This window comes from Bacteroides sp., from assembly GCF_028690125.1.
GTDB lineage: Bacteria > Bacteroidota > Bacteroidia > Bacteroidales > Bacteroidaceae > Bacteroides.
The window spans coordinates 288358-403700 of the sequence record NZ_JAQVBV010000001.1 but is presented as its reverse complement, the minus strand read 5'-3'; the positions used below and the strand labels follow the sequence as shown (position 1 = coordinate 403700).

Annotated in this window: 75 protein-coding genes and 3 pseudogenes (2 of these 78 only partly in view); 48 read left to right on the top strand and 30 right to left on the bottom strand. The window is 39.1% G+C overall.

Annotation, left to right across the window (positions count from 1 at the left end; all coding sequences use genetic code 11):
* From PHO71_RS01555 to PHO71_RS01535, 5 genes are all read left to right on the top strand, one after another.
* On the top strand, nt 1–2258 hold the 3' portion of the coding sequence (locus PHO71_RS01555; protein ID WP_300197870.1) for a glycoside hydrolase family 2 TIM barrel-domain containing protein. The gene continues 1780 nt to the left of window position 1, outside the view; 2258 of the gene's 4038 nt are visible here — the last part of the coding sequence; the start codon falls outside the window, past its left edge; the stop codon is at nt 2256–2258.
* Nucleotides 2259–2509: 251 nt separating this feature from the next.
* Nucleotides 2510–3736 carry a zinc-dependent metalloproteinase lipoprotein gene (locus PHO71_RS01550; protein WP_300197868.1) on the top strand — a complete coding sequence of 409 codons (1227 nt, stop codon included), beginning with the start codon at nt 2510–2512 and terminating at the stop codon, nt 3734–3736.
* Nucleotides 3737–3771: 35 nt separating this feature from the next.
* Nucleotides 3772–5265: an OmpP1/FadL family transporter gene (locus PHO71_RS01545; protein WP_300197866.1), complete on the top strand. Its 1494-nt coding sequence runs from the start codon at nt 3772–3774 to the stop codon at nt 5263–5265.
* A gap of 295 nt (nt 5266–5560) precedes the next feature.
* On the top strand, nt 5561–8677 hold the full coding sequence (locus PHO71_RS01540; RefSeq protein ID WP_300197863.1) for a glycosyl hydrolase: 3117 nt from the start codon (nt 5561–5563) through the stop codon (nt 8675–8677).
* Between the two features lie 38 nt (nt 8678–8715).
* Nucleotides 8716–10137, top strand: a complete 1422-nt coding sequence (locus PHO71_RS01535; protein ID WP_300197860.1) for an L-fucose/L-arabinose isomerase family protein — start codon at nt 8716–8718, stop codon at nt 10135–10137.
* Here PHO71_RS01535 and PHO71_RS01530 read toward each other — a convergent pair.
* The gene (locus PHO71_RS01530; RefSeq protein WP_300197857.1) at nt 10127–11026 is read right to left on the bottom strand and encodes an AraC family transcriptional regulator; all 900 of its coding nucleotides are present in this window, start codon (nt 11024–11026) and stop codon (nt 10127–10129) included. The genes PHO71_RS01535 and PHO71_RS01530 overlap by 11 nt on opposite strands.
* A 235-nt stretch (nt 11027–11261) precedes the next feature.
* Between PHO71_RS01530 and PHO71_RS01525 the strand changes: the two genes are divergently transcribed.
* From PHO71_RS01525 to PHO71_RS01505, 5 genes are all read left to right on the top strand, one after another.
* Nucleotides 11262–14417 carry a TonB-dependent receptor gene (locus tag PHO71_RS01525; protein WP_300197854.1) on the top strand — a complete coding sequence of 1052 codons (3156 nt, stop codon included), beginning with the start codon at nt 11262–11264 and terminating at the stop codon, nt 14415–14417.
* Between the two features lie 11 nt (nt 14418–14428).
* Entirely contained in the window at nt 14429–16345 is a 1917-nt protein-coding gene (locus PHO71_RS01520) for a RagB/SusD family nutrient uptake outer membrane protein (protein WP_300197851.1), read from the top strand.
* A 17-nt stretch (nt 16346–16362) separates the two neighbouring features.
* Entirely contained in the window at nt 16363–17571 is a 1209-nt protein-coding gene (locus PHO71_RS01515) for a DUF4959 domain-containing protein (RefSeq protein ID WP_300197848.1), read from the top strand.
* Nucleotides 17572–17583: 12 nt separating this feature from the next.
* Nucleotides 17584–18828, top strand: coding sequence for a DUF4998 domain-containing protein (locus PHO71_RS01510; protein ID WP_300197845.1), 1245 nt, complete (start codon nt 17584–17586; stop codon nt 18826–18828).
* A gap of 126 nt (nt 18829–18954) precedes the next feature.
* Nucleotides 18955–20922 carry a sialate O-acetylesterase gene (locus PHO71_RS01505; RefSeq protein ID WP_300197842.1) on the top strand — a complete coding sequence of 656 codons (1968 nt, stop codon included), beginning with the start codon at nt 18955–18957 and terminating at the stop codon, nt 20920–20922.
* Nucleotides 20923–21334: 412 nt separating this feature from the next.
* Here the strand turns inward: PHO71_RS01505 and PHO71_RS01500 are convergent, their stop codons facing one another.
* The 6 genes from PHO71_RS01500 to PHO71_RS01475 form a co-directional block, all read right to left on the bottom strand.
* Nucleotides 21335–22192 carry an endonuclease/exonuclease/phosphatase family protein gene (locus PHO71_RS01500; RefSeq protein WP_300197840.1) on the bottom strand — a complete coding sequence of 286 codons (858 nt, stop codon included), beginning with the start codon at nt 22190–22192 and terminating at the stop codon, nt 21335–21337.
* A gap of 685 nt (nt 22193–22877) precedes the next feature.
* On the bottom strand, nt 22878–24128 hold the full coding sequence (locus tag PHO71_RS01495) for a thioredoxin family protein (protein ID WP_300197837.1): 1251 nt from the start codon (nt 24126–24128) through the stop codon (nt 22878–22880).
* A 28-nt stretch (nt 24129–24156) separates the two neighbouring features.
* Nucleotides 24157–25278 (bottom strand): DNA-processing protein DprA, encoded by a 1122-nt coding sequence (gene dprA, locus PHO71_RS01490; RefSeq protein WP_300197834.1) that lies wholly within the window; start codon nt 25276–25278, stop codon nt 24157–24159.
* Nucleotides 25268–25678, bottom strand: a complete 411-nt coding sequence (locus tag PHO71_RS01485) for a thioesterase family protein (RefSeq protein ID WP_300197832.1) — start codon at nt 25676–25678, stop codon at nt 25268–25270. The genes dprA and PHO71_RS01485 overlap by 11 nt, the downstream gene beginning before the upstream one ends.
* Before the next feature lie 3 nt (nt 25679–25681).
* A complete protein-coding gene (locus PHO71_RS01480) occupies nt 25682–26941 on the bottom strand; it encodes a peptidase U32 family protein (RefSeq protein ID WP_300197969.1) in 1260 nt (419 codons plus the stop codon).
* A gap of 105 nt (nt 26942–27046) precedes the next feature.
* Nucleotides 27047–27505, bottom strand: a complete 459-nt coding sequence (locus PHO71_RS01475; protein ID WP_300197829.1) for a DUF2059 domain-containing protein — start codon at nt 27503–27505, stop codon at nt 27047–27049.
* Nucleotides 27506–27597: 92 nt separating this feature from the next.
* Between PHO71_RS01475 and dusB the strand changes: the two genes are divergently transcribed.
* Nucleotides 27598–28599 (top strand): tRNA dihydrouridine synthase DusB, encoded by a 1002-nt coding sequence (gene dusB / locus PHO71_RS01470; RefSeq protein WP_300197826.1) that lies wholly within the window; start codon nt 27598–27600, stop codon nt 28597–28599.
* Here dusB and PHO71_RS01465 read toward each other — a convergent pair.
* The 3 genes and pseudogenes from PHO71_RS01465 to PHO71_RS01455 all read right to left on the bottom strand — a co-directional run.
* Nucleotides 28592–29557, bottom strand: coding sequence for a phosphatase PAP2 family protein (locus tag PHO71_RS01465; protein WP_300197823.1), 966 nt, complete (start codon nt 29555–29557; stop codon nt 28592–28594). The genes dusB and PHO71_RS01465 overlap by 8 nt on opposite strands.
* Nucleotides 29548–30555: an NAD(P)-dependent oxidoreductase gene (locus tag PHO71_RS01460; RefSeq protein ID WP_300197820.1), complete on the bottom strand. Its 1008-nt coding sequence runs from the start codon at nt 30553–30555 to the stop codon at nt 29548–29550. The genes PHO71_RS01465 and PHO71_RS01460 overlap by 10 nt, the downstream gene beginning before the upstream one ends.
* A gap of 78 nt (nt 30556–30633) precedes the next feature.
* Nucleotides 30634–30873, bottom strand: a pseudogene (locus PHO71_RS01455) (cation transporter); the annotation flags it as partial.
* 107 nt (nt 30874–30980) lie between these two features.
* On the opposite strand from PHO71_RS01455, the gene rnr reads away from it, so the two are divergent.
* Both rnr and PHO71_RS01445 read left to right on the top strand, forming a co-directional pair.
* A complete protein-coding gene (gene rnr, locus PHO71_RS01450; RefSeq protein ID WP_300197816.1) occupies nt 30981–33137 on the top strand; it encodes a ribonuclease R in 2157 nt (718 codons plus the stop codon).
* Between the two features lie 89 nt (nt 33138–33226).
* The gene (locus PHO71_RS01445) at nt 33227–33706 is read left to right on the top strand and encodes a pyridoxamine 5'-phosphate oxidase family protein (RefSeq protein ID WP_300197813.1); all 480 of its coding nucleotides are present in this window, start codon (nt 33227–33229) and stop codon (nt 33704–33706) included.
* Between the two features lie 277 nt (nt 33707–33983).
* Here the strand turns inward: PHO71_RS01445 and cysK are convergent, their stop codons facing one another.
* The 3 genes from cysK to PHO71_RS01430 form a co-directional block, all read right to left on the bottom strand.
* Nucleotides 33984–34937, bottom strand: coding sequence for a cysteine synthase A (cysK, locus tag PHO71_RS01440; RefSeq protein ID WP_300197810.1), 954 nt, complete (start codon nt 34935–34937; stop codon nt 33984–33986).
* Between the two features lie 140 nt (nt 34938–35077).
* Nucleotides 35078–36724: a glycoside hydrolase family 32 protein gene (locus PHO71_RS01435; RefSeq protein WP_300197807.1), complete on the bottom strand. Its 1647-nt coding sequence runs from the start codon at nt 36722–36724 to the stop codon at nt 35078–35080.
* A 153-nt stretch (nt 36725–36877) separates the two neighbouring features.
* The gene (locus tag PHO71_RS01430) at nt 36878–37684 is read right to left on the bottom strand and encodes an alpha/beta hydrolase (RefSeq protein WP_300197967.1); all 807 of its coding nucleotides are present in this window, start codon (nt 37682–37684) and stop codon (nt 36878–36880) included.
* Nucleotides 37685–38171: 487 nt separating this feature from the next.
* Between PHO71_RS01430 and PHO71_RS01425 the strand changes: the two genes are divergently transcribed.
* Nucleotides 38172–39395: a transglutaminase domain-containing protein gene (locus PHO71_RS01425; protein ID WP_300197803.1), complete on the top strand. Its 1224-nt coding sequence runs from the start codon at nt 38172–38174 to the stop codon at nt 39393–39395.
* A gap of 56 nt (nt 39396–39451) precedes the next feature.
* Here the strand turns inward: PHO71_RS01425 and PHO71_RS01420 are convergent, their stop codons facing one another.
* Nucleotides 39452–39853 (bottom strand): putative quinol monooxygenase, encoded by a 402-nt coding sequence (locus PHO71_RS01420; RefSeq protein ID WP_300197801.1) that lies wholly within the window; start codon nt 39851–39853, stop codon nt 39452–39454.
* Between the two features lie 229 nt (nt 39854–40082).
* Between PHO71_RS01420 and PHO71_RS01415 the strand changes: the two genes are divergently transcribed.
* The 10 genes from PHO71_RS01415 to PHO71_RS01370 all read left to right on the top strand — a co-directional run bounded on the left by PHO71_RS01415 (nt 40083) and on the right by PHO71_RS01370 (nt 55888).
* Nucleotides 40083–42227 carry a TIM-barrel domain-containing protein gene (locus PHO71_RS01415; RefSeq protein ID WP_300197798.1) on the top strand — a complete coding sequence of 715 codons (2145 nt, stop codon included), beginning with the start codon at nt 40083–40085 and terminating at the stop codon, nt 42225–42227.
* Nucleotides 42228–42776: 549 nt separating this feature from the next.
* On the top strand, nt 42777–44195 hold the full coding sequence (locus PHO71_RS01410) for an alpha/beta fold hydrolase (RefSeq protein WP_300197795.1): 1419 nt from the start codon (nt 42777–42779) through the stop codon (nt 44193–44195).
* Nucleotides 44196–44362: 167 nt separating this feature from the next.
* Nucleotides 44363–45505 (top strand): MFS transporter AraJ, encoded by a 1143-nt coding sequence (gene araJ / locus PHO71_RS01405; protein ID WP_300197792.1) that lies wholly within the window; start codon nt 44363–44365, stop codon nt 45503–45505.
* Between the two features lie 493 nt (nt 45506–45998).
* Nucleotides 45999–46937, top strand: coding sequence for a site-specific integrase (locus tag PHO71_RS01400; RefSeq protein ID WP_300197789.1), 939 nt, complete (start codon nt 45999–46001; stop codon nt 46935–46937).
* A 386-nt stretch (nt 46938–47323) separates the two neighbouring features.
* Nucleotides 47324–49915 (top strand): PL29 family lyase N-terminal domain-containing protein, encoded by a 2592-nt coding sequence (locus PHO71_RS01395; protein ID WP_300197786.1) that lies wholly within the window; start codon nt 47324–47326, stop codon nt 49913–49915.
* 474 nt (nt 49916–50389) lie between these two features.
* The gene (gene ychF, locus PHO71_RS01390; protein WP_300197784.1) at nt 50390–51493 is read left to right on the top strand and encodes a redox-regulated ATPase YchF; all 1104 of its coding nucleotides are present in this window, start codon (nt 50390–50392) and stop codon (nt 51491–51493) included.
* A gap of 157 nt (nt 51494–51650) precedes the next feature.
* The gene (locus tag PHO71_RS01385; protein ID WP_300197781.1) at nt 51651–52562 is read left to right on the top strand and encodes a ketopantoate reductase family protein; all 912 of its coding nucleotides are present in this window, start codon (nt 51651–51653) and stop codon (nt 52560–52562) included.
* A 27-nt stretch (nt 52563–52589) separates the two neighbouring features.
* Entirely contained in the window at nt 52590–53420 is an 831-nt protein-coding gene (lgt, locus tag PHO71_RS01380) for a prolipoprotein diacylglyceryl transferase (protein ID WP_300197779.1), read from the top strand.
* Between the two features lie 134 nt (nt 53421–53554).
* Nucleotides 53555–53701, top strand: a complete 147-nt coding sequence (locus PHO71_RS01375) for a hypothetical protein (RefSeq protein WP_300197776.1) — start codon at nt 53555–53557, stop codon at nt 53699–53701.
* 96 nt (nt 53702–53797) lie between these two features.
* Entirely contained in the window at nt 53798–55888 is a 2091-nt protein-coding gene (locus PHO71_RS01370) for a discoidin domain-containing protein (RefSeq protein ID WP_300197773.1), read from the top strand.
* Nucleotides 55889–56187: 299 nt separating this feature from the next.
* Here PHO71_RS01370 and PHO71_RS01365 read toward each other — a convergent pair whose 3' ends face one another.
* Nucleotides 56188–58584: a beta-L-arabinofuranosidase domain-containing protein gene (locus tag PHO71_RS01365; protein ID WP_300197771.1), complete on the bottom strand. Its 2397-nt coding sequence runs from the start codon at nt 58582–58584 to the stop codon at nt 56188–56190.
* 23 nt (nt 58585–58607) lie between these two features.
* On the opposite strand from PHO71_RS01365, the gene PHO71_RS26145 reads away from it, so the two are divergent.
* Nucleotides 58608–58748, top strand: a complete 141-nt coding sequence (locus tag PHO71_RS26145; protein WP_367279872.1) for an AraC family transcriptional regulator — start codon at nt 58608–58610, stop codon at nt 58746–58748.
* 14 nt (nt 58749–58762) lie between these two features.
* Here the strand turns inward: PHO71_RS26145 and mutS are convergent, their stop codons facing one another.
* The 4 genes and pseudogenes from mutS to PHO71_RS01345 form a co-directional block, all read right to left on the bottom strand.
* Nucleotides 58763–61351 carry a DNA mismatch repair protein MutS gene (gene mutS, locus PHO71_RS01360; protein ID WP_300197965.1) on the bottom strand — a complete coding sequence of 863 codons (2589 nt, stop codon included), beginning with the start codon at nt 61349–61351 and terminating at the stop codon, nt 58763–58765.
* Nucleotides 61352–62090: 739 nt separating this feature from the next.
* Entirely contained in the window at nt 62091–63278 is a 1188-nt protein-coding gene (locus PHO71_RS01355; protein WP_300197768.1) for a 6-bladed beta-propeller, read from the bottom strand.
* Between the two features lie 94 nt (nt 63279–63372).
* On the bottom strand, nt 63373–63654 hold the full coding sequence (locus PHO71_RS01350) for an NVEALA domain-containing protein (RefSeq protein ID WP_300197765.1): 282 nt from the start codon (nt 63652–63654) through the stop codon (nt 63373–63375).
* A 909-nt stretch (nt 63655–64563) separates the two neighbouring features.
* Nucleotides 64564–64920: pseudogene (locus PHO71_RS01345) on the bottom strand (DDE transposase); the annotation flags it as partial.
* A gap of 802 nt (nt 64921–65722) precedes the next feature.
* On the opposite strand from PHO71_RS01345, the gene PHO71_RS01340 reads away from it, so the two are divergent.
* From PHO71_RS01340 to PHO71_RS01320, 5 genes are all read left to right on the top strand, one after another.
* The gene (locus tag PHO71_RS01340; RefSeq protein ID WP_300197759.1) at nt 65723–69034 is read left to right on the top strand and encodes a SusC/RagA family TonB-linked outer membrane protein; all 3312 of its coding nucleotides are present in this window, start codon (nt 65723–65725) and stop codon (nt 69032–69034) included.
* A 13-nt stretch (nt 69035–69047) separates the two neighbouring features.
* Complete coding sequence (locus tag PHO71_RS01335) at nt 69048–70433, top strand: RagB/SusD family nutrient uptake outer membrane protein (RefSeq protein ID WP_300197756.1); 1386 nt, start codon at nt 69048–69050, stop codon at nt 70431–70433.
* A gap of 18 nt (nt 70434–70451) precedes the next feature.
* Nucleotides 70452–70655 carry a hypothetical protein gene (locus PHO71_RS01330; protein ID WP_300197753.1) on the top strand — a complete coding sequence of 68 codons (204 nt, stop codon included), beginning with the start codon at nt 70452–70454 and terminating at the stop codon, nt 70653–70655.
* An 11-nt stretch (nt 70656–70666) separates the two neighbouring features.
* Nucleotides 70667–71962 carry a hypothetical protein gene (locus PHO71_RS01325; RefSeq protein WP_300197751.1) on the top strand — a complete coding sequence of 432 codons (1296 nt, stop codon included), beginning with the start codon at nt 70667–70669 and terminating at the stop codon, nt 71960–71962.
* Between the two features lie 395 nt (nt 71963–72357).
* On the top strand, nt 72358–72498 hold the full coding sequence (locus tag PHO71_RS01320) for a hypothetical protein (protein ID WP_300197749.1): 141 nt from the start codon (nt 72358–72360) through the stop codon (nt 72496–72498).
* Between the two features lie 260 nt (nt 72499–72758).
* On the opposite strand, the gene PHO71_RS01315 is transcribed toward PHO71_RS01320, so the two are convergent.
* The 4 genes from PHO71_RS01315 to PHO71_RS01300 all read right to left on the bottom strand — a co-directional run bounded on the left by PHO71_RS01315 (nt 72759) and on the right by PHO71_RS01300 (nt 80584).
* The gene (locus PHO71_RS01315) at nt 72759–75245 is read right to left on the bottom strand and encodes a zinc-dependent metalloprotease (RefSeq protein WP_300197746.1); all 2487 of its coding nucleotides are present in this window, start codon (nt 75243–75245) and stop codon (nt 72759–72761) included.
* Nucleotides 75246–75247: 2 nt separating this feature from the next.
* Nucleotides 75248–77833 (bottom strand): zinc-dependent metalloprotease, encoded by a 2586-nt coding sequence (locus PHO71_RS01310; protein WP_300197744.1) that lies wholly within the window; start codon nt 77831–77833, stop codon nt 75248–75250.
* A 109-nt stretch (nt 77834–77942) separates the two neighbouring features.
* Nucleotides 77943–79649 carry an exo-alpha-sialidase gene (locus PHO71_RS01305; RefSeq protein ID WP_300197741.1) on the bottom strand — a complete coding sequence of 569 codons (1707 nt, stop codon included), beginning with the start codon at nt 79647–79649 and terminating at the stop codon, nt 77943–77945.
* Nucleotides 79650–79708: 59 nt separating this feature from the next.
* Entirely contained in the window at nt 79709–80584 is an 876-nt protein-coding gene (locus PHO71_RS01300; RefSeq protein WP_300197738.1) for a DMT family transporter, read from the bottom strand.
* Nucleotides 80585–80913: 329 nt separating this feature from the next.
* On the opposite strand from PHO71_RS01300, the pseudogene PHO71_RS01295 reads away from it, so the two are divergent.
* Nucleotides 80914–81581 (top strand): annotated as a pseudogene (locus PHO71_RS01295) (beta-galactosidase); the annotation flags it as partial.
* A gap of 147 nt (nt 81582–81728) precedes the next feature.
* On the opposite strand, the gene PHO71_RS01290 reads toward PHO71_RS01295, so the two are convergent.
* Nucleotides 81729–82949 carry a hypothetical protein gene (locus tag PHO71_RS01290; RefSeq protein WP_300197735.1) on the bottom strand — a complete coding sequence of 407 codons (1221 nt, stop codon included), beginning with the start codon at nt 82947–82949 and terminating at the stop codon, nt 81729–81731.
* A gap of 468 nt (nt 82950–83417) precedes the next feature.
* On the opposite strand from PHO71_RS01290, the gene leuS reads away from it, so the two are divergent.
* The 4 genes from leuS to PHO71_RS01270 all read left to right on the top strand — a co-directional run bounded on the left by leuS (nt 83418) and on the right by PHO71_RS01270 (nt 88956).
* Complete coding sequence (gene leuS / locus PHO71_RS01285; protein WP_300197732.1) at nt 83418–86252, top strand: leucine--tRNA ligase; 2835 nt, start codon at nt 83418–83420, stop codon at nt 86250–86252.
* A gap of 134 nt (nt 86253–86386) precedes the next feature.
* Nucleotides 86387–87304, top strand: a complete 918-nt coding sequence (locus PHO71_RS01280; protein ID WP_300197729.1) for a YitT family protein — start codon at nt 86387–86389, stop codon at nt 87302–87304.
* Between the two features lie 31 nt (nt 87305–87335).
* Nucleotides 87336–87917 carry a non-canonical purine NTP diphosphatase gene (locus PHO71_RS01275; RefSeq protein WP_300197726.1) on the top strand — a complete coding sequence of 194 codons (582 nt, stop codon included), beginning with the start codon at nt 87336–87338 and terminating at the stop codon, nt 87915–87917.
* Between the two features lie 187 nt (nt 87918–88104).
* A complete protein-coding gene (locus tag PHO71_RS01270) occupies nt 88105–88956 on the top strand; it encodes an OmpA family protein (protein WP_300197723.1) in 852 nt (283 codons plus the stop codon).
* 121 nt (nt 88957–89077) lie between these two features.
* On the opposite strand, the gene PHO71_RS01265 is transcribed toward PHO71_RS01270, so the two are convergent.
* Complete coding sequence (locus PHO71_RS01265; protein ID WP_300197721.1) at nt 89078–89791, bottom strand: helix-turn-helix domain-containing protein; 714 nt, start codon at nt 89789–89791, stop codon at nt 89078–89080.
* Between the two features lie 437 nt (nt 89792–90228).
* Here PHO71_RS01265 and PHO71_RS01260 point away from each other — a divergent pair, with 437 nt between their 5' ends.
* From PHO71_RS01260 to PHO71_RS01230, 7 genes are all read left to right on the top strand, one after another.
* Entirely contained in the window at nt 90229–90552 is a 324-nt protein-coding gene (locus PHO71_RS01260) for a hypothetical protein (RefSeq protein WP_300197718.1), read from the top strand.
* Between the two features lie 41 nt (nt 90553–90593).
* Nucleotides 90594–91514, top strand: coding sequence for a DUF4373 domain-containing protein (locus PHO71_RS01255; protein WP_300197716.1), 921 nt, complete (start codon nt 90594–90596; stop codon nt 91512–91514).
* Between the two features lie 172 nt (nt 91515–91686).
* Nucleotides 91687–92190: an HU family DNA-binding protein gene (locus tag PHO71_RS01250; protein ID WP_300197714.1), complete on the top strand. Its 504-nt coding sequence runs from the start codon at nt 91687–91689 to the stop codon at nt 92188–92190.
* Between the two features lie 286 nt (nt 92191–92476).
* Entirely contained in the window at nt 92477–92572 is a 96-nt protein-coding gene (locus tag PHO71_RS01245; protein ID WP_300197711.1) for a smalltalk protein, read from the top strand.
* Between the two features lie 114 nt (nt 92573–92686).
* Nucleotides 92687–96343 carry a hypothetical protein gene (locus PHO71_RS01240; protein ID WP_300197708.1) on the top strand — a complete coding sequence of 1219 codons (3657 nt, stop codon included), beginning with the start codon at nt 92687–92689 and terminating at the stop codon, nt 96341–96343.
* A gap of 13 nt (nt 96344–96356) precedes the next feature.
* Nucleotides 96357–99680 (top strand): DUF6443 domain-containing protein, encoded by a 3324-nt coding sequence (locus tag PHO71_RS01235; protein WP_300197705.1) that lies wholly within the window; start codon nt 96357–96359, stop codon nt 99678–99680.
* 4 nt (nt 99681–99684) lie between these two features.
* Complete coding sequence (locus tag PHO71_RS01230; protein ID WP_300197702.1) at nt 99685–99948, top strand: hypothetical protein; 264 nt, start codon at nt 99685–99687, stop codon at nt 99946–99948.
* Nucleotides 99949–100271: 323 nt separating this feature from the next.
* On the opposite strand, the gene nadA is transcribed toward PHO71_RS01230, so the two are convergent.
* The gene (gene nadA / locus PHO71_RS01225; protein ID WP_300197699.1) at nt 100272–101210 is read right to left on the bottom strand and encodes a quinolinate synthase NadA; all 939 of its coding nucleotides are present in this window, start codon (nt 101208–101210) and stop codon (nt 100272–100274) included.
* 491 nt (nt 101211–101701) lie between these two features.
* Here nadA and PHO71_RS01220 point away from each other — a divergent pair, with 491 nt between their 5' ends.
* A complete protein-coding gene (locus PHO71_RS01220) occupies nt 101702–102229 on the top strand; it encodes an RNA methyltransferase (RefSeq protein WP_300197696.1) in 528 nt (175 codons plus the stop codon).
* A gap of 88 nt (nt 102230–102317) precedes the next feature.
* On the opposite strand, the gene PHO71_RS01215 is transcribed toward PHO71_RS01220, so the two are convergent.
* Nucleotides 102318–102893 (bottom strand): DUF4294 domain-containing protein, encoded by a 576-nt coding sequence (locus PHO71_RS01215; RefSeq protein WP_300197963.1) that lies wholly within the window; start codon nt 102891–102893, stop codon nt 102318–102320.
* A gap of 155 nt (nt 102894–103048) precedes the next feature.
* Between PHO71_RS01215 and PHO71_RS01210 the strand changes: the two genes are divergently transcribed.
* From PHO71_RS01210 to PHO71_RS01195, 4 genes are all read left to right on the top strand, one after another.
* The gene (locus PHO71_RS01210) at nt 103049–105100 is read left to right on the top strand and encodes a helix-hairpin-helix domain-containing protein (protein ID WP_300197694.1); all 2052 of its coding nucleotides are present in this window, start codon (nt 103049–103051) and stop codon (nt 105098–105100) included.
* 148 nt (nt 105101–105248) lie between these two features.
* Nucleotides 105249–106022 carry a radical SAM protein gene (locus PHO71_RS01205; protein ID WP_300197691.1) on the top strand — a complete coding sequence of 258 codons (774 nt, stop codon included), beginning with the start codon at nt 105249–105251 and terminating at the stop codon, nt 106020–106022.
* 147 nt (nt 106023–106169) lie between these two features.
* Nucleotides 106170–107252: a glycoside hydrolase family 88 protein gene (locus tag PHO71_RS01200; RefSeq protein WP_300197688.1), complete on the top strand. Its 1083-nt coding sequence runs from the start codon at nt 106170–106172 to the stop codon at nt 107250–107252.
* Nucleotides 107253–107286: 34 nt separating this feature from the next.
* The gene (locus tag PHO71_RS01195; protein WP_300197685.1) at nt 107287–111123 is read left to right on the top strand and encodes a TIM-barrel domain-containing protein; all 3837 of its coding nucleotides are present in this window, start codon (nt 107287–107289) and stop codon (nt 111121–111123) included.
* Between the two features lie 303 nt (nt 111124–111426).
* Here the strand turns inward: PHO71_RS01195 and PHO71_RS01190 are convergent, their stop codons facing one another.
* Nucleotides 111427–113112 carry a SulP family inorganic anion transporter gene (locus PHO71_RS01190; protein WP_300197682.1) on the bottom strand — a complete coding sequence of 562 codons (1686 nt, stop codon included), beginning with the start codon at nt 113110–113112 and terminating at the stop codon, nt 111427–111429.
* A gap of 250 nt (nt 113113–113362) precedes the next feature.
* On the opposite strand from PHO71_RS01190, the gene rbr reads away from it, so the two are divergent.
* A complete protein-coding gene (rbr, locus tag PHO71_RS01185) occupies nt 113363–113941 on the top strand; it encodes a rubrerythrin (protein ID WP_300197679.1) in 579 nt (192 codons plus the stop codon).
* Between the two features lie 427 nt (nt 113942–114368).
* Here rbr and PHO71_RS01180 read toward each other — a convergent pair whose 3' ends face one another.
* Together PHO71_RS01180 and nadB are read right to left on the bottom strand one after the other, a co-directional pair.
* Complete coding sequence (locus PHO71_RS01180; protein WP_300197676.1) at nt 114369–114644, bottom strand: DUF4884 domain-containing protein; 276 nt, start codon at nt 114642–114644, stop codon at nt 114369–114371.
* A 2-nt stretch (nt 114645–114646) separates the two neighbouring features.
* Nucleotides 114647–115343, bottom strand: the 3' end of a protein-coding gene (gene nadB / locus PHO71_RS01175; protein ID WP_300197674.1) for an L-aspartate oxidase. The gene runs 875 nt beyond the window's last position; the window shows 697 of its 1572 coding nt (coding positions 876–1572); the start codon falls outside the window, past its right edge — the gene reads right to left on this strand; the stop codon is at nt 114647–114649.

Here is a 115343-nt window from a genome sequence, read left to right as displayed (position 1 = left end):
TGTCGGAATATGCTCACTCTATGGGTAATGCCGTAGGCAATCTGGTAGACTATTGGGACGCCATAGAATCAACAAACTTCTTCTGTGGCGCGGCTATTTGGGACTGGGTGGACCAGGCATTGTATTACTATGACCGCCGGACGGGTGAACGCTATCTGGCATACGGAGGCGATTTTGGCGATAAACCGAATAGTGGTATGTTCTGTATGAACGGAGTTCTGTTCCCCGGACATTTGCCCAAACCTGCTTTCTACGAAGTAAAAAAGGTATATCAGAATGTAGGAGTGCGGCCGATCGATCTGAAAAAAGGTATGATAGAGATCTTTAATAAGAACTATTTCACTTCACTGAGCGATTATGAATTGGTATGGATGCTTTATAAAGATGGCAAATTGGTGAAAAGTAATTCCTTTAAAACGTTGCTCCAAAACGTGGATGCTCGTACAAAGGTTCCTGTCGAAGTCTCTGTAGACTATGGCGAACTGGAAAAAGGAAGTGAATATTTTCTGAAAGTGCAATTCAGGTTGCTGCAAGATAAACCTTGGGCAAAAGCCGGTTTTGTGCAGATGGAAGAACAGTTGAAAATAAAAGATGCGGAAGAAAAACCATCACTGGCTTCGGTAACAGCTTCTCAGGATAAACCGGAAGTGACGGAAACAGAGACTTTCACAACGGTTGCGGGCAAGAACTTTGCGGTGAAATTCGATAATAAGCAAGGAACCATTCATAGTCTGGAATACGATAAACGCAAAGTTTTGTGTGACGGAGAAGGGCCCAAGATCAATGCGTTGCGTGCTCCTGTAGATAATGACAATTGGGCGTATCAGCAGTGGTTTGAAAAGGGATTGCATAACCTGAAACATAAAGTATTAAGCTATAACCAGATAAATGCGAAAGACAAAACAGGCAATACGGTTCAGTTAATGTATACTGTAGAGTCACAAGCTCCCAATGGTGCGACTCTCGAAGGAGGGACTTCGGGAAGATACTCCGTGAAGGAACGGACAGATCGCCCGTTCGGACCGGATGACTTTAAGTTTGTTACCAGTCAGATATGGACTATCTATCCGGATGGCTCTATAGAGTTGCACGTGGAAATTACTTCCAATGAGGCGGCTCTTGTATTGGCTCGTTTGGGTTATGTCATGCAAGTACCCACAGAATTGCAACAATACAGTTACTACGGTCGTGGTCCGTGGAATAATTTCAATGACCGCCGCACGGGTTCATTTATAGAAATGTACCAGAGCACGGTCAAAGATCAGTTTGTTGATTTCCCGAAACCGCAAAGTATGGGTAATCGTGAAGAGGTGCGTTGGTGCGCGCTGACAGATGCTACAGGCAACGGTATAGAGTTTGTGGCCAACGGACCCATGTCGGCTTCCGCCCTACCGTGGTCGGATATGGAATTGACGCTTGCGCCTCATCCTTATCAATTGCCCCAATCGAAAACGACTCATCTGCACTTAGATCTGGGAGTGACAGGCCTGGGAGGAAATAGCTGTGGACAAGGTGCCCCGTTAGATCAGGACCGTATCAAGGCAGAAAATCATCCGATGAGTTTTATCATTCGTCCAGTGCGCGGAGCAACATTCACCGAGACAGCTCGTGTGGCTGCCGACGGAGAAGTTCCTTTGGCTATTTCCCGCGAACGTAACGGTTTGGTTACAATCCAATCACAGAAAAAGGATGCTGAAATAATCTACACATTGAACGGCAGTAAAAAGGAACTGACTTACAATGAACCTTTCAACTTGCGTGAAGGCGGTAAGGTGACTGCTTATTACAAAAATAATAAAGCTTTATCTATCGGTATGACATTCCCGAAAATTGAAAATGTACCATTAACAGTGGTTTACGCTTCCAGTCAGGAGACCGGAGGTGAGGACGCTACCAATCTGGTGGATGAAAACCCCAATACCATCTGGCATACCATGTATTCGGTGACTGTAGCGAAATACCCGCATTGGGTGGATTTCGATGCCGGTGAAGTAAGGAATGTCAAAGGATTTGTTTATCTGCCCCGACAAGACGGTTCGATGAATGGTTTCGTGAAGGAATACTCTCTGGAAGTAAGCATGGATGGAAAGAAGTGGAGCGAAGCGGTAGCTAAAGGTTCTTTCGACAGAGACAAGAAAGCCAAAAGAGTGGAATTGAAAACTCCGGTACAGGCACGTTATATCCGCTTTACCTGTTTGAACTCACAGAACGGAGCTGATTTTGCCGGAGGGGCTGAGTTCTCAATCATCGCAGACTAACCTCGTGTATACATAATAGGGGTTTCAACAACCTGCTATAAATAATCCCGCCCGAAAGCAGCCGAACGTCAAGGCTCTTTCGGGCGGGATTATTTAAGATCTTTCGCAACATCTAAATAAAAGAGTCGGGAAATATATTTTGAAATAAGATTGTCTTTACAAGTGTAAATGTTTGTTTTAATTCGAAAACTTGCGTGTGTGTTTATAAAATATTACTTTTGTTTCATATAATATCAATTAACTTGCTATTAATGAACTATAAACTACTTTTATACGTCTGCCTTGTGTTGTGTTTCGGCGCATGCGAACGACCGGACAATACGCTAAAGATATTGGAGCTACCCTCCGGCTCTATCTACGATGTGGATAACCAAGAGAGTTTGCTCAAAATCGTCATTAATAGCAATGACGACTGGCAATTAACCGGAGCCAGTAATTGGTGTGTGCCCGACAAGACCTCGGGATACGGCAATGATACCCTTGTGTTGAGCATTAAGGCCAACATTTTCTCTCAGGAACGCAAGGCAACCCTTGTGGTAAAGAATCGAGATGTACGTCGGGCTATCAGGGTCACGCAGAAGGCTGCCGCAAATGAATATATCTATGGACTCCCCATCATATTCCATGTGCTTTACAACGATCCTTCCGATCCGCAACAAAATGTGGCTACCACAAAAATCTACGAAATACTCGACCAGATAAATGCCTTTTATCAAAATGAGGACAAGAGTCAGAACATGGGACTGGAATTTATACCGGCGACCCATGATCCGAATGGTAACCTTCTTGCGGAATCCGGAATCAACAGGATTTCGTGGCCCGGTTCCATCGAGATAGATTGTAATGCCTTTATGAAAGACCCGAACAATATTCAATACCTTTGGGATCCGAACCAATACATCAACGTGATGATTTATGCCTTCACGAATGAAAACGTATTGGGTATTTCTTACTTACCCTATACCATCGGAACAAATGGACTACCGGGATTGAAAAATGGAGACCGTTATTTCATTGATCCAACATTGAATTACCCCCATTGTGTCTGCATTAATAATAAATACTTATTTTCCGTTCATTCGATATTGCAAGTGCCGGATGCCGTGCTCACCCTAACTCACGAGTTAGGACACTACCTCGGCTTGTTCCATGTTTTCATCGGCGACCCAGTGGATGATTACTGTGACGACACCCCAAACTACGACCGAAAGGTCTACGAGGACTGGTTGGATGCTTTGACCCAACCAGTCTCATTCAAGGAATTGGCCATGAGAACCAGTACCACAGGGATTACATTCACATCCGACAACATCATGGATTATGATTATGGCTATCTGGACCGCTTTACACTCGATCAACGTAAACGGGTACGTCACGTGCTTGAAAACAGTCCGCTGATCCCCGGGCCAAAGGCTGTGGATCGCCGCACAAGAAGTGCGTTCAATATGGAAATACCCGAAGCCAGAACGATTGAATAATACATTCTCCACATTATTATAAAATGACAAACATCATGAAAAAGTTATATATCCTTCCGGCACTATTGTTACTTTCAGGATTGGCTTCGGCTCAGACAGTCAATGACATCGTGAGGTATTCTACCACCACCAATACCGGTTCTGCCCGTTCGACAGCCATGGGAGGTGCATTCGGAGCCTTGGGGGGCGACCTTTCAAGCATCGTGGTGAACCCGGCCGGCATTGGAGAATTCCGAAAAGCGGAGGTTAGTATCACCCCTTCCCTGAACATTGCCAAAACAAAATCAGACGACCGGGTTTCTAACCAACTTTCCTTGCAATTGGGAACGTTAGGCGGCGTTTTCGTTTTTCACAATCCTAATTCCAGTTGGAGAGGATTCAATCTCGGTATCAATTACAACAACTTAAACAATTTCAATCGTACCACCAGCCAGTATGTATATAATTCCGGGACGTCTTTTACGGAAATTCTGGCATTGGAAGCAAATAAATACGGTGCGAGCGGGGGACGCGAAAAAATGGCTTTGAATGCGGGGCTTATTAGCTTTAATAATGAAACCGGATTTTTTGAACCGACCTTGTTGCCCGAGGAAGAAGTAACTCAACGGAAGCATATCCGGGAAGATGGCTATCAGGGGGGATATGACTTAACCTTCGGAGCCAACTATAAAGACAAGCTCTATTTGGGTATGACAATAGGTGTTCAAAACATCCATTATAAATTCGAATCGGTTTTTATGGGGAAAGGAGACACTGGAAATTTCTTTGGGCTTGATAAGTATACTGTCGGCCAATATCTGAAAACTCAAGGCATTGGGACGAATTTTAAGTTTGGAATGATCTATCGGCCCATTCCTGAGTTACGGATTGGTGCGGCGGTTCATTCGCCCACCTTCTTCTCAATGAAGGATACTTATTCGGAAGACGCGTATTCGGAATTTTACGAGCCGGATGAAAACAACGATTGCTCTTACCGGAGCTATATCACTCCTGCTACATATAACTACGATATGCAAACCCCTTGGAAGTTGGTGATTAGTGCTGCAACCGTTTTGATGCAGAAAGCCACTCTCAGTGTTGATTACGAATATAGCAACTATACATTGGCTCGTTTCAGCAATGGCGATGATGTGGAGGATTTTTATACAGCAGACGGTACCGGAGCCAACGACCAAATCATATCGGAATTAAAAGCGACTCACAATTTTCGGGCCGGAGTAGAATATCGTTTAAACAATACGGTTAGCTTAAGGGGTGGATACGCCTACTGGGACTCTCCTTACAAAATGTCATCGATGCCCACCCTACTCAGAAGCAACCTGAAGATACAGGCTATCTCTGCCGGATTTGGTACTAACTTCGGGATGTTTTTTATTGACGCAGCCTATGTCTGCAAATTCTCGAAGGATATCACGAGCTTCTATTTCTATCAGGATTCGTTCGACTCGGCTGATGACATTATCGCGAATCCATTACATAATAAATACGCCAATCACGAAGGTCGGATAACTCTGGGGATGAGATTCTGATATCAGATATGCAAACTATTCTGGCACAACGCGCCACTTAAAACGTAATATCTACAAAAACCGGAGATACATTTCATCAGTAGTGTTGTGGAAAAAGAATGTTCTATTCCACATTAATCCCTGAGAAACGAGGGATTAACGAAGATATGTCAATCGGAATACGAATATCATTTTTGATAAGAAATATATCATTATTAGAAATCATTGTTTTTCGTAACCGCCTACTTTTGCCTTTGTAAATTCAGACTATTAACTCCGGTTCCAGAATATGTTACCATAAAATAGATTGCAAAACATGAAAAAAAATCTACAATCTTTCAGTAAAGTACTTGTTCTCGCTGTTGCGGCATTGTACTGCTGTATTGGAAAGGTTTCCTCTGAACAACCCAGAGAGAGGCAATTCGGAAAGCTGAAAGCAGCCTTCAAAAATCCATCAAAAGAATTCCGTTCCGCCCCGCTATGGGTGTGGAACACGAAAGTAACGAATGCGGATATCGACCGTATGCTGGGTGAACTCAAATCACAAGGATTTGGCGGAGCTTTTGTACATCCGCGTCCGGGACTGATCACCGAATACCTCTCTGATGACTGGTTCAAATTGTATAAATACAGCGTAGAAGCCGGAAAGAAACTGGGAATGGATATCTGGATCTACGACGAGAATTCCTATCCAAGCGGATTCGCCGGAGGCCATGTGAACGAACAAATGCCCGAATCGTATAATCAGGGACAAGGATTGGATTACACAAAGGTCGAGGTTCTGCCTGATAATGCAAAAGATTACTTCTTATGTCTGAAAAAAGAAGGAAGTACTTTTAAAGATATCACAGCTTCCCTGGCTGATTATAAGAACACCAAAGGGGAATACTATTTGTATAAGAAGACCTATTATGGTCGTTCCGACTGGCATGGTGGTTATTCATACGTCGATTTATTACATCCCGGTGTTACAGAAAAGTTCTTAGACATCACAATGACCGGATACGAAAAAACTTTCGGAAAAGAGCTCGGTACTGCTATTAAAGGTGTTTTCACCGATGAACCTAACATTTCAAGTCCGGGTGGAATACGCTGGACTCCCGACTTATTCGAGGTATTCCAGAAGCGTTGGGGGTATGATTTAAAATCAGTACTTCCCTTATTAGTAGAAACAACAGATAACTGGCAGCAAGTGCGTCACAACTATACAGAAACACTTACTCAACTTTTTATTGACCGATGGGCGAAGCCCTATCACGCCTATTGCGAGAAGAAGAACATGAAATGGACAGGTCATTACTGGGAACACGGATGGCCGGATATGTCTCATGGCGGAGACAATATGGCTATGTACGTATGGCATCAGATGCCTGCAATCGATATGTTGTTCAACCAATATAACGAAGGACATCCGATGGCTCAGTTCGGAAATATAAGATCAGTCAAAGAATTGAGTAGTGTCGCCAATCAGATGGGATATGCCCGAACGCTCAGCGAGACATATGGCGGCGGCGGCTGGAATGAGACTTTTGAAGATTTCAAAAGACTGGGTGACTGGGAATATGTACTGGGAGTGAACTTCATGAATCAGCATCTGTCACACATGACTATCGTGGGAGCACGTAAATACGATTACCCGCCTGTCTTTACTTCTATCTCCCCCTGGTGGTCGAGCTATAAGACTCAGAATGATTATTTCGCACGTTTGTCTCTGATCCTGAGTCAGGGCGATCAACTCAACGACATATTGATTATAGAACCGACTACCACTGCCTGGCTAACTTACTCTTATGTAAAAGGACAGGTCAGAACGATGGATATCGGTATCGCATTCCAAAATTTTATCACCAAACTGGAGAAAAGCCAAGTAGAATACGATTTAGGCTCTGAGAATATTATCAAAGATCAGGGGAGTGTAAAGAAAGGTCAATTTGTTGTAGGCAAGAGAGGATACAAAAGAGTCGTTCTTCCTCCAATTACCGAAAATCTGAACTCAAAGACATTCCAGTTGCTGAAGAAATTTGTAAAATCCGGAGGCGAACTGATCCTTTTCTCAACACCTACCTTCATTGATGGTAAAGAAAGTGCTGAGTTGGCTCAATTCATGAAAGACAATGCGGGACAGATCAAAACGTACAACGAGCTATCCGAACCACTGATTCAGACGGTATTCGCAAGTCCCGAAATTAGCTTCAAACAAGTGGCAGGCAATCATCTCTATCATCACAGAAGAAGTTACAAGGATGGCGAACTGGTATTCTTGGTCAATTCTTCATTAACTGAATCTGCTACAGGACGTGTTGCCATCAAAGGAAAAACGTTGATGGAACTTGATGCCATGTCCGGTACAATCTACGCATACCCATGCAAAGCGGATGGTAATCATGTGGAAACAGAATTCAATCTTCCGCCCGCCGGTAGTTTGATCTTATTCAGCTCTCCATCAGGCACTAATACCTATAAGGTGAAACCGGAAATTGCCAACGGGCAAGTAGTGAAAGCCGTTACACCACTGGAAGTGAAAAGACTGAAGGATAACGTACTGAGTATTGACTTCTGTGATCTTATTATAGATGGAAAGGCAGAAAAACACCTCTATACGGTAGAAGCTTGTAACAAGTTGTATCAACATTATGGTATGAATGATCCGTGGAACTCCGCCGTTCAGTTTAAACAACAGATTGTTGAGAAGGATACTTTCCGCACAGGTGATATCAAAGTACTCTATAGTTTCATTGTTGCAGACAATATGGATAAGAGCAAAATGAGACTTGTTGCCGAACAACCAGACATCTGGAAAGTAAAAGTGAATGGAAAGGCATTATCAGTGGTCAATGGAGAGTATTGGCTGGACAGCCGTTTCGGAGTCTACAGCATCGGGGATGTTGCCAACACCGGAGTAAACACCATCGAGTTGAGTGTAAAACCGATGAGTATCTATGCCGAAATTGCTCCGGTTTACGTTGTGGGAGATTTCTCATTGGAGCCTGCACCGATGGGTTGGGTAATCAAAGAACCGGTAAAGACCTTTAAGACGGGAAGCTGGAAAGGACAGGGACAACCTTATTATTCATGGGATATGGGTTACAGTAAAACATATAATATTGACAACCTTGCGAGTCGCTACGCAATCCAACTGAACAAGTGGAATGGAACACTTGCCGAAGTGTACGTAAATAACCAGAAAGCGGGTATCATCGCTTATAAGCCTTACAATTTCGACCTTACCCCGTATGTAAAGAAAGGAGATAATAAGATTGAAGTCAGAGTAATCGGAAGTCTGAGAAACCTGATGGGTCCTCACTATACAACTGAAGTCAGCATTACCGGCCCCTGGCATTGGAACGGAGTACAGAAACAAGCACCGGGAAATGAATATTATTTCATGGATTACGGATTAATGGAAGATTTTGATGTTATCACTTCAAAATAAAAACAGATTATTCAAATATAGAAAAAAGAAATAACATCATGGAGAATGTAAAAATTGGTTTGATGGGAGTCGGACTCAATACGTATTGGGAGCAATTTGACGGACTACTGGATCGTCTGATAGGCCATCAGAACAAAATAAAGAATAAAATGCAGTCGCTTGGTAATGTGACTGTCATCGATGCGGGAATGGTCGATGACTCCGAAAAGGCAGAGCGGGTAACCTCGCTAATGAAGAGCGAAGATGTAGAAGTTCTATTCATTTTCATCTCAACCTATGCCCTTTCGTCTACGATTATTCCAATAGCCAATCGGCTGAATATACCGGTTATCTTGTTGAATATGCAACCTCTGCCTGCCATTGAATACGACAAACTGAACAGCATGAGCGACAGAGGTAGTATGACCGGAGAATGGCTGGCAAACTGCCAGGCTTGTTCCATTCCTGAATTCTGCTCGGTATTCAATCGCACTGCGATCCGGTATGAGATTGTATCCGGATACCTGGACGACCCAGAAGCTTGGACAGAGATCTCACAATGGATCAAAGCAGCGGAAGTATCACAAGGGATGCGAAAGAACCGTATGGGCGTACTTGGCAATTATTACGGAGGAATGGTCGATGTATACTCCGATCTGGCACTACAAAGTACCGTATTCGGTACGCATATCGAAATATTGGAAATGTGTGAACTGGCAGCACTCAGAGAGAGTGCGACTCAGGCAGAAATCGAATCGAAGAAAGAAGAGTTTAGCCGGATATTCACGATCGACGAAACCTGTACCGCAGATGAGATTGAAAGAGCGGCACACACATCCGTAGCTCTTGACAAGCTTGTTGCTAATCATAAGCTCGGTTCGATGGCCTATTACTATTCGGGCATGAATGGTAATGAGTATGAGAATATCATTACCTCTATCATTGCCGGAAACACCATTCTCACCGGAAAGAATATTCCCATAGCAGGTGAGTACGAAGTGAAGAATGCTCAAGCCATGAAAATCATGTCGCTACTCGGCATCGGCGGATGTTTCTCTGAGTTTTATGCCTTGGACTACAATGATGATATCGTTATGCTGGGTCATGACGGGCCGGCACACTTTATTATTTCAGAAGATCGGGTGAAACTGGTTCCACTGCCCGTATATCATGGGAAACCGGGCAAAGGATTATCTATTCAAATGTCCGTCAAACAAGGTCCGGTGACTTTATTATCTGTTGTCGAAGGAAAAGGTGGATTATCTTTCCTGATTGCCGAAGGAGAATCCGTTCCGGGTCCTATACTGAATATCGGCAATCTCAATAGCAGGTACAAATTTCCGATATCCGCCAAAGAGTTTATCGAAAGGTGGAGCAAGGCAGGACCATCCCACCATTGTTCCATCGGTGTAGGTCATGTAGCCGATATTCTCAAGAAATATGCATTTATGCTGAATATTCCGGTCATTGTTATTTCCTGATATGATGTCCCTCCTTACGATACTGGTAAGGGGGGATTCCTTCTTTTTTACGGAAGAAAGTAGAAAACTGTCCCACATTTTCGAAGTTGAGTTTAAAAGCAATATCCATAATACTCATCTCCGTCGTATCCAACAACTCCTTCGATCTTAAATATTTCAAATTAGCCTGATATTGTGCGGGCGATACATCTACATATTGCTTAAACATTTTCCGGAACCAGGAATAACTCACTCCAAGCCTTTCCGCAATACCTTCAGGAGAAATATTATTCTCTATTTCCTGTTTCATAATCGTACGTGCTTCATTGATCTTATTGACGGCAAAAGAATCATTGAAAGTCTCATTCCTTTTCTTATAATAGACAGAACCTAAAATATAGAGTACAATACTTGAAATAATCTGCTGATATCCCGCTTTTTCTTCCAAGGTATAATTCGCAATGTCTTCATACAGCCCGATGATGGACGAACTAAAACCTATATGATAAAGAGGGTACTTCGGTGAGAAGAATCCATTCGCCACGCGGTTGTCGATATGCACTCCCTTGAATCCTACCCAATACTCATACCACCCCGTAGCAGTATCCGGTTCATAAGTATGCCATTCGTTCGGAAACAATAGAATCATAGTTCCTGCTTCAATACGTTGTCTCTTGCAAGATTGTGATTCAAAATATCCTCCACCTTTGGAAATATAAATAAGTTGATATTCTTTCAATACCCTTCCATTCTTCGGATTAAAGATATGAGATTTCGGATGCTGGGAACGAGGATAAGAACTATGTTCCGGAATCAATTGAGAACCCACAGTAGTAACTATAATCCCCCATGCTTCATCATTAGTACTTATGCTAAAGTACTTAATGTTACGGCTTTCAATTGTGCTCATGCTAATTTGGATAAATATAAGATAACTCGTTAATTGATTAATGCGGAAGCAAATTAAAGCATTTTTTCGATATATGGTAACAAATGAGTGACAATTTACAAAGTGGATCCGGATACAGCCATTCTAATTTATCAAAAATGAGAAATTATATATCAATATCGAAAAATTCCCAAAGCAGTTTCCTCCTACTTTTGCATTATATAATCATTCTTTCATTTATCTAACTTGGAAACACATGGAAAAACAAATCACGAATCATTTATTAAAAGTATGGTTAGCACTCATCGTCCTTTCTTTCCAGATGACGGCTATCACAGCACAAACGACAAGGGAAGTGGCTGGTATCGTCTATGACGAACAAGGAGAAGGACTTCCCGGAGTTACGATCCTGGTGGACAAATCTTCCAGAGGTGTCGTTACGGACATTGACGGTTCTTTCTCAATTAAAGTAGGAAATGCGGATGTGCTCGTTTTCTCCTACCTGGGTTACCAGACACAGAAAGTCACTGTCGGAGTACAAAAGAAAATCACTGTAAAGCTACAGCCGAAGACAGACGAACTGGATGAAGTGACAGTAGTTGGATTTGCGAAACAGAAGAAGGAAAGCGTTATTGCTGCCGTATCAACGATTAAACCTTCTGAGCTGAAAGTTCCTTCCAGTAACCTGACGCAAGGACTGTCGGGCAGAATGGCAGGAATCATTGCCTATCAGTCATCCGGAGAACCGGGAAAAGATAACACGAACTTCTTCATTCGAGGTGTAACGACGTTCGGCTATTCCTCTTCACCACTAATCCTGATTGACAATATCGAATCGTCAAACGATGAATTAGCTCGACTTTCTGTAGATGATATTGCGTCATTCTCTATCATGAAGGATGCAACGGCTACTGCCATTTATGGTGCACGGGGTGCAAATGGTGTAGTATTGGTTACTACAAAAGAAGGAAAAGAGGGACCGGCTAAAGTCAGCATTCGTTTGGAAAACTCTATTTCGACTCCCATACGCAACATTCAGTTGGCAGATCCTGTCACATATATGAAAATGTACAACGAAGCGGTTGTAACCAGAAATCCACTGGCAGCCCGCCCATTCTCCGACGAAAAGATTGCCAATACCGGAAAAGGACTCAATCCGTATGTGTATCCGGAAGTAGACTGGTATGATGAACTATTCAAGAAAACAGTCATGAATCAACGAGCAAATGTGAACCTTAGCGGCGGAGGTACAATGGCACGTTATTATGTATCGGCTAACTTCAGCCAAGATAATGGTGCGCTGAAAGTAGATCCGAAAAACAACTACAACACCAATATCGACATTAAAAGAATCCAGTTGAGAACGAATATAAATCTGGATCTTACCAAAACAACACAGCTAGATATCCGTGTCAATGCAAACTTCGAAGATTACAATGGTCCAATCGACGGTGGGGACCTAATGTACCGTAAAGTACGCTCAGCTTCTCCTGTTAAGTTTCCCAAAGTATATGCTCCGGACGATTCGAATGTAAAAACGGCACACGTCCTCTTCGGTAATGCGGAAGAAGGTAACTACCTGAATCCTTATGCAGATATGATTAGAGGATACAGAAGTTCTCACTCCACTTTGGTTACTGCACAAATGGAGTTCTCTCAAAAGCTGAACTTCATTACGAAAGGACTGGACCTACGAATACTCGCCAACACAACGCGTTACTCTGACTTTGCACTTGTCAGAGAAACATCCCCTTTTTATTATAAAATAGGATATTACGATAAAGATAACGATCGATATACATTAAATCAATTAAATCCGAACACAGGCAAAGAAGATTTGAACTATTCCGGTGGTACACCAGGCGTTAACACTACTTATTACTTCGAGGGATCGTTGAATTACAGCCGCGATTTTGGGAAACATAGTGTAGGAGGACTGTTGGTGGGAACCATGCGCGAATATCTGACCGGTAATGGTGCTAATATCCAGCAATCACTGCCTTCCCGTAATATCGGACTATCGGGTAGAGTCACCTATGCTTTCGATTCCAGATACCTGTTTGAAGCTAACTTCGGTTATAATGGCTCCGAAAGATTCTCTAAACAAGAAAGATTCGGTTTCTTTCCATCTGCCGGAGTAGGTTATCTCATCAGCAATGAAGACTTCTGGCCGGAAAACAAAGTGGTGAATAAGCTAAAATTAAGAGGAACCTACGGATTGGTAGGAAATGACCGCATCGGTGACTCGAACGACCGCTTCTATTACATCTCCGAAGTAAATCTGAATGCCGGAGAGTCAGGAATAAGGTTTGGTGAGAATTGGCAGGAAGGAATGCAGACTGTAAATATTACCAGATATGGCAATCCATTCATTACATGGGAAGTTGCCAAGAAACTGGATTTAGGTATTGAAACCACCCTCTTCAACTTTCTCGAAATACAAGCCAGCTATTTCCGGGAAAAGCGAAATAAAATCTACCAAAAACGAGAAACAATTCCCGAAGAACTGGGATATGCGGCTAAATTATCAGCTAACGTAGGACGTGCCTCGTCTTACGGAGCAGAAATTCAGATGGACGCCAACCATTCGTTCAATAAAAATTTCTGGATGGGACTGCGTGGTAGCTTCACCTTTGCAAGAAGCAACTACGAGTATAAAGAAGAGGCAAAACTGGAATATCCATGGCTGACTGTCACTGGTTATCCAATCGGACAAATGAGGGGACTGATAGCCGACCGCCTCTTTATTGATGAAGCTGACATTGCCAACTCTCCCAAACAAACCTACGGAGATTATATGCCTGGGGATATCAAATACAGGGATATCAATGGAGATGATGTTATCGATGGAAATGACATCGTACCTATTGGTTACCCGACAGTTCCGGAAATAAATTACGGTTTTGGAGTTTCCTTAGGATATAAGAGTTTCGACATATCCTGTTTCTTTCAGGGATCGGCTAGAAATTCTTTCTATATAGATGCTATGCGTACAACACCTTTCCTGAATGCATCAACATTCTCTAAAGAAGAAAGTGATTTGTTTGGTGGTCGAATCGCCCCCACCAATGTACTCAAGTGCTGGGCAGACAGCTACTGGTCGGAATCTAATAGAAACAGCTATGCCGCATTGCCCAGGCTAACTACAGAAAAAATAGAAAACAACACTCAAGGTAGTACCTGGTACATCCGAGATGGCTCCTACATCCGATTGAAATCTGTAGAACTAGGTTACACCTTTCCTGAAAAACTTCTTAGCAAAATACGCATGAATAATCTCAGACTCTATGTAAGCGGATTGAATCTACTAACATTCAGCAAATTCAAAGAATGGGATGTAGAAATGGGAGGTAATGGATTCAACTATCCGATTCAAGCCGTATATAATGTTGGTTTAAATATTAATTTCTAATACTACAGGAGATGAAAAAGTTATATATACTATTACTGGCAGCCATCACTTCACTAAGTTCGTGTAGTGAGTACCTGAATGTCATACCGGACAATATTACGACTATTGATATGGCATTCAACAACCGTGCAAATGCCAAGAAATATTTAGGTACTTGCTACAACTTCCTTCCGTCTACTTTTGATGTGAATCTAAATGCCGCCATGATGACGACAGATGATATTTGTCCCTATCAAAAAGCATTCGGTGGGCGTTGGGATTTTTCAAACGCATGGGGAATTACCCATGGATTACAGAGTTCAAACATCGGCTACTTCAACTATTGGAGTGGTGGAGCAAATAAATTCAGAGGAGTCCATGAGTGCAATGTCTTTTTGGCAAACATTGATAAAGTGCCCGATTTGTCTTATTCCGAAAAGAACCGATGGGTTGCAGAGGTATACACATTGAAAGCATATTATCTTTATTGGATATTTCTGCATTACGGACCAATCCCTTTGATGAAACAGAATGTCAATATTGATTCCGAACTACCGGAAATGACTCAGTACAGAGAAAAAGTAGACGATGTGGTTGATTACATTGTCGGACTACTGGATTATGCCATTGATCTGGATCAGGGATTACCCGAATACATCTCTGCCACACTTACTGAAATGGGAAGAATCACACGTCCCGCTGCTTGTTGTATTAAAGCCAAAGTACTGGTAACAGCAGCCAGCCCTCTGTTCAATGGAAATACCGATTACGCCAATTTCCTCGATCCACGGGATAACAAACCTTTCTTCAATCAGGAGAAAAGTCAGGAGAAATGGCGGTTGGCTGCCGAAGCATGCAAACAAGCTATCGAAGAATCGGAGAAAGGACGTCATGCCCTGTTCGAATTCAAAGAAAGGGTCAGTTTTGATCTGACTCCTGAAACAGCACTGGATATGACTTTACGTGAGATTGTCACTTCGCGCTATAACGAAGAGCAAATATTTGCTCCGGGAAGCGCAGGCGTATATATCCAACACTTAGCACAAGCTCACCTAACCGATTACCACAAGGGGCACGGAGAGATGAATCACCTGAGCCAGTTTACTCCGACACTGAAAATTATCGAAGAATACTACAGCAAGAACGGAGTACCTTTGGAAGAAGACAACACGGTCAATATGAGTGAACAATATGAAATAACAGACACTCCAAACGACCAGCCGGCTTTTTTTATACCAAACTACAAGACGATCAAACTTCACCTGAACCGTGAGCCACGTTTCTACGCTCATATCGGATTTGATGGAGGAAAGTGGTTTACTATGGAAAACAAATCACCCGAAGAAGCTTATGGCATCAACTCGAAAAAAGGAGGTATAGCAGGATTCGAAACTTACTATACTTCTGCCACAGGTTACTTTGTGAAGAAAGTTTGCAGTTATAAGAATCAGAACCAAAAAGAGGTGCAAACCATCTATGAATTTCCAAATACACACATCCGTCTGGCAGACATTTATCTGATGTATAGTGAAGCATTGAACGAAGCATTGGATGCACCAAATGCGGAAGTCTACGAGTACATCCAGCGGGTACGGCACAGAGCCGGTTTAGACAAAGATTGTACTTTACAAGATACTTGGGCGAAATACTCAAGGAATCCATCCAAGCCACTCTCAAAAGAAGGTATGCGCGAAATTATCCGCCGTGAACGATTAATCGAACTGGAGTTTGAAGGGACACGCTTGCATGACCTGCGCCGTTGGAAGGAATGCAACAAGTATCTCAATGCTCAAATAAGGGGGTTGAACATTACACAATCTACTCCGGAACTCTTCTACAAATCTGTTGTCATCTACAACCGTGAGTTCTCTACGCGCGATTATTTATGGCCGCTTAAACAAGCCGACCTCAACAGGAATACGAAATTAGTTCAGAATCCATTATGGTAACATTAAATAGATATTTTATGAAAACAAAATTAATACTGATTTATATATTGATTTGTGGAGCGATACTGGGATGTAAGGAAGACGAAGTAAGAGCTCCTTATGGGGACAACGATACCACTCCCCCGAAGGATGTGTCCAACGTAACTATCAAGAGCATTGCCGGAGGAGCTGTGCTGAAATATGATATCCCCGACGATCCGGATTTGTTATATGTTAAAGCTGTTTTTGAAGCCAAAGCCGGAGTAGTGAGAGAAGTCCGGTCGTCTATGTACATCGATTCTCTTGTTATCAAAGGAATAGGTGACGTCAACGAGCATAAGGTAACTATATATGCAGTAGACAGATCAGAGAATTTGTCGAAAGGCATATCTGCTTCCATTATTCCAAATACCCCTCCGGTTCTCACAGTAAGAGAGTCTTTGCTGGCCGAGGCTGATTGGGGAGGTTTCAGATTATCGCTGGACAATGCAGGTAAAGATCCCATCTCTATTATGGTATATTATAGTAATACTGAAACAGAGGGTTCTATCCTTCATAACGTATATTACACCGAACAGGCAAAAGGTCCGTTAGCTATAAGAGGTTTGAATGCTCTCCCTTCTCACTTCTCCGTTAAGGTACGTGACCGATGGGAAAATGAATCTGAACCTTACGAATTCGATCTGACTCCCCTGAAAGAAGTTCTATTAGATGCCAAGAGGTTTAAAGAGATGTTTATTCCGGGCGATGTACGGTTCACTTTCTTTGGAGGTGGATGGGATCGTTTTTTTAATGATAATTACAGTGCCGGCGACTTTGCCCATACGGATTATCCACAAGCCTTCCCTCATCCTACTACCATAGATATGGGTGAAACCGTTCTGCTAAGTCGAATGAAAATATGGCAACGCCTCGTAAATGAAGACTTCTATAAACACGCTTGTCCAAGACATTTCATGATATACGGTTGCCCGGAAAACCTCGACCCATATAAAGAAGAAAACTATACATTATTGATGGATGGTCATCTGGAGAAACCTTCGGGAGGAGAATTCACGGACCCAAATACTTCCGAAGATATTCTGGCTGCCGAGCAAGGACACGAGTTCTTATTCGAGAACGATCTTATGAAACCGGTACGTTATGTACGCTTCATCTCTCTGGCATCCTGGTCGGGCATGGAATGTACCCGTATCGCAGAAATGAAGTTCTGGGGGCAATATGTAAACGAGAGTACCAATCAATAATTATAGAATCTTATGAACTCAATAAAACATTTTTTTCTGGGCTTGTTAGCACTGATGGCAGGATTGTCTTCTTGCACAGACCTGACAGGAACATTCGAGGATTTTCAAGGAGATGGAGAAATCACTTATTCCGGTAAAATCGATTCTCTGGTCATAAAAGAGGGGCTCAACAAAATACAAGTAGAAGGATTTCTGTATTATGCAGGAACCGCAAAAGAAGCAGTTATTCAATGGGAAGACCAGCAGAAGATTGTCAGTCTGGATGGATATTCCAAGAATGATAGATTAGCTGTTTTAGTTGATAATCTGAAAGAAGGATTATATGTTTTCAAGGTATTTACATTAGATAAAGATAAGAACAGATCGGTCATTTCTACTTTACAAGCCAATGTTTACGGAGAGAAGTTTATCGCCGCACAAAATCCGGTGAGCTACACAGCTACGTTCACTGAGCGCAATACGGTTGAAATCGAATGGGCGGATATTCCGAAGTTATCTAAAGCTGTCCTTGAGTATACGGATAATCAAGACAATCTTCAGCAGATCGATATTTTGCCGGAAAATGCAAAGACGGTGATTTATAAATTCAAGCCGGGTACTTCATTAAAGATTACGACGTATGTCAAACCCAGTGAGAAAGCATTGGAGTATATTCCATTGAAACCGGAATATTATAAGCTACCGGATGAACTATATGACCCTGAAATGATCGACCGCAGATTATTCAAGAATATGGCAATGGCTTCGGATGCAAAACAAAATCACGGTGGTGTAGTGGAGAATATGTGGGATGGTAACGATGAAACTTATATGCACACCACCGACAATCTTGGAGTTCCTTGTCATATCACACTCGATACGGGTGAAGAGAATTACCTGACGGAAGGGAAAATCACGATGCGTAGTATATTCATCTGGTGTCCCTCCCAATTCCAGATATGGGGCTTACCGGATGTAGAAGATATCAATGCTCACGAACCGAGTGTCAAAGACGATTTTAATAATAAGGACGCATGGGAAACAGAATCCAAAGCAAAGGGATGGATCAATCTGACTGAGGATGGAAACCAGAGTTATGCAGTCCGCGAAGCAAATAACAGGATAGCAACTTTCAAGCTGAATGGCACAAAAAAGGTGAGATACATTCGTTACCGCGCCATCAAAGTATGGGAACGCGAGGCTGATACGAACAAAATCATGGAAGGATACGGAGCTTATTTCTGTACTTCGGAATTGTATTTGTATCGGGGTATTTAAATTGTGCTAAACAATTCGCCAGATCCCTTCTATAACTAGAAATTGGGATTTGGCGAATTTCTTTTACTGACAGGTGAATACATATCACTGGTTTGTCATATATAAAATCATAAATAGTACTTGAAAATGAATAAGAACTTTACTATTTCTTTGTTTTTTTTACTTGGAACTGCTGCGCTATCAGCACAAGTAAAATTGTTGCCCATATTTTCTGATAATATGGTGCTACAGCAAAAAACACAAGCGCCTGTTTGGGGTGAAACTGAACCGAATAAAAATGTCGAGATCATTACATCTTGGAACCGTAAGAAGTATGTCATACAAGCGGATACCCAAGGTAAGTGGAAAACTAAAGTTGAAACGCCAAAGGCTGGTGGACCCTACACTATAACGATCTCCGACGGAAAACCTGTAAAATTGAATAATGTAATGATTGGTGAGGTCTGGGTGTGTTCCGGGCAGTCTAATATGGAAATGCAGGTAGAAGGTTGGGGAAAAGTCTTGAATTATGAACAAGAGAAGGAAGATGCAAATAACTATCCAAATATCCGTTTCTTATTAATAGAAAAGGCTATTAGTCCTAAACCTGTTGAAAATATTACAGCTGCAGGGAATGGTTGGCAAGTTTGTTCTTCAAAAAGTGTTGCAAACTTCTCTGCTGTCGGATATTTTTTTGGACGTGATCTGAATAAATATCGTAATGTACCCATTGGATTGATTGATACTTCTTGGGGCGGCACAATCATAGAAACATGGACGAGTAACGAAGCATTAGCTACTATGCCAAGTATGCAGAAAAGACTTGAGCCATTAGAAGGTTTGCCGGCATCACAGGAAGGACGTAAAAAGAAATTTGAGGCAGATGTCGAATCTTGGAAAGCCAATATTGAAAAGATTGATAAAGGTTGTGCCAGTGGAGAGGCTGTATGGGCATCCACTAACTTTGACGATCATACATGGAAGTCCATGAAAATACCTGGAGTGATGCAGGAACGTGGATTGCAGGGATTTAATGGTCTCGTTTGGTTCAGAAAAACGATAGATATTCCGGCCAGTTGGGCAGGAAAAGAACTGACTTTAAATGTTGGCGTTATTGACGATCATGATTGTACTTATTTTAATGGAGTGCAAATAGGTCGAACGGAAGGATGTGTGGTATCTAGAATCTATAAAATCCCGGGATCATTGGTAAAAGGCGGAAAGGCGGTGATTGCTGTACGTGTATTGGATACAGGCGGTACCGGTGGAATCAACGGAAGTCCTGAAAGTATTTCACTTCGTCTTTCTGATTCTGATGCTATACAGATGGCAGGCGACTGGAAATATCAGGTATCATTGAACATGAGAGAAATCGCTCCAATACCTGTTGATATGTCATCGAATCCAAATATTCCTACTTTTTTGTTTAATGCCATGCTTAATCCGTTAATTCCTTATGCTATCAAGGGAGCTATCTGGTATCAGGGAGAAGGAAATACAGGAGAAGCCTATCAATATCGTGAATTGATGCCATTAATGATTACTGACTGGAGAAACCATTGGGGATATGATTTTCCTTTCTATATGGTACAGTTGGCTAACTTTATGGCTCAACCGAAAGAACCAGTAGAATCAATCTGGGCAGAATTGAGAGAGGCGCAGACACGTACGCTGAAATTAGAAAATACGGGTATGGCTGTAACAATTGATATAGGTGACGCAAACGATATCCATCCGAAGAATAAACAAGAAGTAGGAAGGCGTTTGGCATTAGCTGCCAGAGCTCAAACATACGGAGAAAAGATCTCATATTCAGGTCCGATGTATGATACCTATCAGATTGAAGAAAATACCATCCGTATTTATTTCAAGCATGCGGATAAAGGCTTAAAGACCAGTAATGGCGAGAAAGTGAAAGGGTTTGCTATTGCCGGGGTAGATCATAAATTTCATTGGGCCGATGCGGTGATTAAAGGAAATACAATTGTGGTTTCTTCACCCGAGGTTATTCTTCCGATTGCCGTACGCTATGCCTGGGCGGATAATCCAGTCTGTAATCTGTATAATGGAGTCGATCTACCGGCATCTCCTTTCCGTACGGATGATTGGAGATAAACATTATCAGGATGTTTTCTCCGGGCAGATGTATAATTTAAAACGTATTCGAAAAGTCTATCGGATGATTGCAATGTCTATATACAGTCGGCTACTCTGAGCGAAAGAAACTTGGATAAGAATTATATAGTTACCCAATTTTAATTACCCTATATTCCTTTCTTTCTTTGTTAGTAGCCGGACCTTGTTCGACACCCGGGTGTCGTCATGTTCAACACCCGGGTGTCGAACTGCTTGAGACCCGGGTGTCGTACAAACTTTCACTACTACTAAAAAAGAATTTCATTACTGGAAAACAAATGTAGCGTAGTATCCCACCTAAAATAGCATATACTACTTAAACACTTGCTTCATCGGTCGCCCAATCCATACTTGCGGTTGTTTCAATCCGAAATTTCATTGAGGAAAAGGGCTAAAACTTAATATCCACAAAAACCGGATAATGGTCTGAAATTGTTGCAGTATCTATTTCTTTACCATCAACCGACAGCGAACGTAATATCTGAGTTTGCAGAACTTTTACCTTAGATGCTTTCTTATTCTTCGCCAAAAGAATATAGTCGATTAACGCTCCATCATCAGTCCTTCCGGGAATTGAGTTACCTACCACGTCACTCACAATCGTGAAACTCTCCAGCCACGCAGGAAATGCGATTCCACCATTATTCCAACGGTGTGAGTCATTGAGATCACCCGCCAAAAAGACTATTTTCTTTTCATTCTTTATATTATCACATACCATTTGAGCACCTTCCGTACGGAGCTTGTCATTCAAATCGGCATGAGTACCAATAAATATTAGGTCTTTCAACTCCACTTTGACAGCAGCTCTCGTCTCGTCACCCGGCAAATGTATAATTTCTTTTTTACGGATAGGCAAATTTTTCTTTATCAACACACCGCAACCGATATTCCCTCCATCAAAGGAGGTTGCATTACCATATACCGGAACATATTCGATTCCGGTCGCATCAGCGATTTCTTTCAAAAGATATCTGGAGCCCCTGTGTAGGGATGCACTATCCAATTCTTGTAATGCAACTATATCTGCATCCATCGCTCTGATGACCTGAGCTAACTTTTCGGTATTTTCTTTATTAATGGCACCGGGGTCTGTTGCACCCTTACAATAGTGGGTATTATAAGTCAATATACGTATTGCATTCTTTGCTTTCGGAAAGGTTTGCGCAAATGATTGTGAAACAGGAAACAAACACACGATAATGGCTGAAACAAGTCTGACTCTAAAACACATTTTTCTATTTTTCATATTATTTTTTGATTAACTTAGTCGGTGATAGCCTTAATTCTGAAAGTTTCAATAAAACTATATTGGCAAAATCCTTGTCTTCAAATAGATTGCTAAAGATGTGGCAGTATCGCAAGATTCACCTATTCTAGTGCTGTTCAACTGATAACAAAGGAAATTTGAGTAAAAGTAACCATAAAATCTCCAAAACTCTAATCTTTTTCAGAAATATTTTTGTGATGAGTGAATTTTCCCGTTGTTATCTTTCTGACTCGATTGAATATAAAACCGGTTCAAAACATATACTAAAGTTAATTTGAAGACAGAAAAGAATGAATCAAAGACAGCCAATTTTCGATGAAGTATCTTAATCATTTGTACAAAAACAAAGGGGAAAAATGATGCGATACAACCATTTGTATACTAGAAGAATATACAAGAACAGGACAATGACCAAATACTAATTTCACAGTATTTTATCCAGTATTTTATCCAGTCCCAAATGGCAAAAACTGACCTATCCTATCTTCGTGCGCGGTAACAGTGAAAATCCGTGAAAGAAATCAAAAGAGAAACAAATACAAAGAGTTTATTTGGAAATCCAGTCATAAATAGATAAATTTGTCATGTGATTTTTTTCATAGTATTAGATTTAAGGTTAACAAAGGTTGGAGCAAGGCGTTGCTCCTTTTTTTATGTCAGTTTCTCAGCTTTTCTCTATTGGCGCTCTCAGTTTTTCCGCTACCTGTAATAGTTGCCCCTTATAGTCTACCATAGAAATAGCAGGAATGGCACCGGGAGGCAAATTCTTCTTTATTTCCTCATTTCTCTTTATCAAATCTTGGCAGACTTTATCACACCACTTAGCAGCCTTCTCACGTAATGAGGTATTCTCACATTCTTTGTTGAGCCATTTAACCCACTGCAATAATTGTCCTTCATCACCCAAAATCGTATTCGAAGCAAGTAGCTTATCCCCTCGTTTTATAAATGAATCCCATTCATTCATCATGCCATCTCTCTTTAGAAGGAGGCTCTCTGCTATCATATCCGCTTCTGCCACATCCATTTGTTTCATACGCGCAACATATTCATTCAGTCCTTGCTCATCTAAAGTACAATGCTTCGATTCATCCACTTTCAGATAAGCATAAGAACCATCAATCCAGTCTTCAAGCAATCTTCGATCAAGAGAAGCAGCTTGCCGGGGGAATTTATCAACAACCTCCTTTTTATGATTCACTACATATAGAAATGCAGAGGAATTGATATCATGCACATAACGATAGAATATTGAAAAGTAAGCCTCATCCTCCAATATCTTCTGTTCTTTGCCCTGTAAAAAATCAACTGCAACTTTTCCCGCTTCCTCTTCACAATTGGCATCAGCAAGCGCATTGATATATCCGCTGATAAAAGCCAAATCATGCTCACCGGATTCATATTGTTTCCGTAGCCCCGAAAGTCCACCGGATTCCACACCCAGTTTCACTTTTTTCAGTAGTTTGGGAGCTGCATCAGCACCTAAAAGACGATATACTACTTCGCCATTTGAATTCAGGAAAAGAAGGGTAGGATATCCCCGCACCTCATATTTCTTTCTAAGTTCTATCCCTTCACCTTTCTCCATGTCCATTTTCAGATTCACAAAATGCCTATTGAAATAATCGGCAACGAGAGAATCCTTAAAAACGACATTGGATAACATCCGGCAAGGACCACACCACGTAGTGAAGCAATCGACAAAAAGTAGTTTATTTTCCGCTTTAGCCACCTTTAAAGCCTCTGAAAAAGAAAGTTCACGAAAAGCAATGCCATCCGTTTTTGCAGGAGTCATTTGTACTCCCTGTGCAGGTGTCATCTGTACACCTTGTGCAGGTACTACCTGCTGCCCTTGTGTTGTTTGAACGGATAGCAGACACACTACTGTGAGACAAGAAAAAATAAGTCGTTTCATTTTAAATATGTTAGGTTAATAAGTAAAGTCATAACAATTGATACATTCCTCCGGCCAATACACGAATCACTCCTTTCATCTCCAACTCAAAAAGAAGGGCACTCATCTTATGAACGGGAATATCCGTTTCTACCGCTAAAGCATTGATCTGTAAATCGCCCTGTTTTTCCAACAAACTGACTACTTTTTGCTCTTCATCGGACAAATCAAGAAAAAGACTCCGCTGCACAGCCTCTACTCGTACAGGGCGGGATTCATCAGCCCATCCCATTGCTTTAACCAAGTCCTCGGCAGAAAGGAGTAATGAAGCTTTATTATCACGAAGTAGCTGATTGCATCCCTTGGAGTATTCATCATTCGTACGACCCGGAAAAGCAAAACAATCCCGATTATATCCCTCAGCAAGATCGGCAGTAATTAGGGAGCCTCCCTTTTCAGCAGACTCAACAACAATAGTAGCATCACACATTCCGGCAACAATACGGTTTCGGCTGACAAAGTTGTGACGATCCGGATTGGTTTCGGTAAGGAATTCGGTTAGCAGTCCTCCCTTATCGAGCATATCAATAGCTGTTTTCCGATGTACATAGGGATAAATACGATCAAGCCCATGAGCCAGAACACCTACCGTAGATAATTCATTTGCCAAGGCTTCGCGATGTGCATGAATATCAATTCCATAAGCCAGTCCGCTAACCACTAATACATCCGGGCAAAGCATCTTCAAGTCCCGTAGAAAAGAAGCACAAATTTGAGTTCCATATTCAGTAGCATGGCGAGTACCCACCATATTTATAATATGCAGTGAATTTAAATCTGCGTTACCTTTAAAGAAAAGAACAATAGGAGCATCCTCACACTCCCGAAGACGGGAAGGATAGTTTTCATCAGTAAACGTCAGGCAACGGATACGATTCTTTCGAATAAATGCTAACTCTTGTTCGGCACGGGCAATGGCTTGCGGGCAGTCTAAGGCTTTTATGATACGTTCATTGATATCCGGCAACCGATCGGGAAGGTCCTTACGGAAACGAAATACATCAGTGGCATTTTTCATGCCATCTATCAAGCGCTTTGCCCCTATATGCCCGATACCGGGCACCATAGTCAAGGCAATGCTATAAATCTGTTCTTCTTCGTCAGCGGTCATTTAGGTATGGTGCAAAGACATTGTCGAATAATTCGCTGTCACTCAAACGTCCGTTTACCACACATACCGTTTCAACAGTGGATTTCACTACTACTTTATGATCACTTTTCCGGAAAATATCCTGATAGAATACGTACTTGATACCTTCCTTCTTCATATATAGCTTTGAGATAAATTCATCCCCGCTTTTCAATGGAGTCTTGAAAGCCATATTGATGCGCGCCACTACGGGATCAACCCCCTGCTCATGGAGAGCAGCGAAGCTAACACCTACTGAAGTCAGAAACTCATGACGGGTATGTTCCAGATAGTGTTGATAGTTGGCATTATTGACAATACCCTGAAGGTCACATTCGTAATCGCGAACCTTCATTTCCAACTCATAAATATACTGAATCATTACTTATCCTCTTTTCTGTTCGATATCAAGCCCTTTGAATTTCTTCAGTTCTTCGGTCGATACCAATTTATATAGTTTGTCATTAGGACGTATGCGGTCAGACTTCATAGAGAAGTGTTCTCCTTTTTTTACGGTTTGCACCGATTCCAGATCAACACGTGCTTCATCCAGAGTCATAAATACAGCCCCCGTAGTTGGTCCTGTAATTAACAGTTTGTCGCCTACACTGACCTCGGCAGCCTCCACCAAAAATTCAGATACACCGATATTGGAGAAATATTTAACTCCTTTACCTACATAGATTTTACGTTCGGTAGCAGCGGAACCGTAATTCCGGGTCCACTCTCCTAAACGCTGTCCCAGATAATAACCATCCCAGAAGCCACGATTGAATACTGTCTTCAGACGTTCATCCCAAGCAGCAGTCTTCTCATCGGTAAAGGTCCCTTCCACGTATGATTTGATCGCCTCTTTATAGCATTCTACAACAGTACGCACATATTCAGGACCACGGGCACGACCTTCTATCTTAAATACACGTACCCCCGCATCCATCATCTTATTCATAAAGTGAATCGTCTTCAAGTCTTTGGGGGACATGATATATTCATTATCAATATCCAGCTCTACATCGGTTTCTTTATCACGAACCGTATAGGAACGACGGCATACCTGCATACAAGCACCGCGATTGGCTGAATGGTTCATTTCATGCAGAGATAGATAACATTTACCGGAAACAGCCATGCAAAGGGCACCATGACAGAACATCTCGATACGAAGTTGTTCACCGCTCGGACCACAGATATTCTCTTCACGAATCTGACGGTATATTTCGGCTACCTGTTCCAGATTCAATTCACGGGCCAAGACTACTACATCTGCAAATTGGGCATAAAACTTTAATGCTTCGGCATTGGATATATTCAATTGAGTAGAAAGATGCACCTCCTGTCCTATCTGACGGGCATAATTCATCACTGCCACATCGGCTGCAATGACTGCCGATATCCCGGCTTCCTTCGCTGCATCTACAATAGTATGCATCAAAGGAATATCCTTGTCATAGATAATTGTATTTACAGTCAGATAACTCTTTACTCCATGCGCATCGCAAGTCTGTGCAATCTCGCGCAAATCATCAATAGTAAACGTATTGGCGGAGCGGGCACGCATATTCAGGTTTTCTATACCAAAATAAATAGAATCTGCTCCTGCCTGAAGGGCAGCAGACAATGATTCACGTGAGCCGACAGGCGCCATTATTTCAAAATCTGTAATATTCATCAGTACTGTTAGATAATCTTTTAAATGTGATAAGAAAGTGCAAAGGTACAAAGTTTATCTGTATCCAAGACTTAATTTATCTTACTGTACCTTCAACTCATTCTGAAGTTCAGTCGCCATTTCCATACCTATCTTCTGTCCCAACTGCATTCCTTCCATAGTCATCTTAGGAGTAGCTTCTGCCAATTTCTTTCCAATAGGAGTCTCATAAAATGCGATAAGATCTTTCAAATCATCTATAGTCAGGTATTTCTGATAGATAGGGACATAGAGTTCTACCATTCTATCAGCAAATTTTGTTTTCCATTTAGCAGCAAAATCATCCCAGAAAGCGTCCGCTGTACCCGGAGAAGACTGTTTCATCATACTTATCATTTGCGGAACCATCGTTTTCGTGATTTCCAAAGATCCGGAAAGACTCATCATCTTTTCCAATGTATCTCTATACTCCTTGTTATCATCACTTTGTGCATAAACCGAAGTTGCAGTTGCAAACAGCATTATCATACCTAGAACCGCTAAAAACAGACCTTTTCTCATAATTCCATATTAGTTAAATGAATGAATAAACACAAAAGTAGGTATTTTTTCCATATTTTTGCAGGGAAATAACCATTAGTTCATTTTTATTCATGGAGATAGGTCAAATAGATCTGGGAGAACACCCTATATTACTCGCCCCGATGGAGGACGTTACCGACCCCGCTTTTCGCCTGATGTGCAAAAAGTTCGGTGCAGACATGGTATACACCGAATTTGTATCCAGCGACGCCCTTATTCGTTCAGTCAGCAAAACCGCACAGAAATTAAGCATCAGTGATGCAGAACGTCCTGTTGCTATTCAGATATACGGAAAAGATACAGAAACGATGGTAGAGGCTGCCAAAATCGTAGAGCAAGCACAACCGGATATTCTGGATATTAACTTTGGATGTCCGGTGAAAAGAGTAGCAGGAAAGGGAGCAGGTGCAGGAATGTTGCAGAATATTCCCAAAATGTTGGAGATTACCCGCGCTGTAGTAGATGCAGTCAAGATACCTGTCACTGTAAAAACCCGATTGGGCTGGGATGCAAGCAATAAGATTATCGTTGATCTGGCAGAGCAGTTACAGGATTGCGGCATTGCGGCATTAACTATCCACGGTCGTACCCGTGCACAAATGTATACCGGAGAAGCAGACTGGACCTTAATTGGCGAAGTTAAGAATAATCCAAGGATGCATATTCCTATTATCGGCAACGGAGATGTGACTACTCCCCAACGCTGCAAAGAATGCTTTGACCGATATGGGGTAGATGCAGTCATGATCGGACGTGCCAGCTTCGGACGGCCCTGGATCTTCAAAGAAATGAAACATTATCTCCAAACAGGAGAAGAATTGCCAACACTCAGCTTTGATTGTTGCATGGAAATACTTCGTCAGGAAGTGATCGATAGCGTAAATCTGCTCGATGAACGCAGAGGTATTCTGCACGTACGTCGCCATCTGGCTGCCAGTCCTATATTTAAAGGTATTCCGAATTTCCGCAATACTCGTATTGCCATGCTTCGGGCAGAAACAAAAGAGGACCTTTTCAGTATCTTTGAGGAAATACTTTCGAATAGACAAAATCAAGACTTGCAGCCTATTTAAACATAGGCTGTGCAAACCACTTCTTAAACATCCAGGTTACTACCACGTACAACACGAAGGCTGAGAAGAAGCCGACAATGGCATCAATTACATAATGTGCCTGAATATAGACGGTAGCTCCACAAAGCAACATATAAAGAGGCAACAAACAATAAAACAGTTTCTTGCTTCCGCGCCACGCCATAATCATCAGAATCGTGGAAATACCGACATGAGAGCTGGGAAATGCAGCCGTAGGACGTTCGCCTACTTGTTGGGAACCCTCTACAAGATTATAAAAGAATCCGTGCTGATAACCCGGTCCCGGCAACAGTTCCTGATGAAGATTGAAATAATCGCCGATAGCCGGGAAAGTACCTTTTGCTACGTTTTCTATTCCTATGGCGGGGAAATAAAATTGCGGTCCTGCCACCGGAATGAAAATATAAATAAGATAATAGATAAAGAATGAGGTGACCAACACGAAAGACATCTTCTCAAACAGATCGAATTTGTAGATAAAATAGAACAAAGCTACCACCACAATCATCGGATAATAAAAGAAATATCCCATATTAAAAGCCTCACTCACCAATAAATGCGGAAAAGTATGGCAGAACCAGATTGCCGGCTGACCATTAAAGATAAACTGTTCCGTAGTTGCAAAGACATGATCCAGATTCGGAAAGAAACGGTTGAACTCAAAAGTATCGGGATACCAATAGGACAACAAACTCATTTGTATAACGATGCGCACAAAGGCCGAAAACTTACAGGGAGCCAAACGATAAAGATACATCAACAGAAAAGTCACTATAGCAATCATTGCCCTATCCAGCAACATATGCCATGGATGGTCCATTCGTTGAAACAGGAACAGAATCAAGATGGAGGTCAACAGATTATAAATCAATGTTATCTTCTCCACTGCGAACAACCCTTTCCGGGTTTCTACGCGCTTAAATAAGTCTAAAGCCATCCTTCGTTTTTATACCAAGCAATCGTTTCACGGACTCCTCTCTCCAAATCATATTCGGGAGTATACCCTAATTCCTCAACCGTAGGGGTAATGTCGCATTGCCAATTGCGTTGTTTCATTATCTTATACTTATCCAAATTCAATGTACTGCGCTTTCCTGAGCACATAGCAATGAATTGAGCGAGCAAAGATACAACTTTTAGCACAATTAACGGACATTTGATACGAATAACAAACGGATTGCCCAACTCTTTTTGAATTAAGTTCGAAAAAGCACGGCTTTGATATACTTTACCGTCCGAAAGAAAATAAGTTTTCCGTACTACTTTTTTCTCTATTCCCAAAAAAACAGCTTGAATAATATCTTTTATATAAACAAAAGTCAAGTCTTGCCGGCGAAAACCAACAGAAAAGTCCATATGCCGTTGAATGGATTTTGCCATCAGAAAATAATCCATTTCACGAGGGCCATATACTCCTGTTGGACGATATATAACGTATGGCAATCCGGGAATACTTTGAATATAAAGTTCAGCCTTGAGTTTACTCAATCCATACGCAGTGTTAGGCATTGGAGTGTCTTCTGCCTCAATAGGAGAATAATCTTCGTCGCGCACAGGTCCAAAAACACTTAACGTACTGATATAGATAAACTGTTTGGGAATCATATTAAGCGCCTTCAAGGTATCAATAAAATATTTCGTCTGTAGGTAATTCACGTAATCGAATTCCTTCGAATCAATACACTTGGTGACACCGGCACAGTGGATAATATAATCAAACTTATTGTATGTCCCTTTGTAGCCTGAGAGTTGGGCACGAAGCTCATTCGGGTGAGTAAAGTCCAGTTCCAGAAAGTGAATCTTTCGGTTCTTCAAATATTTCTTGCTACTGGCAGACCGCATTCCTGCCCAAACGTTGAACTTACGCTTCAATGCTTCCTCCACTATGAAACTGCCGATAAATCCACTCGCACCTGTAATTAAAATACTCTCCATTCCTATTTCTTAGGTTCTACATGAATATTGATTAATGTCGCATCTCCAAACATTCCCTTCAATTTTTGCTTAATAACGGTAACCGTAGTATGTGTCATGGGTCTTATTCTGTGGCTTATTAGAAATCCCCACAAAAACTATAACCACTAAATCCGTAACAAAATCAGACAAAAAGTGCACCGCATCTGCAAGCATAGTAGCGCTATGACGCATAAATCCTGCCATAAGCTTGAATACAAACAGCAGAAAATTAACGATACTACCAATCACGGCGACTTTATAAATTCCTCGTTCGAGGGAAGTCTTTTTATCTTCCATTTGTTATATTATCAATAAGATATTGGCAAATGTACGCGAAAATCTTGAATTATTGATATTTAATCACTTACTTTGTATTAACAATAGTAATTTAGAATGATTCAATTATGGCGAAAAAGAAAGAAAAAAAAGAAAAAAAGGCCGGTAAAAGAATGGGAAAAAAACAATTGGCCAAATTATTGATAGACTTTTTCCATGCCAAACCGAACGAAACACTCAGTATGAAACATATCTTTGCGGAGTTACATCTCACAACTCATCCGCAAAAGATGTTGTGCGTAGATATTCTACACGATCTGCTAGATGACGATTATATCAGCGAAATAGAGAAAGGCCAGTTCCGTATGAACAGTCATGGAACAGAAATGACAGGTACTTTCCAACGTAAAAGCAATGGAAAGAATTCATTTATTCCCCAAGAAGGAGGCGAACCGGTTTTCATTGCAGAACGAAACTCTGCTCATGCCATGAATAACGATAAAGTAAAGATCGTATTCTATGCTAAACGAAAAAGAAGAGAAGCTGAAGGGGAAGTTATCGAAATACTGGAACGTGCCAACGATACCTTTGTCGGTACATTGGAGGTGGCCAATTCATACGCTTTCCTGGTAACGGAAAACCGTACGCTTGCCAACGATATTTTCATCCCGAAAGAGAAGCTGAAAGGTGGAAAGACAGGCGACAAAGCTATCGTACAAGTGACCGAATGGCCGGACAAAGCAAAGAATCCAATCGGTCAGGTGATTGACATATTGGGTAAAGCCGGCGACAATACAACAGAAATGCACGCTATTCTTGCCGAATTCGGACTGCCGTATATTTATCCGAAAACAGTTGAAACAGCAGCGGACAAGATTCCTGCCGAAATCACTCCGGAAGAGATAGCCCGACGTGAAGACTTTCGTAAAATAACCACTTTTACAATCGACCCGAAAGATGCGAAAGACTTTGATGACGCTCTTTCCATTCGTTTGCTAGAAAATGGACTTTGGGAGGTAGGTGTACATATTGCCGATGTGACGCATTACGTAAAAGAAGGGGGTATCATTGACAGGGAAGCTGAAAAAAGGGCAACATCCGTTTATTTGGTAGACCGTACGATTCCGATGCTTCCGGAACGTTTGTGTAACTTTATCTGTTCGCTTCGACCTAATGAGGAAAAACTGGCTTTCTCCGTTATTTTCGATATTACAGAGAAGGGGGAAGTAAAAGACTCACGTATTGTGCATACTGTGATCGAGTCTGACCGCCGCTTCACTTATGAAGAGGCACAACAGATCATCGAAACAAAAGATGGAGATTTCAAAGCAGAAGTATTGATGCTGGATACGATTGCAAAAGCACTTCGTGAGAAACGTTTTGCCGCAGGAGCCATCAATTTCGACCGTTATGAAGTCAAGTTTGAGATTGACGAAAAAGGAAAGCCTATCAGTGTCTACTTCAAAGAGTCTAAAGATGCCAACAAGCTAGTGGAAGAATTTATGTTACTTGCTAACAAGACAGTAGCCGAAAAGGTAGGAAAAGTTCCTAAAAACAAAAAGGCCAAAGTTCTTCCTTATCGTATTCATGACCTTCCGGATCCTGAAAAGCTGGACAATCTTGCACATTTCATTGCCCGTTTTGGATATAAAGTACGCACCAGTGGAACAAAAACCGATATTTCGAAATCTATCAACCATTTGCTGGATGACATTCAGGGCAAGAAAGAAGAGAATCTGATTGAAACGGTCTCTATCCGAGCCATGCAAAAAGCACGTTACTCTACCCATAATATCGGGCACTACGGATTGGCTTTTGATTACTACACGCATTTCACCTCTCCAATCCGTCGATTCCCGGACATGATGGTACATCGTCTGGTGACAAAGTATATGGATGGAGGACGAAGTGTATCGGAAACAAAATACGAAGATCTATGCGATCATAGTTCGAATATGGAACAAATAGCTGCCAATGCCGAACGTGCTTCCATCAAGTACAAACAGGTAGAATTCATGAGCGAACGGCTCGGTCAGGTATATGATGGAGTAATCTCCGGAGTAACGGAATGGGGCCTGTATGTCGAACTGAATGAAAACAAATGTGAAGGTATGGTTCCTATCCGCGATTTGGGTGACGACTATTACGAATTCGATGAAAAGAATTACTGCTTGCGCGGACGTCGCAAAAACCGGATATACAGTCTGGGAGACGCTATCACTATCCGTGTGGCACGGGCGAATCTGGAAAAGAAGCAATTGGACTTTCAGTTAATTGATAAATAAATTCATCACAAAAGGTCGCAGAGTTTGTATGATTCATCTACTTCTCTGTGACCTTTGTACTTCTAAGACAAAATCTAACATAAACAGTAATGAAAACAATCATTATCAAGGATAAGCAACGAATTGAATCTATTATTCTGCATTGCGATGCCTGTTTTGTGGGTATCACGGATTTGGAAGGAAACCCCTATGTGATTCCTATGAATTTCGGTTATGAAAATGGTATCATCTACCTACACTCCGGTCCGGAAGGGAGTAAAGTGAAAATGATAGAACACAATAATAATGTCTGCATTACTTTCAGCCTCGGACATAAACTTGTTTACCAGCACGAAAAAGTAGCTTGCAGTTACAGTATGCGCTCCGAGAGCGCAATGTGCCGCGGAAAAGTGAAGTTCATTGAAGATATGAGTGAGAAACGTCGTGCACTGAACATTATCATGAATCATTATACAGACAACGAATTTACATATTCCGATCCTGCCGTACAAAACGTAAAAGTATGGCAAGTGTCTATCGAGCAAATGACAGGAAAAGTTTTTGGTTTGCGGGCAGACGAGAAGCCATAAGAGGATTCCCATTTTTTTAATAGTTATATTTCAGCGATACATATCTCCCCCGTGATTGTTTCGCTGATTTTCTTTATGGAAATTCAAAGAACCTCCATGCCTATTCAGAACGACATCTTTATCGAAGTTATATAAGACTTTCAATGTTGTACTATAATACTTGTTGAAGTGTAGTACAACCTAAGTCAGGGGATTACAGTAACTAATAATGCAAAAGCAATGAAGACGAGGCACATTGAAGAAATATAATCTTTCAATGACCTGTTTTTATTATTTATCAATCACTGAGAGGGTATTCTTCGAAAGCATATAAAATAGTAGATAAATAACGTTCGCCTGTGTCGGGCAACAGCACAACAATCATTTTTCCTTCATTCTCCGGTCGTTTTGCCAACTCTGTAGCGGCATATACAGCAGCTCCTGAAGAAATTCCCACCAGAAGTCCTTCCTCTTTGGCCAATTGACGACTAGTACGAATGGCATCATCGTTCTGAACCCGGATAATTTCATCTACTATGGCAGGATTATACGTCTTGGGGACAAAACCTGCTCCAATTCCCTGTATCTTATGCGGACCGGGCTTCCCTCCTGACAATACAGGAGAATCAGTCGGTTCTACGGCAACAATCTTCACACTGGGATCACGCATCTTTAGTGCTTCACCTACCCCACTGACCGTTCCACCGGTCCCTACACCCGCCACAAAAATATCTACTTTTCCTTCCGTATCTCTCCATATCTCCAATCCGGTAGTTCGTAAGTGGACATTGGGATTGGCAGGATTCTCAAACTGCTGCAAAGTTACAGCTCCCGGAGTAGCAGCTTTCAGTTCTTCTGCTTTGGCAATTGCTCCTTTCATTCCATCGGCACCGGGAGTCAAAACCAATTCTGCTCCTAATGCTTTCAATAAATTCCTACGTTCTACACTCATCGTATCGGGCATTGTCAGGATGAGTTTATACCCTTTGGAAGCAGCAACAAAAGCCAATCCCACTCCGGTATTTCCACTCGTCGGCTCGATGATGATAGCTCCCGGATGAAGTACACCTTTTGCTTCAGCATCTTCAATCATTGCCAAAGCTATGCGGTCTTTCACACTTCCGGCAGGATTGAAATATTCAAGTTTCACCACTAAACGAGCTTTCAATCCTTTACTTTTATTATACTTCCCAAGTTCCAATAACGGAGTATTACCTACCAAATCCGTCAGCTTTTTTGCTATCTTTTCCATATATCTTTGTTTTTAAATTCTTATATTTTAATATATTACAAAGATACCACTGTTTTTGTTGGCAGTAAATACCACAGATGTGGTAATTCCATACCACATCTGTCTTATAAAACAAAGCAAGCAATTATCAGATTCCCTACTTACCAGATAGAATCTACGGTAAAGACTTCGAGGTTCTTAACTTCGATACGATTTCCCCAGAAATGGAGTCCTTCCTTATTATTCATATCCGGACGACGCTCCATAGAATAAGAATATAACCCGCCATCAATAAATACTTCAATCGAAGTGCGGTCAATATAAATATCGGCAGTCAGTTCCATGCTGGTAGGGTCTTGAGGAGAATAAAACCGACCGTTCAGCGTAGTCGAGTTCATATCATAGCCAATCATACGCTGTCCGAACAGGTTGAAACCTGCATCCGTGGCATGAGAAAGTTTAATAGTGGCTTTAATACGCAGACGGTCAGCATCATAAAACTCTTTCAGATTACGGTTCGCCTCATCCGAAGAAAGAGAGGTCCACGAACGTACAGGTTTAAATAATACTTCGGTTTCTTTTACCGGAGTGCTGACTAGCCGAATGCCGTCTTTCGTTGTACGCAAAGTCAGTTCAGTTGGCAACATCATCATTCCGTTGAAAGGCATATCCGGATGAGAGATTCTTCCCCAACCTAACTGAATACGTCTGCCGTCACTCGCAGGGATATTGGTAAAAGTCTGTGCCGCATAGATATTTCCTGTAGTATAGCAATATTTCCCGGATTCGGGAGTAAATGTTTTTCCGTCAAAAGAACCTAGCATATAAGTACCCGAAGCACCGTACATCACCCACTTTGTATGGTTCTTATCACCATCAACGGGCAGTTCAAACAATTCGGGACATTCCCAGAAACCGGTAACATGACTTTCGTATTTCCAGTCTTTGAGATTGGATGAAGTATAAATAGAGTGTCCGTCACGTTCATTCAACACCATTACCCAATGTTTAGAAGGAGCATACCAGAATACTTTCGGGTCACGTGTATCCTGCGAGTTCCATTTTGCTTTGGAATCAATCACAGGATTCTTGTCGTATTTAGTAAAGGTACGTCCCTTATCAAGACTATATGCTATTCCCTGTACCTGCTTCTCGGAACTGGCTCCCGTAAAAGCAGCTACCATCGCAGGAGTATTTCCTTTATTAAATCCGGCAGTATTTTCATAATCGATTACCGCAGAACCGGAGAACATTCCTCCCAGATGATCAGGATACAAGGCGTCAGCCAACTCTGTCCAATGCACCAGGTCTTTACTCACGGCGTGACCCCAATGCATATTCTCCCACTCTCTCTCATAAGGATTATGCTGGTAGAACAAGTGATATTCACCATCGTAATAAATCAGCCCGTTAGGATCATTGATCCATCCCCGACGGGTAGTGAAGTGAAATTGCGGACGGTTTTTCTCCTTATACATATCCTCCTGTCCTTCAACTTCGTCCGACTGGTATATCTTACTCAGTCCTTTCTCATTGCCTTCATAACTTATCTTTATCGTTTTGCCTTTATAAGCTGATACATCTTTAAATACCCAATATTCAGCTTCGTCCGGTGCTAAACGTATAACGACGGACAAATCCGGTTTGCCATTTACCTCAAACGTCATCTTTGCCCTGTCTACCTTATGAGATATAGGGAAATTCAGATATCTCTTTGTTATTTTGAAAGAGACTTCTCCCGCCATTACAACCAGCGGGAAAAATAAAAGAATGGAAAGAGTGAATACAATTTTGCTTAATGTTTTCATAGCAATGCACAATTATTTATTAGTTCATGAATTCGGAGGTAAATGTAGGCAATACGTCCTGTTTACAATATAACAAATGATACATATACTATAAAAACTATTACATAGCGCAAATATTACCTCCAAATGACCAGCTTTTTTCCTTACAGGAACTTATTTGCCGAACTTCTTCACATAATCGACAATCAGATAACAACCAGGACCGGCAACCTGTCCGTGGTCAAATCCCTGCATCTCGTATAACTTCACTCTCTTATTGCCAATATTCTTCAATACGGATGCCAGAAGTGCATTTTCTTCATATCTGTCTGCCATCTCAAGATCCTTATCTCCAGTGATCAAAACAATAGGAGCCGTATTTTTGCGTGCTTTATTCACCGGTGCATACTCGTCAATAATTGGAATTCCGTTTGGCAAGCCACGCTCTTTACGAATAGTAAAATGGGTAACTGTTTGTCCGCTCACGGGCAGATAAGCAGCTACACTATCGGCATCTGCACCATACTCGGTCATATACTTTTTATCCATCGCCAATATCAACGAAAGATAACCTCCGGCTGAATGACCGGAAACAAAAATTCGGTCTTTGCGTCCACCGTACTTCTCTATATTCTTAAAAGCCCAAGCTACGGAAGCAGCAGCATCCTCGATATAAGAGGGATTTTTGGCTTTCGGACTCAATCGGTAATTAACAGCTATCACTGCAAATCCCTGTTCCGTCAGTTCCTTAGGAAAGTATTTTCCACCTCCTTCAAGACCTCCTCCGTGAAACCATACAATGGTTGAAAAGTCTTTCTTATTTTCAGGATAATAGATGTCCAGTTTACAGCGTTCACGACGATAAGCATCTGTCTCGGAGCTTGGAATATATGAGATATCTTTATCCGTCCGATAAGTATTTTGTGCCTGAATCAGGCTGGCACAAAAGAGAAATAGTAGTAAAAAGCAATTCTTTTTCATCATTCTGTTCATTTTAATATTGTAGTGTTCTATTATTTATTGTCCTCCGGTTTTCAGTTAATGTTTCAACAATAGTTCTTGCCCAGACTTGCACTTTCTTTCTATCATAATAAGCCAGCAGAAAATCGTTTTTATGATGTTTTAGATACCTAGAAAGACCTTCAACTACTTTCTGATCTTTACTGGAATAGCCTATAAAGACATCATATTTCATAGCATTACAAACCTTATAATTTTCCAAAGATAAAGACATAAGATGTAATGGACAAGGAAAAAAACAATAATTAGTTTTTAAAGCCTATCTATACTGATTTGCTTTTATAAAAGCAGACTGTATAAATATAACAAATAGCTGATAACATCCACAATAAAAAGAATGATTATCCGGCCGTAACAAAAACATGAGAGAACCGATTTGATATTGAAATATAATCCATTACTTTTGCAAAGGAAAAAATCAGCTATTTACTTAAGCTATACATTTTATATGATAAAACGAATTCTATCTGTCTACGTATTGACGATAACTGCCATTGCATTGAATGCACAAACAAGTTACGAAATCGCCAACTCGGTGACTTTAAAGAATCTGGATTGTAAACTTACAAAAACGACCATCATCTTACCTGTTCCACAAAGTAATAACTACCAGGAGATTACTAACTTTGCACATTCCACCGGAGAAGTAATCGACATAAAAGGCTCTCATAACCAATATCTCAGAGATTTGAAAACATCAGATTTGCCTTCAAAAGGTGACAACTATTCTCTCACTGAGAACTTCAATATAACCTTGTATCCTATGTATATCGATATGAGCCAGTTCAAAACGATCTACCCATACGATACACAATCGGAAATATACAAAAGATACACCATTGATAAGGGTGAATATATAGACACCAACAATGCCCGAATCAAAGAAATATCCGATGCATTATGGAAGGAGTCGAAAGGAAATATAATAGATTATGCCCGTCTGTGCTACGAACATATAGGGGCTAACTACAGCTATTTGAATCCAAATACAGGTATTCACAAAATAGAAGCTACTTTATCAGCCGGTGGTGGAGATTGTGGCAATCTTGCTTCCATTTTCGTAAATTTATTAAGAGCAAAACAAATCCCAGCACGCCATATTGTAACTGTAAGACCCAATAACACTTTTCATGTTTGGGCCGATTTCTACCTAGAAAAATATGGATGGATTCCGGTGGATGCAAACATGAAGTTAGATCACCCGGAAGGCAACTTCTTCGGGTATTGTCGTGGTGACGGCATCGTTATGTCAGAGGATATTTGCCATCTAATAGAAATTGAATCCGGGCAAACTTTCAATACAACTATTTTGCAGAATTTCCTTTACTGGTACCGGAGTAGTACAGGAACAAATATAACAGCCATACATCATATTGAAGGAAAGCAGATACAGCAGCTATCTACGTCTCCGGCAATATCCAATGTCAAGAGTTCGAAAGCGACTCTAGGCTGGAATAAAGTGAAGGGAGCTACCGGTTATAAAATTAAGTTGTACGTAAAAGGAAACCATATTCCCATACAAACAAAAGTCTTAAAAGCCACTAAAACAACTATAATCTTAAAGGGCATAAAACCCGGAACTGAATACACAATCCAATGGATTCCCCTACGTCGGGTAGGAAATATAGAAACGCAAATGGATACCCACACCGTTCCTTTCAAAACAGTGTAGGTATGTAACAGAAGTTATTTTCAATTGTCAGAAATTTATTTCTGCTTTCCGGAGATTCATTTTTGTGCTTCAGCACATACATAGATCTTTTTGTTTGATACACTATCAAACATATCTTTTGTTTCTTCCAGAAGGTTTTTCAGATGGGCAGTTTCGCCATGCTTAGCCAGTTCTGCTTCATTTTTCCAGACTTCATAGATCAGGAATTCAGTGCTGTCTTGCGGAGATTGATAAACACCATAATCCACACATCCCGATTCCTGAATAGTTCCGGCTTTACATTTGGCAAATGCTTCTTTAAAAGCAGTTACATATTCAGGTTTTACTTTCCGGTGTAAATCCAGTACGACTTCCATCGAACTTTTATCATTACAACAAGATGTCGCGGTTTCCTGCTTAGGGGAGTTTGCACAACCTGCCAGTAGTACACAGGCTATACCTAGAAATAAGTTTTTCATATCAATTGTTATTAGTTCCGACGAAATTATTAAAAGTTTTTCTTTATTGCAGTAAAAACACCTAATTTTATACACATTTTTAGTATTTGTTTTTTAGAACATGAGTCATAAGAAGATTCTCCTAAAAATAAAACGATCAATATGATCTTCTTGAAAATAATTTGTATTACTTTTAGTGGAAAATTAGATTTCGGAAGTCTAATTAAGTATAACCATGATAAATGAATGTATGATAAGAAAACTACTATTTAGCCTTTTTATGTTCACAGGAGGAGTTATGTTTGCCAATCAAACAGAGCAAGTGACTCAAAAAGAGATAGCTCCGGGAGTCATCAAACTACAAACAGGAGAGATTGACCCTTTCACACCCTATGCACTGTTTGGTGGAAAACCTGCATTGGAGGCAATGAAGCAGCTACCCGTTGCGCAACTCCCTTTTAATTTGAATGAAATCCTGATAGAAGTAATAGATCGAGGATGCATAGTCGAAGTACCTCTGAGTGATGATGAACAAATCTATGGTTTCGGACTTCAGATAGAGACTTTTGGACAGCGCGGATTGCGGAAACGTCCGATAGTAAACGATAATCCTTTGAATGGACTTGGATATACTCATGCTCCACAAACGTTCTATGTATCAACCAAAGGATACGGTATTCTGGTTAATACTGCCCGATACACAACGTTCTTATGCGGTTCCAATCAGAAAAATCAGCAAAGTTTGCAGAACGTTGAAGGAAGAAAAAAAATTGCTACCACTACGGAAGATTTGTACAAAAACAGAAGCAATGGGAACAAGGTATGTATTGATATTCCCGGCGCAAAAGGCATTGAAGTATTTATCATTACAGGACCGGAATTATTGGACGTTGTCAAAAGATACAATCTTCTTTCCGGTGGCGGATGTCTTCCTCCTCTATGGGGACTGGGATTCAAATACCGCGTGAAAGGAGATGCCGTACAGGACTCTGTCATCCGTTTTGCCAACTATTTCCGCGAAAAACAAATCCCATGTGATGTATTAGGACTTGAACCGGGATGGCAAACTGCAACCTATTCTTGTTCATACCTCTGGAGTGAAGAACGTTTTCCTAAACATAAAGAGATGCTGGACCAACTCAAACAGAAAGGATACAAAGTCAATTTGTGGGAACACGCTTATGTCCACCCCTCTTCTCCGATTCGGAAAGCTATAGAACCTTATTCAGGGAACTTCTTAGTTTGGAACGGAGCTGTACCGGACTTTCTTAAACCGGAAGCATGCAAAATATTCAGTGATTATCACCGTACACTAGTGGAAGAAGGAATTTCCGGTTTTAAACTCGATGAATGTGATAATTCAAACATTGCATACGCCTCGGCCACTTGGTGCTTTCCTGATATGACACAATTTCCTTCCGGAATTGACGGCGAACAAATGCATCAGATTTTCGGCTCACTTTATGTCAATACAATGGATAGCATTTATCGTGAAAAAAATACTCGTGCTTATCAGGATTATCGTTCTTCCGGAATGTTTATGTCCCCGCGAAATGCAGTGCTTTACAGCGACACGTATGATCATAAAGAATATATTCAAGCCCTTTGCAATTCCGCATTTGGAGGATTATTATGGTGTCCGGAAGTGCGTGAAGCAAAGTCTGCCGAAGACTTCTTTCACCGTTTACAAACCGTGATTCTTTCTCCCCAAGCAATGGTTAATGCCTGGTATTTACAATATCCGCCATGGCTGCAATTCGACCGTGGGAAAAATGAGCGGGGCGAGTTTCTGCCCGAAGCACAGGAATACGAAACGTATGCACGCACGCTGATCAATTTGCGTATGCAACTTATTCCATATCTTTACCATGCATTTTATAATTATCATAAAGAAGGGATACCTCCTTTCCGGCCTTTACTGATGGATTATCCCAAAGATGAACATTTACGTACTATCAGTAGCCAGTATCTCATCGGAGAAGGTTTAATGGCAGCCCCTCTATATGAAAATAAGAAATCAAGAACTGTTTATTTCCCCGAAGGGATATGGTATAATTTCAATACTAACGAAAAGTATGAAGGAAACAAGGAATATGAGATAACTACGGAATTTGATCAATTACCGCTGTATGTACGTCAAGGCACATTATTACCTCTATGTGAACCAGTTCCTAATGTAGATGCTCAAACCGTATTCAACTTACACTGTAAAGTATATGGGGTTCCTACCGCTACTTGCGAACTTTTGGAAGATGACGGTATCAGTTACAACTTCAAGAAAGGAGAATACAACAACGTTACTCTGGAAGCAGCCAAAGGAAAAGTAAAACTTAAGAGAACGAAAGGATATAATCTCAAAAGATACCAGCTATCCGGTTATGAGTTTATCAACTGATGCGAAAATAAACCTAAGTATCTTAAACTGACAGCAACAAGGACTACTTCAATAAAAAAAAATTAAGCTAAGAGGACTAATAAATGCGATTTCCTTCTGCATTTATTAGTCCTTTATTTAGATTTGAATATTCAATTGAAAATCTGTATATCAAACTCTCAAGAGTAGCGTCCAGAGGCTTCCGAAAGGTCATTATTTAGTCATTTATAGAGTATTAATAGCTATCGTCTCAGCTATTAATACTCCACTTCTCAACTATTAATAGCCAACATCTGGACTATTAATAGTTGAGAAGTAGTAATTATACATCTGAAAATCAATTGCAAAAACAATATTCTTATTTCAATCTTTTTTAGAATACCGTTCCACGTGGAAACGTTAAGACTTTAATGAATACTGCACACATTAAAGTTCGCATTAAATAATTATCAATCATATGATCTGCTTAAGAATGCAATATATTTTTCATCTTAACAGCACATTATATAAAAGTTTTCACGTACGTTTGCAAGTATAAAAAGATTCTTACCAAACAATAAATACTCCATTATGAAACACTCAAAGCTCTATTGCATAGTTATCATCGGGATATTATTCGGATTATCATTTCCATCTTTCCTTTGTGCACAAAATATTATGGGCACTTGGCATGGGAAACTAGTTCTTCCTAATGGAGCATTAATCATTGTATTTCATATCAATCAAACAGAGCAAGGGGATTATATGGCTACTCTCGATAGCCCCGATCAGGGAGTCACTAACATAAAAACGGGTACAACCTCTTTTCAAGATTCTACATTGATTGTTGAAATACCTATCATCAGCGCTTCTTTTAAAGGAAAGCTAAATACTGACAATACAATTATTGGTACATTTACACAAGGATTACCCTTCCCATTAAATCTGCAAAAAGGAGAAATCTATCACCGCCCGCAAGAGCCTCGCCCTCCTTTCACATATCACACAGAAGAAGTCAGCATAAAGAATGAGCAGGATGGCATTACGCTAGCCGGTACATTAACCCTTCCCCAGAAAGGGAATCAATTTCCCGCAGTCATTTTAGTAACGGGAAGTGGCCCGCAAAATAGAGACGAAGAAGTGAAAGGACACAAACCTTTTCTTGTCATTGCCGACTATCTTACTCGAAACGGAATTGCGGTATTACGTTGTGACGACCGGGGAGTAGCTTCCTCAAAAGGTAACTTTGCAAATGCCACCAACGAAGATTTCGCTAAAGATGCAGAAGCTGCATTGAACTATCTGCGTAGTAGAAAAGAGATAGACACCCAGAAAATTGGAATTATTGGTCATAGCTGCGGAGGAACTGTTGCATTTATTACTGCGGCAAAAGATCCGTCAGTCGCATTTATTGTGTCATTGGCGGGAGCCGGAGTACGAGGAGACAGTATTATGCTGAAACAGTTAGAGTTAATTTATCAATCTACAGGTAAGCCGGATTCCGTCTGGCAGAAAAAAAAACCAATTTATCGTCACCAATACTCAACTGTTCTACAACAGACAGATAAAACAATTGAAGCACTTCAAAAAGAGTTGTATGCTGACGCAATACAAATACTATCTCCCGAAGAGCTCCAAAATTTAAATGTGATGCAACAACTGCCGGCACAACTGAGTGCAGCCACAAGTCCATGGTACCTCCACTTTATGAGATATGACCCAACGGAAGACCTGAATAAAATAAAATGTCCGGTACTTGCAATCAATGGAGATAAAGATGTTCAGGTAGATGGCGTCATGAACTTAAATGCCATTCAACAAGGAATTCAGAAGAATGGGAATAAAAATGTAACAGTGAAAATCTATCCGGGTCTGAATCACTTTTTTCAGACTTGTAGAATATGCAACCAACTTGAATATGGAGACTTAGAGGAAACAATCAGTCCGGAAGTTCTGAAAGATATAACGGAATGGATATTGGGAAAAACTACTTTCCACACATTCCCATAACCTTAGCTTGCTAACTTCGTCAAGATCTATCTACATAGAGTATTGCCCAAAGTTCTCATTGTTAGATTGATTTAAATCAAAATCTATTCTACCAAACTCACTCTGAAAGAATTTGTTTTAACTTTGCAGCGGATTAAAAAATCAAAGGTTTCCAGATTAGATTTTGTATGAAAAAGAGTCTTATTGCATTAGCATTCGGTACTTTAGGATTGGGTATTGCCGAGTTTGTTATGATGGGTATTTTACCCGATGTAGCAAAAGATCTGAATATCAGTATTCCAACAGCGGGACATTTCATTTCAGCCTATGCATTAGGCGTCTGTGTCGGTGCTCCGGTTCTGACGCTAGCTCGCAAATATTCATTAAAACATATATTATTAGCCTTGGTGGCACTTATTATGATAGGTAATATTTGTGCTTCAATGGCTCCTAACTATTGGGTATTGCTTATTGCCCGCTTTATTTCCGGACTTCCTCACGGAGCTTATTTTGGAGTAGGTTCTATAGTAGCCGAAAAGCTTGCTGATAAAGGAAAAGGGTCCGAAGCTGTCTCCATTATGATTGCCGGAATGACTATTGCCAATTTGTTTGGAGTGCCACTAGGAACTTCTTTAAGTACTATGCTTTCTTGGCGTGCCACCTTCTTGCTGGTAGGTGTCTGGGGAATTGTTATTCTTTATTATATCTGGCGTTGGGTTCCCCAAGTACAAGGATTAGCGGATACGGGCTTCAAGGGTCAATTCCGCTTTCTCAAAACTCCTGCCCCGTGGCTAATCCTGGGTGCTACCGCTTTAGGTAATGGTGGCGTATTTTGTTGGTATAGTTATATCAATCCAATGCTAACAAACGTATCCGGTTTTTCAGCGGAAAGTATTACTCCTTTAATGATTCTTGCCGGATTTGGAATGGTTATGGGAAATTTGATTAGCGGACGACTTTCGGACCGCTTCACTCCCGCAAAAGTTGGAACTGTTTCACAAGCACTTATCTGCGTAGTACTTCTACTTATCTTCTTCCTGTCTCCTTATAAATGGGCAGCCGCATTGTTAATGTTCCTTTGCACGGCAGGATTGTTTGCCGTATCCAGTCCGGAACAAATATTAATTATCCGCGTGGCAAAAGGAGGAGAAATGCTTGGAGCAGCTTGCGTACAAGTTGCCTTTAACCTGGGAAATGCAATTGGTGCTTATGTAGGCGGATTGGCAGTTAGCGGTGGATACCGTTATCCGGCACTGACAGGTGTTCCATTTGCTCTAATCGGATTCACTTTGTTCTTGATTTTTTATAAGAAATACCAAGCCAAATACTAAATAGATACACTTGTTTCACAACAACGTTTTATCGCTTGTATTTGATATACAGTTTTATAATCACTCATTCAAAATCAGTTTGTTACTTTCCTTATACTTTATAATTTATTTTCCTATTTATATAGCTCTTCATACAATTATATTATTTATCTTTAATGGGTTACTAAGATAATATTGGCAAAATCAACGTATCCGGATAATCTATTATAATGAACTCTATCTGATGTCTTTTTTTACTAAAAGTCCTATGGACAGGGCTTATTTTGTATATAATTAATTGATAATATTCATGAAAAAGCACTGTGGGAAATAAACAAACTACGGGAAATTTTAGTAAATGGAAACGGCAATAGTGCCGAACAATGGGAGACAACCTTCTAGTTTGATATCATTCAGGTGTAATTTCATCTTAGTTTTTCCAAATACAAATTGAAAAAACAGAGTATTGTGATATCGTGGCAGCTAGAGGAGTTAGTTGTTAAAATCAAAAAAAATGGGGAATTTGATTTCATTTATGAAGAAAGTAGCCGATGGGCTGCAAACAAGCGGTAATTATGGGACCGCTCATGTGTATAGGAGTAGTTTGAATGCACTTGTTGCATTTCATGGAAATGGTCATCTGCCATTTCGGAAAGTTAATCCTGAATTTATAAAGAGTTTTGAGATACATCTACGAGGGAAAGGATGTAGCTGGAATACTGTCTCAACTTATCTGCGAACTTTGAGAGCGGTTTACAATCGAGCAATAAGGTGTCGTATGGCAAACTATGTACCACATTTGTTCAAATACGTTTATACCGGGACACGTGCCGACCGGAAACGGGCCTTGGATAATGGTGAGATGGCACAGTTACTAGACAATTCGCCATCGGCCTCCACTATTCCTTCTTATCTGAAAAAGACGCACGCCTTGTTTGTATTAATGTTTATGCTAAGAGGATTGCCATTTGTTGATTTGGCTTATCTTAAAAAAAAGGATCTGGATGAAAACGTACTTACCTACCGTCGGCGTAAGACCGGACGTCAGCTAAGTGTAACATTGACACCGGAGGCAATGATACTAGTTAAGAGGTATATGAGCACTGACCCAAGCTCTCCTTATCTTTTTTCATTAATAACTTCCGGTGAAGGTACTGAAGCTGCCTATCGTGAATATCAGCTTGCACTTCGTAACTTCAATTATCAACTTACCTTACTTAAAGGCATCTTGGGGTTTACGTCCGATTTAAGTTCTTATACAGCCCGCCATACATGGGCTACAATGGCTTATTACAGCGAGGTGCATCCCGGCATTATCTCCGAAGCGATGGGACATTCGTCTATCATGGTGACGGAAACTTATCTAAAGCCTTTCAGGAATAAGAAAATTGATGAGGCAAACATTCAGGTGATTGATTTTGCAAAGCAATATTATAAGCATATAATTGCCTGAATTTTAAAACGTTACTCAATAGGTAACGGAAATAAAACACGCTGCAAATATGGACATATTTCTGAAAACAAGCAAACAAATAACATATTTTTTCTCATAAACTATTAAAAAAGAATAGCAAAATACACGAAACTACGAATTCTTAGCATTAACAGTCTATTAACCTTAAAACTCGGACAAAGAATTCTCTGCCCCTCACTTCTATACCTAAATGAGGGAAACAATCTTTTTATGCTTTTTGTCAGTAATCATCCATCAAAACGCCTTTAAGGATGTCACAAGAGAGTTTTGTCGTTACCTATTGAGTAACGGTAAAACTGCTACCAGAATTAGCAAATTGGAAGAATTTATTTTTTTTAATTTATAAATTAAACGTTTTTTTGATTATGAACAAAAAGTATTTAAGCGTTATCCTATTTGGAGCCTTATTGACGGTTTCTATGGGGACTTTTACGTCTTGTAAAGACTATGATGACGACATCGATAGTCTGGATCAACGGATCACTTCCGTTGAAAAAAGTTTGGAGGACCTTAAAGCTCGGATTAATGCGGGTGCCGTTATTACAAATGTAACACCTACTGCTAATGGAGTTACTGTAACACTAAGCGACAACAAAACATTTGAGTTGAAGAACGGTACGAACGGAACTAATGGAACCAATGGGACAAACGGAACCAACGGAACAAACGGTACAGTTGTTACTATCGGAGAAAATGGAAACTGGTTCTTTGGTGATAAAGACTCCGGTCTGCCTTCTCGTGGTTTACCTGGTGAAGCAGGCGACGATGGCGTTTCTGCACCTACCATTTATTATTATCCGGGCACTGATGGCGCAGAAGCTGGTTTTTGGGTAAAAATGACCAAAGCTGCTGACGGAAAAGAAACGAAAGAAGTAACTAAAATCCCTTGTGTTCCTGAAGGAGAAAAAGCTGTATCTGCTATTTGGGATACAGAGAATGGTTACCTTATTCTTAACAACGTAGATAAAAGTGAAGGCCCTGTTAAGATTAAATTGACAGATACTCTTCGTTCATTGGCTTTTGTACCAGAAACAATTGACACTAAGTTAGGTATGGGAGTTATTGACTTCTATTCTCTTATGGTATATAATAACACAAGTAAGAAAGATGAATTCCTAGTATCAAATAATCCTCTTGTTACTTATCGTTTGAATCCGCAAAACGCAGATGTGAAAAACGTAGAATGGTCTTTCATTGATCGTGTTGTAGAAACTCGCGTAGCCGGCGACAACAAATCTTTGCTTAAGATTATGAGTGCTAAAAAAGGCGAAGAGGGTGGTATGATTTTCCAATTGCAATCAACAAAGACTCTGGATTATCTAAAAGCAAACCAAGAAGCTATTTTTGCTCTGAAAGCAACTAATAAAGAAGATGCTACCGAAATTGTATCAGACTATGCAGTAGTTAAGGCTTCTGAACTAAAACAATATGGTATTGCTAAGATCAAAGACGGAAAGGCAACCACTACGCCAGTATCTTACTATCCCACTACAGCTCCTGACCTTAGTGTAACAGCTGACGCAGAATTTGTCTATACAGGTGAATTAAATCTGAGTAAAATTACAGAAGCATGGGCTAAAGAAATTGAAAAATCTCTGGCTTCTATCGGTGTAGAAAAAATTACTTATGAGTATGCTAAACCGGAAAAATATCTGGGAAGTGATGGAAAGACTAATCAACAACAGTTTGTAACAGCTCCTGATAAAAATGGTGTTGTTGTAGTTGATAAAGCATGGTTAGCTCAAGGTACTGCTTCTGTTGGTCGTACTCCAATCTTTACTGTTACAGCAAAAGTTAATGGTACTATCGTAGCAAGTGGTTATGTTAAAGCAGAAATAACAGCTGTTGAATCTGTAGAAAAAGGTGATTTACCTGTTGCTGTAGCATTAGGAGATATTGAATATTCATCTATCGCCACTCCTAATAATAAATATGAATTATCATGGGACAGAGCCAATGCTGAAATCTATGACATATTGGGCATGACTAAGGAAACATTCCAACAAAACTACAAAGCAACCACCGTTGCTCAGGAAACAGGTGTAACTGCTACTGGTTGGACTAGTATTGTAGATGGTTCTACTACTGAAACTGCTATGGCATGGATTGAAATGACTCCTAATGTATTACTTGGCAAAGGTGAAGCTAAAGTTACATATCCTGCTAAAAATAACAAGCTGCATAAGAATGTAGTTATCACATTTACTTACAACGTAGTTCATACAAAAGCATTCCCGGAACTGAATCCTGACTACCTGATTGGTACTAACATTGTTCAGGTTAAGGGTAAGATGGTAGGCAACTCATGGAAACTTGTAAGTGAAATGAAAGAACAGTTCAAGAATTACATGAGCGGTTATCAATTGCCGGGCAACCACACTAAACTTTACTTCCGCTTGAAAGGTACAAATCAGACTGGTGCTTCAATTACCGGTACAGATTATAAGAACCAGGAAATTAAGTTGACTACTCCGTTTGCTAAGAATGAAACTTCTCGCGACTACAATATTGAAATGGTAGCTAACTTATCAAATGGTAAAGAATGCGTTAAAGAATATGTAGTTCGTTTCGTTCGTCCGTTCAATGCTACAGTTGATGCTATGACTCTGAAGACTTATATGGCTAACCATGACTCTAAAGATCTTGCTAAGCTGGTAGTTATTAAAGACAGAGATGGCAAGACAGTTTATGAAAAGGGTGCTTATACTGCATATGGAAAAGAAACTTATAAACTTGACCAAGCTAATATCGCCTTTGGTTATGGTTTGAAAGTAGATGCTTCTTTCGGTGATAAGCTGACAATCGCCGACTCTACAATTGATTGGTACAACGGTGGTAATGATTTGCAGCAAAATAAATCTGCTAAATCTGTAGTAACAATTACTATCCCCGAAATATCAACAATTGAAGCTGAAGGTAATATTACTGTTTTGTCTACAGAAAATAGTAAGAACTAACACTAAATCGGCATAAATGCCGGTTTATGATAAAAAATGAAGGGTATCAGTAAAAACAATACCCTTCCAAATTAAAACTTCAAAGAGTATAAGTCTGTTCTTGTGAAAGCCCAGACTTTATAACTTACTCTTTACCGAGGATACTCTTGTTCCCCACGAGTATCCTCTTTCTTTATATCATACCACCAACTGCTTAATCTCAGCCCATACCCGGAATCATTATAAATATATAATTAACATGGTAGTATACTGTATTACAAAATATGATATTCTACTGCATTAATTCAGAAATCATACCAAGATTCTTTACCGGTTCAAAAGTTGTTTTCTAATAAACAAACTTATTTTGTTCAACAGAATTGGGGTAAATTCGGTTAGTAAGCATTATCTTTGTGCACTTATACAAGTGAATAAGAATAATAGATCTCAACCAAACAAATAATTGGTTGATTATAAATAATAGATTTAGATATTATGGCATTGCAATGTGGTATTGTCGGACTACCGAACGTGGGTAAATCGACTCTTTTCAACTGTTTGTCGAATGCAAAAGCGCAAGCGGCAAATTTCCCTTTTTGTACAATCGAACCGAATGTAGGCGTAATCACTGTTCCCGATGAGCGTTTGAATGCATTGGCAGAACTGGTTCATCCTCAACGTATTGTTCCTACTACCGTAGAAATCGTGGATATTGCCGGACTGGTGAAAGGTGCCAGCAAAGGAGAAGGTCTGGGAAATAAATTCCTCGCTAATATTCGTGAAACAGATGCTATCATCCATGTACTCCGTTGCTTTGACGACGATAATGTAACTCATGTAGACGGAAGTATAAACCCGATCCGTGACAAAGAAATTATCGACTACGAACTTCAATTAAAGGACTTGGAAACGATTGAAAGTCGTATTCAGAAAGTACAAAAGCAGGCACAGACTGGTGGTGACAAAGCTGCCAAACAGGCTTACGATGTCCTTATTCAATACAAAAATGCTCTTGAGCAAGGCAAGTCTGCCCGTACTGTAACTTTCGAAACTAAAGATGAACAGAAGATTGCACATGAGCTGTTTCTACTAACCAGCAAACCTGTGATGTACGTTTGTAACGTAGACGAAGCCAGTGCAGTGAATGGTAACAAATATGTAGACATGGTACGCGAAGCAGTGAAAAATGAGAATGCTGAAATTCTGATTGTAGCTGCCAAGACAGAGGCTGATATCGCCGAACTTGAGACGTATGAAGACCGCCAGCTGTTCCTTGCCGAAGTAGGACTGGAAGAATCGGGTGTGGCACGTCTTATCAAATCGGCCTATAAGCTACTGAATCTCGAGACTTACTTTACAGCCGGAGTACAGGAAGTACGTGCCTGGACTTACGAAAAAGGCTGGAAGGCTCCACTATGTGCGGGAGTGATTCATACAGACTTCGAGAAAGGATTTATCCGTGCGGAAGTAATCAAATACGAAGACTTTATCAACTACGGTTCGGAAGCTGCTGTGAAAGAAGCGGGCAAGCTGGGCGTAGAAGGAAAGGAATATGTTGTGCAGGATGGAGATATCATGCATTTCCGTTTTAATGTTTAATAACTTAAAATGAGGACGCACCGAAAGTCGAAACTATCTTTTAAATACGGATAACGCAGATAACGCGGATTTTCAATTTTAAGATCTGTTTCAGAGAGTCCAAGCTGATGGGTTATCTGACTTTTGATATACTCTCATTTTTTATTCTTCATTTATTATGAAATATCTCATTGCAGGAACCGGAGGCGTCGGAGGCAGTATTGCCGGATTTATCTCGCTTGCCGGAAAAGATGTTACTTGTATAGCCCGTGGTGCTCATCTACAATCTATACAAACAAATGGTCTAAAACTAAATTCAGACCTAAAGGGGAAACATACACTTACAATTCCGGCAACTACTGCAGAAGAATTCAACGGAAAAGTGGATGTAATCTTTGTCTGTGTCAAAGGTTATTCTGTCGATTCTATTACAGAACTTATCAAAAGAGCCTCTCACAAACAAACCGTGGTCATACCTATTCTGAACGTCTATGGTACAGGACCACGAATCCAACACTTGGTTCCGGATGTAACGGTACTTGACGGTTGCATCTACATTGTCGGATTTGTTTCCGGTACGGGAGAAATCACTCAAATGGGGAAAATATTCCGTTTGGTTTATGGAGCCCATAAAGGGGCCAAAATTGCTCCGGGCATTTTAGAAGCTATACAAAAAGACCTTCAGGAGAGTGGAATCAAAGCAGAGATTTCTCCGGATATCAATCGAGATACATTCATTAAATGGTCGTTTATCTCGGCAATGGCACTAACTGGAGCTTATTTTGACGTACCTATGGGAGAAGTGCAGAAACCGGGAAAAGTAAGAGATACTTTCATCGGACTTTCCGGAGAAAGTGCAGAATTAGGTCGTAAGTTAGGAATTGAGTTTCCCGAAGACCCCATAAGCTATAACTTGAAAGTCATTGATAAACTTGATCCCGAAAGTACAGCTTCCATGCAAAAGGACTTGGCAAAGGGACATGAGTCAGAAATACAAGGCTTATTATTCGATATGATTGCAACAGCGGAAGAGCAAGGAGTGGATATCCCCACTTACCGGATGGTTGCCCAGAAATTCACTAAACACTAATTGTAAAACCGTAAACCATTATCCAATATGAATAACATCCTACTATCTATCAACTGGAACCCGAATCCCGAACTACTCCATCTGGGAGGAATCTCTATCCGTTACTACGGAATATTATGGGCCATAGGAATTTTCTTAGCTTACTTTATTGTCCGTTACCAATACCGGGATAAAAAGATAGACGAGAAAAAATTTGAGCCTCTTTTCTTTTATTGTTTCTTTGGTATTCTGATTGGCGCACGCTTGGGACATTGCTTGTTTTATGACCCGGGACAGTATCTGACAAGTGGAAAAGGTTTCATAGAAATGCTACTGCCTATTAAGTTTATACCCGGTGGATGGAAGTTCACAGGCTATGAAGGACTTGCCAGTCATGGAGGAACACTTGGTTTAATGATCGCCTTATGGATGTATTGCCGCAAAATGAAAATGCACTACATGGATGTAGTAGACATGATTGCCGTTGCTACTCCGATTACAGCTTGCTTTATCCGCCTAGCAAACCTGATGAACTCTGAAATCATCGGCAAGCCGACAGATCTGCCTTGGGCATTCGTCTTCGAACGGATTGATATGCTACCCCGCCATCCGGGACAACTCTACGAGGCCATTGCATATCTCATTCTGTTCTTTATCATGATTTTCCTTTATAAAAACTATAGCAAAAAGTTACATCGGGGCTTCTTCTTCGGGCTTTGCCTGACTTATATCTTCACTTTCCGTTTCTTTATCGAATTTGTGAAAGAAAATCAAGAAAAGTTTGAAGATAACATGATGTTCAATATGGGACAATGGTTAAGCGTTCCCTTTATTATTATAGGACTTTATTTTATGTTCTTCTATCAGAAAAAGAACTAAAACACACTGATTGATAAAGATACTAAATACTTAGATACGGATTACGTGGATTTCAGAACCATGTAATCCGTATCTAAAAACACAAAATACTCATAGTTCTTCATCATATCCCTTACCTAAAACCTTTAAATGACATGAAAACAAAAAGACTTCACCAACTACTATTATTAATGCTCTGTACCTTGATATGGACCAGTTGCAACGATAATGAGAATTTACCCGACTCTCCAAGAAACGGTGATAAAACGAAAGATACCTACATAGCCTATTCTGTGCAGTAGACGGTTCCTATCTTTCAGACAAAGAAGGAGACCGCTTTTTAATGAGATCAGACAATTGCCTCACCTGATTATTCAACTATTTATCCATAAAAACACATGAGAACGACTCTCTTACAAAAATCCATGTTATTGGTCAGTTCGCTTTTTGTATCAATCTCCGGATTATATGCACAACAGGGAATCAACCAACACATTCCTACTAGTCCACAACAAATAGTAGACAGTGGGATCTACTGGCCAAACGGACAAGCGTTGCCTCATTTCGCCACTCCTGCATCACAACTGGATGGATTTGATCTTAGACAAGCCAAACTTCCGGTAGAAGAAAAAACAATGTTACTGTCACTGCAAGGAGTGGTAAACAAAAAACAGCCGCGTATTTTCCTGTTCGAACACTTCAGTGAAGGTAAATACAAATGGCCGAAGATACTCAATCTGTCTATTCATGAATTTGAAACTACCGAATGCTTGAAACTGGTAGACAAATATAAAAACGAATTGAAAGGAGTCATTTTATACGATCGGACGAAAAGTGATCATTATCTGAATCTGGCTTCTACCGTAGCCGGACTGGAAAATGCGATTCCTGTAACAACCCAACTATATGACCGGTTGAAGGAGCAAGGTATTCAGTTGCCCATTATAGCAGATTTCACAAAACTGCCTTACACCAAAGCAACTGAGATTTATGAATATATGTTTCAGAATTACCGGAATAAATGCACTCATCGTCTATTAGTTAGTTTACCGCCTCAACGGGGATTTGTACGCGACCTGGCCATCGCTTCAGGAGCTGCAATCGTCTGGCTGGACCCACGCGAATGGCAAGAAAATACCGTACTACGCAAGTTCCTGAAAACAATGAAACCGGGTGAAAGCATTATCACGGGCTGGTATGCCGAAGAACGTTCGGGAATAGGACTGGCGACAGAATACGGACTCTCTACCATTCCATCTGATTTTTATGAGAATGCTACTGTATATGCAGGAATGCAGCAACAGATTCAATATCCGGAAGTTCCCAAGATGCCGGAACTGGAGAATAAGATTTATCTGGCTATCTACTTAAGTGATGGCGATAACGTACAGTATTGCCAACACGCCATGTCCGAACTATGGGACAAAGCAGGAAGAGGCAGTATCCCCATCAACTGGACTATCAGCCCGGGATTGGTAGACTTCGGTCCCGGACTTCTTAACCATTATTACAAAACAGCTACGCCGAATGATTTCTTTGCATCAGGTCCCTCCGGGATGGGTTATTCGCTGATCTATGATGCACACAACTACTTATGGAATGCCACTTCGGGAGCCGACTTTACTCCTTACGCAAAGCTGACACAACAATATCTGGAAAAAAGCGGATTACGTGTCATCACCATCTGGGATGAAGTAAACCAGGAACAGATGAGTGCATACGCCCAAAACTGTCGTTACCTGTATGGTCTTACGCAACAAGACTGGGAACGTCGTCCTTACAAAGTACCGGCCTACATCCAGAACCATCAATTGGCATTTGTGCCTAACCTTCCCTGTTACGCAAGCGGAGTCGATGTTATCTACTCTTTCTGGAAAGATCAGATAGCCAAATTTGACGGTTCCAAACCAATCTTTCTTTCAGCTCAAGGCGAATCCTGGAAGATGGGACCTGATAACATCGTCGCTTTGAAAAAACAATTGGAAGAGTTATCACCGGGAAATATTGTAATCTGCCGCGGCGATCACTTTTTCAACCTCTATAATCAGGCAAATAATCTGCCTTTCAATCTGACTCTTTCTCCCAAGATGAAAATCACGTCCAGCAGTACTACTACAAATGTGAAGACTGCAGCTGATGGAACCCACGGTGAAGGACATATCTGGATTTCCAAAGAGAAAGGGAATGAAGCATGGATACAATTTGACTTTAAAGAGCAGTATTTAATCAGCCGTTATGTAGTGCGTCATGCAGAAAATGCCGGGATGCCAAAACAACTGAATACAAGTTCTTTTACGATGGAAGTTAGCCAGGACGGTAAAAAATGGACATACGTGGATACTCAGAAGAATAATACTGCGTCTGTGACAGATGTTGATATTACTCCGGCGAAAGGAAGATACGTTCGTCTGCAAATACAAGATGCCGGTGAAGATGGGACTGCTCGTATAGGAGACATAGAGATATACGGAAGAATCTCCGGAAGCTAGCAACAAATAGATATAAATAACGATTTATTCAATCAGAAAGATATCATATCATCCGTTAGTTTAACGGATGATATTTACAAAAACGAATAAATAGAATAAACCGATAGGACAAAAAGCATATATATACATTTAAAAAGCAGGAAATCTGATAAATACATAGCATTTATGCATTTAAAGTATATATTAATCTACACGTTGGCAATAGTTAGCCAACATACTGACAATATGTTAGATCTATATACCCATCATATCAAACAAGCTTTGCCAACAAATTTCACCTATTTAAAGCTGAAAAACGATTATCTGTAATCGGTATCCGAAGTAATCTTCAGTTCATACAAGCCTCCCGCTGTCTTTCCTTCTGCGGCACGGAAAGTTACATTCACTTTATCTTTCCCACGGGTCCATTCTGCCGGGATAGGATATATATCATCCACATATGTAAGATAGAGCTTTCTGTCCAGACAAACCGTACGCAGATAGTTACCATCAATCAGAATATCAAACTTTTTGTCTGCAGCCTCATCACCCCAGAAACGGCAAATCAGCTGATAGGGTTTCTGTTCTTTCTTGTCGATGCGTAGAGTATAAGAGAACCATCCGGCATCTTTAGCCATACGATATTGCGCATTCTTCGCCCAAAAGAAATCGTGCCAGTAGATGGAGTCATTCTTTCCTTGTAATTTATGGAGCTTTTCGTCTTTATCATCTCCTATCTTCACTACATCGGTCAGCGAACGGGTACGATAAGCAAACTCGTCGGGCGAATAGATCTTCCAGTATACAGTATACCGTTGGTGGTGCATCTGGAAATAAGGGATCAATTCCACAGCCGATTCACCTCCTCCATTTTTCACAGTGAAGCGCAGAGGGTGTTTGGAGGAACATTGAATCCAACTATCCAAATCGGCTAATGAACCTACCAGCATAGGAATATTCTTTGCCGGAACAGACTCGCGGCAAGTACGGTTATCACTCACACGGTCTTCGGGCATATTCTCCTTACCCAATCCACCTGCCAACACCAGAGGACCATACATGATGGAGCCGAAATGAGGTTCGTCTTTTGAATAATCTAGATGGAGACTTCTGGCAAAAACTAGTGTTATATTATCGCCTGTCTCAACAGGAGTGAGCAGACGGATATAGCTTCCCTTATAAGCTTCGACGTTTGTAGGTTTGCCATTCAGCAACACTGTTGCATTGCCATTTACCCAACCGGGATAGCGGAACAGTAGAGAGCCTGTATAGTCTCCCTTCTGATCAATGCGGATAGAAATCGTATCCGATTCGGGGAAACGTGTGTCCAAAGTAACCTGCATCCCTTTCTCTTTCCAATTCAGATGTGAAGGGATGTATAGATTAACCAGTAAATCCTGCCCATCTTTGAAATACACAGACTCAGCATATTTAGCATGATTCTCCATACCTGTGCCCACACAGCACCAGAATGAATCGAACGGTGTGCTGTATTGCTTGAATGAACCCGGCAACAACGAAGTATAATAAGTAACACAACCCGGCATATCAGGGTCTTGTGAAGCCAATATATGATTGTACAGTGCGTGCTCGTAATAGTCAAGGTATTTGTAATCACCATCGAGCATGAAGAGCTGGCGCGACAGCTTCAACATATTATACGTATTACAAGTTTCGGCAGAAGTAAAGTCCAGACGCTTACTCTCCTGCCCTGGAAGTCCGAAACGTTCGCAACAGCTATTTCCTCCGATAGCTACCGTATGATCGTTAATCACAATATCCCAGAAATTATGTGCTGCTTTATAATAAAGGTTGTTGGAAGAAAATTCGTATTCGCGGGCAACTCCCACAAACTTGGGTATCTGGTCGTTGGCATGACGACCGAAAAGAACATCTTCACCGTTGGCAGTGGGATAGATTACATTGATGTGGTTAAAGCGTTCGGCCGTTTCAAGATATTTCTTATCTCCCGTAATGCTATAAACGTCAGTCATTACTTCATTCATTCCACCTTGCTCTACACTAAGCATACTTTGAAACAAATCACAATTGCTATTCAATGCGATATGAGCAACAAAGTCTGCCAATGGAAGTAGAATCTCCTTTGCCTGGGTGCATCCGGCATATAAATAAGCATCCTTAAGACCTGCCAGCACTTTATGAATACCGTACCAGGAATTACCATTCCGGTTAAAATTCCAGGGTTGCTTCGTTTCATCCGGGCTACCCAGAGTAACGTTGCCCTGAAGCATCTGTAAGAATCCTTCTTTATTATCTTTACCGGTAATGAACCAACCGTCATCTGTATTCCGCTGACACTCTTTGAGCTCACTCAGTATATAATTGAGCCTATCAAGAAAGGCTTTATCGCCCGTAGCAGCGTACATCATGGCGCAACCGGACATATAATGTGCATAACTGCATCCACCATGATACTCCCATCCACCATAGTTCTGTCCTTTTCCTTGCAAACCTACCCCGCGCCGAACGTGAGGAATCAGTCTGTCTACTTCCAACGAAAGCAGGTATTCTTTATGCAAATCCATCGCCTTCTTAAAATAACTGCCGGTCAATTCGACATCACCCAAGGCAAAGGATTGCCACACCGGGACATGGACACGCGGTGCGCAACGCACTCGTTCATACTCTGATGCTGTCAGTCGTGTTAATCCCAAAATCAATACACCAATCACTAATAAGAACCTGTAATTCTTCATAATATTCAATATAAAGGTTGAAAATGGCATCCCAATTAATTCAGTCAGGTGAATATCGGATTAACGAGGTATGTTATATTGTCGGCTTCAATTCATCTTTCTACTTTACCAAGTGTTTCCAGAAGCAATTCGGAGTACTCCCCAAGAAATTCTGCAAACAATGAAAAAGATATTTCTTTTACTTACCTCTGACAATCTTCTTGATATCACTTAGTTTATTCAGTGCCTCGATGGGAGTCAAGTTATTCACATCCAAATTCAGTATTTCATCACGAATCTGGCATAATATAGGATCGTCCAACTGGAAAAAGCTTAACTGCATCCCCCCCCGATTCTCACTAACTTCCGCCAATGGTTTGCCGGAAATACCTTGTTGGCGATTATCCGATTCAAGCTGTTTGAGAATCTCATTCGAACGCTTTACAATACTTTTCGGCATACCTGCCATCTTTGCCACATGAATACCAAAGGAGTGTTCGCTACCGCCACGTTCCAACTTACGCAGGAAGATAACTTTATTATCTACCTCCTTCACCGAGACATTATAATTCTTGATACGTTTGAAAGATTTCTCCATCTCATTCAACTCATGATAATGTGTGGCAAACAAAGTACGGGCTTTTGCCTTCGGATGTTCATGGATATATTCCACAATCGCCCAAGCAATGGAAATTCCATCATAAGTAGAAGTTCCACGCCCTAATTCATCAAAAAGCACCAGACTTCGGGAAGAAACATTATTCAAAATATCTGCCGCTTCATTCATTTCCACCATAAAAGTAGATTCGCCTACAGATATATTATCACTGGCTCCTACACGGGTAAATATCTTGTCTACCAATCCGATATGCGCACTTTCGGCAGGTACAAAAGAGCCAATCTGGGCCAGCAATGTTATCAATGCCGTCTGCCGAAGAAGCGCAGACTTACCGGCCATATTCGGACCTGTAATAATAATGATCTGTTGTGTACCACTATCCAACATCACATTATTGGCAATATATTTTTCACCGATCGGAAGTTGCTTCTCAATCACCGGGTGACGTCCTTGGCGAATATCCAGTACATCATTATCCTCAATCACCGGGCGAATATAATTATTCTCACGAGCAACATTGGCAAACGACAATAAACAATCCAAACGAGCTATCTGATTAGCATTAATCTGTATCTGGGGAATAAACTCAGTCAATGTCTGTACCAAATCGGTATACAATTGTGTTTCCAGAATCAATATCTTATCTTCCGCCCCCAGAATTTTTTCCTCATATTCTTTCAGTTCCTGAGTAATATAACGTTCCGCATTGACCAATGTCTGTTTGCGAATCCATTCCTGAGGAACTTTCTCCTTATGTATATTACGAACCTCAATGTAGTAACCAAATACATTATTATAAGCTACTTTCAAACTGGGAATACCAGTCAGTTCACTTTCCCTCTGTTGAATTTGTAACAAATAGTCTTTTCCCGAATAAGAAATCCGGCGAAGATCATCCAACTCTGCATTCACACCATCACTAATCACCCCACCTTTATTTATCAACAACGGAGGATCATTTTTAATCTCTTTACCTATCCTGTCACGAACAGATATACAAAGATTTAATAATTCACCAATATGGTTCAGACTTGCATTATCGGCATCCATACATGCTTTCTTGATTGGTTCGATTGCTTGCAATGCAACTTTCAACTGAACCACCTCACGAGGAGATACCCGGCCTACGGCTACTTTGGAAACAATACGTTCCAGATCACCTATCAAATGTAGCTCTTCCTCTATAAGTTCTTTAAAATCGGGCTGCCGGAAGAAATATTCTACCACATTCAGCCGGTCATTAATCGGTTTTACGTCTTTCAGCGGAAAGACCATCCAGCGTTTCAACAGACGAGCCCCCATCGGACTGATCGTTCTGTCGATTACACTAAGCAGACTGCTTCCACCATCATTCATGCTACCGATCAATTCAAGGCTCCGAACGGTAAATTTATCCAGACGCACATATTTATCTTCCTCAATACGGGCAAGCGAAGTGATATGGCCAATTTGCGTATGCTGTGTCATCGTCAGGTATTGCAGGATAGCCCCTGAAGCTATAATACCATTTTTCAGGTGTTCCACCCCAAATCCTTTCAGATTCTTCGTCTCAAAATGTTTCAGCAATTTCTCACGGGCAGTTGTCTCCGTAAACACCCAGTCATCCAATTCAAAAGTAAAGAACTTGCTACCAAAGTTTCCTTCAAACATTAAACGCTTTCCTCTTTCGAAAAGGATCTCTTTCGGACCAAAGTTATTTAGTAGTTTATCAACATAGTCAAAAGGTCCTTCGGCAGTAAGAAACTCGCCTGTAGATATGTCGAGAAAAGCCACTCCACAAGAAGTCTTTCCAAAATGAACGGCAGCCAGAAAGTTATTTTCTTTATAATTCAGTATATTATCATTGATAGAAACACCGGGAGTCACTAATTCGGTAATACCACGTTTCACCAACTTCTTTGTCAGTTTCGGGTCTTCCAACTGATCACAAATCGCCACACGCTTTCCGGCACGAATCAGTTTCGGCAGATAGGTATCAAGCGCATGATGAGGGAAACCCGCCATTTCAATAGTCTTACCTTTTCCATTGGCACGTTTTGTCAGTGTGATTCCGAGAATCTCGGCTGCGACAATAGCATCCGTTGAATATGTTTCATAAAAGTCACCGCAACGAAACAGCATCACTGCATCCGGATGTTTAGCCTTCAAATCCAGAAACTGTTTCATCATAGGGGTAAGCACGATTTCTTCTTCGTTCACGGTTCTCTCCTTTTCTTCTTTTAAGGTAAATAATTTAGATTATGGGAGCAAAGATAATTGTTTTCCGGCAGAGAATCAACGGAATTCTTCTTTTCAATTTTCAAAATTTATGTTGAATTCTTTGATAAAAAGAGAGAAATATCTTAATAAGTAGAAGAAATATCTTAAAACGTGTTACAAAACATACTTTTTTATTTGGATAATTTGCTTATGTCGCAAAAGTCCGTACCTTTGCAATGTGTTTTTCATAGTATTAGATTTAAGGTTAACAAAGGTTGGAGCAAGGCGTTGCTCCTTTTTTTATGCCCATACGCAATTTTTGAAAACTATTTATTCATTTCACCCTGAAACTAGTTATTATCATTTCGAAAAAAGTACTAGATATTTGTTGCAAACTATATAGTGTTTAAGATAAAGACCAAATGAATTGAGACAAACCTCCTATTGTCAATTCGAACAACTGATTATGCAAAATATATGGTTTATTTACTCATAAAATATAATTGAATTAAGTAAATAATATAGTAAATACTACAGAAAAGATATAATAGCATATTTCCTTTTCCTATTAATATATACTTTTTTGATAATACTTATGTACTAAAAATAGCCCTTCACCCTTGTATGTTTATGAATAAACAAGGTGGAAAAAGCTGAAGGAAAAAGAAAAAAACAAGCTTATATATACATCATATTACAACTGATCCAATTATTCCGGAAATTTCATTTTGTATTTAATTATTAAAGGATTACTATTGGGGGTATTATTATTCTGCAAAAATGTTTTTAATTTCCCTTCAGGGAGCTTGTCAGCCAGTTCATCTACAAGATATAAAGGAATAATATTATAAAAACAATTACCCTCCGTTTGATATATCGGGGCGTTAAATAGTTTGCATAAAGAAACATCTCCTTTCATCTTTTCCATATCTATTGTTACACTTATTCCAGTTGATTTATTGTAATAAATATGTTTTGGATGGTTCCATCCTGTCATAGTGAAAAGGCAATAGTCATCCAAATCATATACACAACCCCAAGACAACAGATAACCTTCACTTTCTTTTTCTTCAATCTCATTTTTTTGACCATATATATGAGTCATTTCTCTACGTTCTTTTGGAGTAAGCAGTTTAAAACTTGATTTGTTTCTAAATACATACTCGGGATATATTTGATTATTTTTATCAATTCTATACACAACATTACCGAAAGTAGGATGAAATAGAATCTCTTCATTATTAGGATTATAGTCGATTCGTTCTGTAGATTCCAGATCAATTCTGTGAGGTGTTTGATTTTCCAAAAAAGAAGCTACAAAATTTCCGCAACTATCCAACACATGAATGTTATAATTCTCCATATCTTTTAAACCGTACATCTGCTTCGGACCTGTATAAAAATTTAAGAATCCTCCATTCCTAGCCATAAGTATATATGCACTAAACTTTAAAGGTACAACCTTGAGCAACTCTCCATATTCATCAAATATAAAAATCCTTTTTGAAAAAGAATCAGTCAAAATAAGACGATTGCATTTATAATCTACTTGAAAACCATTGATTCGTATATATTCTTCCGGCCCTTGCCCAACATGGTATATTCTACGGATAAAATCACCATTTCGAGAAAATATATAAATCGCATTACCTTTTGTATCTAAAATATATAATTTATTATTCATGATATGCAACATATGTATATCACCCAACAAAGAAGAGTCTGTGACTTCAAGCCCAATGGTATCTATATCAGTTATTAGATCATTTATCGAAATCGATATTGGATTGTTAATGTCTACACACTTAGCTTGTGATAGAAGAGGATCTTGTTTATCTTCTTTTTTACAATTGGTAAAAAGAAAAATAAAAGCCATTGAGAATAAAATATATTTCATGTTTAATTGATATTTTAGGAATGTCAAAAGTCTTATTCAATATTTTTGAGTAGTCAATTTATAAACAAGACCTTTGACATATTCAAAATTAAATTTATAATGTACAATCAACACAAATAGGATGATCACTTCCATCCCAGCATGTTACTTTCCAACCTTTTGCATATGCTCCACCAACATATATAGTACATGGTATTTTAGAAAAAGTATCATATCGATACTTCTTATCTTGAGTTCCTTCATCTTGTGCTAAAGCCTCAACATTTTGTAGTAACAAATTAGTTTTGTTAGATTTATTACTTACTAAACGAGTATTTATCATAGTTACTATAACAATAACCATTACAGCTGAAATTCCTATAATCTTTATTTTCATATTTCTATTTATAAAAAAGTTATTATACAAAATTTTCTTCGTGTTTATCCTTTCAATGAATCTAAAGTCTCATTACTTCTTTTTTAACTTTTGGTTCACCTCCTTTCTTTTTTATAGTTTAGAGAAAATACAAGTATTTGATGTTAAATCAATTCCGTAAAGATCTCAATTGCACCCACCTTATATTTCTTACTTGTCCTTCTACTATCAGCATCAACAATATGAATATATTATGATGACAGTTCTCTCAAAAAAGCTTAATTTTAAAATATCATTTCCATTTTCAAGAAACCACCAATAGAAGCAAACTATTTATCGTATTTTTAAAACTATAGCCAAATATTGTATTTACAAAGAAAATAACAAATAGCATTGAAGCAATTTTCCAAACTAAAAATAAGTGTGTTTTCACCAGCAATCTACTCAAAAAGACTATAAATAACAACATACAAACATATACATTAATATAGAAATCGATTATTCATCCCAATACTACAAAAAATGTTACATAAACTCAATCATCATTCTGTTACTTAATAATCTATATTCTCAACTTAGATAGTAATTTTATCATTTCTTACCTAGCACCTAGAAAGATGCTGGTATTAGAATTGGGGTATCTAAAGTAACTATCTTTATTTGTTACCTCCTTTCATCTTTAATAAGTTAAATCAATAAATTAATCTATAGTTTTTAAAGATAGTGAGTTGAGAGAAGTAGAGCAAATAAAATCACTGACTATTTCGGACTAACTATTTTTTAATAAAAAATTCCGCATTTCATCGGAGGTTAAAAAACATCTTATTCGGTTCACACTTTTCCAAATTTAATGTGTATTTTACAGAGAAAAAGAATTATGGATAACTTCGTTTAAATTTTCTTCAATCATAATTTTAAAGCCGATATTTTTTACAATTTCCTCTTCGATTCAAATGTCAATTCACAGTTTAGGAAAGGCTTTCTATCATTATCTATCCACCAAAATGTCCCTTCGACAATCCATCTTTTGTGAATAGGTTTGAACTCTTGATCTTTGTATGCACTAATAACCACCCAAATAATGTAGACAAATTTAGTTTTAACATTTTCAATAAGTTCTTCTCTATATCCTACTTCTACCAGTATGACTTTTATTCCCAAACAAAGTTCTTTTAGCAGATAAGTGCCCTTACGGTCATGAATATTGGCTATTGTAATCATCATTGCTATGAAGGAGCCATACTTGTCCATAACAATATAATATTTGATACCTTTCACTTTTTTATTGCCAGCAACTCCAGTATATGACGGCGTAACCTTTCAAGAAGCAAATCAAAAACTTGAAAAGAACCCCATTTCTTATATATAATAGCAAACCAACTCTCACTTGGGGAAGTCCTTAGGTAGCATATGCCACTGACAAGTTTGTTTTCAAAACAACCGTTCTTTTTAACTTTACCGAAACCTAAGTATACACTTTTACAGTCTATGGGAAGTTTATTTCCGAATACTTCGATGTTTTTTTAAAACATAACGATGTTTGAAAAAAACTTCTCAATCTTTTTCAATAAAATAGTGCTCATTGAGCAAAATGAAAACACTTTTGTTCTCTGTCATATTTTTCTATACTTCACTATCAACTAGTAAAATAGAATGAATAATCTTTATTTTACTATGAAGCGATACAATATTTGACACAAAAGAGTTTTAAAAAAAAGTAGACGCAATATAACAGGTTGTACACCAAAATGATATGCAAAACATGAAGATGAAGGAAAACTAAATTACATTCCTTAAATGAGGCTAATCAGCATATCTCCGACCTATTCAATACCTCCCAATGAGAGAATTCTGATTCGTATTCTCACATTTCTTATTAAACATTTAAATACTTCAATAAATACGCTCAAATTATATAAATTCTATTAAATCCAAATATCAATCTATTACTTAATTTTTTTTATAAAAAGTAGTAAGGAGACATATATCTACAAAAACACACATTCTTATAGTAAATATTAGCATTTTTCTTGCTTATATTAGATAATAATAATATTTTTGTGTTTACATAAATCTAATTTATATAATTATGAATAAAATTCCCATTTTTTTATTAGTGTTACTTTTTGCATTTCTTTTACCATTATTTGCAAATGCTCAAGCAACAGTGAAAGGTATTGTTACCGACGAAATTGGAGAACCATTGATTGGCGTATCCATTCGCTACAAGGAAGTTCCCCAAGTTGGGGCTACCACCGATATGGATGGTAAATTCTCCATTAAAGAAGTAGAAGGAGGAAAAATACTTGTTTTCTCCTACATTGGTATGAAGAATACAGAGCACTTGATAAAAGGGGTAACAAACTTTATCAAAATCATAATGGAACCTGAAGCAAATGAATTGGATCAGGTTGTTATCACCGGATACACCCAAACCACATTTAAAAAAATGACTGGTTCTGTCGGAATTATAACCGCTGACCAATTGAAAGATCAACCCCAGCCAACTATAGATGCCCTCATGCAAGGTAAAATTGCAGGTGTAGCTGTATCTGCTATAAGTGGACAACCGGGTAGCACTCAGAAGATTCGTATTAGAGGTACAAATACACTTACAGGAGAAGGAGAACCGCTATGGGTAATAGATGGAGTACCTATGCAGGGAAATACCGCTGATATGCCGAGTAGCTCGGAAATAAAATCCAATCAGTTTGATGACTTATTCATGAATGGTGTTGCTGGTATCAATCCAAATGACATTGAAAGCATTACTATTTTGAAAGACGCTTCTGCAACAGCAATTTATGGTTCACGTGCAGCTGGAGGGGTAATCGTAGTTACTACAAAGAAAGGGAAACAAGGAAAAACAAGAATTAATTATTCAGGAAATGTTTCCGTTACACTATCACCCCAACGTGATTTTTCTTTAATGAATGCTCAAGAAAAACTAGCATATGAACAAGGCCTATGGGACGAGTTCTCTGCATCAGGATTTGAAGCAGGAAAAACAGATTATCCTGTAATCGGAGTCGTAGGTATCATCCGGTCTGGCAATGGACGCTTCAAAGGGTGGACGAAAGACCAGCAAGATGCATATATTGACGAGCTTGGAAAGACAAATACAAATTGGTATGATGAGTTATTTAGAAATGGCATATCAACCACACACAATTTATCCATTAGTGGGGGTGGTGATAAATATACTTACTACACTTCTATGTCGTATACAAAAAATGCCGGTCTATTAAAAAATAACGATTATGACCGTTATAACATTACGACTAATCTTATTATGAACCCTAATGACAAGGTCAAAATTGATTTAGGAGCAGCAGTATCTTATCAATCTTCTAAATCGCCAGCTCTAAATTCTCTTGATCCATTCAGATATGCCTATTATGCAAATCCATACGAAAGTCCATATAATACTGATGGAAGTTATCGCGCAGACGAAACCTATTATTCATTAGGAGAATACAATAATAATACCACAAACAAAAAGTTAATTCCTGAAGATGGATTTAATATTTTACGTGAAATGAATGAAACATCCTCACGTACAAAGAATGTGAATACCACAATGAGAGCAGGAATTGATTATACTATTATAAATCAACTACGTTTCATAGGGCTTGTATCCTATACTTATGCAACCAATCGCCTAAAAGAAATCTACAATAATGGAACAAAAGCCGCACTAGATAACCGCCTATCCATTGATAGTAGTTCCCAAAAAGAATATGCTTCTATTTTACAACGCAATGTCGATAATGAAAGCTATATGGCGCGCGGTCATTTCGCATATGATGATCATTTCGGTGAAAACCATTCAATCTCTTTAATTGTGGGTGCAGAACTTCGTGGCAGCAAGTCAAATGGCTTGTTTAGTAAACGATATGGGTATGATTCCATTACAGGAAATTCCGTGACTCCTCTTCCAGATAGTCCTACAGGAGTTGGATATGAAAAGCTAAAAGCCTATTTAGCAGCAATAGATGCATCCAATGGAGAGACTTGGAATGAACAAAGGTTTGCATCCTTTTATGCTTCCGCTGACTATTATTATAAAAACAAGTACGTACTAAATGCCTCCTTTCGTACTGATGGCAGTTCTAACTTTGGTAGTGACAAACAGTTTAATCCGAACTGGGCAGCCGGTGCTGCATGGAATATCAGCGAAGAGAACTTTATGAGTTCTCTAAAATCTACATTAAACCGCCTGACTCTTCGCATAGCAACCGGATTTACAGGAAATATAAACCGTTCAATTAGTCCACAAATGATTATCAGTTATTATGATGACTATCGAAATGTTTCAAATAACGTTTATCATACCGGAAAAGTCGTAAGTCCTCCTAATCCTAACTTACGATGGGAAAAGACACAAGATGTAAAAGTAGCATTAGACTTTGGTTTATTCAATGACCGTTTGAATGGAGTTGTAGAAGGATATTACCGAAAAAGCAAAGATATTGTAACCCCTGTACAAGTGTTAAGTACAACAGGATTCACGCGACAAGAATACAATACAGCAGATATTGAAAACAAAGGTATTGAAATTAGCTTAAATGGAACACCTGTAAAAACCAAAGACTTTTCTTTAGCCTTATCAGCTAACCTCGCTTATAATATGAATAAAGTCACCAAATATAAATCTCCCAATAAGAGTATGGGATTAGGCGAAATATGGGAAGGATATCCCATAGGAGCAATATATAGCGGTAAAGTCACAGGGATTGATCCAGAAACAGGATTATATACATTCCAATTACGACCAGATGCAGAAATAAAGACAGCTACAGACTTAAATAAAATTGATAATTACCGTTTTTATTTAGGAACAGGTGAAGCTCCAATTACTGGTGGTTTTAATGCTACTACCGAATACAAAGGTATCCGTCTTAGCATTAATGGAACATTTGCTACAGGAGCTAAAACTTTTGAATTTATAAAACCGCCACTTTCATATAGTAGTGCAAGTTTGGGTAGTCAAAATGAAAATACTCAAGTATTCCAAAATGACCTTTTTGTACAACATTTAAATGTACCAAAAGAGGCAGCTAATCGTTGGACTCCAACAAATACGAATGGTACTTATCCACGTATATGGAATGTATTTGGTGAATCCTATGGCTTTAGCTATTACAATCCAATGCATCCAGAAATTACACGAGGAGTATTTTTGGAAGATATATCATATGTACGAATCAAGAGTATTATTTTAGGTTATACGCTCCCAAAAAAATTGTTGAATAAATCTGCCCTCTCCAATGTAGATCTTTCTCTGGCTCTGAATAATTTCATCACCTTCACTAGTTATCCAGGAATGGACCCAGAAACTCCAAGTGGAATTTATCCGGTAAGCCGTTCTGTTATGTTTAGTGTTAATGTTGGATTTTAAAATACAAGAAAATATGAAAAGAAAAATATTTATGATATTCTATTGTGGGTTACTCACATTGCTAACTTCATGCAACAACTATTTAGATGTAAAACCTAAAGGTAAAATTATACCGAAAACAGCAGAGGATTTTTCAACGATTATCCATTATTGGTTAGATCAAATTGAAAAAGGGACAGATGATGTTATAGTACCATCACCAGTACAAACAGACAATTTAGAAATGTTTGCTGATGACTTAGATGCATCTCTTGCTAATAGCTATACTTATACTGATTTATACGTTGGGATAGCTATTAACAAAAACCAGGGGCATTACAAAACTTTATACTCTGTAATCAAAGACTGCAACATGATTATTGGTAATATGGAAGACACTGAATCAGAAATAGCAAAAACTTTGTTGGGAACAGCTTGGTCTATTCGTTCCATTTGTTACTATAATTTAATGCAACGTTATTGCGAACCTTATCAACCTGAAACTTCGGAAGAGACACTAGGTTTACCACTAGTCAATGAATTCGATATGGAAGCCAAACCTGCCCGTTCCAACTTAAAAGAAACAGCAGAATTTATACTTAATGGATTTAAAAAAGCTCTTTCTTATAATGTAACCAACAATGATTTTCTCTTCACACAATCTGTAACAAAAGCCTATATGGCGCGTTTTCTTTTTTGGACACAAGACTGGAATAACGCAATTTTATATGCAAAAGAGATATTGGAAAAATACCCTATGCTAGAAGCAGAAGAATATGCAGAGTCAATTAATCAAAAACTACAGAAGACACACAATGTTATTATCCGATCATATACAAATGACAATGAGATAGGAACATTAGATTATGCCGGAGCCCAAGTAGATGTAAAAAAGCGCCCACTATGTAAAAATCTAGTAGATTTATTTACTTCTACTCCAAACGACATACGGAAAACCAATACATACAATTCTAAACGAATTACAAACAAAATTGTAACAACTAAATTTCGTAGTGAGGAATTATGCTTAATTATTGCAGAATCATATGCACATTTGAAAGATGAAACTAATGCATTGTTATACTTAAATATGCTACGTTCTAAGCGTATCACTTTAAATTACACTACTTATACAATGGATAACCTTCCAGAAGTCTTCGAGCAAAATATTACAAGTGACGCCACAGGTATTCCACTAAGTAAACTCATGTCCGTTATTCTTTGTGAACGTAGAAAAGAATTGTTTCTCGAAGGAGATCGTTGGTTTGAACTAAAGCGTAATGGACGACCAGAATTCTGGGTTGCAGCCAATGGTAAGAAATATGTTACCGAAAAATATCTTTATACTTATCCTATTCCAAAAGCAGATATTAAATTATTTCCAGGTCTACTTGTACAGAATCCAGGATATATTGAATAAATATTTAAATAAGAAAACATGAAAAATATTATATACATTATATGTGCCATTGGCATTTTTTCTTTCACATTTCTATCATGTGATAAACCCGAAGAACTGACTCCCAAAGTAGAAAGTGTAACGGATGACTATTTACTACCTAAAGGAAATATATTAACTTCCCAAGAACGTGAAGAAATACAAGCTCGTTGGGATGAATACAATACAGCTATAGATCAATAAAATAGAATAAAATGAAAACGATATTCAAAAATATAAATACCTTTTTGTTAATTGCTATCTTAACTGCAATTATTACTTCTTGCAATGACGATGACTCACCTACAGCAACACTCTCTTTTAGTCGTTCAATATATATATTACCTGCCTTAGGTAGTTTAGATGTTGAATTAAGAGCCTCTGTTGCTCCAGAAACAGATTTAAGTGTCCCTATAAATATAGATGGAACAGCTATTTTAAACGAAGATTATGAGATATCAGCAAAAGAGTTTATAATAAAATCTGGTGAGACTAAGGCTACAGTTACATTAACCCCTAAAAACAACCTAACTTCAGATCGTGAAATTAGGTTGTCAATTAGCCCTATATCAGGCTATAATCTAGGAGATAAGAATGTAGCTATTATTCCAGTAGAAATAAAAGAACATATAATGTACTCATTTAGTACTACATATTCTCGTATGTTAAGTTCAGTAGAAATAAGGGTAGAGCTACAAGGAGAAATTAGTGGAAGTAAATATAATGCCCCAACAGCCATATCTCTTCCAATAGAAATAGATCCTTCAAGTACAGCAGAGATTAACACAGATTTCGAAATTCCAAATGGAATGGCTGTTACGATCCCCAGAGGCTCTAGACAAACAACATTTACTGTTAAAATAGTAGATGGAGCAGAAGATTATGCTGGAAAAGAAGCTATTCTTAAATTAAAAGTTCCAAACAATGATTCTGAACTTTATTATGCAGGTTCATTTAACTCACATACTCTTAAATTAGACCAACTAAGATTCACTGATATGCTTGGTAAATGGAAACCAGTATCCATTACAAATAGTGAAACATTTACAATATTTACAGATGATGAAGATTGGGTTGGGAAGCTGCCAGAAAACAATAATCCAAATGATTATTTAGAGTTTATACATTTAGATGATGGAACAGATAAGATTATTCCCCATTTGAGTGGAGATTTAAAGAATTTCTTTGGTAATCCGCAAGGACATAAAATTACATTTGATCACATACAGAAAGGTATTACAGATTGGGCTACCTACGAAGAATATGATGTACCATATTTTATAATATCCCAAATTAACACCAATTTCTCTTCTAAATCTGTAAAACTAGACGATGTATTTGTTGGATTAGATAAAATAGATGATAATAACATCATTATTTATTTCCATCAATATGAACCCACAGATTTTTTAAAGCAAGCCTATGATAAAGAGTTAGGAAATGAATTCGACATAGATATATTCCCTAGTTTCTTTGGTATAACTTATACTTTCACTCGAGTAGTAGAATGAAGTAACAAACTTGTGCTGAAATCACTATATTTTGAATAAACTAAAATATCTAATGAACCATAGGGTGAATGATTTATTGAAACTTATTTTTTTATGTAATTTATTTCTATTGAAATATTTTTTACGGATTATATAACATCATAAAACAACGCAATCATAAAACAAAATTAATTTGTTTTATGATTGCGTTGTTTTTAAGTTTAGCTACATTTTCTTCTTGTTCTAATGAGGAATTTTTAGATGAACGTAGCAATTCTGCTAAAACAAGTAATTCTACTATAATAATAGATGAACCAAATGGAGAAAATAATTAGGATGCAGTTGTTCTTACAAGTGTTGGATCAAACTGACGGGGAGTCTTATTAGTAATCACGAAATTCTTACAATGCAACCTTATGGTAGCGATAGAATTAGTAAATAGTGTACCCGAAATATTAGCTATTGCTAGACATACTACAGTTCTGGAATTTAAAACAGAATTAGAAGAAGCTGGTGCAACAGTTAAATTAGAAGGCTGCAATGATCCTTTTAAATGAGATTGAGAAAAAGAAAAACGGTCATAATTTGAAGGTAATATTTTTTATATAAAGCAATCTAAAGATCAATAATTCAACTTTAGCAAATGCCCGCTAAACAACTTCAGAAAACTACTTTCTCAATCTATAGAGTATTTATACCCTAATAAAAAGTTTATTAATAATTGAAGAAAGACTTGGGAGAGTTGGACATAATAATGAGAGAGATCGTTTTCCGTCATTGGAAAACGATCTCTCTCATTATATACTATATTTATAAATTACTTCCTCAGCGCCTTCTCAATCGTATACAACCGATAGCCATACTCCTCTCTTAACTCTTTCGTCGGTGCTACAGCCTTTGCCTTCTGAAACTCTCGTTTCAAATCCTGCAAACAACCATACCAGAAAGGTCCACGTGCAGGATCGGACATATACGAGATACTTTCTATCGCTTTCATACCCATATATGGATGCACTTCACTCAATGCAAAGCCAGAAGAACTACCAGAAGACGATTTATCCTTTGCCGGACTCACATCCGACCAGGAAATGACAACACTCAACAATTGTGCCTGCACAAAACGTTTGAATTCAGACGGTTTCTTACCTGCCTTAGTCTCTTTGAATAAAAAGTCAATCAAATCCGAAATAGCCTGTTTCTGTGTATAAGGATCATCCGACTTACTTTCACTCAACCAAAGATTACCCAACTGAACCAGAATTAAATTTCCAAAGAACTTCTGAGAATAATCCGCCGCACTTCCCGTCAATGCACAATGATTTTGCAACTCCTCATTATCCATCCACGACATCTTTTCTATAGCGTCCAACATCCATAAAAAAGAATTGCGTTGCACCTCTTTCGATACCGTCTGATAAGAAGGATATGCATCCCCCCGATAACTATCATTCAGATAAATACCTCCTACTTGCTGCAACACATGCTTCACGTACTCGTCTACCTGATTGATGATATGTCCATACAACATAGTACGCTCTTCATAATTTATATCTTCCTTGTCCAACCATTGGTTTGCATTTGCTATCACCTGTCCCATATTCTCAAAAGCAATCGTGGCAGCACGAGTCGCATCATCTCCTAAATCCATTTCCATCCCACGAGGATCATAATAAGCTTTCCTGCTTTGAGGACGTTTAAAAAGCAACAAGGGATTTTGATTACGCTCTGAAACCAACGCCTGTAATGCCGACAATTCCTCCTGAGGGCTTTTCTTATTCATCGGCTGATATAAATAACGAAGTGCCCAATGATCATACTCACCCAACACTTGTTGAGTTAGAGGCATTCCGGGCTTGTAACTATCGGATGAAAGCAAGTAATTCATTGGAAGTTTATCCATTACCGAAGCTGACAATCCATGTTGTTTTACAAACCCTTCCGATTGAAGCGAATCTACAGGATAAGCAATAGAGCCTGCCATATTATCCGTCAGCCCGAGGCAATGCCCCCAATGTTTCAACAACAAAGATGTCAATGCTTCTTCTACCAGCGAAGCGTCAGGAGTCAATGTACGTGCTTTATCGTTAAAAGAAGAAGTTTGCAAGAAGTAATCCAACTGAATTTGTGAAGCCAGATTGTGAGGAATATAGATATTAGCACTAATGACCTCTCCTGTCTGAGGGTCGCTCCAACAATTATCTGTGATCCTCTCAGAAGGAGAAGGCACATACCGAATACACGATTTAGTGATACTGTTGGCATCAAACGTTTCGCGATCTTTAGGATAAGGTTTCACCTCCAACGCTTTGGAGAAACCTATTTTACGGAACGCCTCATTCCAGGTATCGGCACTACGATAAACACAACGTTGCCAGCTATCGGGCAACAAAGTATCCACATAGAAAACAATCGGATTTCCTTCTTTCAGATTCCAGCGATTCACCCAGTATTGCGTCTGGCTCCCTTGCTTCTTGTCAGAAAAGCTCACTTTATCATTCCATAAAGTACCAATACGTGCATCTGCCAAACGGGGAAGATAATCTTCATCTTCCGGTAATAACATAAACGTACGCTTCACAACTGCACTGAATGGAATATCTTCTGCGATAGGGAAGATACCGAACAATGACATCGAAAGATCATAGCTCATATTACAGGAAATCGATACATTATCAGCATAAGAAGCAACACCGGATATCATCGACTGTTTCTGTTTAAAGGTAGCTTTCCGTTTCACCCAGCCATCCATTGAATTAAAGCCCTTCGGATCAATCGGATTCATATATTCATCATCTTTAAAAACAAATGATGTGACATCTATCACCATAGCACTATCCGGAGAATAAGCCTTTACAGAAAACTGCTCCAAGAGCATATCACCAAAACTTCTCTCCAAAGCATCTCCAATATACGGATCATGATCAGTCACCGGGCGGTTTGCAATCTGGTACAACCGGATTAAAGAATCGGACTTACAAAACTTTACCTGCAAGGGAGCAGCTGCCCTAAATCCAATAGATGACTCCTGCGGATTACTTACTTTATCTACTACAGCCCCCATCAACAAGCGTTTGCCAACCACCTTTTTAGGAATCTCCATATATACTTTATCACCTATCCAATAAAGATTCATCATTCCTTTGGCCTCCACTCTAGTAGAGTCTCCTACTAACTTCTCATATTCACTCTTAACCTTTACCTGTTCTGTTTTCTTCTTCTTTTTCTTAGCGGCGACCTCCGCAGGAGAAAAGACAGACAAACCCAACACAGACAGTAAGAGCAAAAGGATATATTTATTCTTCATAATCATCTATTTAAAGCATTATTCATTTGATGAAGCAATAATTGATAATGAAGCCGTGTATCTTTATCAGTATGCAGCTTCTGGCCATTCAACAGATCACGTATACGAAGAAAATAGCCGTAACACATACTATCTTGATTTTTAGGAACGAAATACTCTGCCATCGGTTCGTCGAATCCTGCTACCGGATTAAACATACGCTCCAGATCCGAAATACAACATCCACTATGCCCCTCATGTGTATGCCGATGGAAAACAGACAACTGCTCCCATACGTTCTCTTCATCCACCAACGATTTCGTCTCTTTGCTCCAACGGATTCCGGCAGTAGACGCCAGATATTTAACAAACAAATTCTGCAACTTCATCTGACTTTCAGTGAGCTTACGCCCTTTCATAGTCGGGCTCCAAATATATGTATAAATATCATTCATACACTCCTCTACACCATATCCTGTTTTTCCTGCTTTCAAAGCCGAAAACTCGACCCTCGCAGGAGCCTCCATCAACAGTTTCATCAGAACATTACGCAAAGCATCCGATGGTTTCCCCACCATAGGCAATGTCTTCAGGGTATTACTATCGTCCACCCAATCCAATGTTGCCAACTGCTCCAGGAAGTAGTCCATAGCCTCTTTCTGTTTTTCTTTCGGTTCGCTCTGCAATGCTTCCACTTTATCACCTACCAATTTCTCATGCATATAAATTCCACCGATATTATGATATACGTGCAACATATACGTTATATACTGCATCAAGATGCCATCATACAAATCGGATCGATGAGTATAATCCACATCTTCTTCTTCCAGCCACTGATTCAGGTTTGATAGAATGTATTTCAGATTCTTCACCCCATATTGAGTAGCTTTTACAGCATTATCTCCCAGATCTTCCGTCTGGGAACGCGGGTCGAGTATATCAGACTGTTGTTTTCCATAACGGTATATGGGATTATCAGACAATTCGGTAATCCATTTGGAAGTGACTGCATATTCTTCCTCGGTAGTCTTAGCTTCGGGTACAGGAGTATAACTCCAACGAATCAGATAATTATCATACGGACCAAAATAAGGAGGCGTCATACGTACCCCTCTTTCCATGTCTCCCGGCTGTGCCACATAGTTAAAACGGGCATAATCCATAATAGAAGAAGTCGTTCCATTCTTCTGTGTGAACGACGGAGATCGGAGTGAATCAACCGGAATTACAGAAGAAGCACTCATATTATGCATAAATCCGAGACAATGCCCCACCTCGTGGGAAACAACATAGCGCAAAGCATCATCCATCACTACTCTCGGAATAATTTTATGACGCACACGTTTGTCCGCCTGAGCCGTCTGAATAAACAGCCAGTTATTCAATAACTTGATGACATCATGATACAGATACACAGAAGCATTCAATATTTCTCCACTACGCGGATCAACCCAAGACGGTCCCATTGCATTCTCAATGGCAACAGGAGCATAACGGATACATGAATATTTCAGATTGTCGGGGTCAAATTCGGGATCGTCTTTCGGAAACTCTTTTGCCTGTATCGCCTGTATAAAGCCAATTTTCTCAAACGGTTGATTCCATTGATTCACAGCTTCGAATACAGACTTTTTCCAACTTTCGGGGAAACAACTGTCGATATAAAAAACGATAGGTTTTACGGGAGTCACTTTTTTACCTGCCAGGTATCCTTCCAAATCAGAAGGCTCCAAACGCCAACGATTTGCATAATACATAGGCCGCATTGTCTGCTTAGTAGCCGAATATTCCTTTTTGATAGTAGGAAAAATACCGATTCTGCTATCCATCAACCGTGGACGATAAGGAACAGAGTCGAGCAACACGATGGAACGTGTTACTTTTGCTGTGAAAGGTTCGTCTTTAATATCACTTCCTTTTCCACCGGTCAGTGAATAAGTATAATTCAAGCTACTACGAACCGATATATTATCCTTAAATGCCTTGAAACTATCAATGAAAGAACGGTTGCTTTGAAAAGAAGTAGTACGTTTACGTCCACCCGATGTATTCACACTGAATTTATCGAAAGGAGGCATCAACTTGTTATCACCCACAAAAAACTCCGTAACCTCAAAGACAATTGCCGTACTATCATTATTATAAGCAGCAATGTCAAAAGCCTGCAAAATAGCGTCAATATTGCTCATTTCAATTGCCGCCTTCAATCTTCCATCTTTATCGTTACTTACATTCTCTGTCTGAATGGCCGACAAACAAACTTTATTATTCAATTTCTGAAAACGGAAATGGATCGGTTCAGTCGGCTTAGATCCGATAATCGCATTTTTATTATCACTGATTTCAGTCACTGTAGACCCCAGCAACATCTCACGTCGCAACAATGAAAGCGGAAGTTCAAAATAAATTTTCTCTTTAACTTTGTGAACAGTAATAAATCCCTCAGCTTTCGAATGATCGGATAAGAATAGCTTGTCATAAGGTGTTTTTTCTTTTTCAACTACTTCTTTCTTCTTCGACTTTTTGCGTTTAAAGAAAGATTCATTCGCTGAAATAGATGCTCCTAGCATAGAAAATGCCAGAAGTGCAATCCAGATTTTTTTCATAAACGTGATAGTATTAAAATATAGATCACAAAATTAAGAATTAGATCCGTTTACGAGCCAAATATCTCCGCTTTTTTTCCGTATCTTTTATCTTTCACACGTTTGCAACTTATGGGTGTAAGTCCATCTTCATCCATGTGCACGGCTTCTTCTCATCGCTATTTACTAATGTTTCTACGTAAGACTTTGTAGACAAGGAAGCACTGATTCGCATATTCTCTTTGCTGAAAGAGTTTTTCAAAGGGATAGAAAAGTTTAACACATACCCTCCTTCCACTATATTCGGAGTCACTCTTATCCCATCTTTTTTGCCAGTGTCCCATTTTCCGCGATTTCCTTTCCATACAGTTACATCGCCATTATATGAGCACCATATCTTATATACTCCTTCTGCCGGCTCTTCCAAGCAACTATTATTTGTATCAAGATAAAGATAAACCCCACTTCCGGTTTGCGTACCTTTTCCACCTGAAAAGAGTTCAGAGTCTTTCACCTTACAGGTAACATAAAGATGATTTATATCTTTTCCCACACCGGCACGCAAATTGGATTTTCCGTAATGCCCGATAAATATGGGATATTCAGAAATTGTAGCACCCTTTATTTCCAGATCTCTCATTACATGACCTTTGATGAAGCAAGGAGCTTCCCCTCCCCCATAATTACCGGAAGCAAGGGCAACTACCGTATTTGCATCCCATACTGCCACGGATGGCCATATGCTATGTTTCCCCTTTGCAACAGGGAATGGACGAGTACGCCGTGTGAAGTTCCGTGCGTTTTTATCACCAATTGCCACTTCCATAGTACTATAAGGTACTCTATCTCCAAACTGGTCAGCATGACGAGTATCATCTACCTGATAAGAAAGCAAAGTTTCACCTGTCGGGAGGACTCCCAAATAAGGAGCCCCCATATAAACCCAATCTTCAACGGTATCTGCCAAAGCTTTGTCACGATTTCGAGAATCGGCCAACACAGGCGAAGACCAGTTATCTGTTATTTTGGTACGTACCGTATAGGGTTTAAAAGTAACAAAACCACAATCTTCGATGACACAGACAATCTCATCTCCCACTATCTTACTTACCGGCATTCCGTCGCGACTTCCTGCCCGAAAACAAACTGTTTTATAACCTCCCCACGACTTACCATTATCCTGTGAAGTCAGCATTGAGATTTCCTGTTCATTGGAGTGAGTATAAGGACCTTCATTGGCAAAGTAAACTTGTACATCTCCATTGGGCAACTGAAGAAATGAAGGTTCCCAACACCCATCTGTAAAACGCGGCTGAGCTTCATAAACTACCTGTGGATCGCTCCATGTTACTCCATTATCTGTGCTGCGGCGTATTACAATGGCAAAAGGAGCAATTTCAGCAGTTTTCGGACGGTAATTACACGCAGCCAGCAAATCACCATTGGCCAATTGAAATATCTCTGAATTAGCAATATGCATCCATGTACTTCCTTTTTCATTCGTAAATTTATGAGAATGGAATAATGTGACAGGCTCGCTCCATGTCACACCATCATCGGTACTACGACGCATTGCATAACCTGTTGCATAATCTTCGTACACTGCCACCACCGAATGATCTTGTAAACGAATGGAACGGGGATATCCCCCTTTCGCTGACAATTGTTGAAGAGTACTATAATCCCACCCTATACGAACCCCGTCAATAGGATGTCCTTTTTTAGGTTGATACGAAGTCCCTGATTTATCTCCCGGTCCATTCGGATTTCCATAAGCAATCAAAGTGGATATACTTAAACAGATGAGAGATAATAAGTATCGTTTAGTCGTTTTCATAATTATCACATTTAGAATAAACAAAAGTTCCTCTGCGGGTGTCCGGTTTCCCGATTCTCCTACTTCTTTTCCGCCAGATAAACTCCCAGCATAATACAAGCTGCTCCAGCTAATGCAATCGGTGTTATATTCTCCTGCAATATAAGCGCCGAAGCCACCATTGTCACTAATGGATTCAGATATATATAATTAGAAGCTCTCACTGTTCCCAATTGTTTCAGCACGACATTCCAGAGAATATAGCAGACCAATGAAGCCAACACAGCCAAAAACAATAGATTCAACAAAACAGACGGTTGCAGCAGCACAGAAAAATCCGGTTGCAAGGGATGAATGCAGAAAGCAGGAAGAATCGTTAGTACTCCATAAAAAAATATCTTACGGGTAATAAATACAGTAGGATAACGTCCTGCCATTTTTTTAATAATCAGACTATAAAAAGCCCATGACAAAGCAGCTAGCAAAGTCAGCAAATCTCCAACCGGAGAGATATTCAACACTACACTCCCGTTGAAAACCACAAGTCCCACTCCCGCCAATGCCAGCAATGAACCGCTGATTAATCCCTTTGTAGCCTTTTCGCTTTTATAAAATAACAATGAAAGGATGGTAGTAAGCAAAGGAGCTGTGCAGATAATAAAAGAAACATTCGAAGCTTGTGTAATTCCCAAAGCAGTATTCTCTGTAAAAAAGTAGAGGGAACCACCAAATATCCCTCCTGCTATCAACCAAAGTTCATCCTTCCAGTGGTTTGTAAAAAGCCGATGGGGAGAAATTAGCCAAATACCAATATAAGCAATCAAAAAACGATAAAAGAATATTTCCTGTGGAGTCAATCCATGATGAATCAATATCTTAGTAGCTATAAAGGTCAATCCCCAAATAGCTACTGTCAATATAGCAATCAAATGATAGTATCCATGCTTTAGTTTCATATTTGTAGCTTTAAAGATGTCGCAAAGATATAGGGAATCATGAATATATTGAACGTTATTACGGGAAATTGAAATGATAATTACATTATTTGGGATTATTCTGATATTATAGTAAGAGAGTCCTACGTATCTTGATAGTTCAAAAACCATTGTTTATCATTAAATTCTAATAGATATGTGTATTAATAAAATCAAAAGATGGATTGGGACCGTGAGTTTATCAATAATAGCAGGAACCGTTTAGTGCCAATCTACTCCAAATTTCTTTCCCGATAAAGACCTGATGACGTTTGGTTCTTACTACTATCCCGAACAATGGAATCCTTCACACTTCTAAAATTATACCTGTATTCTATCCGGTAGATCCGCCAGGCATGGATCATTTAGATTTCACTACTTATACCCGTTACCTGGTGACTGCTCATGAAAGAGGTTATAGAGAGCAGGGATTCCGGATTAGCAACATTGAAAGCCTTGGATTTCCCAATGACTTATTCCGCAATTATCCGGGAAAACAATTTGGTGTAATGGAGTTGCAACCCGTCTATGGATGTATCATGTGTTTGCCGGAGGTGGTAAGTTTATTTGTAACTACCGTTTCCGCCAACCTTTAAAGGAAAGTGAACAATATCATTACGGCTTGATGCAAACAGATGGAGTCACTTTGACACCTGGCGGACAGGAATATAAAAAAACGATCAATGAAATAGAAAAGTCGCGCGCCGCTTACAAGAAAAATAACCGAATGCCTTTATCCATTGCCTCCCGACGTATCCGCATGATGTTTACGATGAATAATAATATTAAAATGAATTTTCAACCACAGACCAATCAATGGAATACGATGGGGCACGTTCATAAATATTATAAATTGCTGAAATCATTGGCTGCTCCTATCCATGAACTGGTAGGAATAAGCAACTTGTTTTTTGATCATTTACCTTCTGATTATTGGGGACATATCAGCTTCAACGGTGAGTCTTATGGATGGAGTAATCATTTCATACTCCATAAAGTCATATGAGTTTAGCTCTCAAACATTAATAGAAAAGTTACCCAGAGAGGTGTGTTGAAACTTTTTACATATATCTCCGGGTAACTACTAAATAACTTCGACTCAATAGTAAACTTTAAAATATCCTATCTAAGGATAATTATAAAATTCCTCCTCTTTGTCAATACAAGCAACAGCCTGTATACGTGCTTGCGGATTCTGAACCGTAAAAGGTTGATCCGAAACATAATTTCTCATCCGGCAACCAACCAAGGAAACAGTCAGCCTTTTGTCTCCTTTCACCAGCATATAATCAAAAGACTCACCAATAGCCGTAAGGGCAGCATTCTTACCCGAGAAAGCCTCTACATTCAGAATCGCCGTATGTCCTTCACCTTCGATTACAAATGGATGAATCTCTTCCACAGTAGCACCGGCATTAGCAATGATAGATCCTTGAGCAATCTGCCAATTCCTGTTTTTGTTTTGTGTACCCATCTTATGAATACCAATAGTCACACAGTCGAAATTGAAATTAGTCAGCTGTCCATACGATTCGGGTCCTAACCAAGCTCCACCATAAGTTCCGAAAGTAAACACATCGATCATCTGAGCATTATCCGTATGATTAATTGCATAAGCAAAACTTTTGCGGGCTATAACAGCATCTATCACTTCGCGACTGAATGAGCGCCCGAACTCACGCATATTGGCAGGGTTAATATGACAATGCAAGATCCGGGGAATATCATAGCAATAATCAATCTTGATAAATTCTCCACTCAAAGGATAACCATAACAATGCTCAAACAAGATTTGCTCGTTGATATTCTTTCCGTTAGAACAGAAATCCATCGCCACATATTCCCCATAAAAGGTAAGGCAAGAAAGCGTCACTCCCTGTACATTCTGGTTTACATCTACTTGTATGGTAGCAGGATAAGCAATTATTCCCGAAGAATCAGTATGAGTCTGTTCCGGATACCAAAACTGGATGCCACGTATTTGAGTAGCTGACTCTACTGTAATAAATGGATGTAATTTATCTGTAATTTTAAACAACGAGCCGACAGGTTCAACTTTCCCGGGGTTACGAGTTCCCCGTCCGGTAGGCCCGTGCACACCAATCAGTGAAACATTCTTCTTCAGCCGGATTCCTCCTGCCACAGCATAACCTCCTTCCGTAGGTTCTACCCACAACGCAGATCCTGAAGACGCAGCCCAGTCAATTGCTTTTTGCAAATTATCCCGGTTTATCTCCGGACTGTTTTTCGGCAATACTCCAAACTCCTGAATGCTCTTACTGTTATTCGCATTTACACCGGATACAAACAAAAGAAATAAAACTGATAAGTAATAATATGCTTTCATAGGAATATAACTATTTAATCATAAAATACAATATTCGTAAAACTTTCCGATACCTGCAAACGTTCCTCGATAATTTTGATAATCACTTAGGAAATATTTTTCACTGCGGCAGAATTATGTATTTATTTGATTTTGAAACTCTTTTATACCCGACAAATCTAAAATGGGAGAAAATCTTCACAGTTTCTCTCCCACCGGTTATCCTCATAATGCAATTACAGATTAACCTATTGAAATTTTATACTTTAATTTTCATGTGTTATACTTTTTGTCCAAAAATACAACACAAATAGGAGATAATCAAACAAAAAGCTCTTTTATTGTAATATTTATCGATAAAACCCTTGTTTACCTTGATATATTAAGGTTTTTGTCCTCACCTCGTGGTTATCTGAAAATAAACACGTAAATTTGCTCCCTAAAATTGAAATAACAATATAAATCACTATAAATAAAAAGTTTATCGCTATGGAGTATAATTTCAGGGAGATTGAAAAGAAGTGGCAGAAACGGTGGGTGGAGAGCAAAACTTACCAGGTTACGGAAGACGAATCGAAGCAGAAATTTTATGTATTGAATATGTTCCCTTATCCATCAGGAGCCGGATTGCACGTAGGTCATCCGCTAGGGTACATCGCTTCGGATATTTATGCCCGTTACAAACGACTGCAAGGCTTTAATGTACTCAATCCGATGGGATATGACGCCTACGGTCTCCCCGCTGAACAATATGCTATCCAGACCGGACAGCACCCTGCAATTACTACCGTCAATAATATCAACCGTTATCGGGAGCAGTTGGATAAAATAGGTTTTTCATTCGATTGGGACCGTGAAATACGCACTTGCGATCCGGAATATTACCATTGGACACAATGGGCTTTCCAAAAGATGTTCAACAGCTATTACTGCAACGACGAAAAGCAAGCCCGTCCTATCGAAGAACTGATTGAAGCATTCGGAATCTGCGGAACTAAAGACATGAACATTGCTTGCAGCGAAGAACTGAACTTCACTGCCGACGAATGGAAAGCAAAAAGCGAAAAAGAACAGCAGGAAATTCTGATGAACTATCGTATTGCCTATCTAGGCGAAACAATGGTGAACTGGTGTCCTGCCTTGGGAACTGTACTGGCAAATGACGAAGTAGTGGACGGAGTCAGCGAGCGCGGCGGTTACCCGGTCGTTCAGAAGAAAATGCGTCAATGGTGTCTGCGTGTATCAGCTTATGCGCAACGATTACTCGACGGACTGGATACTATCGACTGGACAGAATCTTTGAAAGAAACTCAAAAAAACTGGATCGGTCGCTCAGAAGGTGCTGAAATCCAATTCAAAGTAAAAGACAGTGATCTTGAATTTACCATCTTTACTACCCGTGCAGATACAATGTTTGGAGTTACCTTCATGGTATTGGCCCCGGAAAGTGAACTGGTAGCACAAGTAACAACACCCAACCAAAAAGCGGAGGTAGATGCTTATCTCGACCGTACCAAGAAACGTACGGAACGTGAACGTATTGCCGATCGTAGTGTCAGTGGCGTATTCAGCGGTTCCTATGCCATCAATCCCTTCACAGGTGAAGCTGTACCTATCTGGATCAGCGATTATGTATTAGCCGGATACGGAACAGGAGCCATCATGGCTGTACCTGCTCACGATAGCCGCGACTATGCTTTTGCCAAACATTTCGGATTGGAGATTCGTCCGTTGGTAGAAGGCTGTGACGTAAGCGAAGAAAGTTTTGATGCAAAGGAAGGGACCGTTTGCAACTCACCACGTTTGGACGTAACTCCCTACTGTGATCTTTCACTGAACGGACTGACTATTAAAGAAGCAATTGCGGCAACCAAGAAATATGTAAAAGAGCACAACCTAGGTCGTGTGAAAGTGAATTACCGCCTGCGTGATGCCATTTTCTCTCGCCAACGCTATTGGGGCGAGCCGTTCCCTGTTTACTACAAGGATGGAATGCCTTATATGATCGATGAAAAGAGCCTGCCTCTGGAACTGCCGGAAGTTGCTAAATTCCTGCCCACTGAAACCGGTGAACCTCCATTGGGACATGCTGCGAAATGGGCTTGGGATACAACAAACAAATGTGTGGTAGACAACGAGAAGATAGACAACGTTACTGTTTTCCCGTTGGAGCTGAACACAATGCCGGGATTCGCGGGTTCTTCTGCTTATTACCTGCGTTATATGGACCCTCGCAATCATGAGGCATTGGTGGACAAGAAAGTAGACCAATACTGGAAAAATGTAGACCTTTATGTAGGAGGTACAGAACACGCTACCGGGCACTTGATCTATTCCCGTTTCTGGAATAAGTTCTTGTACGATCTGGGTGTATCTGCCGTAGAAGAACCATTCCAAAAATTGGTAAACCAAGGTATGATTCAGGGACGCAGTAACTTTGTATACCGAATCAAAGATACTAATACATTCGTTTCGCTAAACCTGAAAGATCAATACGATGTGACTCCGATTCACGTGGATGTAAACATCGTATCCAACGATATTCTCGATATGGAAGCCTTCAAAGCATGGCGACCCGAATACCAAACGGCAGAATTTATCCAGGAAGACGGAAAATACATCTGCGGTTGGGCAGTAGAAAAGATGAGTAAGTCTATGTTCAACGTAGTCAATCCCGATATGATTGTCGAAAAATACGGTGCAGACACACTCCGTATGTACGAAATGTTCCTCGGTCCGGTGGAGCAATCCAAACCTTGGGATACAAATGGTATCGACGGTGTACACCGTTTCATCCGTAAATTCTGGTCATTGTTCTATAGCCGCACAGACGAATATCTGGTGACAGACGAACCGGCTACGAAAGAAGAATTGAAGAGCCTCCACAAACTGATCAAGAAAGTGACGGGAGATATCGAACAGTTCTCTTACAATACTTCCGTCAGCGCATTTATGATCTGTGTAAACGAACTCTTCAACCTCAAATGCAGCAAGAAAGAAGTGTTGGAACAATTGATTATCGTCCTCGCACCTTTTGCTCCGCACGTTTGCGAAGAACTATGGGCTACGTTGGGACACACCACTTCGGTATGCGATGCTCAATGGCCTATATACAATGAAGAATATCTGAAAGAAGATACCATCAACTATACCATCTCTTTCAACGGGAAAGCACGCTTCAACATGGAATTTGCCGCTGATGCCGCTTCGGACGCTATCCAAGCAGCAGTATTAAGTGACGAACGTTCCCTGAAATGGACCGAAGGCAAAACTCCAAAGAAAGTGATCGTTGTACCGAAAAAAATTGTAAACGTTGTAATCTAACCATATTATTTAGGCACGGATTACGCAGATTCCACGGTTCTCCTGAGTTGATTCTTAAAACCGTGTTAATCCGCGAAATCCGTGCCTAAAAAAATAGTTCAACTCCAAATTATGTTTTATCAACTATAAACCCTATGCGAAGACCTGAAAAAGCGGAAATAATGAGAGAAGTAAAAGACTACTTTTACATTACTCTCGGATTGATAAGTTATTCATTCGGATGGGCAGCTTTCCTACTTCCTTATCAAATAACTACCGGAGGCACTACCGGTATCGGAGCTATTATCTACTACGCTACCGGTTTTCCTATCCAATGGTCGTACTTTATCATTAATGCCGTTTTGATGACATTTGCCATCCGGATACTAGGTCCGCGATTCAGCATAAAAACGACTTATGCTATTTTCATGCTGACCTTCTTACTGTGGTTTCTCCAATTAATAGTGAATAACTATGTACATGTACCGGACGTTTCGACCGACGGGAAACCACTCCTATTGGGAGTTGGACAGGACTTTATGGCGTGCATTATCGGAGCTGCCATGTGCGGTATAGGTCTTGGCATTGTATTCAACTATAACGGAAGTACCGGAGGAACAGACATTATTGCCGCCATCGTCAATAAATACAAAGACGTAACACTCGGAAGAATGATCATGATTTGCGATGTATTTATCATCAGCTCTTGCTACTTTGTTTTTCACGATTGGCGCCGGGTTATCTTCGGCTTCGTAACGTTGTTCATTATCGGTGTCGTACTCGACTGGATCATCAACAGTGCCCGCCAATCGGTTCAATTCCTCATCTTCTCCAAAAAGTACGATGAGATAGCCGACTGTATCACGAAAGAAACCGACAGGGGCGTTACTGTACTCAACGGTACGGGGTGGTACAGCAAACATGATGTGAAAGTATTGGTAGTACTAGCCAAGAAACGACAGTCACTGGAAATCTTTCGTCTGGTGAAACGCATCGACCCGAATGCTTTTATCTCACAAAGCTCCGTCATCGGCGTATATGGCGAAGGGTTCGACCAATTGAAAGTAAAGTAACAAAAAAACGTCATAAAACGCAAGAAGCCCTATGAAACGCAAACTCGTATTTGCCACCAACAATGCTCATAAATTAGAAGAAGTAGCAGCCATCTTACGCGATAAGATCGAACTACTTAGTCTGAACGATATCAACTGCCATACCGATATTCCCGAAACGGCTGACACACTGGAAGGAAACGCCCTGTTAAAATCTTCCTTCGTAAAAGAAAACTATGGTCTGGATTGTTTCGGTGACGATACCGGATTGGAAGTAGAAGCATTAAACGGAGCACCGGGAGTATATTCTGCTCGTTATGCAGGAGGTGAAGGTCACGACTCACAAGCCAATATGCTCAAACTTCTCCATGAAATGGAAGGAAAAGAAAACCGTAAAGCCCGGTTTCGTACCGTCATCTCACTAATTCTGGACGGAAAGGAGTACTTTTTTGAAGGAGTAGTAAAAGGTGAAATTACCCGAGAGAAACATGGAGATTCCGGTTTCGGCTACGATCCGATCTTTCAACCCGAAGGATATGAACAGACTTTTGCCGAGTTGGGAAATGAAATAAAAAATAAAATCAGCCACCGGGCATTAGCCGTACAGAAACTCTGTGAATTCCTGCAACGCTGATCTTGATTGATATGTAACTATTCACAATTAGTTAATACTATCTTTTATTCAGAGTAAGCATCACTTTAGAAAAGTGCATATGACCAATAAATTTGGATGCATTACCTAATAATACAGAGTTTTACATAAGATACTTGTAATTTTCCAGAGAAAATTATTACTTTGCAAAAAATAAAACTAAAGTTCGATGAAGAAAATTACATTACTTACTCTTGTTACATTGCTTATGTGTACATCATGTGTGACTAAAAAGAAATACATGATTGCAGAAAACGGACGCATAGCAGCTATTGCGAGCGGAGATAGTCTACATTCGCTGTTATCAAACTGCCGCGATCAGGGAACCCGGATGTCCGCACAGATTAAAAACCTGATGCAAGATACCACTCGAATGGGAAACAGCATCCGTGAGTATCAGAATATGCTGAACTCTAACATGACCCAGCAGGAGAAACTGAACGCACTGTTAAGCCAAAAAAGAAACGAACTCAGCGAAAGGGAACGTACCATTAATGAGCTGCAGGAAATGATTAAATCTCAAAATGACAAAGTACAAAAGTTATTGAATAGTGTAAAAGACGCATTATTAGGCTTTAGCAGCGAAGAACTGACCGTTCGTGAAAAAGACGGAAAGGTATACGTAGCAATGTCCGACAAACTTCTGTTCCAGTCGGGAAGTGCCACTCTTGACAAACGTGGTGAAGAAGCACTTGGCAAATTGGCTCAAGTACTGAATAAACAGACGGATATTGATGTCTTTATCGAAGGGCATACAGACAACAAGCCTATCAATACGGCAATATTCAAAGATAACTGGGATTTAAGTGTACTACGTGCAACATCTGTAGTACGTATACTTACTAAAAAATACGATGTCAATCCGTTGCAGATACAGCCTAGCGGAAGAGGTGAATTTATGCCTGTTGATGATAATGAAACACTAGAAGGAAGAAGCAAGAACCGGCGTACGGAGATTATCATGGCTCCGAAGCTGGATAAACTGTTCCAGATGTTGCAGAATTCTGAAGACACAAAATAAAGGAAACCGGATTTAGACTTGTGCAATTTATAAATTAGGCACGGATTTCATAGAAAACACGATTCTTATATTAACTAAGACTGTAAAATCTATGAAATCCGTGCCTAAACATTTCCACTCGTTACATCATCATATGCCTCCTGATAGAGAACTTCACAATCGCCATTGCATTGATAGAAGCAAACGGAATATCCATCGGCTCATGATGAGTATTATAACTAACCAATTTTAGGCATCCCTCCTTATCCGAACGGTTTACGTACTTCACCGACAAATATTCGTCTCCCTCAATAGTAAACGAAACCAAATAGATTTCCCCATAAATCAGATTGCTGAAACTATTTATCTCCTTAAATCCTACAATGTCGCCCGATTTAAGAATCGGATACATACTATCCCCGCTAACATAAATTGCCCCATCGCAGCAAGGAATACTCGGAATCTGAATCTCCCCCACTACATACTGATTTTTATTCGTAAACAAAGTCTTTAAATTTGCTGCCACCGTGATATCATACAGCGTCACACTACGATCGTTTATCACCTCTCTTATTTTTGGATTGTGAATTATCTCCACTTCTCCCTGTGCCAGTGCATCATTACAGAATTTCGGTTGATGTTTAGGATTTCCCTTACCAACCAACAACCAGTTATAATCCATATTGCGCCCCATCTTATCAATCAATAAGGGGAAATCAATCCGATTACGAGCACACCAGTTTGATAATGTAGCCCGTGAAACTCCCAGAAATTCAGCTAATTCACTGTCTCTTTTAAAATTTAGAACCTGCTTGGCACGATTCACAATTGCTGTAACATCTAAAAATGTATCCATCTGTTATTGTTTAAATATAATGTAAATAATTATAAACACATTAATCTCTCATTTATAGTACTTTATAAAATATTTGAGAATTAAATTCTAAAACTATTTGTTCTCTAAATGAAATTTACTTTATCTTTGTAGTACAAATATCACTAATTCGTTTCAAAAATATAAATTAAAAACGAAAAAACCATGAGAAAACAAAAAATAATGCAATATTTTCGAAAATTTCTCCATTGATTTGTGAAAAGAAGGAATTAGATAATGTAGGTTATTAATGGCTATTGTGTAGAGTATTAATAGTTAATACGTGGAATATTAATACTTATCAAGTAGACTATTAACAGCTGACAATGAAGAACGGAAGAAAATCCTAATAAAAGAATTACAAAAGTCATAGTATATGATAACCAACTATTTATTAATAATTTAAAATGAATAAAAACATGGAAACTTCAAAAAAATTAACTCTCCACGTTTGTGGACGTTGCAAACGTATGCTTCCTATAGAAGCTTTTTATTTGGACAAGAAAACAAATCGTCCTCAAAACTATTGTAAAGAATGCCGGAAGTCCGTTAACCGAAACCACCGCAATGTAGAAAAACAAAATATCGTAAACAAAGAAAAAACAGCATATCCCGTCATTACCCTCATCAAAGATCCTGCTGTGCGAAAAGAACTCATTCGCCATGCCCTTGATACTGTTTCAGAGAGCATCGAACGCAAAAGAAAAAAACTCATGGCAATAGAAGCAGAGCAAGATATTTAATAAAATGAAAACAATACAGTAAATACTAAAACAAACCTATTATGGGAAGGATAAAACAAGGACTAGACTATTTTCCACTAAACACAGATTTTATTAACGAACGAGTAGTGCGTCGCATCATGAAACGAGAAGGTGATTCTGCTTTCACCATCTTACTATATGCACTGTCTTACATCTATTCCGGTGAGGGTTATTACGTTCGTGCCGACAATGAATTCTACGATGAACTTTCTGACCAGTTATTCAATACAGACAACGACACCGTCCACCGCGTTCTCGAACTAGCCGCCGAATACGGCTTCTTCGACTCGGATATATACAAACAATACCATGTACTGACATCTGCTGATATCCAACGGCAATATCTTTTCATTACCAAACGCAGGAATCATTTGCCCATCACTTCTATCTACCGTTTACTACCGGAGGAAGAAGGAACGGCAAAGACGGCTTCCTTAACTCCGGAAGCAACTTCTAAAATACAGGAAATAGAAAATGAAACTAGCAATTATGAAGAAGATGATGTTTCAGAAACCAAGGATATAGTAACCCAATCCCCTGAAAATGTAACGGAATATCCGATTATTGCAACAAAATTTGAAATCATAAAAAGAAAAGAAAAAGAAAAGAAAGAAAACATTCTCCCTAACCCTCCTTCTGCCAAAGGAGGGGACGAAGGAGGAGGAACCAATGAAACTACAAAAAGGAAGAAAGGCGATCTGACACAAGAAGATATCGACCGTATGCAAGCTCCTGCCGACGGACAGATCCGTAACCTATCCGGGCTTCGGGATAATCTGCTACTCTATCGCATTTCTCCCCCTGAGCAATATGCAATTATTTTAAAAAGTAATTACGGAATAATTGGCAGTCCGGTCTGGAAAGGGATCAGTAACATCCGAGATAGTGGTGGGAAAATCAAACTACCCGGTCATTACCTGTTAAGTGTAGTAAACAAGTAAGCATATTTAGTATAAAATATTATATATCAACAACATATACATATTAACGAACTTATTAACGCACACTTTTAAAATTGCTTGCTCATCCAAAAACATTGCTTTATCTTTGTAGTGTCAATAAGCTTAAAGACAAAATCAACTAAACTATTAATAATTAAAATAAATTACAATTATGCCAGTATTATATAAACCATTCCAGTCAAAACTGGAAAATAAAGAAAATGGAAAAAAATTATTTTATCCCCGCGTAGTACGTGCCGGTAATGTAGCTACCAATCAACTGTCAAAAGAGATAGCAGCTTATTCTTCTCTCTCACCAGGAGATGTGAAAAATACACTCGACAATCTGGTGACAGTAATAGCACAACATCTTCAAACGTCGGAAAGCGTAACCTTAGACGGACTGGGAACATTCCGCATGGTTATGATTGCTCAGGGGAAAGGAGTGGAAACAGCCAATGAAGTGAGTGCCGCACAAGCTACGCTTACCGTTCGCTTTCAACCTGCCTGTACCAGAAACCAAGACCGGACCTTAGCCACCCGTTCGATGGTAACAGGAGCAAAATGTGTACGCTATGACCGGCTCTCGTCTACTACCGTCACCGGGGGTGAAGAAACAAATAAGCCGGATACAGGAGGAGATGACGGGGGTGAATCACCAGATCCTACCTTGTAAACCTCGCCGTCCTGCACAAACACGAAAATAAGAATGACTTGACTAGAAAGACGACTAAGCTAAAAAGACTTAACGAGAAAACAAAGATTTGAGAACTTAACCGGACTAGTAATCACCTGACTACCTATTGAATATCAATTTGATCATGACGCATAATATCGTCATGAAAGGGAATCGTACGCTCTTCCCGAAGGATGAAAGTATATCCATACACCAGGGTGAAACTACTATCTGAAGTAAACTAAACTATTTAAAGAACCGGAAAGGAGGTAAGAAAACGATGGCAATGAAGAAATCAGCATGGGACATGATCCTGAAAGCAATTATTGCAGTGGCTTCGGCAGTACTTGGAGCACTGGGCGGTAACGCTATGAATCTGTAGACTGTACAGTAATAAACAAACATTTATCTATAAGCCGGAAGTCCTTTAAACAGGAACTGAACACTGGAAAAGAACTTCCGGCTTTCATTTAAAACTTAATAAATAAACACAATCATGAAAAGAATAACATATTTATTATTTCTCCTACTCATTACAACAAATGGATGGGCACAAGATTTTAAACCCGGAGATCAGGCAAAAAACCTGACGGAACAGAAAAATGTAATGGTGGATTATTCGACGGGGATTTTTAATTATACCGTTCCTATATGTAACTTAAAATCGGGGGATTATGCGCTACCAATTTCATTAAACTATATTGCGCAGGGAGTGAAGGGAAGTGATGTCTCCGGATTGATCGGATATAATTGGAGCCTTAATACGGGTGGAATTGTTACTCGCACAATGCGCGGAGGTTTCCCGGATGAAGACACATCTTTTGGTTATTTACGAACGGAGAATAATTCCACACCGTTAAAAGAAGATGCAAAGACTGTAGGTCTTCGCAAACGAGATGGTGAAAGTGATATTTTCACGGCTGTATTCAACGGGCAGAAAGTGGATTTTATCATTCGTATGGACGTAAACAGACGGATATATACTGAACCACTGGAACAAACGGATGTACGTATCGAATGCGAAACTACCTCTGGTAATATTACTGGATGGACCATTACTGATAACAATGGAAACCGTTATATCTATCGACAAGTCGAGAAGAATACGGATGTTCAACGTGTGGATGTTTCTACTACGAATGCCCTATCTAACAGTTCGTATAATTCGGCATGGCATATTACTCGTATTATTCCTTATAACGGTGCTCCGATTGAGTTCTATTATAAGGCGGATGTGGAAAATTCAGCATACTGTTCAAAAGATAGAATCAATACTCAAAGTGTATGGAATTCTTATACAATGAACTATACTTATGGCAAAGCGATGAAAGAACAGCCATTTGATTTCAAGAAATATCAAGCAGGTTATGAAGCCCAAATTGAAGAAGCCCGATATTACTTAAAAATGTGCTCTCAACAAATACTATTAAAAGAAGTTGATGCGCAAATGAGTGTAATAATCATCCATGGCACATGTTTTTCTCAACCACTTGAAAATATAATTGTACAGTCAAATAACAGGATCATTGGTACACTAGCGAACATCAAAGAATTGACTTCCGCATCGGAAAATTTAGAAAACACACTAAAATCTCTAGCTGATTATTGTTATATGCTACCTGATCCCGGAATAAGAGCCGGAGCGTGTTTGAAAAATGCCGCAAATATGGTTCATAATTGTTTAATTGAGATTAAAAACATTACTACCAAAGAAATAAGTGGAGGAACTCGTTACGACGTAGTTTCACCTTTGCTAAGCACGATTATTTCTCCGGAACATATTGTAAGGTTTACATATGAAAATATAACAAACCAATGTTTGAACAAAATCAGTATTTACCAACGCAACGAAGTGCTTCTCTCATCTGTCCAACTTACGCAATATGACAAAGACTTGAAAAAAGTTTCTTTTTCTGACAAGAATGGAAAAGAGATATCCAATTTTAAATTTGATTATTACACTTTTTCTGATTTTCCAGAGATACAAAATGGAGTGAAGTCCGATCTTTGGGACTACTGTAGTGCACGAGATGCATCCGGGAAAGAATACGAAATGCTAACCGCCATGCATTCATTGAAAAGAATAACACTTACTGATGGTGGAAAAATTGGAATCGAATATGAAAAAAATAAAGCCAATGCGAGTGCTAACTATGGAGGAATCCGACTAAAATCATTAATATTTAATGATGAAGCAAGTAACCGGAATGATACCATCTCGTATGGATACCCCGCACCGGGTATCAGTGTATATTATTCAAATTCCAATAATGTTGATGTTTGTTATTCAGGATTTTGTGATAGAATCACTTATGACAGAGTACGCCCGGAAGGACATCCTCTCATAAACATGGGTAACAATGGACTTTATTATCCATATGTAACAGAAACGATGCATGGTAAGGGAATGAATACCTACCGTTACCAAATAGCCTCTCCTTCTACAAATACAATTTATCCGTTTTGGATAAATGGACTACTTTCAGAAAAGGCTGTATATGATACCAACGGAAATTTACAACAAATGACTAAATACAACTACGAAACATTATCTGCCTACAGTAATCAGCTTCCTCAAATACAACCATCAGATTATTATTTGGATGGAGAATCTTTGAAAAGTCATTACAAATCTCAGACGACAAATTATATCAAAGGAGATGAACTATATCAAAACAATATTGAACCTCGCCTGTCTCCTATAAATGCTTCCAAATTTTACTATCTACCTTATGGAGGCAAAATAGTGTTGAAAGAAGAAGTGGAATACAAATTTGATGAAAAAACTCCCTATAGCCAGACTAATTATCAGTATGATAATCCAAAGTCCATGTTTCCCACTTCGATTTCGTACACCGGATCAGATGGTCATGTTCTCACTAAAGTTTGCAAACGAGTAACAGATATAGCAGATGGTGTTGATCCGGTCATCGATAAAATGAAGCAAAGTAATTTGTTTTCTCCCATAGTGAAAAAGCTGACTATTTGTGACGGACAGTTAATCAATGAAACTGTGTTGCGATATCAAGCTAATGAACAGTCAGGAAAAAGTTTCATTGCACCAACCGAAGCATTAATGTATATACCTACCACTCCGACAACTTATTCTTCAACTACAAAAGAAACAAAGTTGTTTACTTATGGTGAAAGCAACTATGCATTGGTTGCCACTTATCAGTATGCTAGCAACAAGACTTCCAAGTTACCGGTAAAAAAAAGTGAACGAACAGCAAAGATGAGTTATGCATACGATGACTATGGAAAATTAATCATGGAATGCAATGCTATAGGGGCTACAGCTGATGATTGTTATAAAAATGAAGGAAGTGGAACGATTGTCAAACCAGATCTCATAATGTCATTAAGCAATTTCAAAGGTGCTTATGGATATTCCAAACAAATATTAGCAACTATACCTAGCAATATCAAAGATGGTCAATTTCTATATTTTTTCAACTCACGGGAACACAATTTCATTATTTCATTTGGAGAAGAAATGATAAAAAGTAATACAGATCTAAATAAAGCACAAAATTACTATGATATCATTTCTCTTGATGAGAAAAAGATATTCAGACAATTCAAACAAGAGTATACACGGCTTATCCAACTCTATCCTAAATACGAACCACTTAGAAGATTTATAGATACACTAGAAAATCTTATTTCATATGATGGACAGAAACTTTTTGAATATTTATTTTTGGATAAATATAGCGTTGAAAGCCCTTTAAATTACACATACTTTATCAAGATGACTTCACTTCCTGATTCTAAAAAATTGAAACTATATGTATTGAAAGGGTCAGATAGTGCTTCGGGATATATCACTCACGCAGGAGGCGAAACTAAGTATACTGTTGAAAGTAACAACTCATCCTTACTAAAGGTATACGATATCGACTTAAGTTCATATACAGGTGTAACATCTGTTACGGCTAATCCACAAGGAATGTATATGGCATTAGTACCGGAAGGAGCTTCTTTCAAAGCAACATCCTACAATGCGGATGGAACAGTGTATGCCCAATTCGATCAAAGCAGTAACGTTGAATTATACACATACGATGCAGCAGGAAAAGTTATCCAAACAAAAGATCAATATGGAAACGTATTGAAAGAGTATACATACAACCGAATTATCAAACAATAAAATAAAACACGACATGAGAAGAATACAAATGATTATCTGTCTGCTTTTTTTCTTTCTATTCGGAAAAGGACAGAATACGACAACCTATACAAGCACACGTAATTATAGGGCGGAAAAGACTTATATAGACGCAACAACCCAGACGGGAAGTAACGCACGATCCGTAAATGATATTACTTATTCGGACGGTTTCGGACGCAAATGGCAGGAAATATTAGTATCCGGAAATCCATCGGGAAACTCAGATTTGGTGATTCCGCATGAGTACAGTAGTCTTGGACAAGTAGAGAAAGAATATCTTCCTTATGTAAAAGGAGGAAACAACGGAGCTTTTGATGCCAATATGCTAGCTTCTTCTAACTGGAATGTGTATGGAGCGGAGGAACAAAGTTACGCTTTCACCCGCATCCAATATGAGAAAAACCCACTGGGACGGGTTACGCAACAGACGGGACCGGGCAAAGCATGGCATACCAATGCTAAAAGTGCTAACATTAGCTATGGAGTGAACCAAAACCAGGAAGTAAGGCTGTATAAGACTTCTACAAATGGTACTCTTTCATTGAACGGACATTACCCGATAGGTACATTACAGAAAACAACAGCCACAGATGAAGATGGTCATAAAACTGAGACGTTTACAGATAACAACGACAAAACGGTAGTAACGGTAGCCTTCGATGGTGGTGAACGAATGGAAACATACTACGTGTATGATGATAGAAATCAGCTACGATATGTGCTGCCACCGCAAGCCAGTAGTCAATTGACAACTACGACTATCAATACTTCGGTATTGGAAAAATTGGCTTACTATTATGAGTATGATCAACTGGATCGTATGATAGTGAAACGTCTGCCGGGATGTAAGCCGATTTATATGGTGTATGACTGGAAGGATAGACTGGTATTGAGCCAAGATGGGAAGCAACGGGTTGCTAACGCAAAGAAATGGAGTTATTTTGTTTATGATGAACAAGATAGGGAGATTGAAAGTGGAGAAATCACCACTACCAACGCATCGACGCATCAACAGTTACAACAGGAAGCATGGAAGAAGGAGAAGTATTTGCCGGTGGGTACAAAGACTCCCCTGCAATATACTGTATATGATAATTACAAAACGACAGGAAATGTGACGGCGCATCCGTTCACTGCGGTCAGCGGATACAGTCAGAGTTATTATCAAAGTGTATCAGGATTGACGACTAGTACGAAAGTCAGAGTACTCGGTACTGAGGAATGGGTGACTACTACTACGTATTATGACGATCAATGCCAGCCGGTACAAACGGTATCCAATCATCCGCAAAGAGGATTGAGTTATGTAAATACCATGTACGACTTTGTAGGGAATCCGTTGAAGCAGAGGGAAGCAATAGGAACGGTTGTGTGCGAAACGGCTTATACGTATGACAATCGTGGAAGGATGCTGACTAAAGAATACAAATGGAATGGTACAGTGACCGATAAGATTAGTTATGAGTATGATGCGATAGGCAGGATGACGGCTCAAAAGTATGGAGAACGAGCCAGGGAAACTTTCTCGTACAATATCCGCGGGTGGATGACAGGTATTCAAAGCCCGTATTTCTCACAGACGCTGCGTTATACCGATGGGACGGGAACTCCTTGTTTCAATGGGAATATCAGTAGTATGACGTGGAAAGCGGGAAGCGAAACCACTGCGAGAGGATACAAATTCACGTATGACGGAGTTTCAAGATTGAAGAATGCCGTGTATGGCGAAGGGGATAATCTTTCATTGAATGTCAATCGTTTCAACGAGCAGGTCACCGGGTATGACAAACAGGGGAATATTCTGGGGCTTTCGCGTTACGGGCAGACGACGGCAACCGCTTATGGTTTGATTGATAATCTTGTTTTGTCTTACAACGGGAACCAGCTGAAGGCGGTGAAAGATAACGCTACGAGTGCGGTGTATGGAAATGGCGTTGAGTTCAAAGACGGGGCGAATGCGGAAACTGAATATACTTATGATGAAAATGGTAATTTAACTAAAGATTTAAACAAAAAAATTACCACAATACAATATAATTGTTTAAATTTGCTTGAGAAGGTTCAGTTTGAGGATGGTAATAGTATTGCGTATCTGTATGCGGCGGATGGAACGAAGTTACGGACGACACGTATTATAGCAGGTAATACAACAACGACTGATTACTGTAACAGTGCGGTCTATGAAAATGGGGTGTTGGTCAAGGTGCTCACCGAGGATGGGTATATAACGGCGAAGGATGCCAAACCGCATTATTTTATTCAGGATCATCAGGGAAATAACCGGGTGGTAGTGGATAAGGATGGAAAGGTGGAGGAGACGAACCATTACTATCCGTTCGGAGGGGTCTTTACAACTTATGCCAGTGTGCAGCCTTATAAGTATAATGGCAAGGAGTTGGATAGGACTAAAGGACTGGATTGGTATGATTACGGGGCAAGGCAGTATGATGCGGCGATAGGAAGATGGCATACGGTGGATCCGATGGGAGAAAAGTATTATTGTTTCAGTTCATATGATTATTGCGGTAACAATCCTGTAAACAATACTGATCCCAATGGAATGGATTGGTATCAGAATCAATACGGCAGTGTTACTTGGAAAGCGGGAAGTGCCGCAATTGACGGATACAAAAATATAGGAGCCACATTTGCTTCACCAATGGCAGGAGGAGGTTTTGTAAACTACTATCAGAACAGAATAATATACTTCTCTGGTTCGCCAATTGATATCTTCGCGACAATACAGAGTGACTTGAGAATGCAAAGGTACTTGTTATCAAGAAATAGCCCTCTGGACGCATTTGACCAATCAAGACTCTTCAATTCTATCAATAGCCGGGATATAGATGCGGTATTACGTCCTTTGGAAGAGGAGGCGGTGAAATTTGTGGCATCGTCATTTGCTTGGGCGGGAGTTGGAAGGGCTGCATTTTGGAGTATTGGGAAGATTGGAGCAAGCGGTGGATTTAACTGGATATCCAAAATATTTCAAACAAATAAAGCTGTTAAGCAAACTAGAGTGTTTTGGTCTGGTGGAGATGAAGCAATGAATGCTGCTATGGAATATGCATCGTCCAACGGAATGACAACACTTAATATGACTCGTGCAGGTAAAAATTTGACTAATTTAGTACAAGATGCATCTCCTGCTGAATATGCGAAAATGTGGCAAAGATTATCAGCTGCGTATGCAAAAGGGGCAAAAGGCACTGCTCATGTATTCCTTGATGCAAAAGGGGCTGCTGACAATAGTGTATGGAACACCATTGAATATCCCATTTTAAAACAAAATAATATCAAAATAATAAAACATTAAAATTATGATTACTAAAAGACAAGTAGAAATTTTCAAAGCTTATGAAGGCTATATTGATATTTGGGCACTAAGAAACAAAAAGGAAGAGAAAGAAAGTATGTCAGATGATGACTGGCGTTCAATTAGTAAATTACTTATAGAGATAGCTAACACTAAACAGGATGTTAGAAAGCTATTAGAAGAAAAAGTTGAAGACAAAGAAGCCATAGATGAATTAATAGAAATGGCTAAAACATATGAGAAATATGTTTTCTTAAAACCGACTTGAATTAAAGCATTTTAGGGATTATCCATTAGATTGTTAAATATTTGGATATCAATACATATTATACCATTCAATTAGATTATATATATTTATTTTGAAATAAAACCCATTTTACTGGATAATCGTATTTACCAATAACAATAGTATATACAAATCTCATAGTTCATTTTAAACTGCGAGAAGTTTGTTTTTATCTATCTAAGTATAAAAAAAAATCATTGGAATGTTTGAGAACAAACTTTTCAATGATTTTTAATTTTATCTAAATGAAAAAATAAAGTCTATCTTCTTGAATTCATTTTCCAAATTAGAAGTATTTTTATATTCTACAATCCCAGCTTTGCCGAAATATCCAACATCCGTTGGATAGGTTTCACAGCTTTCTTTGCTATCTCCGGATCTACCGTAATTTCAGGAGATTCATTCTTCAAACACTCATAGAGCTTTTCTAACGTATTTAACCGCATAAAGCTACACTCATTACACCCACACGTACTATCGTTCGGAGGAGCAGGAATAAACATGGTTTGCGGACACTTCTTTTGCATCTCATGCAGAATACCTGATTCAGTAGCTACAATATATTTCTTTTCCGGATGGCTTACTGCATACTTTAACAGAGCTGCTGTAGAACCTACCACATCGGCAAGTTTTAATACTGTACTTTTGCATTCGGGATGAGCCAATACGATTGCATCAGGATGCTTCGCTTTCAGTTCTATGATCTTTTCCACAGAGAATTGTTCATGCACATGACAAGCACCATCCCAAAGTAACATATTACGGTTCGTAACTGAGTTTATATAATTACCCAAATTCCGATCCGGTCCAAAAATTATTTTCTCATCTTTGGGAAAGCTTTCCACAATCTGCTTCGCATTGGTGGAAGTCACGACTACATCTGTTACTGCCTTCACAGCAGCTGTCGTATTGACATACGAAATAACAGTGTATCCCGGATGCTCTTTGACAAACTGTGCAAACTTATCAGCCGGGCAACTGTCTGCCAGTGAACAACCAGCATTCATATCAGGAACTAATACCTTCTTATCGGGACAAAGCACCTTTGCTGTTTCACCCATGAAATGAACACCGCACATCACAATAATATCTGCTTCTGTTTTTGCAGCCCATTGAGCCAACGCCAGACTGTCACCAACGTAATCGGCGATATCCTGTATTTCACCTTTCTGGTAGTAGTGACCCAGAATGATTGCATTCTTTTCTTTTTTCAGCTCGTTAATAGCTTTTATTAGATCATTCATAATAATATTCTTTTTTCTTTCCTTTTAAAAAAAAATCCTTTGTTAGTGATAATAGCCTGTTAATAGTGTTAGAAAAAAAATCTTGTTTTTCTTGCCGGATAAGTTATTAGTTCCTTCTTCTACTTTATTAGTTCATTATGAACGGATGAAAAATAGATTATATATTGTCTATATACTTCATTATCATAAAGCTTTGATGGAACAAGAAAAAGCTATTCACTTCCTGTTGATAAGATGCAAAGTTAAAAACTTTATAGATATAAATAGCTAATTAAGTACTGAAAAATGTGTTTAAGGTGAGGTAGAAAGTTATGGTTTACTTTTTTGGAATGTTAATAAGGATAGTCCCTTACACCTTCTTTTGAATAATGCAAGGGCTATTTTTAAAAATCTTTGCTGAATGTTTTGACAGGTTTTAAACCGTTATCAACACCTCTCTTAACAGAAAAGAATTACTTTTGTAACCAGTATGTATTAAAAGAAATGACTGCATGAGAAAACTAAAGATAACTGAGTTGAACCGCATCACTGCGGAAGAGTTTAAACAGGCTGAGAAACTGCCTCTGGTAGTTGTGTTGGATGATATTCGTAGTCTGCATAATATAGGTTCGGTGTTTCGTACTTCAGATGCATTTCGTATTGAATGTATTTATTTGTGTGGAATAACAGCTATTCCTCCACACCCTGAAATGCACAAAACTGCTTTGGGTGCAGAATTTACTGTGGATTGGAAGTATGTTAATAACGCTGTTGATGCGGTTGATAACCTTCGGAAAGAAGGATATATTGTTTATTCCATTGAGCAGGCAGAAGGTAGCATTATGCTTGATAAGCTAGAATTAGATAAAACAAAGAAATATGCTATCGTAATGGGGAATGAGGTGAAAGGTGTTCAGCAAGAAGTCATTGATCATTCGAATGGTTGTATAGAGATTCCTCAGTATGGTACAAAACATTCTTTAAACGTTTCTGTGACAACAGGTATTGTGATATGGGATTTATTCAAGAAACTTAGTTGATGATGAATAATAAAAGCTGGTTAATAAGTAGTTTATATCAATGTTAATTACTTAATAACCAGCTTATAAAAGTTGTTTATAACGCTTGCTAAATTTGTCCGCTTTCTACCATCAAAACAATTTGTTCCGTTAGTTTATCTTCTCCCAACGGATCATATTCCTTTTTCAGACTGGCACCGAATAATGAAGCAAATGTTTGATAAAAACCTGCTTTAAACGGTCCCATGAAAGCTTTTACCAGTTCAAAGCTGGTTTGGTTGCTTTGGCGGTCTACCAACTTTATTAACAGTTTTCCCTGAGCGAAAGATAGTTTCTTCATTTGGGCGGTATATTGTTCTTTCAATCCCTTTTCAACACGTTTGATATGTTTCTGACGAGCTTTTTCTGTAGGTAGCGTCTGAAGATACTCATAAGTCTCAATGATGGCTTTGTTGATTTCTTTAGAGATGGGATATACCTTTTTTACATTCCGTACCAGTCGGTTATATTCCATTTGTTCTTTATCGTTCTTAAATTTTAAAGGACGGAAGATATAAACAGGTCTTAACTGGACCCAGGGAATGGTATCTCCTTGATAGATACACATTGGAACCCGATATCCATTAATGCTTTGCTGTTTCTGAGCCTGTACACGAAGTGAACAGATCATAGCAAACATTATCATTAATAATATGTTAAGTCGTTTATTCACACCACAAAAATAAGATATTATCTTCATATTTTTTTTATTATCTCAACTTTTCATTGTGGCATTAACCTATTTAAAGTAACTTCGCAGACTTTTTCCTCTAATGGCTGGAAAAATAAATATAAGTTCATATGAAAAGAAATCAACTACTATGGTTGATAAGTATTATAAACAGCCTGTTAATTATTCCTGCTTGTAGTGCTCAAGACCACCCTGAGAGCCTTCTAGATGATGTACTTGAAGATTTATCTGTTAATAATGATATTGATAACTCTGTTAATGAAACTAACTGGGAAAATGAATTGGAGGAACTTTTTGTTCGTTTGCAAGAACCTGTTAATTTGAATGCAGCTACTCGTGAACAACTAGAACAATTTCCCTTTTTAAGAGATATACAGATTGAACATTTATTGGCTTATATATATGTTCATGGTCAAATGAAGACTCTTTATGAACTACAGTTGGTGGAGGATATGGATAGGCAAACTATTCAATATTTACTACCTTTTGTTTGTGTGGAAGCTATTAACAATAACTCTTCTTTTCAGTGGAAAAGTATGTTGAAAAACGCATTAAAGTATGGAAAGAATGAAGTGCTAACTCGCATAGATATACCGTTTTATAAACGAAAAGGTTATGAACATACCTATTTAGGGCCTTCTGTTTATAACTCTGTTAAATATGGATTTCGGTATGGTGATCAACTTTATTTTGGAATAGTTGCTGAGAAAGATGCCGGAGAACCCTTTGGTGCTTTGTACAATCGTTATGGTTATGATTTCTATTCGTTTTATCTGTTACTTCAAAATTGTGGTCGGTTGAAATCATTGGCTGTTGGTAACTATCGGTTAAGTTTTGGTCAGGGATTAGTGATTAGCACTGATTATCTGATGGGGAAAACTGTTTATGCTTCTTCTTTTACTACCGGAGGTAAAGGTATCAAAAAGCATTCATCAACTGATGAAATGAATTATTTTCGGGGAGTAGCCGCAACTGTATCTGTTACTGATAAGTTCGATATTTCCGGTTTTTATTCACATCGTTCTATGGATGGAGTGGTCACTGACGGGGAAATAACTTCAATTTATAAAACAGGATTGCATCGAAGCCAGAAAGAGGCAGATAAGAAACACTTGTTTGCATTACAACTAACAGGTGGAAATATAAGTTATCAACAGAACCGTATCCATCTGGGAATGACAGGTATTTACTATGTTTTCAACCGGCCTTATGAACCGGAATTAACAGGTTATTCCAAGTATAATCTTCATGGAAATCATTTCTACAATATAGGTGTTGATTATGCATATCGGTGGCATCGTTTTTCTTTTCAGGGGGAGACTGCTAAAGGAAAACAGGGTTGGGCTTCTTTGAACCGTTTTCAGTATTCACTGACGGAAGGAACTCATCTGATGTTGATACAACGATTTTATTCATATGATTACTGGGCAATGTTTGCTCATTCTTTTGGAGAAGGAAGTATGGTGCAGAATGAACAGGGATATTATCTGGGTGTTGAAACCTCTCCTTTTCGTTATTGGAACTTTTTAGTATCGTGTGACTTATTTTCTTTCCCATGGAAAAAATATAGAATTAATAAGACAGATTCTCGTGGAGTAGATGGTTTGATTCAGGCAACTTTTACTCCGCGAAAAAATTTGTCTATGTATTTGAAATATCGTTATAAGCAAAAGGAGCGGGATTTGACGGGAACTAAAGGTAGCGTTATACTTCCAATTTGTCATCATCAACTTCGATATCGGTTGAACTATTCTTTGAATGAAGTGTTATCTTTTCGTACAACTTTAGAATATAATCATTTTTATTCTCAGGACAAAGCTGCTAGCCTAGGATATCAGGCTACACAGATGATATCTTATCAACTGCCCCGAACCAGGCTGTTTGCTGAAGTTCAGGGTAGTTATTTTTGTACGGATGATTATGATTCGAGAGTATATGTATCAGAGAAAGGGTTGCTTTACACCTTTTATACTCCTTCATTTCAAGGTCGGGGATTTCGCTGTGTTGCGCATCTTCGTTACGACTTAAATGATCATTGGATGTTCATAACTAAATTTGGAGAAACCACTTATCTGGATCGGAATGAAATAGGTTCCGGTAACGATTTAATTTGTGGAAATAAAAAAGCGGATATACAAATGCAACTACGTATCAAGTTTTAAGTATCTTTGCTCGCCATGATCGAATTGTTTCACTTTTCTAAAGTGATTCCGACTCAGCATGACAGATATTTTTGATTATTAAATAACAATATATGCATGAAAATATGCATTTAATTGTCAAATTTTAAATCGTCAAATTTTAAATAAAATGACTATTATCTTTCCTTCACCCATCTTTGGTCCTGTTCATTCCCGCCGTTTGGGGGTTTCTTTGGGAATTAACTTATTGCCGGAAGACGGTAAAGTTTGTTCATTCGACTGTATCTATTGTGAATGTGGTTTCAATTCCGATCGTCGTGCCAAAAAACCTCTTCCCACTCGTGAAGAGGTGCGTATAGCTCTTGAAAAGAAGCTGAAAGATATGCAAGTGAACGGACCTGTTCCTGATGTATTTACTTTTGCAGGAAATGGAGAGCCGACAGCACATCCTCATTTTTCGGAGATTATAGAAGATACACTCGCACTTCGGGATCAATATTTTCCGAAAGCCAAAGTAAGTGTATTGAGTAATTCTACTTTTATTAACCGTCCGGCTGTTTTTGAAGCTTTAAATAAGATTGATAATAACATCCTGAAGTTAGATACGGTGAATGAAGAATATATTCATTTATTGGATCGTCCTAATGGAAAATATTCTGTGCGGGAGATCATTGAAAAGATAAAAGAATTCAAAGGCAATTGTATTATTCAAACAATGTTTTTGAAAGGAAGTTATCTTGGTAAAGATATGAATAATACTACGGATGATTTTGTGCTTCCCTGGTTGGAGGTCGTGAAAGAAATTGCTCCCCGGCAAGTGATGATTTATACTATTGACCGGGAAACGCCGGATCATGATTTGCAAAAAGCTACTCATGAAGAACTAGACCGGATTGTAGAGTTAATAGAAAAAGTAGGTATTTCGGCTACGGCTTCCTATTAAAGAAGTTTATTTATGATTGGTTCACCAACTTACTAAAGTTTAAAACTACCTTTCTTCTTGTCAATCATTTGGTAAACAATAAATTTTAGTATTTTTGCCTGATAAACACAACGATAATTGTTAATCTGGAAGTTATATTTGATACTTATGAGAAAGGTATTTATTCTTGTTTTGATGCTGATTACATTTTTTTCAGTTGTAGAAGCGAAAAATGGAAAAGAGCAGGATCGTAAATTGATAGATAAAGTTGCTTTATGGCAAATAAAGCATCAATCGCAAGTGAGACATCACGATTTAGATTGGACAAATGGCGCTTTATTTCGTGGTATGGTAGAATGGGCCGACTATACACAGGATTCTTGTTATTATAATTTCCTGATCCAAATAGGACAGAAACATCAGTGGAAATTTCTGAATCGGCTTTATCATGCCGACGATCTTACGGTAGCACAAATGTATATCCGTATGTATGAAAAGTTTGGAGATCGTGCAATGCTCCGGCCAACTATTGCACGGGTGGATTCTATCGTGTCGAATCCTTCGGAAGCACAGCTATGGTTAGGAGCAAAAAATTCGACGGATCGTTGGTCATGGTGTGATGCTTTGTTTATGGCTCCTCCTGTTTACGGATTGTTGAATAAACTATACCCGAAAAAGAATTACCTGACTTTTATGAATAAGGAATTCAAAGAAACTACCGATTCTCTATATGACAAAAGTGCCGGATTGTATTACCGGGACAGAAATTATATTTCTAAACGCGAAAAGAATGGTGAGAAAGTGTTTTGGGGTAGAGGTAACGGATGGGTACTAGCCGGACTTTCTTTACTGTTACAAACACTTCCTAAAGATTATGAGAATTATGATTATTATCTGAAAATCTATAAAGAAATGGCTTCTGCCGTTATTCAATGTCAGGATAAGAATGGGTCTTGGCATGCTAGTATGCTCGATCCGGAAGCGTATCCTACCCCGGAAAATAGTGCTTCGGGATTTTTTGTATATGCACTGGGCTGGGGTGTCAATCAAGGAATTTTGAAAGATAAAAAGTATAAGAAAGTTGCTCAGAAGGGATGGAAAGCATTGAAAAGCTGGGTTCGTGAAGATGGTATGCTTGGATATGTTCAACCGATTGGTGCCGCTCCCAAACAAGTGACTGAAAATATGACTGATGTATATGGAGTAGGTGCTTTCTTAATGGCAGGCATTGAGATGTTGAAAATGAAATAGTCGGGTACTTATGTTAATCTTAATATTATAAAGAATGAAAAGCAATATTTTTTCCTATCAGCGATTTCTTTTAATTGGTGTTTTATTGTGTTTACATCTATGTTGTTTTGCACAAGTATTACAAGAATCTTCACAAAGGGAAATTCTTAGAGTAAAGAAAATAAATCCGACAGCGGTAGATATTCAATTCTCCGATCATCAGCAAATGACGATTGACTTTTATGGAGAGAATATTTTTCGTATTTTTCAGGATAACTCCGGAGGTATTATCCGTGATCCCGAGGCAACTCCTGAGGCGCAAATACTTGTCAATTGTCCTCGGCGTAAGGTTTCTCAGTTGGTTGTGAGCGAAGAAGGAGATCTTGTAACGCTGATTACTGATAAAGTAAAGGTAGAACTCAGTAAGAAAACCGGTTTGATGAAAGTAATTAACTTGAATACTAACGTATGTGTTATTGAAGAGGTAGCTCCGGTGGTATTCGATCCGAAAAAGGTGACTGTGACTTTAAAAGAACACCCCGATGAATATTTCTATGGAGGGGGAGTACAGAACGGACGTTTCTCTCATAAAGGAAAAGTTATTGCTATTGAGAACCAGAATAGTTGGACGGACGGTGGAGTAGCTTCTCCTACTCCTTTCTATTGGAGTACAAAAGGCTATGGAGTGATGTGGTATACTTTTAAGAAAGGAGAATATGATTTTGGAGCTACGGAAAAGGACAGAGTAAAGCTCTTTCATGAGTCTTCTTACCTGGATATTTTTTATATGGTTGATGATGGAGCAGTTGCTCTGCTGAATGATTTTTATCAACTGACCGGAGCTCCCGTGTTATTGCCTAAGTTTGGTTTTTACGAAGGACATCTGAATGCTTATAACCGCGACTATTGGAAAGAAGATTCGAATGGCATTCTGTTTGAAGATGGAAAACGCTATAAGGAGAGCCAGAAAGATAATGGTGGAATCAAAGAATCATTGAATGGCGAAAAAAATAACTATCAGTTTTCCGCCCGTGCTGTGATTGATCGATATAAGAATCATGATATGCCTCTTGGGTGGTTATTACCGAATGATGGTTATGGAGCGGGATATGGACAAACCGAAACACTGGACGGCAATATTGAAAATTTAAAAAGTCTAGGTCAATATGCCCGTAAGAATGGAGTGGAAATCGGACTTTGGACACAGTCGGATTTGCATCCTAAAACGGGAGTCAGTGCTTTATTGCAGCGTGATATTGTTAAAGAGGTTCGTGATGCAGGGGTACGTGTACTGAAAACGGATGTAGCCTGGGTAGGTGCGGGATATTCTTTCGGACTGAATGGTGTGGCAGATGTAGGTCATACTATGCCTTACTATGGAAGTGATGCCCGTCCATTTATTATCTCATTGGATGGTTGGGCAGGAACTCAGCGATATGCCGGAATCTGGTCTGGTGATCAGACCGGAGGTGTGTGGGAATATATCCGTTTTCATATACCAACTTATATTGGTTCGGGACTTTCCGGTCAGCCCAATATCTGTTCGGATATGGACGGAATTTTCGGGGGTAAGAATGAAGTGGTTAATATTCGTGATTTTCAGTGGAAAACATTCACTCCCATGCAGCTGAATATGGATGGTTGGGGAGCTAATGAGAAATATCCTCATGCTCTTGGAGAACCTGCTGCATCCATTAATAGAATGTATTTGAAGCTGAAATCCGAATTGATTCCTTATACGTATAGTTTTGCTAAGGAAGCGGTAACCGGATTGCCTCTTATCCGTGCTATGTTACTGGAATATCCGAATGCTTACACGTATGGACCGGCTACGCAATACCAATATATGTATGGTACCGATTTTCTTGTGGCTCCTGTTTATCAAAATACCGGAAGTGATAAAGACGGTAATGATATTCGTAACGGTATTTATGTTCCTGAAGGTGTCTGGATTGACTATTTCAGTGGAGAGAAATATGAGGGTAACCGGATTTTGAATAACTTTGAAGTACCCATTTGGAAGTTGCCAGTATTTGTAAAGAACGGAGCTATTATTTCGATGACTAATCCTAATAATAATGTTAACGAGATTGATCGGTCGCTTCGTATTTATGAATTCTATCCGTATCAGCATTCTTCGGTTGTGGAATATGATGATGATGGTGTGACGGAAGCTTACCGTGAAGGAAAGTCGGCTACTACCCTGATTGAATCAGAAGTAAACAGTAAGAATCGGGTGACTATCACTATTCATCCTACAAAAGGAAATTTCGATGGATTTGTTACAGAAAAGGCGACTGAGTTACGTATCAATGTAACGGAGAAACCTAATAAACTTCAGGCTAAGATAGGAAACAAAGTGGTGAAACTGATTGAAGTGAATACCATTGATGAATTTCTAAAAGGAGAAAATATCTATTGGTATGAGGATTCTCCTAACCTAAATAAGTTTGCAACCAAAGGAAGTGAATTTGAAAAGGTAAAGATTACAAAGAATCCACAATTACGTGTCAAATTGGCTTCTACGGATATATCTTCTAGTCCGGTTATGCTAAAGATGCAAGGTTTCCATTTTGAACCGTCCAACAGTTATCGTGTGACAACCGGAACTTTAATAGTACCTCAAAATGCTCAGGTGACTGAACAGAATAGAGAAGCATATACTTTGAAGCCAACGTGGGATAAAGTGCCTAATGCTGATTTTTACGAGATAGAGTTTAACGGAATGCTTTATACTACTATAAAGGATACAGAATTATTATTTGAAGATCTGACTGCCGAGACACCTTATTTATTTAAGGTACGCGCAGTTAATAAAGACGGTGTATCTGATTGGTCAGAGATCCGTGTTACTACGAAGGAGAATCCATTAGAGTTTGCGATATATGATATTGAAGGTGAATCATCTGCTGCCGCACAAGGAGGATCCGGAGTGAATCGGTTGTTTGATTTTGCTGAATCGGGAGATGTCTGGCATACAAAATATAGCGTTAATTCAATACCACTGGATTTGATTATTGATCTTAAGACTGTCAATCAACTGGATAAATTCCATTATTTGCCTCGTACGGACGCAGGTAATGGTACATTGTTGAAAGGTACAGTATCTTATAGTATGGATAAGGAAAACTGGACAGAAGCCGGTACTTTTGAGTGGCAACGGAATGCAGATGTAAAAGTTTTCAGTTTTACGAAACATCCTTCTGCCCGATATATCAAACTTACTGTTACGGCAGGTGTTGGAAATTACGGTTCGGGTCGTGAAATATATGTATTTAAAGTACCGGGAACCAGCAGTTATTTGCAAGGTGATATTAATAATGATGGTAAGATAGACCGTAATGATCTTACTTCTTATATGAATTATACCGGATTACGCCGTGGAGATTCGGATTATGAAGGATATATCAGTAAAGGAGATATTAATATGAATAATCTGATAGATGCGTATGATATTTCCGTAGTAGCAACACAACTTGAAGGTGGCGTTGATAAGAAAGCTGTGCAGAACGTGGCAGGTTCTTTATCTATCAGTACTCCGAAGCAGGTATATCAAAAAGATGAAATCGTAGAAATTCATGTAAAAGGAAACCAACTTCAATCAGTAAATGCACTTAGCTTTGCATTGCCTTATGATCAGAATGATTATGAATTTGTGAGTATAGAGCCGTTGAATATGAAAGCGATGGAAAATCTAACATACGACCGCTTACATACGAATGGGGTGAAATCTCTTTATCCTACATTTGCTAATATAGGAGAGCAAGAATTGCTGGCAGGATCTCAAGAATTGTTTATCTTAAAGCTCAAAGCAAAACGCAAAGTTAAGTTTGATTTGCAGATGAGGGATGGAATATTAGTTGATAAACAATTGAAGATGTATCAATTCTAAGATCTACTCTGTTGAGTTTATAAAGAATCCGGGTTGAAAGCCCGGATTCTTTATAAACTTTTATTTGATGAAGTGAGGTTGATATAATAACTATGGCAGTTATTAAATTGACATTCAAAGTGCAACGAAAAATCTCTTCTTTGTGTTCGGAAGACAAGATTCTTCCTCCCTACGGTCGTCTGAATGACAGAATGATACGACTATCGAAATTTTGTACTGCCCTCAGCTTTTACTATACGGATAGATAATTTATGCACTGAAAGAGTGAATAATGAATCTTCTTCAAAATAATATATAGAACTCTTACTTATGTTTGATAATGTCTTTTGCTCTATCCAATGCTACATTAATATTCGGGCAAATATTCTCTTCTCCCAACAATTCATAGAAACCGGATTTACCTAATACATTATGTACTTTCTCATTGACTCCGGAAAGGATAACGGTTATTTTTTCTTTCTGTGACATCTGACAAAGTGTTGTTAGATTATGAATACCGGTTGAATCAATAAAAGGAACCTTACGCATACGGATGATACGTACTTTAGGACGATCTCCTAGTTGCGCCATAGTCTCTTCAAATTTAGTGGCGATACCGAAGAAGTAAGGACCATTGATTTCATAAACTTCTACTCCTTTTGGGATAACCAGATGCTCTTCGTGCAAAGTAATGTCAGATTCTGAATTAGGATCAATCTCATCAGTAATAACAGAAATTTCCGTGGTTTCCATTACACGTTTCATGAAAAGGACACAAGCTATGATCAATCCTACTTCGATAGCAATTGTCAAGTCGAAGATTACAGTAAGGAAGAAGGTAATCAGCAATACGGTAACGTCTGATTTTGGATTTTTCAGCAGAGCTTTGAATACGCGCCAACCACTCATATTATAAGATACAATTACTAATACTCCGGCAAGGCACGCCATTGGAATATATTGTGCAAGTGGCATCAAAAAGAGTAAAATCAAAAGTAGGACTATTGCGTGGATAATTCCGGCAACTGGTGTTTTACCCCCATTATTGATATTAGTCATTGTGCGGGCAATGGCTCCGGTAGCGGGGATACCACCAAACAAAGGAGTTATAAGATTTGCAGCTCCTTGCGCAATTAACTCGGTATTAGAATCATGCCGATCACCTATCACGCCATCTGCGACTGTAGCAGATAATAAAGACTCAATAGCTCCTAATACGGCAATAGTAATGGCTACCGGAAACAGATTTTTGATAGCTTCCCAGTTTAGAACCGGCACAGTAGCATCCGGAAGTTCTGAGTTGATTGTGAAACGGTCGCCAATGGTAGAAATACAATCGACTCCACCATAAGTTTTCATTAAATAAACAGCAACTGTTACTACAACAATAGCTATTAATGAGCCGGGAATTTTTTTTGAGAACTTAGGCGTTATTGCAATAATAATGATGCTGACAATACTTACAATGGTATTCCACCAGTTTACCGTATCAAAATGCCGGAAATAAATGATCCATTTTCCAACGAAATCGCCCGGAACCTTTTCACTTCCGAATGTCAAACCAAAAATATCTGCAATTTGCGTAGTAAAGATAGTAACGGCAATACCACTGGTGAAACCTACAATAATAGGATAAGGAATAAATTTGATGACAGCTCCAAGTTTGAATACTCCTAATAATATAAGGAGCACGCCTGCCATTAGAGTGGCTATAATCAGTCCAGCTTCACCATATTGCTGAATGATACCGTAAATGATAACGATAAATGCACCTGTCGGTCCGCCAATCTGGACCTTACTCCCTCCTAATATGGAAATAATGAATCCGGCAATGATAGCGGTGATGATGCCTTTTTCCGGTGATACTCCCGAAGCGATACCAAAAGCAATAGCCAGAGGAAGTGCTACGATACCTACGATGATACCCGCCATCAGGTCTGCCATGAATGTTTCTTTTGAGTAATTTTTCAGACAGGAAACCAGTTTGGGTTTAAATTCAAATAGCTTCATTTTTTATAGATTGTTTGTATATATGTTGCTCTTTTGTAAAGTAGAGGTTGCAAAATTAGATAAAATAATTGAGATAAGTATGTTTTGGAATATACTATTTGGCTGTTGATAGGTTTTATCAATGACTTGATCGTTTTTATTAATGAGAAAAAGGGTGGATATTAAGAACAAAAATCTTATATTTGCGTTATAAAAAAATCGACAAGTTACGCCTAAATAGGTTTCAAACCAATTAAATTATATCAGAATTATGACTAAAAGTATTAAAGGAACTCAGACAGAAAAGAATCTACTGACTTCATTTGCAGGAGAATCACAAGCAAGAATGCGTTACACTTATTTTGCCAGTGTTGCTAAAAAAGAAGGCTACGAACAAATCTCTGCTATCTTCACAGAAACAGCTGATCAGGAAAAAGAACATGCAAAACGTATGTTTAAGTTCCTCGAAGGGGGTATGGTTGAAATTACTGCCACCTATCCGGCAGGTGTGATTGGCAATACATTAGAAAATCTGCGTGCTGCTGCTGCCGGTGAACACGAAGAATGGTCATTGGATTATCCACACTTTGCTGATGTTGCAGAGCAAGAAGGTTTCCCTATGATTGCTGCTATGTATCGTAATATCTCTATCGCTGAAAAAGGTCATGAAGAAAGATATCTGGCATTTGTAAACAACATCGAGAATATGACTGTTTTTGCTAAAGAAGGCGAAGTTGTATGGCAATGCCGTAACTGCGGATATATCGCTGTAGGTAAAGAAGCCCCTGAAATTTGTCCGGCATGTCTGCATCCGCAAGCATACTTCGAAGTAAAGAAGGAAAATTATTAAAATAAAGTAGATAGAAAAAATAAAGAGGGTGATCAAATGTCACCCTTTTTTTATTACCTCATCTCTACACATATCAAAAAAAGATTAGAAAAAACGAAATTATTGTCATCCGTTTACTGTTACTTATTGGAATTTGTTTGTAATATAATCAAGGAGAGATAATTATTGAATATTTATTATTCCATAACTGACATTGTTTGCTTCTTGTATTCTTTATCTTTTTAATTGTCTATTTTGGGGCAGTAGTTTTCATAGATAGTAATTAATGGAAGAGGTTGTCTCGTTAGTGGAGTGAACTATAATAATTTTTTGTCTAACTTTTTGAGGCATTTCATTAGCGAAATAACCTCTTCCATTTTATAAAATATCTTTTCGTTGCTGGCTTTGGTCTTTTCAGGTAGAGTTTTCTACAAAGAAATTTTCGTGGTTATTCAGATATTATACTATCTTTATATATTGTAACTATTCTTTTTTCTGTCGAATCATTTTTAATACTGGTCACATCTCCTCTGGTAGTAAAATACACATAGTTTCCCATATCTATAAAGCGATAGACTTTTACTCCATCGTGTTCAAACAGATAACTGACTTCGTACGTTTTGTTATTTTGGGATTTACCCTGTTGCAACGGGATTCCTGTGTAACAAGAAGACATTCCTATTATGAAAAATAGAAGTATAAATAGCCCAATAAATGTTTTCATAACTATTCTTTTTTGCGTGGATAATCTATCGTATAATGTAAACCACGACTTTCTTTGCGTTCCATTGCCTGACGTGTAATTAGATAACCTACATTGATCATATTACGAAGCTCGCAAAGTTCACGGGTAGCCTTGCTACTCTTAAATAGTTTTTCTGTCTCCTCGTAAAGAATATCCAGACGGTTCCAGGCACGAGTCAGACGAAGATTACTGCGGACAATGCCGACATAAGCTTCCATAATCTGATTTACTTCCTTCATGCTTTGCGTAATCAGCACTCGTTCTTCAGTCGAAATCATGCCTTCATCATTCCATTCGGGAATGTCCTCGTTAAAATCATAACGTTCGAGCACACTTAATGAGTGCTTAGCAGCTGCATCGGCATAAACCACAGCTTCTATCAGTGAATTTGAAGCCAAACGATTACCACCGTGCAAACCTGTGCAGGAGCATTCGCCTAAAGCATATAAACGGCGGATATTAGATTGACCGTCCAGATCGACTGTGATACCACCACAAAGATAGTGTGCAGCGGGAGCTACCGGTATATAATCTTTAGTGATGTCAATGCCCAGGCTGAGGCACTTCTTATAAATATTAGGGAAATGTTTCTTAGTTTCTTCCGGATTTTTATGGGTTACATCAAGGTAAACATGATCTTCTCCACGTTGTTTCATTTCATTATCAATGGCGCGTGCC

Coding starts and splice junctions, on each gene's coding strand:
- PHO71_RS01270 (WP_300197723.1), top strand. CDS start 88,105: ATGAAGAAAATTACATTACTTACTCTTGTTACATTGCTTATGTGTACA.
- PHO71_RS01520 (WP_300197851.1), top strand. CDS start 14,429: ATGAAAAAGTTATATATACTATTACTGGCAGCCATCACTTCACTAAGT.
- PHO71_RS01535 (WP_300197860.1), top strand. CDS start 8,716: ATGGAGAATGTAAAAATTGGTTTGATGGGAGTCGGACTCAATACGTAT.
- PHO71_RS01480 (WP_300197969.1), bottom strand. CDS start 26,941: ATGGCGCCTGTCGGCTCACGTGAATCATTGTCTGCTGCCCTTCAGGCA.
- PHO71_RS01290 (WP_300197735.1), bottom strand. CDS start 82,949: ATGAAAGCATATTATTACTTATCAGTTTTATTTCTTTTGTTTGTATCC.
- araJ (WP_300197792.1), top strand. CDS start 44,363: ATGAAAAAGAGTCTTATTGCATTAGCATTCGGTACTTTAGGATTGGGT.
- PHO71_RS01420 (WP_300197801.1), bottom strand. CDS start 39,853: ATGAAAAACTTATTTCTAGGTATAGCCTGTGTACTACTGGCAGGTTGT.
- PHO71_RS01415 (WP_300197798.1), top strand. CDS start 40,083: ATGATAAGAAAACTACTATTTAGCCTTTTTATGTTCACAGGAGGAGTT.
- PHO71_RS01305 (WP_300197741.1), bottom strand. CDS start 79,649: ATGAAAACGACTAAACGATACTTATTATCTCTCATCTGTTTAAGTATA.
- PHO71_RS26145 (WP_367279872.1), top strand. CDS start 58,608: ATGGCATCCCAATTAATTCAGTCAGGTGAATATCGGATTAACGAGGTA.
- PHO71_RS01265 (WP_300197721.1), bottom strand. CDS start 89,791: ATGGATACATTTTTAGATGTTACAGCAATTGTGAATCGTGCCAAGCAG.
- PHO71_RS01395 (WP_300197786.1), top strand. CDS start 47,324: ATGAACAAAAAGTATTTAAGCGTTATCCTATTTGGAGCCTTATTGACG.
- PHO71_RS01340 (WP_300197759.1), top strand. CDS start 65,723: ATGAATAAAATTCCCATTTTTTTATTAGTGTTACTTTTTGCATTTCTT.
- PHO71_RS01505 (WP_300197842.1), top strand. CDS start 18,955: ATGAATAAGAACTTTACTATTTCTTTGTTTTTTTTACTTGGAACTGCT.
- PHO71_RS01545 (WP_300197866.1), top strand. CDS start 3,772: ATGAAAAAGTTATATATCCTTCCGGCACTATTGTTACTTTCAGGATTG.
- PHO71_RS01230 (WP_300197702.1), top strand. CDS start 99,685: ATGATTACTAAAAGACAAGTAGAAATTTTCAAAGCTTATGAAGGCTAT.
- lgt (WP_300197779.1), top strand. CDS start 52,590: ATGAATAACATCCTACTATCTATCAACTGGAACCCGAATCCCGAACTA.
- PHO71_RS01315 (WP_300197746.1), bottom strand. CDS start 75,245: ATGAAGAATAAATATATCCTTTTGCTCTTACTGTCTGTGTTGGGTTTG.
- dprA (WP_300197834.1), bottom strand. CDS start 25,278: ATGACCGCTGACGAAGAAGAACAGATTTATAGCATTGCCTTGACTATG.
- PHO71_RS01540 (WP_300197863.1), top strand. CDS start 5,561: ATGAAAAAAAATCTACAATCTTTCAGTAAAGTACTTGTTCTCGCTGTT.
- PHO71_RS01445 (WP_300197813.1), top strand. CDS start 33,227: ATGAAAACAATCATTATCAAGGATAAGCAACGAATTGAATCTATTATT.
- PHO71_RS01385 (WP_300197781.1), top strand. CDS start 51,651: ATGAAATATCTCATTGCAGGAACCGGAGGCGTCGGAGGCAGTATTGCC.
- PHO71_RS01375 (WP_300197776.1), top strand. CDS start 53,555: ATGAAAACAAAAAGACTTCACCAACTACTATTATTAATGCTCTGTACC.
- PHO71_RS01180 (WP_300197676.1), bottom strand. CDS start 114,644: ATGAAAACATTTATTGGGCTATTTATACTTCTATTTTTCATAATAGGA.
- PHO71_RS01310 (WP_300197744.1), bottom strand. CDS start 77,833: ATGAAAAAAATCTGGATTGCACTTCTGGCATTTTCTATGCTAGGAGCA.
- PHO71_RS01500 (WP_300197840.1), bottom strand. CDS start 22,192: ATGAAAAATAGAAAAATGTGTTTTAGAGTCAGACTTGTTTCAGCCATT.
- PHO71_RS01460 (WP_300197820.1), bottom strand. CDS start 30,555: ATGGAGAGTATTTTAATTACAGGTGCGAGTGGATTTATCGGCAGTTTC.
- PHO71_RS01325 (WP_300197751.1), top strand. CDS start 70,667: ATGAAAACGATATTCAAAAATATAAATACCTTTTTGTTAATTGCTATC.
- PHO71_RS01205 (WP_300197691.1), top strand. CDS start 105,249: ATGACTATTATCTTTCCTTCACCCATCTTTGGTCCTGTTCATTCCCGC.
- PHO71_RS01350 (WP_300197765.1), bottom strand. CDS start 63,654: ATGAAAATAAAGATTATAGGAATTTCAGCTGTAATGGTTATTGTTATA.
- dusB (WP_300197826.1), top strand. CDS start 27,598: ATGGAGATAGGTCAAATAGATCTGGGAGAACACCCTATATTACTCGCC.
- PHO71_RS01465 (WP_300197823.1), bottom strand. CDS start 29,557: ATGGCTTTAGACTTATTTAAGCGCGTAGAAACCCGGAAAGGGTTGTTC.
- PHO71_RS01425 (WP_300197803.1), top strand. CDS start 38,172: ATGATAAAACGAATTCTATCTGTCTACGTATTGACGATAACTGCCATT.
- PHO71_RS01240 (WP_300197708.1), top strand. CDS start 92,687: ATGAAAAGAATAACATATTTATTATTTCTCCTACTCATTACAACAAAT.
- PHO71_RS01525 (WP_300197854.1), top strand. CDS start 11,262: ATGGAAAAACAAATCACGAATCATTTATTAAAAGTATGGTTAGCACTC.
- PHO71_RS01335 (WP_300197756.1), top strand. CDS start 69,048: ATGAAAAGAAAAATATTTATGATATTCTATTGTGGGTTACTCACATTG.
- PHO71_RS01220 (WP_300197696.1), top strand. CDS start 101,702: ATGAGAAAACTAAAGATAACTGAGTTGAACCGCATCACTGCGGAAGAG.
- PHO71_RS01365 (WP_300197771.1), bottom strand. CDS start 58,584: ATGAAGAATTACAGGTTCTTATTAGTGATTGGTGTATTGATTTTGGGA.
- PHO71_RS01370 (WP_300197773.1), top strand. CDS start 53,798: ATGAGAACGACTCTCTTACAAAAATCCATGTTATTGGTCAGTTCGCTT.
- PHO71_RS01355 (WP_300197768.1), bottom strand. CDS start 63,278: ATGAAATATATTTTATTCTCAATGGCTTTTATTTTTCTTTTTACCAAT.
- ychF (WP_300197784.1), top strand. CDS start 50,390: ATGGCATTGCAATGTGGTATTGTCGGACTACCGAACGTGGGTAAATCG.
- PHO71_RS01190 (WP_300197682.1), bottom strand. CDS start 113,112: ATGAAGCTATTTGAATTTAAACCCAAACTGGTTTCCTGTCTGAAAAAT.
- PHO71_RS01435 (WP_300197807.1), bottom strand. CDS start 36,724: ATGAAAACATTAAGCAAAATTGTATTCACTCTTTCCATTCTTTTATTT.
- PHO71_RS01195 (WP_300197685.1), top strand. CDS start 107,287: ATGAAAAGCAATATTTTTTCCTATCAGCGATTTCTTTTAATTGGTGTT.
- PHO71_RS01330 (WP_300197753.1), top strand. CDS start 70,452: ATGAAAAATATTATATACATTATATGTGCCATTGGCATTTTTTCTTTC.
- rbr (WP_300197679.1), top strand. CDS start 113,363: ATGACTAAAAGTATTAAAGGAACTCAGACAGAAAAGAATCTACTGACT.
- leuS (WP_300197732.1), top strand. CDS start 83,418: ATGGAGTATAATTTCAGGGAGATTGAAAAGAAGTGGCAGAAACGGTGG.
- PHO71_RS01280 (WP_300197729.1), top strand. CDS start 86,387: ATGCGAAGACCTGAAAAAGCGGAAATAATGAGAGAAGTAAAAGACTAC.
- cysK (WP_300197810.1), bottom strand. CDS start 34,937: ATGGAAAAGATAGCAAAAAAGCTGACGGATTTGGTAGGTAATACTCCG.
- rnr (WP_300197816.1), top strand. CDS start 30,981: ATGGCGAAAAAGAAAGAAAAAAAAGAAAAAAAGGCCGGTAAAAGAATG.
- PHO71_RS01495 (WP_300197837.1), bottom strand. CDS start 24,128: ATGAAACGACTTATTTTTTCTTGTCTCACAGTAGTGTGTCTGCTATCC.
- PHO71_RS01245 (WP_300197711.1), top strand. CDS start 92,477: ATGAAGAAATCAGCATGGGACATGATCCTGAAAGCAATTATTGCAGTG.
- PHO71_RS01475 (WP_300197829.1), bottom strand. CDS start 27,505: ATGAGAAAAGGTCTGTTTTTAGCGGTTCTAGGTATGATAATGCTGTTT.
- PHO71_RS01300 (WP_300197738.1), bottom strand. CDS start 80,584: ATGAAACTAAAGCATGGATACTATCATTTGATTGCTATATTGACAGTA.
- PHO71_RS01320 (WP_300197749.1), top strand. CDS start 72,358: ATGGTAGCGATAGAATTAGTAAATAGTGTACCCGAAATATTAGCTATT.
- PHO71_RS01275 (WP_300197726.1), top strand. CDS start 87,336: ATGAAACGCAAACTCGTATTTGCCACCAACAATGCTCATAAATTAGAA.
- PHO71_RS01250 (WP_300197714.1), top strand. CDS start 91,687: ATGCCAGTATTATATAAACCATTCCAGTCAAAACTGGAAAATAAAGAA.
- PHO71_RS01400 (WP_300197789.1), top strand. CDS start 45,999: ATGGGGAATTTGATTTCATTTATGAAGAAAGTAGCCGATGGGCTGCAA.
- mutS (WP_300197965.1), bottom strand. CDS start 61,351: ATGATGAAACAGTTTCTGGATTTGAAGGCTAAACATCCGGATGCAGTG.
- PHO71_RS01255 (WP_300197716.1), top strand. CDS start 90,594: ATGGGAAGGATAAAACAAGGACTAGACTATTTTCCACTAAACACAGAT.
- PHO71_RS01260 (WP_300197718.1), top strand. CDS start 90,229: ATGGAAACTTCAAAAAAATTAACTCTCCACGTTTGTGGACGTTGCAAA.
- PHO71_RS01510 (WP_300197845.1), top strand. CDS start 17,584: ATGAACTCAATAAAACATTTTTTTCTGGGCTTGTTAGCACTGATGGCA.
- PHO71_RS01235 (WP_300197705.1), top strand. CDS start 96,357: ATGAGAAGAATACAAATGATTATCTGTCTGCTTTTTTTCTTTCTATTC.
- PHO71_RS01430 (WP_300197967.1), bottom strand. CDS start 37,684: ATGAAAAAGAATTGCTTTTTACTACTATTTCTCTTTTGTGCCAGCCTG.
- PHO71_RS01200 (WP_300197688.1), top strand. CDS start 106,170: ATGAGAAAGGTATTTATTCTTGTTTTGATGCTGATTACATTTTTTTCA.
- PHO71_RS01550 (WP_300197868.1), top strand. CDS start 2,510: ATGAACTATAAACTACTTTTATACGTCTGCCTTGTGTTGTGTTTCGGC.
- PHO71_RS01215 (WP_300197963.1), bottom strand. CDS start 102,893: ATGATAATGTTTGCTATGATCTGTTCACTTCGTGTACAGGCTCAGAAA.
- PHO71_RS01515 (WP_300197848.1), top strand. CDS start 16,363: ATGAAAACAAAATTAATACTGATTTATATATTGATTTGTGGAGCGATA.
- PHO71_RS01485 (WP_300197832.1), bottom strand. CDS start 25,678: ATGATTCAGTATATTTATGAGTTGGAAATGAAGGTTCGCGATTACGAA.
- PHO71_RS01210 (WP_300197694.1), top strand. CDS start 103,049: ATGAAAAGAAATCAACTACTATGGTTGATAAGTATTATAAACAGCCTG.
- nadA (WP_300197699.1), bottom strand. CDS start 101,210: ATGAATGATCTAATAAAAGCTATTAACGAGCTGAAAAAAGAAAAGAAT.
- PHO71_RS01530 (WP_300197857.1), bottom strand. CDS start 11,026: ATGAGCACAATTGAAAGCCGTAACATTAAGTACTTTAGCATAAGTACT.
- PHO71_RS01410 (WP_300197795.1), top strand. CDS start 42,777: ATGAAACACTCAAAGCTCTATTGCATAGTTATCATCGGGATATTATTC.